This is a genomic window from Acinetobacter sp. YH12049 (genome assembly GCF_013419875.1).
Classification (GTDB): Bacteria; Pseudomonadota; Gammaproteobacteria; order Pseudomonadales; family Moraxellaceae; genus Acinetobacter; species Acinetobacter amyesii.
In genome coordinates, this window is sequence record NZ_VOZH01000008.1 from 1 (window position 1) to 114,393 (window position 114,393).

Annotated in this window: 96 protein-coding genes and 3 pseudogenes; 63 read left to right on the forward strand and 36 right to left on the reverse strand. The window is 41.1% G+C overall.

What is annotated here, in order from left to right:
• Positions 1-268: 268 nt before the first annotated feature.
• From secB to rsgA, 4 genes are all read right to left on the reverse strand, one after another.
• On the reverse strand, positions 269-724 hold the full coding sequence (gene secB, locus FTU05_RS04735) for a protein-export chaperone SecB (RefSeq protein WP_078189641.1): 456 nt from the start codon (positions 722-724) through the stop codon (positions 269-271).
• Positions 725-764: 40 nt separating this feature from the next.
• Positions 765-1,019: a glutaredoxin 3 gene (gene grxC / locus FTU05_RS04740; protein ID WP_078189640.1), complete on the reverse strand. Its 255-nt coding sequence runs from the start codon at positions 1,017-1,019 to the stop codon at positions 765-767.
• Between the two features lie 20 nt (positions 1,020-1,039).
• Positions 1,040-1,447 carry a rhodanese-like domain-containing protein gene (locus FTU05_RS04745; RefSeq protein ID WP_078189639.1) on the reverse strand — a complete coding sequence of 136 codons (408 nt, stop codon included), beginning with the start codon at positions 1,445-1,447 and terminating at the stop codon, positions 1,040-1,042.
• 93 nt (positions 1,448-1,540) lie between these two features.
• Positions 1,541-2,599, reverse strand: a complete 1,059-nt coding sequence (gene rsgA, locus FTU05_RS04750; protein ID WP_180164384.1) for a ribosome small subunit-dependent GTPase A — start codon at positions 2,597-2,599, stop codon at positions 1,541-1,543.
• A gap of 125 nt (positions 2,600-2,724) precedes the next feature.
• Between rsgA and orn the strand changes: the two genes are divergently transcribed.
• The gene (gene orn / locus FTU05_RS04755; RefSeq protein WP_067763591.1) at positions 2,725-3,282 is read left to right on the forward strand and encodes an oligoribonuclease; all 558 of its coding nucleotides are present in this window, start codon (positions 2,725-2,727) and stop codon (positions 3,280-3,282) included.
• Between the two features lie 55 nt (positions 3,283-3,337).
• Here the strand turns inward: orn and FTU05_RS04760 are convergent, their stop codons facing one another.
• Positions 3,338-3,778 (reverse strand): GNAT family N-acetyltransferase, encoded by a 441-nt coding sequence (locus tag FTU05_RS04760; protein WP_180164386.1) that lies wholly within the window; start codon positions 3,776-3,778, stop codon positions 3,338-3,340.
• Positions 3,779-3,977: 199 nt separating this feature from the next.
• On the opposite strand from FTU05_RS04760, the gene FTU05_RS04765 reads away from it, so the two are divergent.
• The 5 genes from FTU05_RS04765 (at position 3,978) to FTU05_RS04785 (ending at position 15,709) form a co-directional block, all read left to right on the forward strand.
• Positions 3,978-4,748: a ThiF family adenylyltransferase gene (locus tag FTU05_RS04765; protein ID WP_180004537.1), complete on the forward strand. Its 771-nt coding sequence runs from the start codon at positions 3,978-3,980 to the stop codon at positions 4,746-4,748.
• Between the two features lie 115 nt (positions 4,749-4,863).
• Positions 4,864-6,678, forward strand: coding sequence for a tetratricopeptide repeat protein (locus tag FTU05_RS04770; protein ID WP_180164388.1), 1,815 nt, complete (start codon positions 4,864-4,866; stop codon positions 6,676-6,678).
• Between the two features lie 236 nt (positions 6,679-6,914).
• The gene (locus FTU05_RS04775) at positions 6,915-10,331 is read left to right on the forward strand and encodes a type VI secretion system Vgr family protein (RefSeq protein ID WP_180164390.1); all 3,417 of its coding nucleotides are present in this window, start codon (positions 6,915-6,917) and stop codon (positions 10,329-10,331) included.
• A gap of 64 nt (positions 10,332-10,395) precedes the next feature.
• Positions 10,396-15,450, forward strand: coding sequence for an RHS repeat-associated core domain-containing protein (locus tag FTU05_RS04780; protein ID WP_180164392.1), 5,055 nt, complete (start codon positions 10,396-10,398; stop codon positions 15,448-15,450).
• A 1-nt stretch (position 15,451) separates the two neighbouring features.
• On the forward strand, positions 15,452-15,709 hold the full coding sequence (locus FTU05_RS04785; protein WP_078192682.1) for a hypothetical protein: 258 nt from the start codon (positions 15,452-15,454) through the stop codon (positions 15,707-15,709).
• Positions 15,710-15,884: 175 nt separating this feature from the next.
• On the opposite strand, the pseudogene FTU05_RS04790 reads toward FTU05_RS04785, so the two are convergent.
• Positions 15,885-16,213, reverse strand: a pseudogene (locus FTU05_RS04790) (transposase); the annotation flags it as partial.
• 11 nt (positions 16,214-16,224) lie between these two features.
• Between FTU05_RS04790 and FTU05_RS17860 the strand changes: the two are divergent.
• Together FTU05_RS17860 and FTU05_RS04800 are read left to right on the forward strand one after the other, a co-directional pair.
• Positions 16,225-16,938, forward strand: a pseudogene (locus tag FTU05_RS17860) (RHS repeat-associated core domain-containing protein); the annotation flags it as partial.
• Between the two features lie 538 nt (positions 16,939-17,476).
• The gene (locus tag FTU05_RS04800; RefSeq protein ID WP_180004529.1) at positions 17,477-17,971 is read left to right on the forward strand and encodes a tetratricopeptide repeat protein; all 495 of its coding nucleotides are present in this window, start codon (positions 17,477-17,479) and stop codon (positions 17,969-17,971) included.
• 100 nt (positions 17,972-18,071) lie between these two features.
• Here the strand turns inward: FTU05_RS04800 and FTU05_RS04805 are convergent.
• From FTU05_RS04805 to FTU05_RS04840, 8 genes and pseudogenes are all read right to left on the reverse strand, one after another.
• Positions 18,072-18,823, reverse strand: a protein-coding gene (locus tag FTU05_RS04805; RefSeq protein ID WP_373683053.1) for an IS5 family transposase whose coding sequence is annotated in 2 segments (ribosomal slippage) — positions 18,072-18,589 and positions 18,589-18,823 — 753 coding nt in all. Because the reading frame shifts where the segments join, the coding sequence is not laid out codon by codon here.
• A 716-nt stretch (positions 18,824-19,539) separates the two neighbouring features.
• Positions 19,540-20,943, reverse strand: a complete 1,404-nt coding sequence (locus FTU05_RS04810) for an efflux transporter outer membrane subunit (protein WP_180164442.1) — start codon at positions 20,941-20,943, stop codon at positions 19,540-19,542.
• Positions 20,944-20,953: 10 nt separating this feature from the next.
• A pseudogene (locus FTU05_RS04815) lies at positions 20,954-22,933 on the reverse strand (MacB family efflux pump subunit).
• A 2-nt stretch (positions 22,934-22,935) separates the two neighbouring features.
• Positions 22,936-24,288: a MacA family efflux pump subunit gene (locus FTU05_RS04820; RefSeq protein ID WP_180164394.1), complete on the reverse strand. Its 1,353-nt coding sequence runs from the start codon at positions 24,286-24,288 to the stop codon at positions 22,936-22,938.
• Positions 24,289-24,424: 136 nt separating this feature from the next.
• Positions 24,425-25,408, reverse strand: a complete 984-nt coding sequence (holA, locus tag FTU05_RS04825; protein WP_180084675.1) for a DNA polymerase III subunit delta — start codon at positions 25,406-25,408, stop codon at positions 24,425-24,427.
• 9 nt (positions 25,409-25,417) lie between these two features.
• The gene (gene lptE, locus FTU05_RS04830) at positions 25,418-25,951 is read right to left on the reverse strand and encodes an LPS assembly lipoprotein LptE (protein ID WP_078192675.1); all 534 of its coding nucleotides are present in this window, start codon (positions 25,949-25,951) and stop codon (positions 25,418-25,420) included.
• A gap of 206 nt (positions 25,952-26,157) precedes the next feature.
• Positions 26,158-28,779 (reverse strand): leucine--tRNA ligase, encoded by a 2,622-nt coding sequence (gene leuS / locus FTU05_RS04835; protein WP_180164397.1) that lies wholly within the window; start codon positions 28,777-28,779, stop codon positions 26,158-26,160.
• A 127-nt stretch (positions 28,780-28,906) separates the two neighbouring features.
• Positions 28,907-29,203, reverse strand: coding sequence for a DUF4124 domain-containing protein (locus FTU05_RS04840; RefSeq protein ID WP_373685269.1), 297 nt, complete (start codon positions 29,201-29,203; stop codon positions 28,907-28,909).
• Between the two features lie 744 nt (positions 29,204-29,947).
• On the opposite strand from FTU05_RS04840, the gene FTU05_RS04845 reads away from it, so the two are divergent.
• The 22 genes from FTU05_RS04845 (at position 29,948) to der (ending at position 52,699) form a co-directional block, all read left to right on the forward strand.
• Positions 29,948-31,675 (forward strand): acetolactate synthase 3 large subunit, encoded by a 1,728-nt coding sequence (locus FTU05_RS04845; RefSeq protein WP_168378448.1) that lies wholly within the window; start codon positions 29,948-29,950, stop codon positions 31,673-31,675.
• On the forward strand, positions 31,672-32,163 hold the full coding sequence (gene ilvN, locus FTU05_RS04850) for an acetolactate synthase small subunit (RefSeq protein ID WP_078189625.1): 492 nt from the start codon (positions 31,672-31,674) through the stop codon (positions 32,161-32,163). Before FTU05_RS04845 ends, ilvN begins: the two co-directional genes overlap by 4 nt.
• Positions 32,164-32,272: 109 nt before the next feature.
• A complete protein-coding gene (ilvC, locus tag FTU05_RS04855) occupies positions 32,273-33,289 on the forward strand; it encodes a ketol-acid reductoisomerase (protein ID WP_078192867.1) in 1,017 nt (338 codons plus the stop codon).
• An 874-nt stretch (positions 33,290-34,163) separates the two neighbouring features.
• Positions 34,164-34,988 (forward strand): hypothetical protein, encoded by an 825-nt coding sequence (locus FTU05_RS04860; protein ID WP_257230085.1) that lies wholly within the window; start codon positions 34,164-34,166, stop codon positions 34,986-34,988.
• Between the two features lie 835 nt (positions 34,989-35,823).
• Positions 35,824-36,324 carry a hypothetical protein gene (locus tag FTU05_RS04865; RefSeq protein WP_180007210.1) on the forward strand — a complete coding sequence of 167 codons (501 nt, stop codon included), beginning with the start codon at positions 35,824-35,826 and terminating at the stop codon, positions 36,322-36,324.
• A gap of 92 nt (positions 36,325-36,416) precedes the next feature.
• Positions 36,417-37,145, forward strand: a complete 729-nt coding sequence (locus FTU05_RS04870; RefSeq protein ID WP_180007211.1) for a molecular chaperone — start codon at positions 36,417-36,419, stop codon at positions 37,143-37,145.
• Positions 37,146-37,150: 5 nt separating this feature from the next.
• On the forward strand, positions 37,151-39,460 hold the full coding sequence (locus tag FTU05_RS04875) for a fimbria/pilus outer membrane usher protein (RefSeq protein WP_180164401.1): 2,310 nt from the start codon (positions 37,151-37,153) through the stop codon (positions 39,458-39,460).
• Positions 39,461-39,473: 13 nt separating this feature from the next.
• A complete protein-coding gene (locus FTU05_RS04880; protein WP_180164404.1) occupies positions 39,474-39,884 on the forward strand; it encodes a hypothetical protein in 411 nt (136 codons plus the stop codon).
• Positions 39,885-39,990: 106 nt separating this feature from the next.
• On the forward strand, positions 39,991-40,248 hold the full coding sequence (locus FTU05_RS04885; RefSeq protein WP_180164406.1) for a hypothetical protein: 258 nt from the start codon (positions 39,991-39,993) through the stop codon (positions 40,246-40,248).
• Positions 40,249-40,449: 201 nt separating this feature from the next.
• On the forward strand, positions 40,450-40,833 hold the full coding sequence (locus tag FTU05_RS04890) for a sensor histidine kinase (protein ID WP_180007215.1): 384 nt from the start codon (positions 40,450-40,452) through the stop codon (positions 40,831-40,833).
• Positions 40,834-40,952: 119 nt separating this feature from the next.
• Complete coding sequence (locus tag FTU05_RS04895) at positions 40,953-42,230, forward strand: glycosyltransferase family 4 protein (RefSeq protein ID WP_373684001.1); 1,278 nt, start codon at positions 40,953-40,955, stop codon at positions 42,228-42,230.
• A 193-nt stretch (positions 42,231-42,423) separates the two neighbouring features.
• Positions 42,424-42,975 carry a phosphatase PAP2 family protein gene (locus FTU05_RS04900; RefSeq protein WP_180164408.1) on the forward strand — a complete coding sequence of 184 codons (552 nt, stop codon included), beginning with the start codon at positions 42,424-42,426 and terminating at the stop codon, positions 42,973-42,975.
• Positions 42,976-43,096: 121 nt separating this feature from the next.
• On the forward strand, positions 43,097-43,297 hold the full coding sequence (gene iscX, locus FTU05_RS04905; protein WP_180164410.1) for a Fe-S cluster assembly protein IscX: 201 nt from the start codon (positions 43,097-43,099) through the stop codon (positions 43,295-43,297).
• Positions 43,298-43,406: 109 nt separating this feature from the next.
• Positions 43,407-43,838: a nucleoside-diphosphate kinase gene (ndk, locus tag FTU05_RS04910; protein WP_078189614.1), complete on the forward strand. Its 432-nt coding sequence runs from the start codon at positions 43,407-43,409 to the stop codon at positions 43,836-43,838.
• A gap of 123 nt (positions 43,839-43,961) precedes the next feature.
• Positions 43,962-45,197, forward strand: a complete 1,236-nt coding sequence (rlmN, locus tag FTU05_RS04915; protein WP_078189613.1) for a 23S rRNA (adenine(2503)-C(2))-methyltransferase RlmN — start codon at positions 43,962-43,964, stop codon at positions 45,195-45,197.
• 15 nt (positions 45,198-45,212) lie between these two features.
• A complete protein-coding gene (gene pilW, locus FTU05_RS04920) occupies positions 45,213-46,016 on the forward strand; it encodes a type IV pilus biogenesis/stability protein PilW (RefSeq protein WP_078189612.1) in 804 nt (267 codons plus the stop codon).
• Positions 46,007-46,801, forward strand: a complete 795-nt coding sequence (locus FTU05_RS04925; RefSeq protein ID WP_180025979.1) for a RodZ domain-containing protein — start codon at positions 46,007-46,009, stop codon at positions 46,799-46,801. Before pilW ends, FTU05_RS04925 begins: the two co-directional genes overlap by 10 nt.
• A 23-nt stretch (positions 46,802-46,824) precedes the next feature.
• Positions 46,825-47,946 carry a flavodoxin-dependent (E)-4-hydroxy-3-methylbut-2-enyl-diphosphate synthase gene (gene ispG / locus FTU05_RS04930; protein ID WP_180055933.1) on the forward strand — a complete coding sequence of 374 codons (1,122 nt, stop codon included), beginning with the start codon at positions 46,825-46,827 and terminating at the stop codon, positions 47,944-47,946.
• A gap of 3 nt (positions 47,947-47,949) precedes the next feature.
• Positions 47,950-49,245 carry a histidine--tRNA ligase gene (gene hisS, locus FTU05_RS04935; protein ID WP_078189609.1) on the forward strand — a complete coding sequence of 432 codons (1,296 nt, stop codon included), beginning with the start codon at positions 47,950-47,952 and terminating at the stop codon, positions 49,243-49,245.
• A gap of 30 nt (positions 49,246-49,275) precedes the next feature.
• Positions 49,276-49,974 (forward strand): tetratricopeptide repeat protein, encoded by a 699-nt coding sequence (locus FTU05_RS04940; protein WP_078189608.1) that lies wholly within the window; start codon positions 49,276-49,278, stop codon positions 49,972-49,974.
• Positions 49,971-51,116 (forward strand): outer membrane protein assembly factor BamB, encoded by a 1,146-nt coding sequence (gene bamB, locus FTU05_RS04945; RefSeq protein WP_180164412.1) that lies wholly within the window; start codon positions 49,971-49,973, stop codon positions 51,114-51,116. The genes FTU05_RS04940 and bamB overlap by 4 nt, the downstream gene beginning before the upstream one ends.
• Before the next feature lie 173 nt (positions 51,117-51,289).
• A complete protein-coding gene (gene der / locus FTU05_RS04950; RefSeq protein ID WP_078189606.1) occupies positions 51,290-52,699 on the forward strand; it encodes a ribosome biogenesis GTPase Der in 1,410 nt (469 codons plus the stop codon).
• Positions 52,700-52,769: 70 nt separating this feature from the next.
• On the opposite strand, the gene FTU05_RS04955 is transcribed toward der, so the two are convergent.
• Positions 52,770-53,339, reverse strand: coding sequence for a hypothetical protein (locus FTU05_RS04955; protein WP_180020998.1), 570 nt, complete (start codon positions 53,337-53,339; stop codon positions 52,770-52,772).
• Between the two features lie 277 nt (positions 53,340-53,616).
• Here FTU05_RS04955 and FTU05_RS04960 point away from each other — a divergent pair, with 277 nt between their 5' ends.
• On the forward strand, positions 53,617-54,258 hold the full coding sequence (locus FTU05_RS04960; protein ID WP_180020995.1) for a 4'-phosphopantetheinyl transferase superfamily protein: 642 nt from the start codon (positions 53,617-53,619) through the stop codon (positions 54,256-54,258).
• A gap of 86 nt (positions 54,259-54,344) precedes the next feature.
• Here FTU05_RS04960 and FTU05_RS04965 read toward each other — a convergent pair whose 3' ends face one another.
• Both FTU05_RS04965 and FTU05_RS04970 read right to left on the reverse strand, forming a co-directional pair.
• Positions 54,345-54,764 carry a hypothetical protein gene (locus tag FTU05_RS04965; RefSeq protein WP_180007221.1) on the reverse strand — a complete coding sequence of 140 codons (420 nt, stop codon included), beginning with the start codon at positions 54,762-54,764 and terminating at the stop codon, positions 54,345-54,347.
• A gap of 165 nt (positions 54,765-54,929) precedes the next feature.
• The gene (locus FTU05_RS04970; protein ID WP_180164414.1) at positions 54,930-55,706 is read right to left on the reverse strand and encodes an SDR family oxidoreductase; all 777 of its coding nucleotides are present in this window, start codon (positions 55,704-55,706) and stop codon (positions 54,930-54,932) included.
• A gap of 104 nt (positions 55,707-55,810) precedes the next feature.
• Here FTU05_RS04970 and mazG point away from each other — a divergent pair, with 104 nt between their 5' ends.
• The 9 genes from mazG (at position 55,811) to yjgA (ending at position 62,484) form a co-directional block, all read left to right on the forward strand.
• Positions 55,811-56,605, forward strand: a complete 795-nt coding sequence (mazG, locus tag FTU05_RS04975) for a nucleoside triphosphate pyrophosphohydrolase (RefSeq protein WP_168378462.1) — start codon at positions 55,811-55,813, stop codon at positions 56,603-56,605.
• Positions 56,583-57,014 carry a ComEA family DNA-binding protein gene (locus FTU05_RS04980; RefSeq protein WP_168378463.1) on the forward strand — a complete coding sequence of 144 codons (432 nt, stop codon included), beginning with the start codon at positions 56,583-56,585 and terminating at the stop codon, positions 57,012-57,014. Before mazG ends, FTU05_RS04980 begins: the two co-directional genes overlap by 23 nt.
• A 134-nt stretch (positions 57,015-57,148) precedes the next feature.
• Positions 57,149-58,618: a polynucleotide adenylyltransferase PcnB gene (gene pcnB / locus FTU05_RS04985; RefSeq protein ID WP_168378464.1), complete on the forward strand. Its 1,470-nt coding sequence runs from the start codon at positions 57,149-57,151 to the stop codon at positions 58,616-58,618.
• On the forward strand, positions 58,615-59,100 hold the full coding sequence (gene folK, locus FTU05_RS04990) for a 2-amino-4-hydroxy-6-hydroxymethyldihydropteridine diphosphokinase (protein ID WP_078192650.1): 486 nt from the start codon (positions 58,615-58,617) through the stop codon (positions 59,098-59,100). Before pcnB ends, folK begins: the two co-directional genes overlap by 4 nt.
• A gap of 46 nt (positions 59,101-59,146) precedes the next feature.
• On the forward strand, positions 59,147-59,956 hold the full coding sequence (gene panB / locus FTU05_RS04995) for a 3-methyl-2-oxobutanoate hydroxymethyltransferase (protein ID WP_180007226.1): 810 nt from the start codon (positions 59,147-59,149) through the stop codon (positions 59,954-59,956).
• Between the two features lie 3 nt (positions 59,957-59,959).
• The gene (gene panC / locus FTU05_RS05000; protein ID WP_180093389.1) at positions 59,960-60,808 is read left to right on the forward strand and encodes a pantoate--beta-alanine ligase; all 849 of its coding nucleotides are present in this window, start codon (positions 59,960-59,962) and stop codon (positions 60,806-60,808) included.
• Between the two features lie 22 nt (positions 60,809-60,830).
• The gene (gene rapZ, locus FTU05_RS05005) at positions 60,831-61,682 is read left to right on the forward strand and encodes an RNase adapter RapZ (RefSeq protein WP_078189595.1); all 852 of its coding nucleotides are present in this window, start codon (positions 60,831-60,833) and stop codon (positions 61,680-61,682) included.
• Complete coding sequence (locus FTU05_RS05010; protein ID WP_067763492.1) at positions 61,679-61,948, forward strand: HPr family phosphocarrier protein; 270 nt, start codon at positions 61,679-61,681, stop codon at positions 61,946-61,948. The genes rapZ and FTU05_RS05010 overlap by 4 nt, the downstream gene beginning before the upstream one ends.
• A 2-nt stretch (positions 61,949-61,950) precedes the next feature.
• Positions 61,951-62,484 (forward strand): ribosome biogenesis factor YjgA, encoded by a 534-nt coding sequence (yjgA, locus tag FTU05_RS05015; protein ID WP_078189593.1) that lies wholly within the window; start codon positions 61,951-61,953, stop codon positions 62,482-62,484.
• Between the two features lie 174 nt (positions 62,485-62,658).
• Here the strand turns inward: yjgA and FTU05_RS05020 are convergent, their stop codons facing one another.
• Positions 62,659-64,299 carry an acyl-CoA synthetase gene (locus FTU05_RS05020; RefSeq protein WP_180164416.1) on the reverse strand — a complete coding sequence of 547 codons (1,641 nt, stop codon included), beginning with the start codon at positions 64,297-64,299 and terminating at the stop codon, positions 62,659-62,661.
• 535 nt (positions 64,300-64,834) lie between these two features.
• Between FTU05_RS05020 and FTU05_RS05025 the strand changes: the two genes are divergently transcribed.
• The 4 genes from FTU05_RS05025 (at position 64,835) to infC (ending at position 70,127) form a co-directional block, all read left to right on the forward strand.
• Positions 64,835-66,115 carry a D-arabinono-1,4-lactone oxidase gene (locus FTU05_RS05025; RefSeq protein ID WP_180113697.1) on the forward strand — a complete coding sequence of 427 codons (1,281 nt, stop codon included), beginning with the start codon at positions 64,835-64,837 and terminating at the stop codon, positions 66,113-66,115.
• Positions 66,116-66,172: 57 nt separating this feature from the next.
• A complete protein-coding gene (locus FTU05_RS05030) occupies positions 66,173-67,324 on the forward strand; it encodes an alanine racemase (protein ID WP_180164418.1) in 1,152 nt (383 codons plus the stop codon).
• Positions 67,325-67,650: 326 nt separating this feature from the next.
• On the forward strand, positions 67,651-69,573 hold the full coding sequence (gene thrS, locus FTU05_RS05035) for a threonine--tRNA ligase (protein ID WP_078189589.1): 1,923 nt from the start codon (positions 67,651-67,653) through the stop codon (positions 69,571-69,573).
• 5 nt (positions 69,574-69,578) lie between these two features.
• The gene (infC, locus tag FTU05_RS05040; RefSeq protein WP_078189588.1) at positions 69,579-70,127 is read left to right on the forward strand and encodes a translation initiation factor IF-3; all 549 of its coding nucleotides are present in this window, start codon (positions 69,579-69,581) and stop codon (positions 70,125-70,127) included.
• 59 nt (positions 70,128-70,186) lie between these two features.
• Here infC and FTU05_RS05045 read toward each other — a convergent pair whose 3' ends face one another.
• The gene (locus FTU05_RS05045; protein ID WP_180108992.1) at positions 70,187-70,582 is read right to left on the reverse strand and encodes a hypothetical protein; all 396 of its coding nucleotides are present in this window, start codon (positions 70,580-70,582) and stop codon (positions 70,187-70,189) included.
• A gap of 271 nt (positions 70,583-70,853) precedes the next feature.
• Here FTU05_RS05045 and FTU05_RS05050 point away from each other — a divergent pair, with 271 nt between their 5' ends.
• Entirely contained in the window at positions 70,854-71,471 is a 618-nt protein-coding gene (locus tag FTU05_RS05050; protein ID WP_078192641.1) for a glutathione S-transferase N-terminal domain-containing protein, read from the forward strand.
• A 30-nt stretch (positions 71,472-71,501) separates the two neighbouring features.
• On the opposite strand, the gene FTU05_RS05055 is transcribed toward FTU05_RS05050, so the two are convergent.
• Positions 71,502-71,885, reverse strand: a complete 384-nt coding sequence (locus tag FTU05_RS05055; protein ID WP_218953249.1) for an energy transducer TonB — start codon at positions 71,883-71,885, stop codon at positions 71,502-71,504.
• 211 nt (positions 71,886-72,096) lie between these two features.
• On the opposite strand from FTU05_RS05055, the gene FTU05_RS05060 reads away from it, so the two are divergent.
• The gene (locus FTU05_RS05060; protein WP_078192639.1) at positions 72,097-72,381 is read left to right on the forward strand and encodes a hypothetical protein; all 285 of its coding nucleotides are present in this window, start codon (positions 72,097-72,099) and stop codon (positions 72,379-72,381) included.
• A 12-nt stretch (positions 72,382-72,393) separates the two neighbouring features.
• Complete coding sequence (locus FTU05_RS05065; protein ID WP_180164422.1) at positions 72,394-72,822, forward strand: YqaA family protein; 429 nt, start codon at positions 72,394-72,396, stop codon at positions 72,820-72,822.
• 58 nt (positions 72,823-72,880) lie between these two features.
• Here the strand turns inward: FTU05_RS05065 and FTU05_RS05070 are convergent, their stop codons facing one another.
• Entirely contained in the window at positions 72,881-73,615 is a 735-nt protein-coding gene (locus tag FTU05_RS05070; RefSeq protein WP_180164424.1) for an energy transducer TonB, read from the reverse strand.
• A 104-nt stretch (positions 73,616-73,719) separates the two neighbouring features.
• Positions 73,720-74,973, reverse strand: a complete 1,254-nt coding sequence (locus FTU05_RS05075; protein WP_180164444.1) for an MFS transporter — start codon at positions 74,971-74,973, stop codon at positions 73,720-73,722.
• Positions 74,974-75,196: 223 nt separating this feature from the next.
• On the opposite strand from FTU05_RS05075, the gene rpmI reads away from it, so the two are divergent.
• The 5 genes from rpmI (at position 75,197) to FTU05_RS05100 (ending at position 84,725) form a co-directional block, all read left to right on the forward strand.
• Positions 75,197-75,391, forward strand: a complete 195-nt coding sequence (gene rpmI, locus FTU05_RS05080) for a 50S ribosomal protein L35 (protein WP_065994397.1) — start codon at positions 75,197-75,199, stop codon at positions 75,389-75,391.
• A gap of 11 nt (positions 75,392-75,402) precedes the next feature.
• Positions 75,403-75,762 (forward strand): 50S ribosomal protein L20, encoded by a 360-nt coding sequence (gene rplT, locus FTU05_RS05085; protein ID WP_180164426.1) that lies wholly within the window; start codon positions 75,403-75,405, stop codon positions 75,760-75,762.
• 181 nt (positions 75,763-75,943) lie between these two features.
• The gene (locus FTU05_RS05090) at positions 75,944-82,342 is read left to right on the forward strand and encodes a YDG domain-containing protein (protein ID WP_180164428.1); all 6,399 of its coding nucleotides are present in this window, start codon (positions 75,944-75,946) and stop codon (positions 82,340-82,342) included.
• 204 nt (positions 82,343-82,546) lie between these two features.
• Positions 82,547-84,235, forward strand: a complete 1,689-nt coding sequence (locus FTU05_RS05095) for a ShlB/FhaC/HecB family hemolysin secretion/activation protein (RefSeq protein ID WP_257230086.1) — start codon at positions 82,547-82,549, stop codon at positions 84,233-84,235.
• A gap of 277 nt (positions 84,236-84,512) precedes the next feature.
• Positions 84,513-84,725, forward strand: coding sequence for a KOW motif-containing protein (locus FTU05_RS05100; RefSeq protein ID WP_120367541.1), 213 nt, complete (start codon positions 84,513-84,515; stop codon positions 84,723-84,725).
• 76 nt (positions 84,726-84,801) lie between these two features.
• On the opposite strand, the gene FTU05_RS05105 is transcribed toward FTU05_RS05100, so the two are convergent.
• On the reverse strand, positions 84,802-85,824 hold the full coding sequence (locus tag FTU05_RS05105) for a hypothetical protein (protein WP_106986226.1): 1,023 nt from the start codon (positions 85,822-85,824) through the stop codon (positions 84,802-84,804).
• 157 nt (positions 85,825-85,981) lie between these two features.
• Here FTU05_RS05105 and pheS point away from each other — a divergent pair, with 157 nt between their 5' ends.
• The 3 genes from pheS (at position 85,982) to FTU05_RS05120 (ending at position 89,779) form a co-directional block, all read left to right on the forward strand.
• Positions 85,982-86,962, forward strand: coding sequence for a phenylalanine--tRNA ligase subunit alpha (gene pheS, locus FTU05_RS05110; protein WP_180164430.1), 981 nt, complete (start codon positions 85,982-85,984; stop codon positions 86,960-86,962).
• A 142-nt stretch (positions 86,963-87,104) separates the two neighbouring features.
• Positions 87,105-89,486, forward strand: coding sequence for a phenylalanine--tRNA ligase subunit beta (gene pheT / locus FTU05_RS05115; protein ID WP_180164432.1), 2,382 nt, complete (start codon positions 87,105-87,107; stop codon positions 89,484-89,486).
• A complete protein-coding gene (locus FTU05_RS05120; RefSeq protein WP_004649746.1) occupies positions 89,483-89,779 on the forward strand; it encodes an integration host factor subunit alpha in 297 nt (98 codons plus the stop codon). The genes pheT and FTU05_RS05120 overlap by 4 nt, the downstream gene beginning before the upstream one ends.
• A 283-nt stretch (positions 89,780-90,062) precedes the next feature.
• On the opposite strand, the gene FTU05_RS05125 is transcribed toward FTU05_RS05120, so the two are convergent.
• From FTU05_RS05125 to trxA, 3 genes are all read right to left on the reverse strand, one after another.
• On the reverse strand, positions 90,063-90,308 hold the full coding sequence (locus FTU05_RS05125; protein WP_078192631.1) for a hypothetical protein: 246 nt from the start codon (positions 90,306-90,308) through the stop codon (positions 90,063-90,065).
• A gap of 412 nt (positions 90,309-90,720) precedes the next feature.
• The gene (rho, locus tag FTU05_RS05130) at positions 90,721-91,989 is read right to left on the reverse strand and encodes a transcription termination factor Rho (protein ID WP_067731074.1); all 1,269 of its coding nucleotides are present in this window, start codon (positions 91,987-91,989) and stop codon (positions 90,721-90,723) included.
• Between the two features lie 323 nt (positions 91,990-92,312).
• Positions 92,313-92,639, reverse strand: a complete 327-nt coding sequence (gene trxA / locus FTU05_RS05135; RefSeq protein ID WP_078192629.1) for a thioredoxin — start codon at positions 92,637-92,639, stop codon at positions 92,313-92,315.
• 266 nt (positions 92,640-92,905) lie between these two features.
• Between trxA and ppx the strand changes: the two genes are divergently transcribed.
• From ppx to FTU05_RS05165, 6 genes are all read left to right on the forward strand, one after another.
• A complete protein-coding gene (gene ppx, locus FTU05_RS05140; RefSeq protein WP_078192628.1) occupies positions 92,906-94,426 on the forward strand; it encodes an exopolyphosphatase in 1,521 nt (506 codons plus the stop codon).
• 33 nt (positions 94,427-94,459) lie between these two features.
• A complete protein-coding gene (locus tag FTU05_RS05145; protein WP_111884716.1) occupies positions 94,460-95,284 on the forward strand; it encodes an acetyl-CoA carboxylase carboxyltransferase subunit alpha in 825 nt (274 codons plus the stop codon).
• Positions 95,221-96,597 (forward strand): tRNA lysidine(34) synthetase TilS, encoded by a 1,377-nt coding sequence (gene tilS, locus FTU05_RS05150; protein ID WP_180164434.1) that lies wholly within the window; start codon positions 95,221-95,223, stop codon positions 96,595-96,597. Before FTU05_RS05145 ends, tilS begins: the two co-directional genes overlap by 64 nt.
• Positions 96,594-97,424 (forward strand): pyrroline-5-carboxylate reductase, encoded by an 831-nt coding sequence (gene proC / locus FTU05_RS05155; protein WP_180164436.1) that lies wholly within the window; start codon positions 96,594-96,596, stop codon positions 97,422-97,424. The genes tilS and proC overlap by 4 nt, the downstream gene beginning before the upstream one ends.
• A 27-nt stretch (positions 97,425-97,451) precedes the next feature.
• The gene (locus FTU05_RS05160; protein ID WP_078189567.1) at positions 97,452-98,015 is read left to right on the forward strand and encodes a YggT family protein; all 564 of its coding nucleotides are present in this window, start codon (positions 97,452-97,454) and stop codon (positions 98,013-98,015) included.
• Between the two features lie 138 nt (positions 98,016-98,153).
• Positions 98,154-99,305 carry an IS4-like element ISAbe18 family transposase gene (locus tag FTU05_RS05165; protein WP_104425765.1) on the forward strand — a complete coding sequence of 384 codons (1,152 nt, stop codon included), beginning with the start codon at positions 98,154-98,156 and terminating at the stop codon, positions 99,303-99,305.
• Between the two features lie 150 nt (positions 99,306-99,455).
• Here FTU05_RS05165 and polA read toward each other — a convergent pair whose 3' ends face one another.
• A complete protein-coding gene (polA, locus tag FTU05_RS05170; RefSeq protein ID WP_180164438.1) occupies positions 99,456-102,221 on the reverse strand; it encodes a DNA polymerase I in 2,766 nt (921 codons plus the stop codon).
• Positions 102,222-102,384: 163 nt separating this feature from the next.
• On the opposite strand from polA, the gene FTU05_RS05175 reads away from it, so the two are divergent.
• Positions 102,385-105,171: a DUF2339 domain-containing protein gene (locus FTU05_RS05175; RefSeq protein WP_180164449.1), complete on the forward strand. Its 2,787-nt coding sequence runs from the start codon at positions 102,385-102,387 to the stop codon at positions 105,169-105,171.
• Between the two features lie 122 nt (positions 105,172-105,293).
• On the opposite strand, the gene FTU05_RS05180 is transcribed toward FTU05_RS05175, so the two are convergent.
• Both FTU05_RS05180 and FTU05_RS05185 read right to left on the reverse strand, forming a co-directional pair.
• On the reverse strand, positions 105,294-106,217 hold the full coding sequence (locus tag FTU05_RS05180; RefSeq protein WP_168379815.1) for a mechanosensitive ion channel family protein: 924 nt from the start codon (positions 106,215-106,217) through the stop codon (positions 105,294-105,296).
• A 9-nt stretch (positions 106,218-106,226) separates the two neighbouring features.
• Positions 106,227-107,048, reverse strand: a complete 822-nt coding sequence (locus tag FTU05_RS05185; protein ID WP_180025960.1) for a hypothetical protein — start codon at positions 107,046-107,048, stop codon at positions 106,227-106,229.
• A gap of 100 nt (positions 107,049-107,148) precedes the next feature.
• Between FTU05_RS05185 and gspE the strand changes: the two genes are divergently transcribed.
• Positions 107,149-108,636 (forward strand): type II secretion system ATPase GspE, encoded by a 1,488-nt coding sequence (gspE, locus tag FTU05_RS05190; RefSeq protein WP_180105435.1) that lies wholly within the window; start codon positions 107,149-107,151, stop codon positions 108,634-108,636.
• 56 nt (positions 108,637-108,692) lie between these two features.
• Here gspE and FTU05_RS05195 read toward each other — a convergent pair whose 3' ends face one another.
• The 7 genes from FTU05_RS05195 to FTU05_RS05225 all read right to left on the reverse strand — a co-directional run bounded on the left by FTU05_RS05195 (position 108,693) and on the right by FTU05_RS05225 (position 113,843).
• Positions 108,693-109,043 carry a hypothetical protein gene (locus tag FTU05_RS05195; RefSeq protein WP_180164440.1) on the reverse strand — a complete coding sequence of 117 codons (351 nt, stop codon included), beginning with the start codon at positions 109,041-109,043 and terminating at the stop codon, positions 108,693-108,695.
• 173 nt (positions 109,044-109,216) lie between these two features.
• A complete protein-coding gene (locus FTU05_RS05200) occupies positions 109,217-109,609 on the reverse strand; it encodes a DUF4951 domain-containing protein (protein ID WP_180164451.1) in 393 nt (130 codons plus the stop codon).
• Between the two features lie 201 nt (positions 109,610-109,810).
• Complete coding sequence (locus FTU05_RS05205) at positions 109,811-110,236, reverse strand: organic hydroperoxide resistance protein (protein WP_078189560.1); 426 nt, start codon at positions 110,234-110,236, stop codon at positions 109,811-109,813.
• A gap of 95 nt (positions 110,237-110,331) precedes the next feature.
• Complete coding sequence (locus FTU05_RS05210; protein WP_078192617.1) at positions 110,332-111,156, reverse strand: carbon-nitrogen hydrolase family protein; 825 nt, start codon at positions 111,154-111,156, stop codon at positions 110,332-110,334.
• 32 nt (positions 111,157-111,188) lie between these two features.
• On the reverse strand, positions 111,189-111,707 hold the full coding sequence (gigB, locus tag FTU05_RS05215; protein ID WP_180020948.1) for an anti-anti-sigma factor GigB: 519 nt from the start codon (positions 111,705-111,707) through the stop codon (positions 111,189-111,191).
• Positions 111,708-111,819: 112 nt separating this feature from the next.
• Positions 111,820-112,788 (reverse strand): RsbU family protein phosphatase GigA, encoded by a 969-nt coding sequence (gene gigA, locus FTU05_RS05220; protein ID WP_180055952.1) that lies wholly within the window; start codon positions 112,786-112,788, stop codon positions 111,820-111,822.
• 98 nt (positions 112,789-112,886) lie between these two features.
• A complete protein-coding gene (locus tag FTU05_RS05225) occupies positions 112,887-113,843 on the reverse strand; it encodes a VacJ family lipoprotein (protein WP_078189556.1) in 957 nt (318 codons plus the stop codon).
• Between the last annotated feature and the right edge of the window lie 550 nt (positions 113,844-114,393).

Below are 114,393 nucleotides of genomic sequence, written 5' to 3' on the forward strand. Positions count from 1 at the left end.
TGCCATACTGGCAGGGCTTTCAATACTATTGAACACTCTTCAGTTGTTGTCAGAGTATTCGTCTGATGAGCTGAATGCGATTGCTCAGATCGCATTCAATTTATAAAAAATGTGTAGATACCTATGCTCTTTGGGAGAGGGCTAGGGTGAGGGAATAAAAACCTCTCCCCTTGCGAAACAGTGTTTCTCATCTCCTAGAAGGAGAGGGAATAAATAAAGCATAAAAAAGACCGCACAAGCGGTCTTTTTTAGATTTGAAGATAAGCGATTAAGCTTGGCCTTCAGCAGCCGTTTGCGCACGTTGCAAATTCGCTTCGAATTCAGCATCGAAGTTAATTGGTGTAAGCAATAATTGTGGGAAGCTGCCTTTAGTAACCATATCGTTCACTGCTTCACGTAGGAATGGGAACAAGATATTTGGGCAGTAAGCACCAAGAATGTACGGAAGACGTTCTTCTTCAACGCTATCGATCAGGAAGATACCTGCTTGAGTAACGTCAACGATAAATGCAGTGTCACCCGCATTGTTTGCTTGAACGACAACTTTGAGTGAAACTTCGAAGTGTGTTGGATCAACTTTTTCTGCAGAAGAAGAAAGGTTGATATTTAGTTCAGGCTGCCATTCTTTAGTAAATACTTGAGCCCCAGGTACTTCGAAAGAAATATCTTTAGTATAAATACGCTCTAATGCCAATTGTGGTTGAGCTTGTTGTTCTTCACTCATTGTTTATTCCTTAATATGAGGTGACGATTTATGTTTAAAATTAAGATAGCATGCCGTCGAGTTTGCCTTCACGCTCTAAAGCATAAAGTTGGTCAAAACCGCCAATAAACTGATCATTAATAAAAATTTGAGGAACGGTACGGTGGTTGGTGCGTTGCATCAATTCAACACGTACTTCAGGCGCTTCATTTGATAAATTAATTTCTTTATAAGCCACGCCTTTACGCTCTAGGAGCTGTTTTGCACGAATGCAGTAAGGACATACAGTTGTTGAATAAATCGTAACTTCAGCCATGTTAATCTCCTAAGAAGCGCTTATTTGCTTTTAACTAAAGGTAAGCCTTGAGCTTTCCAGTTGCTAATGCCGCCGTCTAAACGGTATGCATCTGCATGACCGACTTGTTGCAATGCAGAACCTGCCACTTGACCAAGGTTACATACAAAAACCAACGGGCGATCAGAAGTTTTTAACTCTTCAATGTGTTTTGTAATTTGGCTATATGGAATATTACGGCTACCGCTAATATGACCTTCGCGGAAGTCTTTCGCATCACGTAAGTCAATCAATTGAGCATTTTTAGCTTTAACTAAAATCCCTAAAGATTGAGGTGAAATTTTGCGACCATTACGCTGGCCTTCAAGAATAAAGAACAGCACGACCAATACAGCCAGCGTTCCAAATAAGAAGGGGTGATTCCCCATAAATTCGAACCAACGTTCCACAATTCACCTAACTACAATTTTAAATTGCCAAGAGTATAGCCCATAAATATGGTGATCAAAATCACCCCTTCAAGGGCATGAACAGAATAAAAATTAATTTTTTTGCTGCGCTTCCGTGATTTCGTCGATCAGACGTAAATAACTGTCTAATCGGCGCGGCAAAATTTCGCCATTTTGAGCCGCCATTCTAAGCGCACATTGCTTTTCATGTTTATGCGTACAGTTACGGAACTGACAATAACCCAAATGTGACTCGATCTCAGGGAAACCTTGCTGAACTTTTTCCAATTCTAGGTGCCATAAACCAAATTCACGGATTCCAGGTGAATCAATCAATGCAGAACCTTCACCAAACGCAATTAAGCGCGTAGAGGTGGTGGTGTGCTGACCGAGCGCGGAGTTTTCCGAAATAATATTGGTTTTTTGCGCAGCATCCGGAACAATGGCATTTATTAAAGTACTTTTACCAACCCCAGACTGGCCTACAAATGCGACAGTTTCACCAGAAAGGCGAGCAGAAAGTGCGCTTAAGTCACCATCAGATTGGGTTTGCATGACCTCATAGCCCAAGTCACGATATTCTTGTAATAGCGTTAAGATCGGATCATTGTCTTTAAGCAAATCTGATTTATTTAAGACCAATAAAGCTGGAATATCAGCATCTGCACAGGCCACTAAATAGCGGTCAATCAGGCCTGGTGCTGGCTCAGGAAGCGGTGCAAATACAATCACAATCAGGCTGACATTGGCTGCAACAGGTTTCACTTTGTGATAACGGTCAGGGCGTGTCAGTAAAGATTGGCGTGGATGAATCGCGGTAATAATCCCTAAACCTGTGATCGGGTCAGCTTGCCACTTGACACGGTCACCCGTCACCAATAATTCGAGATTGGTACGGGTATGGCAGCGCCAAACACTGCCTAATTCGATGGGTTTCCAATGTGGTTCAGGTTCACCTGCTTGCACAATTGGTTTTTCAGGATGTTGGTCGGGTGTAGACAGCGCTTGAACTTCAAGTTGACGACCATAATGTTGGACGACCAAGCCTTCCAAATCTGCAGGAGTATCGATTTCTTCCTGACGAGATTTATGTTGCTTCTGAATGCGACGTTGCTGCTGTTCAGTCAGTCGGCGCTTACGAATTAAAGCCATTCATATCCTAAAAAACCATGAAAACTAGATGGCAAAAATAGCATGAAAGCAGGGTCTATTTACAGCGCAAGCCCAATAAATTTGCTACTATGTTCATTTTTACAGCCTAATAAGATTGCACATTTATGAGCAGCACACCTGATACACGCCTGATTTGGATTGACCTTGAAATGACAGGTCTAGATACAGATAACGACCAGATTATTGAAGTTGCAACAATTGTAACGGATGATAATTTAAATATTCTGGCGGAAGGGCCTGTGCTTGCGGTACATCAGTCTGACCGTGTGCTCAATGCGATGGATGAATGGAACACTCGCCAACATGGTCAATCAGGTCTGATCGAACGTGTACGTCGTAGTAAATTGACAGCACAAGATGCTGAACAGCAAACTTTAGAATTTTTGAAAAAATGGGTGAATCCAAAATCATCACCGATGTGCGGTAATTCAATTTGCCAAGATCGTCGTTTCTTGCATCGTTTAATGCCTGAAATGGAACAATACTTCCACTACCGTAATCTCGATGTATCATCAGTGAAAGAATTGGCGAAGCGCTGGCGTCCGGAAATCATGGGTGGCTTGAAAAAGAATGCTTCACATTTAGCGATGGATGATATCCGTGACTCCATTGCAGAGCTCAAATACTACCGTGAATATTTCTTTATTATGAATAAAGACTAAGGTTGTAAGATCGAAAAAGAGGCGAAAGCCTCTTTTTTTATCCGAGATATTTTCTCTATCGTTGATAGATGTTGGCTTGATGAATCTCGAGAAAATTTGCAGGCTGAGCCAAATCAGTAAAGCCAAATTGACGATATAAACCATGTGCATCCGCCGTTGCAAGCAACATGCGTCTTAGATCTGCGGAGCCACATTTTTCAAATAAAGTACTCACAATCAATTTTGAATAGCCTTTGCCTCGATGCTCGTCGGCTACATAAATATCGGCTAAATAAGCAAAAGTCGCATAATCCGTAATGGCACGACCAAAACCGATGAGTTCTTCATCGAGAAGTAAGGCCACGGCCAAAGAGTTTTCAATCGCTTTTTTCACCACATGCTTTGGAATATCTTTTGACCAATAGGTATGGCTTAAAAAGCGATGCACGGTGTCTAAATCCATTTCATTTTTGTCATCGGTAATTTTTAAATTATTTGGCAGAGGATGGATCTCCATGGCAATACACACTTGAGCTTTTGATCTATGGTTATATTTTTAAAGCAGATCTCCGTTCGCTGTAAATGTTTATTTTGATGGATTTAGACCTGATGCGGATTCAGCTCTATTGCTGATGTACCCTGAATTGCGTTTTATCAAAGAAAAAAAGCAGTGAATTTGCTAAAATGGCGGCTGATTTAACACTGCCTCCAAACCTATGACTGAACTGCTCCAAGATGATGAATATGACCGCCGTTTTGCTGGCGTAGCCAAAATATATAGTGATGAAAGTTTTCATCATTATGAAAAAAGTCATGTCATGGTGATTGGGATCGGTGGTGTAGGCTCATGGGCGGTCGAAGCTTTAGCGCGTACAGGTATTGGTGAGCTAACATTGGTCGATATGGATGTAGTTGCTGCATCGAATATTAATCGACAATTGCCAGCCATGAGCACGACACTGGGACATGAAAAAATTGAAGTGATGGCAGAGCGCTGCCGTGCGATCAATCCCCGAATCAAAATAAATTTGATTGATGATTATCTCACACCCGAAAATGTCAAAGAAATTTTGGCAGGTGCTCCTGACCTGATTTTAGATTGTATTGATGATGTGAAGGCCAAATTTGCCTTAATGCTACATTGCCGTTTTAATAAAATTCCGTTGATCGTTTCAGGTGGGGCTGGGGGCAAACTTGATCCACTGAAAATCCGAGTCGCAGATTTATCAAGAACAGAGCAAGACCCGATGTTAGCTAAATTGCGGACACAATTACGCGGCAAAGGCATTTGTAAAAAACCGAAAGAAAAGTTTGGGATTACCTGTGTTTATTCGATTGATAATCCATTTTCCAGTGCTGATGTTTGTCCAAGTGCGGGCTTACGTTGTGGTGGATATGGTTCAGCAGTAGTCGTGACGTCCAGCTTTGCGATGGTGGCTGTGTCAGAGGTGCTCAAAAAACTTGATGCAAAACGAGCAAAAGCATGACAGCTATCTCATTTTGAAAAAAATAAAGCACCGAATTCGGTGCTTTTTTTGTATATAGAATTAAAATCAGACACAATGTTGGAATAATTAAAATATTGATTTTTTTGGGGCTAGTATGTGGTTTTTACTGATACTAATTTTGGGGATGGGAGCACTTGCGTTTTGGATGTGGAAAAGACCAGATCCAGTGAAACGCGATCAGGCTAAAGCAGTTGGGCATGACTTGTGGATAGACCAATTAGATGCGCAGCTGAAATTCGCAGAACATTTAATGCTTGATGCTCCAACCGACTATGCGCGTGCCTATGAGTTGTATCAAAATTTGGCCAAACAGCATGAAATTCCGCAGGCCTATGTCGCTATGGGGCAGATGCATTTACAAGGCTTAGGCCGAGAAGTCAGTGTGGAAAATGCGCTGGCTTTATTGGAAAAAGCCAATAGTTTAGGCAGTGATGATGCTGCATATGTGTTGGGGCAAGTTGAAGAAGGTATCTATGGCGGTGTGCCCAATATTGAAAAAGCGCAATATTGGTATCGACATGCGATTTCACGCGGTCATTTGGATGCGCAATATCGACTCGCCGAACTAAACCCAGAAGATCAAACACATGCCGAGCAGCAACATTTAGATTTGTTGAAAAAAAATGCGGACGATGGACATGCCAATTCACAGTATCAATTGGCACAGTTCTATTTAAACCAAGCCACGCCAAATATTGCTCTGGGATTGGAATATTTACTGAAAGCTGCTCAACAAGACCATATGGCGGCTATTCAGCAATTGCAGCAATTCTATGCGCAAGGAAAGTATCTTGCGCAAAATGATGAAAAGTCATTGCAATATTTAAAGCGAGGATTGCTACTCGGGCACCAGCAGCAGTTGTATGAATATTATCAAGCAGTATTGATGGGTAAAATCGACGTCGATCAGCGTCAGCGGGTTTATCATGATCTTTTGCAGCAGGCCAAAGAGCACAAAGTTGCAGCAGCCAGCCGATTACTAGGCATTGCACATTTTCATGGTTGGTATTTGGAGAAGCAGGAAACTTTAGGTTTTCGCTTTCTGACCGAAGCTGCTCAACTTAAAGATGCTGAAGCGATTAGTCTTATTGCCGCACTGTATTTTGAAAAGTATTTGGTTAGTGATGATCCGCAAAAAGCATTTGAGTTATATCAAACAGCGTATCAATTCAAACCATTATTCATTAACCAAGTTGGTTTGGCCCTATGCTATCTACACGGCGTCGGTGTTGAGCGAAATATCAAGCAAGCGCAGCAACTTTTAGTTGAAGCGGCAAGACACTTAAATGATATGTCCATTACTTGTGTCGCCGATCAAAACTATGTGATTGGACGTTTTTATGCATTGCCAGAGTATCCATTAGCACATCGTGATTACTGTTTGAGTTATCTGGAAAAAGCCGCAGAACAAGGTTCGCAGGATGCTGCTTGGTATCTCTACCGTTTAGCCGTGGACAATATCTTACCTGATCTACAATTTGATGATGCTCAAACACAGCGGGCATTGTTGAAAGCGGCAAAATTAGGTCATCCTGATGCACTCACGCAACTAGGTCTAGTTAATTTAAAAGGACAATGGGGAACACAAGATTTCCAACAAGCGTTGCAGTATTTCTCGCAAGCGGCGGGATTAGGAAATGTGACTGCCTTGTACCAGCTTGGTGAAATGTCAGAACATGGTTTAGGTGTACAGCAAGATTTAACCCAAGCGCATAGCTATTATGCACAAGCGGCTCAGGGGATGAATGCTGTGGCGTTAACGCGATTGGGCTATTTATATATTCATGGCATGGGCGTAGAGCGTGATCTTAAAATTGCACAGCAATATTTGGAAAAAGCGGCCTTGCAAGGCTATGTCGAAGCACAAGAACAATTGGAGAATATTCACGCATTTTTAAATGCCAATTAATCGTGATGCAAAGCAGTAAGGTAATATGAAGAGACCTGAAGTTTAGTTTGATGGTCTCTATATTTTTTTAATGCAGAAATAAATAGAGTAAAAATAACATAAAGAATTAATGTGGAAATTTGAATTTTTACTTACATAAAACCCAACAAAGCAGGCAGTTTATGCCTAGAAAAATATGAGTTTTTTTGATTAAATACCCCGCATATTTTATAAAAATCTGATTTTAGATAATAACGATGCTGAACAATATATATTCTGCAATTGAAAAATTGGGCATTAGTCCACAAAAACGTGCTTTGCACATTCAATTTTCCAATACCACGCTGAATGAACAAGTATTCTTGCAACGTATTGATGGGGAACATGCCTTAAGTGAAGGTTTGAATGTTCAGCTCATCTGTCTCTCAACTTCTGCCACGCTCGAACTGAAACAATTTATTGGCACGCAAGTCGCAATCGATCAGGTGACCGATGCGGGGCAACTTTTTCGTATTACCGGGATCATTACTGAAGCATTTCAAGGCCAAAGTGATGGTGCATTAACGCTATATAAGTTGACCTTAGAAGATGCAACGGCACTATGGCATAAGCGTCGTAATAGCCGCGTGTTTATGAATAAATCGGTCAAAGATGTAGTCGAAATTATTTTTAAAGAATGGCAAAAAAAGAGCCCACTTTTTGCAGCGAGCTTAAGTTTGGACTTAAGTGGCTTAAAAAAAGAGTATGACATTCGACCATTCATGATGCAAAGTAATGAAACCGACTATGATTTTATTACCCGCTTACTACGCAGTGAAGGCATTCATTGGTTGGTTGATGAGGCTCAATCTTTTGTAACATCGTCTGCGACACCCATAGCAGCTCAAAAGCTACGCTTGATTGATGATAATAGTCAATATCAAGCTTTGGAGCGACGTAATATTCGTTTTCATCGCAGCAGCGCTACAGAAAAGCAAGACAGCATGACCAGTTTTATCGGTCAGCGCAGTCTGCAACCGACGTCGGTGCATGTGCAGCGGTGGCAGGCGGATGTGCTTGAACAGGACGAGGGTGGTGGTGCAGTACAAAGCAAGCACCTACATAGTCAAAATCAAGATAATGCGAGCTTAAGCTTAGAGCAGGCATGGCATGTGAGCCCTGCATGGATGCAAGATCTGAATGGTGAAGATGCTGCAACAGCTTCTAATAGTGCTCAAGTTGAACGTCTCAATCAAAATTTTAGTGATTATTATGCGGCTCAAGCCAAACAATTTATTGCTAAAAGTACCGTGCGTGATACACAAGTTGGTTATTGGTTCAAATTGGATGAGCATCCAGAGATTGACCAGCATAGTGGTGCAGATCAAGAGTTTTTGATTTTATCTAAGTCTTTTTATAACCAAAATAATTTACCCAAAGACTTAACCGATCAAGTTACACAACTGATCCATCAAAGTCAGTGGCAAGTCAAACAAAGCGATGCGGATGAACGCCAAGCCAATACCTTGGCTTTGCAACGTCGAAATATAACGACCGTCCCTGAATTTAATCCGCTCACACATCGACCAGTAACACATCCACAGCGTGCTAAAGTTGTGGGTCCTGCTGGTGAAGAAATCCATGTTGATGAATGGGGACGGATAAAAGTCCGTTTCCTATTTACCCGTTCCGATGATCATGGTCATGATGGCGGTGCAGGTGCGAATAATAATGACACAGACTCGGCTTGGGTTGATGTACTGACGCCTTGGGCCGGCGAAGGTTATGGCGCACGCTTCTTACCTCGAATTGGTGAAATAGTCGTCGTTGATTTCTTTGATGGCAACATTGACCGACCTTTTGTCGTGGGTCGTATTCATGAAGCGCAGCGTAGTCCCACTGAATTTGACAATAAAGGACAATTACCAGATACCAAAAAACTCGCGGGAATTCGTTCCAAAGAAGTGGCGGGTGAAGGCTTCGGGCAACTCCGTTTTGATGACACCACAGGACAAATTAGTACCCAGCTGCAAAGTAGTCATGGTGCGAGCCAACTGAACCTCGGTAAGCTCAGTCATCCAAAAGATAAAGCAGAAAGTGAAGATCGGGGTGAAGGTTTTGAGCTGCGGACCGATCAATGGGGGACAGTACGAGCTGGACAAGGTTTATTGGTGTCGACTTATAAACAGGAAAAGGCCAATGGTGAACATTTAGATGCAGAGATTGCAAGAACACAGCTGGAGACGAGTCATAGTAATAGTAAGTCTTTAAGTGATATTGCAAAGCAACAAAAAACAGATGAAATTGAATCTGTTGAACAGCTCAAAGCTTTTGCCAGTGAAATAGAAAAAGATATCGCTAAATTTAAAAAAGCCATTCTTTTACTTAACTCAGTGGATGGTATTGCACTTAGTACACCAGAGGATATTCATTTATCTGCAACAGGCATGATCAACCAAATTGCCGGTGATAGCATTAACCTGAGTACGCAAAAAAATATTGTGGGACAAGCTTTAGGTAAGGTTAGCTTATTTGCAGCTCAAGGTGGTATTAAAGCAATAGCAGCGCAAAGTAAAGTCGAAATTCAGGCACAGTCTGATGCTTTGGATATTTTGGCAAAAAAAGGAATTACGATTTCTTCTACTGAAGACAAAATAGAGATTAGCAGTCCTAAAGAGATTGTGATCACAGGAGCTTCTTCCCAAATTACTTTAAATGGCTCGGGAATTCTTGCTAAGACAGGCGGTAAATTTGAAGTAAATGCAGGGCAGCATCTATTTAAACCTGCATCGAGTGCAAGCAAGTCTACACAACTTCCTGCTTCAAACCCTTTGAAAGGTGCCTTAGAACTTCTTAAAAGTTATGGGGGGCAAGATTTCTTTAGTGGCACCGGTTTTAAAGTGATTGATGCTTTAGGTAAACAAGTTTCAGGGAAACTCGATGGCAATGGCTTTGCACAAGTTACAGGCATTGCACCGGGACCCGCGAAAGTGGAGTTTGATAAAGATCCACGCAGTGCGTGGGATCAGTCTAGTCACTTTAATCGCAACTATGATTGGGCGGAAAAAGTGGTACCAGGCGCTTCGGACTTTTTACAAAATACATTGGGTTCGTTGGGGCAAAATTTAACATCACAGTTAAAAGATAATCTCTTTAATTTAAATGCCGATTCTTTAAAAAATATCGGAAAAAATGCATTAAAAGATCTAGGTGGACAGGCATTAAATCAATTTAAAGACCAAGTCACCAACTCTGCACTATCTGCAATTTCATCGAAACTCAACTTGGGACTTTCTGCTTCACAAATGGCAAGTTTGGGTCAGGGGGCACAAGGCTTATCCAGCGTATTAGGTGGAAGTGGAATGAGTAACGGCATCGTTTCTGGGTCAACTGCTGCCGCAGTTCAGAACTCTCAAGCAACTATTGATAAGGATATTGTGGGTCGTAAAATTTCTTATTCTACACGTGCATTGACCTACACAGAAACGATTCGAGAAGGTGCGGTAACACCCATGAATGTAGCAGCTGCACCCGTGGCAGTGCCTAAAGTTACTGAAATAAAAGTAGCAGAAGTTGCACCTGCACCAGTGATACCTGTCCTTGCCAGTGACGATGATTGGGTAGATAGGAAGCAATATTCAAGCCCTTATCTCACTTATAGCGAAACTACACGACCGAAAAAGAACAATGGTTAGCATTTGCTAAAGCTAGCGTCAAACACAGTTTTAAATATTTAGAATTTGAGTAATAGGTTTTTACATGACAACTGATCAAAATGTTCAAAAAGAACAACAGACAATAAATAAGCCAGCCGTAGAACTGGCAATTTTTAATTTAGAAAGTGTGACGCATACTGAAGATCATAAATTTATAGCCCATCAAATTCAGGATTATTTAAAAGCGTGTGGAAATACCAGCCTTGAGCAGCTAAAAGCTAATGCAAATGTTCCGACTGTAGCGAATATCTTTGCATTATCTGGTGCGGTTTTAGATTTATTGCTTTTTGCAACCGATCAAGAACAGGGTGATGCTGCTGTGCAAAAATCTGCTTTGCTGAGTATGAACCTCATTGGGTTGTATTTAGAGCCGAAGGCTGAAGCGCATGTGCGTATGGTATTGCGTCCTTTGTTGGGGCTAATGGCTGAAAAGCTTTATCCTGAAAATGGCAAAACTCAAGAGGCCGATCTTCGCCGTATGTCTTTGCATCTGAATGCGCAGATTGCAGGGGAATTAGAGAAATTTCTGACTGAAACACAGGCCAAACTTCCCGCATTATTAAGTGGCGCAACAACTTTAGGCACGTCGATATTAAATACTTTTGCTGCGCCAATCCAAAGCGGGTTAATTTCACCAACCATTAGTTTTGGTGCAAGTGCTGAAAAACGAGATCCGGCAGAACAATTTAGTAATTGGGCAAAACCGCTGATTGATTTAAGTAAAACCAGCGCACTTGCCAATATGCTACCTAAAATAAGGAAAGAACAAACAGGCACGCTGCTACAAACTCAAGCAACTCAGGCATTGAGTTCATTTCCAAATGAAATTCAACGTCAAGCTAACGCAAGTCTAAAATACAGTTTGGCATGGCTAATTCAAGAAACCTTAAAAGCCATTAAAACTCAAGGTAACAAAGCCAATGCCAGTGTGCCGATTAATCAAACTGGCGAGCATGAGCAACATACAACAGGAGATACTTTAGAGTTTTTAGCTTTACAGGCTGACGCATTGAATGATTCGACTTGTTCGATTCCAAATGAGGATGCTACACCTAGTGATTCAGCAACTGATAACAGTATTAGTTATGCTATAGGTGCTGAACGGGTCAATCACACCGATTTTAATTTACCTAAAGTGGGTTTTAGCTTTAGCCGTCAATATAATTCGCAAATGCATGAGTTTGATGGCAGCATGATAGGCGCTCGTTGGATGATGCCTTTTTCGAATGTCATTAGCCAAAATAAAAATGGCTACTTATTTATAGACAGTAATGGGCGCAAGCATCAGTTGCCTGAGTCAATCCTGTATGAAGCATACACGGTGCCTTATGAAGGCTTTACGGTAGAACCTTTAGAAAATGAAGATTTGCTACTAAACTTTGGTTCAGCGTGGAGTTTCCATTTTCATAGTTTCAATGGCGGAAAACACTATCAGTTGATTCAGCAATTCAATGAAGAAACAGATGAAAAAGTTGCTTTAAGTTATTTACTATTTGAACAGCAGGCTTATCTGCAAAGTATTGATTTTCAATTGAAGAAAGCTAAACACCAGCTCAAGTTTGCCTTTAATGATCAAGTAAAAGTTATCGCTGCTTTTGTGGATGAACAGGCAGAGCCAGTGTCACGTTATGAATATGATACGCAAGGCAATTTAATTAAGGCTGTAGATCAAAATGGTCACGTGCGCAGCTATGAATATAATGATGCGCATCAGCTGACCCGTTATACCGACCGTACAGGGCGTGGGCAAAATATTCGTTATGAATCCAAAGAAGCGAATGCCAAAGCCATAGCAGAATGGGCAGATGACGGCAGCTTTAAGACCCGTTTGGAGTGGCATCCACGACTGCGCCAAGTTGCTGTATATGATGCTTATGATGTGCCGACCTATTACTACTTTGATTTAGATGGTTTTACCTATCGCACACGCTTAGCCGATGGACGAGAAAAGTGGCTCTCGCGTGACAGTCAAAAACGCATCACCCGCCAAATTGATTTTGCAGGGCTGGAAACTGAACAGGTTTATAATGATCAAGGCCAGCTAATTAAAATTGTTCAACCCAATGGCGGCATCATCCATTTTGCCTATGATGAAGCAGGGAATTTATCTGAAACCAAAGACCCCGAAGGCAATATCTGGAAAAAAGAGTATGATGCTGATGGTAATGTCACCAAGGAAATTAATCCTTTAGGTCATGCAACACAGTATAAATATAATAATGATAATCAAATTGTTGAAATTATTGATGCCAAAGGCGGTTCTAAAAAAATCCAATATAACGACCTTGGACAAATGGTGTCTTATAGCGATTGCTCAGGCAAAGAAAGCGCATGGGAGTACGATGAGGAAGGAACACTTACCGCACAACAATCGGCTGATGCGCAACAAGTTAAATATGTCTACAGCACCCAAGGCAAAGATAAAGGACAGCTCAAAACTATTGTTTATCCTGATGGACTCAAAGAACAATTTGAACATGACCAAGAAGGAAGATTACTGAAGCATACCGATACCAAAGGCTTAGTCACACAATATCGCTACAATACTGTCGGTTTACTCGAACAAAGAGTTGATGCTAATAGACACCAAATTGGTTACCAATGGGACAAGCAAGGTCGTATTCAAAAGCTGATCAACCAAAACCATGCAGAATATTTATTTGGCTATAATCGTTTTGGGCAATTGGTACATGAGCAAGCCTTTGATGGTGAAGAAAAGCATTATAGCTACAATGACAATGGTCAGCTGTTTCAAATACGTCAACCGAATATCCTGACCCAATTGGGTTATCATGCAGATGGCTCAATCGCTTCAAAAATCTATACGCATGTGCAAACACGACACAGTCAAACCGAAGAATTCGAATACAATCTAAATAATCAACTCAGTCAAGCGACAAATAAAGAAAGCCAAATCAACTTTTATCGAAATCCGCTCGGGCAGTTGGTACGTGAGCATCAGCATTACAGAGTACCCAACTTGAACCCAATGACTGCGGTACTGCGTTATGAGTATGATGAATTGGGTAATTTAAGCAAAACGATTCGTCCTGATGGGCAAGTTCAGACCAATCTAAGCTATGGTTCAGGGCATATCTATGGTATTGCATTTAATCAACAAGATATGGTCGCGTTCCAACGTGATGACTTACACCGTGAAACAGCTCGTATGTTGGCCAATGGCTTAATTCAAAGCAAAAATTATAATGATGTCGGTCTGCTGAGTTCACAAATTATTCGACCAGAACAAGAAACTGCAGGTCGTGTACAGCATCGAGCAGAACGGCATTATCAATATGATCAAAATTATTTGCTCACCCAAGTAAATGACAGCCGATTAGGCAAACTGACTTATCAGTATGATGCAATTGGCCGTTTAACACAGAGTCAAAGCTTACATCAAACTGAAAGCTTTGCTTTTGACCCAGCAGGGAATTTGATTGACCCAATTGCCACGCATGCATCTCAAGTGAAAAGCAATTTGATATCGCAATATAAAGGCAAAAATTATAAATACGATGCGCAAGGTAATGTGATTGAAACTAACCATGCAGGCAAAACATTAAAACTGACGTGGGATAACCTGAACAGATTGGTTCGTTGTGATCATCAGGGTCAGGTGACAGAATATGGTTATGATGTATTTGGACGACGTTTATACAAGAAAAATCAAAATGCGCAAACCCTGACCTTATTCGGCTGGGACGGTGACCTGATGATTTGGGAGTCACAGCAATCTAATAATGCTGATGAAAACTATACTAAGCATTATGTCTATGAAGCAAAGAGTTTTGTACCATTACTCCAAACAGGCTATACAGGCTTTATCAAACTGATTGAGACCCCAGACTATTCAAAATTCCAACGTGAACCTTACTCAATTTATAAAGACCCTGTATGGAAAACAGAAACGAGAAAGAACAAAGCAGAGCTAGAACGCGTTGCTTTTTATCACTGTGACCAAGTGGGAACACCGCAAACCTTAAGTAATGAACGTGGTGAATGTGTCTGGGAGATTGTGCAGGATACGTGGGGCAATACGCAGCAAATCAGAGCCAGTGACAATTTGTTAGAACAAAGTAATATCCGTTTTCAGGGGCAATACTATGATGTTGAGACAGGCTTGCACTATAACCGTTATCGTTATTACGAGCCGTACAGTGGACGTTATGTGAGTAAAGACCCGATTGGGTTGATGGGGGGCTTAAATAATTCAGCTTATGTCAGTGATCCGAATCAGTGGGTAGATCCGATGGGGTTGATGGGTGGGAAAGATAATGGATTATTTTGGTTAACTGATTCTGCCAGCGAGGAAAGCAACAATCAAATTAAGAATATGGTGCAACAATCTAGAAATAATCCAAATAATAAAACCCAACTAGAATTAATACAAAGTGATGCGGAAAAAGGGAGGGTTTTAAGAGCAAATACGCCTGCTGTAAGTCCTACAGAAAGTCAAAGAAATGATTTTCCTGTAATCAATAATAGTAGAGGTAGCAGTAACGGTGGAGTATTAGCAAAATTACTTCCAAATACTATGTCACCTTTGGCTAAAGATCCGCAACTCGCTCAGGATTTAAAGGCTCAAGGTGCTATGAGAAATAATAACCTAGGAGCTGTAGCCGTAGCGGGTTATGCCCCTTATGCTATTGTAGGTGGAAAAGAGGCAGCACCAGTGGTTTTAAAAGTAGGTCGAGAAGGAATAAAAAGTATACCGAGTTTATCGAAAACGGCTTTACAAAATGCGAAAAATATATCGGCAACGCCAGTGGGACAGGCTGTGGTAAAAACAACTGGTGGTAGTGTACTGGTGGATAGTAGTTTACAAGCAAAAGATATGTATAAATGTAAATGTTTACAATGGGATGGATCTAGATCTTTAGTTGCCGTTGGTACGGGAGCTGCTTTTGGAGCTTGGGGGGGGGCGATGGCACAAACAGCTAAAGTTCCATTTGTTGGTACAACGGGTGTGCCTACAGCCATTGCTGGAAAAAATACTGGTGGATTAGTAATTTGGGCAAATCAATTTGCATTACAACAAACATCATCTAGAGCAATTAATAGTAGCACCTCTGATGATAAGAAGCAGGATAAATAAAATGTTAACAATTCTAGTTGAAGTAATTTTATCATTTTTTATATCCAATTATGAATCTGAAAATTATCCTTATCTAGCAGGTTTCATAAAGGGAATAGTTTTAGGTATATCAGCTTTCCTCTTGGGGATGTTGATTGATGTTATTAATGATAAAATTATGGAAACACATTTGATAATATTATATTTCATTACTTGCATTGGTATAGGAATAATAGGAGGGCTATTTTTTATGTTTTTTACTTGGTTCACTAAAAAATAATACTAATAACATAAACGCTTGGTGTGACGGTTTTAAAAGCATAGGTGTGACGGTTTTAAAAGCATAAAGGAACCGATTAACTGCACAAAAGACATAAATTTGACCTACAGTTACTTTTAAAAGGCTTTGTTGCACAAAGATTTGAAATACAAAGCCCCCCCTAATTGAGCCAAATTTAAGGCGTAACTTGGGTAAGTGGTCGACCTAATTCCGTAAATCTGTTGAGCACTGCTCCACGTGCATGGATCTCATTCACTTGGCTATCAAAACTCCTTGCACAGAGTTTATCTCCTAATAATTTAATGCAATGCATCTTAGTTTCAACCAAACTTCGCCGATGATAGCCTGACCATTTTTTCCATAGTGTCCGGCCTAAACGTTTAATTGTTCGAAATAATTCATTCCCTCTAGCGAGCTACTCTTTGTATCTTTCCATGGTTTCGCATTTTTTCTAGGTGGAATGATCGCATGTGCATCTCGATCTAAAATGACTTGTCTGCATTGAAAGCAGCCCTGCAGGCAAAACATTAAAACTGACATGAGATAACCTGAATAGATTGATTTGCAGTGATCATCAGGGTCAGGTGACTGAATATGGTTATGATGTATTTGGACGACGCGTATTTAAGAAAAACCAAAATGCGCAAACCCTGACCTTATTTGGCTGGGATGGTGACTTAATGATTTGGGAGTCACAACAATCCAGTAATGAACAAACACAATATACCAAACATTATGTTTATGAGCCGAATAGCCTTGTACCATTATTACAAACAGGCTATGCAGGATTTATTAAATTAATCGAAACGCCAGATTACTTAAAGTTCCAAACAGAACCTTACTCAGTTTATAAAGACCCTGTATGGAAAACTGAAACACGGAAGAATAAGGCTGAGTTAGAACGGGTTACGTTTTATCATTGTGATCAAGTGGGTACACCACAAACACTAAGTAATGAGTTAGGTGAATGCGTTTGGGAAATCAAACAGGATACATGGGGCACTTCTTTAGGGATCAAGGCGAGTGAAAACTCACTTGAACAAACCAATATCCGATTTCAGGGACAATACTTTGATCGTGAAACAGGTTTACATTATAACCGTTACAGATATTATGAGCCACATAGTGCAAGGTATTTGAGTAAGGATCCAATTGGCTTATTTGGGGGGGTAAATAATAGTAGTTATGTAAGTGATCCGAATCTGTGGGTGGATCCATTAGGGTTGATACAGTGGACGGGCAGTGCATACCAAGTAAGTTTAGCATTTGCTAATGGGGGGGATTTTACCCTAACGAGTGAGTGCAAGAATGGGCGAAGAGCAAAAGTACAAATTTATGCTGGGGGAGTAGGTTATTCCAAAGGGCTTTCTGTTGGCGCTTTTGGCATGAATTCTGTAACGTTTGAAGATGGGCTTAGTAGAATTGAACCTGATGTTTTTAACGGGGATTGGGTAGATAAAGGAGTTGCGCTAAGCGTTGTAAAAGGTGTTTCAGTTGGTAATACACATATAGGAAAAGCTCGATCAGTAGGATGGTATACATGGATTACTAGAGGCTATGTGGCGTCAGTTGGTGCTACAGGGGGGGAAGCAAGAGTTACTAGCCAAAGGTTTGAGAGTTGTAGAAATTACACATGTGATGATACGTGTAGAGAGGAGATTAAAAGAAGAACTGAGGAAGCGAAAAAATATCCAAAGCCAGATCCAATTTATATTCCACCGTCTTCTCAGTGGTTTAGTGGATTTTAATATTTATTGAGGTTATCAAATGAAAAAAAGTGTTTTAGTTTTAATGGTGCTATTAATCTGTTCTTGTTCTAATACAAAGAATGTTATGAATGATATTAAAAATAATCAAGAGGATAAGCATAATGTTGAAATTAATGTTTTAAGTGATAATGAGAATTATGAAATAGCTATTAGCTATAAAGATTCAAATCCAAAATTATATATTCAGTATCTAACAGAAGCAGCTCAAGAAGGAGATCCAATAGCACAAGATGAATTGGCGGGCGAATATGCATTTGGAGAAAGACTAGAAAAAAATCCTAATTTATATTTATATTGGGAGGAAAAATCTGCTTTACAAAATTATAGTTTGGCTCAATTAAATTTAGGGTTGTCCTATTTGTTAGGTACGAATGGGTTAAAAAAAGATAATTTAAATGCAAAAAAATGGTTAAATAAGGCTGCTTTAAATGGTGAGGAGGTAGCGCAAGAGTATTTAAAAAGACTTGAAAATGGTGAATTTAACTCTAAATAACTTTACATTATTTGTGGGTGTCTTAAATTATTATAGGTATTATGTTGAGATATTTTGATCATAGTTTTTTTTGATGATATGTAATTACTAGGGTGTGTCCTCATTTGGCTTTGCACCAAATAAATATACAGGCTATACGAATCATAGATTTATAATTGCGTGCCAGTTTATCAAATCGAGTTGCAATAGCACGGAAATGTTTTAATCTCGCAAAAGCATTTTCAACTAAATGTCTTAATTTATATAGATATTTATCAAATTCCTTATTCGATCTCTTACTGTTTGATCTCAATGGAATAATGGGAATCATATTCTTGTTCTTGGCATATATTCTAATGTGCTCAGCATCATACCCCTTATCAGCAATGAGATAAGTTGCCTCGTCTACCGTATCAATCAGTTGTTTTGCAACTTGACTGTCGTGGACGTCACCCTCAGTGATTTTAAAATCAATCGGTAATCCATTCACGTCGGTTGCAAGATGTATTTTTGTTGTTCGTCCACCGCGTGATTGTCCAATTGCTCTTTCGAAACCATGCCGAGCTCCACTTGCATGTTGATGCACGCGTATGTAGCTTCCGTCAATGAATACCCATTCTTGATCCAAGATGCCTCGTAATCTAAAAAAAATTTATCCCACAATCCCTTGCTTGCCCAACGATTAAAGCGATTGTAAGCAGTTTGCCAAGGACAAAATTCTTGGGGAATATCACGCCATGTGGCGCCTGTACGCAGTTTCCATAAGATCGCTTCCATGATATTTCTACTATTCTTTGAACAGTAACAACCGTGTAATCGCATAGTATCTTGAATTTGCTGCCAGATATCATCGGTGAGAAGAGTACGTGCCATTGAAAAAATATAGAAATCAAAAGAGCTTAAAGGAGGATTTTAAGTATTTAAAACCAATTTTTCAAATGAGGACACGCCCTAAAATAATTCTTAAATGGATTTCTTAATGAGGCAAAGAAATCTATTCAAGAATTATCAATTTCGTATGATTGAATAATTGGTGAGTATACTAAGTTGGAAATTAGTATAGATAAAAGTGGAATTGATTTATCGGGATAGCTTTATTAAATTATCATTAAATACTTATTTGGTAATATAATATTGGTATGAATAAGTCTGCACCTAAAATTTATTATACAATCAATCATCATATAATTAAGTTTTTATTAATCACGATAATATTGGCTATTAGATTTAATTTTAAAACTCAATGATATACGTAAGAAAATAATAAACGAGCTAGAAATTAAACTTACTCTGATACAGCGCTTCAATGTTATTTAATGATCAAATATCTATTTTGACTTTTTTGTGAGTGGTCACAGGTTTTGTTCAGAGTGTTGTTAAACTCTATGGATAGACTTTCTCTGAATATCAAAAAAGTAGTGATGGACAGCATCTATTCATTGATTTCACTGGCATGGAATTTTCAGGTACAAAGTTAAAAACGTTATATCAGTATAAAGATATTATAGAAAATGGTAGTTAAGTGGTAACTCAAAGATTAAATAACAGACTTTTAATGAAAAGCCCCTCTAGGGCTTTTTATCTATAACTTAAGGCAACTGCTTTATCGGACTACCACCTAAAGCTTGCATCAAGATCACATAAGCATTGTATTGACTTTGCTTGGTTTGAACCAAAGACAGTCGAGCATTACGTGTGGTTTCTTGTGCATCGAGTAAGTTTTTCAACGCAATGGCACCATTTCGATAACGTACTTCTGTTAAATGTTCAGTCTTCTCTGCAAGCTGTAAATTACGTTCTTGTAATGCAACTTGTTGGCTTAACTCAGTACGATTGGATAGTGCATTTTCCACATCGGCAAAAGCCTGATACAAGGTCTGACGATATTGAATAATAGATTTTTCATAATCTAAATCACTAATCGCAAGGTCTTTCTTCATATCGTTATATTGCAAGAAAGGTAAACTTAAACTTGCACCCAAAGCCAAAGCTGGGTTTTGTAATAAATTACTCAAAGACGTACTGCTCGAACCTAAACTGCCAGTTAAACTGATTGAAGGATAGTAACTGGCTTTCGTTGCATCTTTATTTGCCAAAGCTTTACGTAATCTTAATTCGCTCGCTTGTAAATCTGGACGGCGAGACAACAACTCGGCAGGTAAACCTGCTGCAATCGTCGGTAATGCAATTCGAGGTAAACGCTGTGGCTCAGCAATATTCAGTTGCTGTACAGGCTGATGCAATAACACAGCCAATGCAGTACGTGTTTCCACTTTTTGTTGGTCAATTTGGCTTAAGGTCGCTTTTTGACTTTGTACAGATTGTTCCGCTTGCGTTAGATCTAAACCTGATACGGCGCCAGCTTTGTATTGCACCTTGACCAAGTCATAGGTTTTTTGCGTACTGGCTAAGTTTTGCTGTGCAATACTGTAGCGCTCATTTAAATAGCCGAGCTGCCAATATAGATTAGCTGTTGTTGCAATCAAGCTTTGAGCAGTGGCTTGCAGGTCTTGTTCAGTTGCTAAAGCTTCCCATTTTGCGGCCTCTGTCTGGCTAGCCAAACGACCAAATAAATCTACTTCATAACTAACACCACCGTTGAGTGACACACCTTTTGATGAATCATCACCTGAGTTAAGGTCAAAGTTATGTCCAGTTGAAACACTTGAGCTCACGCGTGGCCCTTGTTTATTTTCAGCCAAACCTGCTTGTAGTCGAGCTTGCTGTAAATTAATACCTGCAACAGCGAGGTCACTATTGGCAGCTAAAACTTGATTCACCAACTGGTTTAATTGAGCATCATTAAACAATGTCCACCATTGGTCAGCATACGTATCGGCATGAACTTGCTGACTCATGGCTTTCGCATTTTGAAATTGCGTCGGGATTTGTGTTGCAGGAGCTTCATACGGCGTCTTAACCACAGCGGCACAGCCGACTAGGCTACTTCCGAGAATGAAGGCACTTGCAAGTTTAGTTAAGGTCATTTGCATCATTATTTCCTTATTCGCGAGAAAGCGCATCGACAGGGTTAAGCTGTGCGGCATTACGTGCAGGAATAAAGCCAAACACAATACCAATCATACTTGAGCAGACAAATGCAGCAACAATAGACGTCGTTGAATAGGCCATTTGGAATGTTCCACCGGCAAAATGACTAATCAATTGTCCAATACCTAAAGATAATAAAACCCCAAGCACACCGCCTAAGATGCACACCAACACCGCCTCTATCAGGAACTGCTGTAAAATATCACTTTGACGGGCACCCACGGCCATACGTACACCAATTTCTTGAGTACGCTCAGTCACCGAAACCAACATAATGTTCATGACCCCAATACCACCGACGATCAATGAAATCACCGCAATCGCAGACACCAATAAGGTCATTGTTGCAGTGGTTTGTTGAATGGTTTCACGGATACTATCGGAGTTTTGTGTAAAGACATCTTGCGCGCCATGACGTTGCACCAACAAGTTCAATATGGCGTTTTCAGCAGCGGCACTTGGGTATTCATCTTTCACGCGGACAATGATGCTGCGCACATTAGACTGCCCTAGCATACGACTCATAACCGTTGAATACGGCAAATACACATTCAGGCTATCTGAGTTACCCATCATGCTTTTTTGTTCTTCGATCACGCCAATGATACGGCTCGGCACACTGCCTAATAAAATGACTTGACCCACAGGGTTGGTGCCATCTGCAAAGAAGGTATTTTTAGTATTACTATCAATCACCACATCTTGCGCTTGCTCAGTCACGCTTTCTTTATCAAAAGACTGACCCGAAGCGAAGTTCATTCCTTTGACATAGAAGAAATCTTCACTCACGCCATTCACTGTGGTCGACGCTTCTGTGTCTTTAAAACGTGCTGTAACAGATGAATTGACTGAAGGACTAACGCCATCAACATAAGGCTGTTCAGCAAGGGCCGTTGCATCGGCAGGAATCAACGTTTTGGCTTGAGATGATCTGGAATTATCACCAAATCCACGACCTTGATACACCGTAATGGTATTGGTACCTAAACTGCTGATATTTTCTAAAATTTGCTTTTGTCATCCATTCCCAAGAGCCACAACAGAAACCACAGAAGCGATACCAATAATGATCCCGAGCATGGTTAAAAATGTTCGCATACGGTGAGCATTCATGGCAAGGATCGCCATACGGAAGGCTTCACCTAAACGGTCAACGGCAGAGCGCCAGCTTGAGGTTTTTTTCTGTGTGTTTGGAACGAGTTGCTGTTTTTCTAAAGGTTCATCATCTGTTTCAGGTACATTGGGCTGATCTGAAATGATGTTACCGTCTGAAATTTCAATAATTCGAGTCGCATTTTTTGCAACATTATGGTCGTGCGTGACCAAAATAATGGTATGACCTTTGGCATTGAGTTCGCGCAAAATCCGCATTACTTCAATACCACTATTCTTATCTAATGCACCAGTGGGTTCATCGGCAAGAATAACATCGCCACCATTCATCAGAGCACGCGCAATCGACACACGTTGTTGCTGACCACCGGAAAGTTGACTCGGACGGTTTTGGGTTTTTTCACCCAGTCCTAAGTCAGTCAGCAGTTGTTTGGCACGTGCATTGCGTTCGGTTGCATCTGCGCCGGCATAGATTGCGGGAACTTCAACGTTACCTGCAGCATTCAAATCACCGAGTAAGTGATAACGCTGGAAAATAAAGCCAAAATATTCACGGCGTAACTGTGCCAGTTCATCTGGTTCAAGTTCACGGGTTTCACGCCCCTTGACCTTGTAACTGCCATTGGTTGGCTTATCAAGGCACCCCAAAATGTTCATGAGGGTAGATTTACCAGAACCGGACTGACCTACAATTGCTACCAGTTCACCTGGGTAAATCTCAAGATTAACCCCTTTTAGAATCTGGACTGTGCTTTCACCGGCAGGGAATTCACGAGTCAGATTCTTGACCTCGAGTAGAGGCGTCTGATTTTGACTCATCATTACATTCTCATTGGGCCGCCAGCACCACCACGGTTGCTGCGTTTCGCTGAATCATTAGAGGTATCTGAACCGTCGGCAATCACGACTTTGTCACCTTGTTTTAAGCCACGGATCACTTGTGCGGTCACACGGTTATTTAAACCGAGTAATACCTGTTGTGGTTGAGCTGAACCATCAGCTTGTAGTACACGAACCATCGCAACACTGGCTTTACCTTGTTTGACCAATACTTTTTCAGCTTCAGTCAGTTCTAAACGTTTAGGACGGTTTGGATTGTCTTTGTTCGATCTAGCTTCTGCGCTGGCTTTTTTATCAGCAGATTCACCATTTGCAGATGCATTATTACGGCTACGTTGTGGACGGTTCGAGGTTTGAACGGCTGCGGCAGGTACAGTCAAGACATTCTTGGCTTCATCTAAAATGATATACACCTGAGCAGTCATATCGATACGCAATTTACCGTCTTCATTTGGGACATCAAATAACGCATTGTAGTAAACCGCAGTACTTGAAGACGAAGAGGTGTTGTTGTTGCTTTCGGTGTTAATTGAGTTTGGTGCAGGTTCAACTTGGCGCAGGGTAGCATAGTGTTTTGTTTCGCTGTCGCCCAAGGTTGTAAAATAAACGTTTTGACCTTCTTGGACTTTCATCACATCTGCTTCAGAAATTTCAGCTTTAATGGTCATGGTGTCGAGTTTTGCCAATTTCACAATGGTTGGCGCACTTTGGTTGGCATTTACGGTTTGGCCTTCTTCAGTCACAATCGCCACGATGGTTCCATCCATAGGTGCAACAATTTGTGTATAGCCTAAGTCTTCTTTTGCAGTCGCTAAAGTTAAACGTGATTGTTCAATTTGTGCATTAATGGCTGCAATATCAGCTTGCGCAGTTTTATAACTTGCTAGCGCAGATTCAAGTTCTGCACGACTAGTCGCGTCTTGAGCGTACATTGCTTGTTGACGATTATATTCAGCTTGGACTTTTGCAAGATTTGCTTGTTTAACTGCCAATTGCGCTTGTTGGTTTTTGATGCTAGCTTCTGCAGTTTTTAAATCATTTTCCTGACGTACCGAGTCAATACGGGCAATCAGCTGACCTTGTTTCACTTCATCGCCGAGCTGCACATACATCTTTTTCACCTGACCAGAAACCTGTGCACCAACACTCACCATTTTGGTTGCTTCGAGTACACCAGTTGCGAGTACAGAATTTTCAATATCGCCACGACTCACTTCGGCGCTAATGTATTGAGGTTGTACGTCTTTTGGTTTGAAAAAATGCCATGCAGTGACAGCAATCGCGAGGGCAGCGATGATGGCTACGATCAATTTTGCTGGTTTTATTTTTGGCATGATTGGCAGTAAAGAGTTAAGAAAGTTATTTGAATTATAAGAGTTAAATACGGATAAATTGTGAATATTTTGAACAAATGTAAATGAGAATTATTCTTTTATACTGGAATGCAAGTTATTACAGCCTTTTATTAGACTAGAAGAGTCTGCGCCCACACAAGCTGGCAATAGCTTGTTGTACCAAGTGCTCAGGATTTTCATGACCTAAACCTTTTATTGACGCGTCTAAACGAAGTAATAGGGCAGGCCAAGTCAAAAAATCGTTCGCATTTAAACGGCGTAACGCTTGTTGATACAGCCCGACTTTGGTTTTCCAAATACCAATTTGCAAGGCATTTTGTGGCTGCTCAAACAGTTGCATCAGCAAACGCATTTCCTTACTGATACTCCATAAAATCAGCGACATCGGCTCGCCTGAAGCGATTAAGTATTGAAAAATTTTAATTGATTGCGCCAAATTGCCTTGCAGCATGGCATCATTTAAATCATAGGTGGTGTAGCGTGACTGATCTTGTAAGCAAGAGTACAGATGATCTATCTGGATCATCTCTGCTTCAGGAAAAGTATCTGCGACACGCATTAAACTATTTTTTGCAGCCAGTAAGTTGTGCTCATGATGCTGTTCTAGCCATTGCCAAGCATCATTGGCGAGTTTAATGCCGAGCTTTTGTGCTTCAACGGCCAAAATTTGCTGACGATCTTTAGGGTAGTTTGCAGTCAGTGCAACATTGACTCCATTGGCATCAATGGTTTGGAAAAAACTGGTCTTTAAACTCGCACTGTCTTGCTTCGGCATGACCACGAGCAGCAAGTTACTTTCATTTTGCTGCAAATAGCTTTTTAACAGTTTTAGTCCATTGGCATCGGGTTTAATGCTGCCATGTGCCTCAATTGCCAGTTGACTGGAAAATAATGACAAGCTATTTAAAGCATTAAAGACATTTTTCCAATCAGCAGCAGAGCTAATGTCATACCGTTGACGCTCGATTTCTCTAGCGCTCCAACTCTTACGAAATGCATCCAGGAGATTTTGTTCAAGTAATGGCTCTTGACCATGCAGCACCCAGGCACCTTGCGCTTCATCTACACGTTTTAATGCCTGAAGATAGTCAAGTTTCATAAATCAAAATTACTCAGCTTTGGTTGGTGCAGTTAGTGGGTTCGCTTTTGGTAAGCGGTTTGATGAAATTTGGCGCACGATCTGTTGTGCAATGTCATCAATAATCACTTGTTTTAAATATTTTTCTTCTTGGTCATCAGTGTTCACGGTTGCTACGTCGTATTGGTAGCTACGTGTTGCCATCAATGTACGGGGTTCTGTCACAGGGTTACCTTGAGCATCTTCAATTTGGAACGTCACATTCAAGCGCAGTAAAGTTTCAACCAATTTACCATTGAGTTCTAAACGTCGCGGAGTGTAATCCAACACATGTAAGACATAGGCATTTTGATTATTGCTCAATTGCACGCCTGCAGAACCTAAATAAATCGCTAACTTTTCATGTAAGTCATCCGTATCTTCAGGAAGTGCCAATCGCATATTGGAATAGGCTACAGGTACAGCAGCAGGGTTGGTGCCTTTTAAATGAAAACCACAACCGACCATGCCTGCGCTCAGGCCCATAGTTAATACAATTGCAGCAACACGTTGAACCAAGTGCATAAAGTGTCCTCTGTTTCCCGAAGGGATAATGTTGAAATCCTGTGTGGATTGTAAAGTCAAAGCCCGTTGACTCGCAACGGGCTTTGTTTGGGAATTGTGAAATCCTTATATTCCCTCTCCTGTTAGGAGAGGGTTAGGGAGAGGTGAGTTTTATTAATTACCCTCATCCCAACCTTCTCCCAAAGGGAGAAGGAGCTGTAAGGTTATTAAACCACTAAATTCACTAATTTATTCGGCACCACAATTTCTTTCTTGGTTGGACCAGTCAAGAATTGTTGAACTTCAGGTAATGCTTTTGCTTGCGCAAGAATGTCATCTTTAGAGGTATCGACAGATACTTCTAATTTGCCACGAAGCTTACCGTTTACTTGCACCACAATCGTTTGTGTATTACGAGTCAGCGCAGATTCATCTACAGCAGGGAAGCGTGCTGATGTTAATTCGATACCAAATTCTGCCAATAAGGTTTGGCTTAAATGTGGTGCAAACGGAGCAAGTAAAGTTAGAAGAGTCGTGATTGATTCACGTGCAACGGCAACGTCATTGTCATCTTTCGCTTCAAACTTATTGTTTGCATTCAAAAGTTCCATCATCGCAGCAATCGCGGTGTTGAAGGCATGACGACGTGCAATGTCATCACCCACTTTTTGAATGGTTTCGTGTGTTTTACGACGCAAGTCTTGTGCAGCGGTAGAAAGTGTCGCTTTGTCGATGTTGGCAGCAGAGTTGCCTTGTTCAAGGAAACCTGTTGCTAAGCGCCATACACGTTTTAAGAAGCGGTTTGCACCTTCAACACCAGCGTCAGACCATTCTAGTGATTGATCTGGTGGTGCAGCGAACATCATAAATACACGTGCAGTATCTGCGCCGTATTGATCAATAATCGCTTGCGGGTCGATACCGTTATTTTTCGATTTCGACATTTTTTCTTGACCGCCAACCACGACGTCTTGACCATCACCTTGATATTTCGCAGAGATGATACGGCCTTTTTCATCACGTTCTAAGTCGATGTCAGCAGGATTAAACCATGTTTTCTTACCTGACTCAGATTCGCGGTAGTAAGTATCCGCAAGCACCATACCTTGAGTAAGCAAGTTGGTGAAAGGTTCATTGCCTTGTACCACACCTTCATCACGCATCAATTTGTGGAAGAAACGTGCATAAAGTAAATGTAGAATCGCGTGTTCAACACCACCGATGTATTGGTTCACAGGTAACCAAGTTTGACCCGCTTCAGGTTTCACCATACCGTCAGTGAAATCTGGAGATGCATAACGTGCATAGTACCAAGAAGATTCTACGAAAGTATCCAAGGTATCTGTTTCACGACGTGCGTCGCCACCACAGCATGGGCAAGTGGTTTCATAGAACTCAGGCATTTTGTTCAGTGGGTTGCCTGAACCGTCTGGAACCACGTCCGTTGGCAATACAACTGGAAGTTGTTCTTCAGGTACTGGAACCTGACCACATTTTTCACAGTTGATCATTGGAATTGGACAACCCCAATAACGCTGACGAGAAACACCCCAGTCACGTAAACGGAATTGAACTTTCGAGTTGGCAAGTTCAGTCGGCTCTAACTTTGCAAGGAAAGCATCATACGCACCTTGTAAATCTAAACCGTCAAATTCGCCTGAATTCACCAGTTTGCCTTCTTTAGAACCGTACCATTCCTGCCAAGTTGTTGCGTCAAAGTCTGCATCGTCTGCACCTTTGGCATCAATCACTTGCTTGATGGTTAAGCCATATTTGTTGGCAAATTCGAAGTCACGTTCATCGTGTGAAGGCACTGCCATCACCGCGCCTGAACCGTAAGACATCAAGACGTAGTTCGCGATCCAAACAGGAACTTCTTCACCTGTAACTGGGTGCTTCACAGAAAGACCAGTTGCCATGCCTTTCTTTTCAGCAGTCGCAAGATCGGCTTCTGCAACAGAACCCATACGGCATTCTTCGATAAATGCAGCAAGCTCAGGATTGCTTTCCGCAGCTTTAAGTGCCATTGGATGCTCTGCTGCAACTGCAACATAAGTCACACCCATGAGTGTGTCAGCACGAGTGGTAAATACAGTTAAACCATCTGCATAAACGTTTGGATTCGCTGAAGGGAAGGTAATTTCCATACCCTGTGAGCGACCAATCCAGTTACGTTGCATGGTTAAAACTTGCTGTGGCCAGCCGTCTTTTAATGTTTCTAAATCGTCAAGTAATTCTTGCGCATAGTCAGTGATGCGGAAGTAGTACATTGGAATATCACGTTTTTCGACCAATGCACCAGAACGCCAGCCACGACCATTTTCAACTTGTTCGTTTGCTAAAACAGTTTGGTCTACAGGGTCCCAATTCACTGTTGAAAGCTTACGGTAAATTAACCCTTTTTTATAAAGTTGAACGAATAACCATTGTTCCCAGCGGTAGTATTCAGGTGTGCAAGTTGCAAATTCACGATCCCAATCTACAGAAAGACCTAACTTTTTAAGCTGATTACGCATGTAATCAATGTTTTCAAAAGTCCATTTTGCAGGAGCGACTTGATGGGCAATTGCAGCATTTTCAGCAGGTAGACCGAATGCATCCCAACCCATTGGTTGTAGCACAGTTTCACCTTGTAAGCGGTGGAAACGGCTGATCACGTCACCAATTGTATAGTTACGCACATGACCCATATGCAGTTTGCCACTTGGATAAGGGAACATAGAGAGGATATAACGACGTGGTCCTGCTACTTGGTCGGCAACTTTGAAGGCTTTGCGATTTTCCCAGTCTTGTTGGACTGTAGGTTCAATCGCACTGGCTTGATATTCAGGGTCAATGTGAGTAGTCATAAACGTAAATAGAAATAACGGTTAAAAAGTTTGTGCTACAGCATAGCGCAAAATACGCCTAGAGTGAATTTTGCGATGCTGCCTAGATGTAAATAATTTAAGTCAAAATTGCAGACCTTAGCGTGAATTATTGTGCTGCGGCAGGTACCGCTTGAGCTTGGCGGAGTGCTGCATTGGCTTCGCGCTGTTGTTCTGCTTGTTGCTCATTTTGTTCATTCGACTGTTCGGCTTCACGTGAAACCTCTTCTTGGTTTTTTGTTGGAGCAGATTGCGTAGTCGTTGTTGCGCCATAGGTATTTACTTTACCTTTACGCTGCGCATTTTTTGGCGGTGGCGTAGTGGTGTAATGCGTTGAACCTTTTGCATCTACCCATTTGTAATATTCTTTCGCTGAAAGGTCCAAACTGGTCAGGCAAAACGCCATGCTAGATAAAACACAGGCAGTGCGAGCAATCGTCGTCTTCATCATATATTCAGTCCCAAAGTTATAGTGATCATGCAAAATTATGCTGAAAATTTTGCGCTTTTTTGACAGCAGAATCTATGCATTTTTTAGCACAAAGGATAAAAGGGGCATCGCGTGGGATGAATAACTTTGTGAATGATAAATTGTGGAATTAATAAGCAATCAAAATATTGTGTTCTTATCATTCAATCCATGCATTAAGTTGAAAGTGAGGCAATTGAATTAAAAACTCACAGCCATTCATTTAATTTATTTATTAGATTTATAAAAGTATTTTATTAAATACATGCTAACTGGTTATAAATAAACAAACTACAAAGAATGCAAAGAACGGGAGTATGCTTAAAAAACAAACGGTCTGTAAGTAATCAGAAAAAAGCCGATTTTTAAACTTGACTTTAATGGTTGAAACTACAAAAATGCTGTCTTTAGTTTTATATGTCTTAGATCGATCACCCTTCGAATGAGTGCATTTTAGCAATGGACTTCTTCTCTAGCCGAGAAGTTGAACAAAGCCAACAAAATATGTTTATCCCAACATGTTTTAGACCCCATATTGCTCAAACAGCAAGCAGGTCAGATTTTTTTCTTATTGCTATGAAAACTATGAAATTTGTGTGCTATAACAGAGCACACAGTTAATGAATTAACCACGACAAATGCCCTCCATTTGTGCGTGAAAAAAGATTAGGGTGAATCACGTTGGAACTTTTATCTGGTGGTGAAATGCTTGTTCGCGCTTTAGCGGACGAAGGCGTTGAACATGTTTTTGGATACCCAGGCGGCGCAGTACTCCATATTTATGACGCGCTATTTCAACAAGAAAAAATCAATCATTACCTAGTGCGCCACGAGCAAGCTGCTGGTCATATGGCTGATGCTTACTCACGTGTCACAGGTAAAACAGGTGTCGTATTGGTGACATCTGGTCCGGGTGCAACAAATACCGTAACTCCAATTGCAACTGCCTATATGGACTCAATCCCAATGGTGATTTTGTCAGGTCAGGTTGCAAGCCATCTTATCGGTGAGGATGCGTTCCAAGAAACGGATATGGTCGGTATTTCGCGCCCAATCGTAAAACACAGCTTCCAAGTACGTCATGCAAGCGAAATCCCTTCGATTATTAAGAAGGCATTTTATATCGCTTCAAGTGGCCGTCCGGGTCCTGTTGTTGTTGATATTCCAAAGGATGCGACGAATCCTGCAGAGAAATTTGCTTACGAATATCCTGAAAAAGTGAAAATGCGTTCGTATCAACCGCCGCATCGTGGTCACTCAGGTCAAATTCGTAAAGCAATTGATGAATTGATTCATGCCAAACGCCCAATTATTTATTCAGGCGGTGGTGTGGTTCAAGGCAATGCTTCTGCACAGTTGACAGAACTTGCACATTTACTGGGTTATCCAGTAACCAGTACCTTAATGGGTCTTGGTGCGTATCCGGGCAATGATGAACAATTCATCGGCATGTTGGGTATGCATGGTACTTACGAAGCCAATATGACGATGCACAATGCAGATGTGATTCTGTGTGTGGGCGCGCGCTTCGATGACCGTGTAACCAATAATCCAGCGAAATTCTGTCCAAATGCCAAAGTCATTCATATTGATATAGACCCAGCAACGATTTCAAAAACAATTATGGCGCACATCCCAATTGTGGGTGCAGTAGAGCCTGTATTGACTGAAATGTTGGCTCAATTAAAGCAATTGAATGTGTCTAAACCAAATCCTGAAGATATCGCGGCTTGGTGGAAACAAATCAATGAATGGCGTCAAGTTCATGGTTTGAACTATGACAAACCAACTGATGGTTCAATGAAACCACAGCAAGTTGTTGAAGCGTTGGATAAAATTACCAATAGCCAAGCCATTATTACTTCAGACGTTGGTCAACACCAAATGTTTGGTGCGCTTTACTACAAATACACACGTCCACGTCAATGGATCAACTCAGGTGGTCTAGGAACCATGGGTGTAGGTTTGCCATATGCTATGGCAGCTAAACTTGCCTTCCCAGATCAACAAGTAGTGTGTATTACTGGCGAAGCATCGATTCAGATGTGTATCCAAGAACTATCTACATGTAAGCAATATGGCTTGAATGTAAAAATTCTATGCTTGAATAACCGTGCATTAGGTATGGTTAAGCAATGGCAAGACATGAACTACGAAGGTCGTCACTCAAGCTCGTATGTTGAGTCACTTCCAGACTTCCCTAAATTAATGGAGGCGTATGGTCATGTAGGTATTCAAATTGACCATGCAGATGAACTCGAATCGAAGCTTGCTGAAGCAATGGCGATCAATGACAAGTGCGTGTTTATTAACGTGATGGTTGACCGTTCAGAGCATGTATATCCAATGTTGGTTGCTGGCCAGTCAATGAAAGATATGTGGTTAGGCAAAGGAGAGCGCACACAATGAGACATATTATCTCTGTACTTGTAGAAAACGAAGCAGGTGCGCTTTCACGTTTGGTAGGTTTATTCTCTCAGCGTGGTTATAACATTGAGACATTAAACGTAGCGCCAACAGAAGATCCGACGCTTTCGCGTTTGACTTTAACCACGTATGGCGATGAGCATAAAATTGAACAAATCACCAAACAACTCAACAAGCTTGTCGAAGTTGTTAAAGTTGTTGATTTGTCTGAAGGTGCTCATATTGAACGTGAATTGATGTTAATTAAAGTCAAAGCACTCGGTTCAGCACGTGCCGAAATTAAACGTACTGCGGATATTTTCCGTGGACAAATCGTAGACGTAACGCCAACGACATATACCATTCAAATCGCAGGTACAACTGAAAAGATAGATGGTTTTATTGATGCCTTAGCTGAAAATACAATTCTAGAAGTTGTACGTTCAGGTGTTTCAGGTATCGCACGTGGCGAAAAAGTTTTAACTATCTAATTTTATATATTCACCTCACTCCTATGGGTGAGGTACTTGAAACGTGAATAATCAAACAGAATCACGGTATCAAGTTAAAGGAAACAAAAGCATTTTAGCGGAGACAGCAATGCAAATTTTTTACGATAAAGACACAGACTTATCTATCATCCAAGGCAAAAAAGTAGCAATCATTGGTTATGGTTCACAAGGCCATGCTCATGCGCTTAACCTTAAAGATTCAGGCGTTGACGTAACTGTAGGTCTACGTGCTGGTTCTACTTCTTGGAAAAAAGCTGAAAACGCTGGTCTTAAAGTTTCAGAAGTTCCTGCTGCTGTAGCTCAAGCTGACTTAGTTATGATTTTGACTCCAGATGAGTTCCAATCACAACTTTACCGCGACGTAATTGAGCCAAACATCAAGCAAGGTGCAACGCTAGCATTTGCTCATGGTTTCTCAGTTCTTTATAACCAAGTTGTTCCACGTGCTGACCTTGATGTAATCATGGTTGCTCCAAAAGCGCCTGGTCATACTGTACGTTCAGAATTCCAACGTGGTTCAGGTGTACCTGATCTTATCGCTGTTCACCAAGATGCTTCTGGTAATGCACGTAACGTTGCGCTTTCTTATGCTTCAGGTGTTGGTGGCGGCCGTACTGGTATTATCGAAACTTCATTCCGTGAAGAAACTGAAACTGACCTTTTCGGTGAGCAAGCAGTTCTTTGTGGTGGTGCTGTTGAATTGGTTAAAATGGGCTTTGAAACTTTGGTTGAAGCTGGTTATGCACCAGAAATGGCTTACTTCGAATGTCTACACGAACTTAAATTGATCGTTGACTTAATGTTCGAAGGCGGTATCGCGGACATGAACTACTCAGTATCAAACAATGCTGAATATGGCGAATACGTAACTGGTGTTGAAGTAATCAACGAACAGTCTCGTGAAGCTATGCGTAATGCGCTTAAACGTATTCAATCTGGTGAATACGCGAAGATGTTCATCCAAGAAGGTGCGTTGAACTATCCTTCTATGACTGCTCGTCGTCGTCAAAACGCGGCGCATGGTATCGAAGTAACTGGTAATAAGTTACGTGCGATGATGCCTTGGATCCAAGCGAACAAAATCGTTGATAAAGAGAAAAACTAATTTCTTGAATCAATTGATTTGAATACGAAGACCCACTCATTTTGAGTGGGTTTTTTAATATCTAAAGTTACGTGCCTTAAAAATAGAAAAGCATACTTTTCTATTTTTGCGTACCTTGGATCCAAGCGAACAAAATCGTAGACAAAGAAAAGAACTAAGTTCTGATATCTAAGTCAAAAAGCCCTTGTTTTTAACAGGGGCTTTTTTATGCCTTACAAAAGACGGTATCAAGGCTGCGTGCCTCAAATGATGTAAGCAGTGCTTTTATTCCTTGCGCTTCACTCAGAACAGTGTTCTGAGTTTGCTCATACCTTGGATCCAAGCGAACAAAATCGTAGACAAAGAAAAGAAGTAAGTTCTTATATTTAAGTCAAAAAGCCCTTGTTTTTAACAGGGGCTTTTTTATGCCTTACTGAAAACAGCATATAGGCAAGCAAAATCGTTGATAAACAGAAAAACTAATTTCTCGAATCAATTGGTTTGAATGTGAAAGCTCACTCATTTGAGTGGTATGTAAATTTGCTAAGTACCTAGAAAGGATAAAAGGCAGTACGTGGCCTCTTTGCGTCCACAACCGTGATTTGCTTTTTGGGCTTCATCCAGAGCAGTACTTTTTTTCTTGTATTTGTTCAACCTTGGATTCAAGTAAAAAGGTCGTAGATCAATAAAAGAACAAAATTTTATTTCTAAATGAAAAAAGATGTTTTTAATGGGGTGTCAAAGATTGGAAATATAGGCTTTAAAAGCGACTCCAATTTAATCTGATGATTTGAGTTGTAGGTGGTTTCAAAACTCCTATATTTGTGTCATCTGTGTTGAATTTAGGTTGTGATAGAGTAGGCATTATTCATGCTGCATGGAGTGTGTAATTGCAATGAAAATATCAAAAATCTCTCTTTTACTCGCTCTTTGTCTACCAGTGGTGAGTTTTGCACAAGAGGCAGATATAACACTGCCTGAGTTAAAGCCTTTACCTGAGGTTCGAATCTCAATGCAGCGGATGCTTCGCTCGACTGAGGGGCGCTATTTCTTAGATTTGTATGCTGGCATATGGAATCCGCACGGGACTTTAACTGATCTGCAAGAGCCCAAACAAATTAACTTTAAAGGGACTCAAAAAGCTGATTTTATTGACTTGAATTCAGTTAATGTTGGGACTGAACAAAGTGCTGCAACAGCTTATCGATTGGCAGGAACCTTGAATGCAAATACAGGCTGGTTTAAAGCAGAACTGACTGAACAAACGGTACCACCATCTACAAGTTATTTACAGTTTGAACCTGCGTTTAAAGCTGCAGATAAACCTATCCTGCTGTTTAAGTTTTATGGGTTGCAATCCGCAGATCAGCCCTATGGCAAGTCTCTAAAGCGCGTAGATGTAATTAATAAGTCAAATGGAGAGGTACTACAGTCATTACAAGGCTTTAATGCTTTTGGGAATAGTATGGGATTCTTAGATGTAAACTTTGATGGATACTATGATGTTGTACTCTCAGACACTTCTGATGGTCGAAAAATAGAAGATAAGCGATTTATTTATTGGATGTACAATCCTAAAACGAAGAATTTTCAACGTTCACCGCAATTGGAGAAAATTGCTGGATTCCCAAAATTAAAAGGAGAGCTGCAGCAGATCGACTTTGGATCAGGTCAAATCTTTCGAGTCGATCAAGGATTGCTTTATCCAGTCAGTGAGTAAGTTAAATTTTTTAAAAAGCCCCATAACTTGGGGCTTTTTTATTTATAGAACTTTCTAAAGAAGAATGCAGATATTTTAAAATGAGGTAGTCGGTATTTTGAATAAAAAATCAAAGTAAAAAGAGCGTTGAAAGAGCGGGACTGAATTTCATTATACGTGATAATTCATGTAATAAATGAGATTCTAAAAATGTGAAAAACAAAAATCTGAAATTTAAAGAAAGAAAATATGATTTACAAAAGCTTAACATTGGAAACTAAGCCGTGTTTCAAAACCTGTAATTTAATACAAAGGCTCAGTATTTGGTGACGTAATTCTTGTATTGCGTTTCAAAAGACATACCTGAAAGTGGTGATTATACATTTGAGATTCTATTTAAAATTTAAATTTAATCGGTCTTTACTATTAATGTAGTTGAATATTCACGTAGTATTGGTTTGTTTGAAAATTATTTTGAACTATTTCACAAATATTTGGTGAAATATGTAACAGCCTATATTATTTTTAATGTTACTAAATTTAATAAAAACAATAAGATATGTTATACCAAAAAATAGGGATATGAAAAAAATCCCCAAAATTTGGGATAAAGAGAAAAATTAAATAAAAATATAAAAATTAAAAATATTTAATATATTACAGCCACATAATTTAAATATTCGTAAAAAATAATATTACATGAATATTCGTGTGAATATTCCACATTGGGTTCTTTTTTTCTCCACATGATTAAGAATGAATCAGCACCTAGGGAAAGTAAGATTAATTAGTTTTTCTTAACAAATATCCTTTGATGCACATACTAATAAATCTCATATGAGAATGGAGAAGTGAAATGTTTACATCTAAAATTTTAACCGCAGTACTATCTGCAACATTGTTCGTAGCACTTCCAGCAACATCTGCAATCGCTGGTGGTAAAAAAGAATCTAAACAATGTGGCGGTGCGCCGTGTGAAGGCGAAATCGACATCGAGTTACAGATTCTTAAAGCATGTGAGCTTTTGGTAGGTAAAGACATCAAACTCGTTGAAGACAGTTATACGGGTGCTAGTGGCTTTACAGTTACAACGAACACTCCATATACATTAAATCTATCTACGCTAAACGCGGGTTCAAGTGCAGATACTTTTGTAAAACATGAGACCACTAGTGATAAAGTATTTACAAAAATCACGACTTCAAAAGGTGGTGTGAATTATCCAATCGGTTCTACACCTGTAGCTGGTATGAGCGTTGATAACTTTGCTGTATCTGTAGCTCCAAAAAATACAATTTCAGGTACTCAACGTGCTGGTACATACAAAGATACTTTATATATTAAAGTAGCTTACTAATCCAAATTTCGGGAGTTGATTCTACACAGTTAGGGTCAACTTCTTTTTATTTTTGAATTGATAATAATATTTAAATGTACTGGGGTGGGTATATGAAAAGTTTATTCAAAGTCGTTTCATTTAGTTTAATGACTTGCTTATTGAGTCCTCAAATATTTGCAGGTATTTCAATTAGCCCTGTGCAGTTATATTTAACCGATAAATCTAAACAACGCAGTGCGACATTTACTTTGGAGTCGAAAGGGGATGATGAGACACCACGTATTTTTGAAGCTCAAGCATTTAAATGGACTCAAAATGCCGCAGGGGAAGATGTTCTTTCACCTGAATCCAATATTATTATCAATCCGAAAAACTTTATTTTAAAACCAAATTCAAAACAAATGGTTCGTGTGGGTTTTACTCAATCTGTAGAAAGTATGAATCTACAACAAGAAGAAGCATGGCGTATTCTTTATACTGAGCTACCACAAGTGACGAACTCTGAATCGAAAATTGCACTGTTATTAAGTATTAATGTGCCATTTTTTGTCGGCAAACAAGAACCCGCTTATTTGAAATTTATTGCCAAAAAAACGAATGGTCGCACCATTATTCAGGTTGAAAATTTAGCAAAATCACACATTCAAATCCAAAAACTTTATGTCATCGATAAAAGCAAGAAAACAGTCGCTGAATCTTCCGATATGAAATATTTATTGGCATTAGGTAAAAACCAATACGACATCGGGAATGTTTCTTTACGAGGCGCTAGTAATTATAAAGTCGTTGTGGAAACAGATAAAGGTGACACTCCTTTGGAGTTTAATTTAGTTGAGTAGTGGCTATGAATAGAATTACATTGCTTCTATATTGTATTTTATGTGCTAATTTTGCTCATGCAGAAGCTGTTGATATGCCTGATGATTTATTTCCAACCAGTATTTGGGTAAACGAAGTAGACCGCAAGAGCGAAGTATTATTACTGACTGAAAATAACAAGTTTTATATAGAGTGCGCAGATCTTGATAAGCTGCAAATCAAAGTAGAAATTCTGAAACGACATGCAACTAAAAATTCATTTTGTTTGGTAACGGATCAAGATATTCAGTCTGGATTTGATCCTCAATTGCAAGCTATCAAAATTAATCTTCCATCAAAATATTTCTTTGGGCTAGAAACGGATGCCTTAATCAGTCAGCCGATGCCTGCAAATTTTGGTGCATTTCTCAATTATGAAATGCACTTTGAAAATAACACTCAACATAATAATTTTGGTGTACTGCCTGAACTTGGGGTGTTTAAAGACAATTGGATTTTAAGAAATAATGCCTTTTATCGAAATAATAAAGGGGATGATTATCGTGAAGAAAAATTTGTAAGGTTAAATAGTAGTCTTGAGTTTGACTTCTCTAAAAGTGCGACCAAGCTGATTATTGGTGATACGACCTCTGCCTATAGCGCATTAATTCATGGTGTGCGATTTGGTGGTTTGAGTTTTGGTACAGACTATACATCACGTCCAGATTTTGTGTATTGGAATATTCCAAGTCTAAAAGGTAGTGCGGTTTTACCTTCGACTGTTGATTTATATATTGATGGCGTAAATATATATCAGAAAAAGATTTCACCTGGAGATTATAACTTACAAACAGGTGCCAATATTGAAAGTGCTGGTACAGCGCAAATGGTTGTACAAGATGTCTTGGGGAATACCACTGTTCGAAGTTTCCCAGTGTTAATTAGTAGTAAATTGCTCAAAGAAGATTTAAATGATTACAACATATCATTAGGTAAACTACGCTTCAGTTATGATGAAGAAAATAGTGATTATCGCGATTTTTTCAGTTCAGCCTATTGGCGTAGAGGTGTCACCAGTCGTACCACTTTGGGTGCAAGTGCTACCTATAGTGATAAGGTAAAAAATGCAGGACTGTTATGGACGCAAGCGGTCAATCGATGGTTTGTTTTAGACAGTATTTTTTTAGGCAGTAAAACCGATAATGATGATGGTTATTCTGCAGGTTTGGCTATCAGTCGTAATTTCGGGAAACTCAATTTTGGTGTGAGTACACGCTACGCTACAAATGATTATCGGGCGTTAGGTTATGAAGATAATCATATTTTTCCAAAATTTGAAAATATGGCGTATTTGAGTTTTGCTAATTTTCCATTCTTTCAAAATTTAAATCTGAACTATATCGAACAAACCCAGTATGAATCTAATGATCCTTTATTTGAGTTAGAGGATCGCAAAATGCTCACTGTGGGGGTGAGTCGCGAAATTACACCGAATTTAATGTATACCGCCAACTATTTCCAAGAATTTGGTGATAGCGATGACTCAGGTGCCTTTTTTACATTTTCTTATAATTTTGGTGGTGGTAAACGTATTCAGGCTGATGCAGGTACCAATAAATCCGGCGGTGTACGTTTTATTCAAAATGCATTCGGTGAATATGGTGCAAATTATGCGCTTGGTGTGGATTATCGTAATGATGAAACGGTACTGAATGCCTATGGCGGTTTGTCCACTGATGTTGGTGATTTAACCTTGAGTCATCTCTATAGTGAAAATGATTCAACAACACAGGTTGGTTATCGCGGCGCTATGGTGTGGTTGGGTGGTCAATATGCATTGACCAGTTTTGTCGATAATGCCTTTGCTTTAGTGAATGTTGGTGGTCGTGAAGATATTGATGTCATGCGATCAATGTCTCCAGTCGCGAAAACCAATAAAAAAGGCTATGCCTTTGTACACGATATTGTTCCTTATATTAATTACGATATTTCATTTGATGAAAATCAATTGCCGATCGAAAGCAAAGTTCCAAATGCTGCACATCGTTTAGTCGCATTAAGACAGCGTGGTTATAACATTAATTTTTCAGTATTTGATACACAACAAATATTGGTCAAAATATTGGATGAACAAGGTCATCAATTTGTTGCAGGAAGTGAAGTTGCAATTGATACCACAGAAGCTGATGTTTATCCAGTGGGTTCAGATGGCACGGTAATGTTATATGGTTTGGTTGAAGGCTACTACAAGTTGACGGTGAGGACCAGTGGTGGTCGATCTTGCCAAACAGCATTAACAGTGCCGAAAAAGGTAGAAAACCAAACTCCTGAATTAATTACATTGCAGTGTAAATAAAGGAGTATTTCCAATGAAAAGTATTTTACTTATCTCAGCAGCGTTATTTAGTTCAATGACATTTGCAGCACCGAGTCGTTGTGAAATGGGACGAATTAGTGAAACCAATATGCGCTTGGCGAATTACTATAATAGTCAAGCAGCGAGTTCATTTAGTGTCGATTGTTCCGGTAAATACCGCATACGCTTTAATAGCCGAAATTTGCAGGATACTTCGGGCAGTAGTTTTGTGACGAATGGCCCGATTAAGCTCAAAACACGGATGACTGTTTCAGGTGCGATGGAAAATCTGTGGAATGTTTCTACCGAGCAAGGCGCTGGCAAAAATAACTATGTGATTGCTGTGCGTTTGGTAGAACGAGTGAAAGCAACGACACCTGCAGGAATCTACCGCGATACAGTCTTTGTAAATATGGTGTTTTGAGATGCTTAGCGACCGATTTTCTTCATGGCTAAGGTGAATATATGCAGAGTGCTGATTTCGTTCATACCGCTAGATTGAAGCTTGATGATAGATATTTAGGTGAATCTTGGGCTTTAATCTAAGTAGCTTAATTTTCTGCTATGCGTATAAAGTCAGAAATGAAGGGGATTTGGTTTCAGCATATGCTTCCCCGATAACAACTTTGGGTGTGGCGATTATTTTTGCACTACGCTTGACTAAAAGTGTGAGACGAATTGAAATATTTAATCAAACGTTGGCAACAACGGTCACTCAAGTAAAGGAAGAGTTGACGCATACCTTGCAAAATCATTATCAGTTGGAAATGGAAAATACTCGCTTGTAAGAGCGTATTCAAATAGCACATGACCTACATGATGGCTCAGCTCGATCATTGCGATTAATGGCATAGGCTGAGCAGAGCGCCAAAGATCTGACCAATCCACAATTTTTATCGATGTTGAAAATTTTAAGAGATGATTTACGACAGATCATTGATAGCGGTTCAAGTTTAGGCACCAAACTGCCTGAAACCCCTTTGTAATGGATGGCACTCTTTAGGCACCGTTTTAATCAGTTATTTGATGAGCTCGATATACACGCTAAATGGTCAGTTCCTGCAAAATGGGAAGTGGATGTTACCCCATTGGAATGTCTAAGCTTACAGCGTGTAGCTGAAGAAGCATTAACTAATATTGTGAAGCATAGTCATGCGACCCTGGTGCAGATTCGGATTTATTATGAAAACTCAGCATTGATAATGGAAGTAGAAGACAATGGTGTGGGGTTTGATGTGGATCTGGTCAATCAAGCCGGTTTGAGTGTGGGGCTTCGTAGTATGAGTGGGCGTTTAGAGCGGATGAACGCAGATATGCAAATCACTTCTCGTGTGGGTCAGACGATTTTAAAAGTGATTAAAAATTACGGATAAATCATGATTTTGTAGAAGAAATTAGTCAATTTTTTTCAATAAACTGTCATCAAATAATCATCAAAATGCAAAAAACTGCTGCTTAAACTGTAACTATACATTTATAAGAAGCATGTAAGATCATGACAGAATCGGCTATCAATTTAGGGCGTATGCAGGATGAGCCTGCACGCTTTCAATTCCAATTTAAGCATATGCAATCACGAATGGATGTGCAAACGGTCTCAACCTTAATCCGTCCAGGTCTAAAAATCGCCATTGTTACAGATACGTGGGCGCCAGAAATTAATGGTGTTGCACATTCTTTATTGCAGTTGTGTAAAGGCTTGCAGCAACAAGGCAACTCCATTTTTTTAATACGCCCTGAACAGTCCGAAAGTTGTCAGGATTTCAGACCTGATCAAGAGTGTTTGGTTCGAGCGCAGTCGATTCCTAAGTATTCAGGTTTACAATTTGGCTGGCCGCAACTGATCAAACTCAGTAAAGCTTTAAAAAAAGCCCAAGTCGACATTGTGCATATAGTCACTGAAGGGCCTTTGGGTTTTGCTATGCTTCAACTGGCGCGTTCTTTACAGATTCCTGTGTCCAGTGGTTTTCATTCGGCCTTTCATGATTTTAGTCGCTTCTTTGATTTAGCGTTTTTAATGAAGCCCGTACAACATTATTTACGATGGTTTCATAACAATACTCAACTCACCTGTGTACCGAGCCAAGATACTGCAGATGCCTTGCATCGATTAGGTTTTAGTTGCCCATTGGTGGTGGTCGGGCGAGGTGTGGACCATAGTCGATTTTCTCCCTCACACTATCAAGCAGAACTGAGACAACAGTGGCAAGCAGATGAACATACCCGCGTGATGCTCTATGTCGGAAGGCTATCTCCTGAAAAAGAAGTGGATGTTTTGATTTCTGCCTACCGTTCGATGTTGGCCATGGATGCACGAACGAAATTGGTCATTGTGGGTGATGGGCCAGATCGTGAGCGATTAATGCAACTGGCAAAATCCCTAGATGTTATTTTTATGGGAAGTTTAAGTGGTCAGGCTTTATCGGAAGCCTATGCTAGTGCGGATGTTTTTGTTTTCGCAAGTCAGGTTGAGACTTTTGGTAATGTGGTTTTGGAGGCGATGGCCAGCGGATTGCCTGTGATTGCATATAATGCTGCATGTGCCCAACTGCACGTGAGAAATCAGCAAACGGGATGGTTATGTCACTTATCTCGAACCGATGAATTTATTCGGCTTATGCAGCAATTGCCGCAACGCGCTAAATTAAAAACAATGGGCATCGAGGCGGCAAAAGACGCTGCTAAAATCGGATGGCAATATCCTGTACAGCAATTTGAGCAAGCGCTATATCGCGTGGTGGATCAAGCCATGATGAGCCAATGGAGCTAGCGTTATTGGCTATATTGAAAAGTTCAACATCTTCAAAAATCAATATTCATCGAACTGTCATCAAAGCATCATTGCACTGTCAAAAAGAGAACCTAAGCTGAGTCAAACAAAGATCTAAACTTGTAAAAATAACAACACAAATCTAGCTCAACCCCAACACAGTCAGGCTTTGACTGTAGGTAGGAGATTAGCGATGAATTTTAAAAATGCAAAAACAAGAATGCTGCATCTCGATTTAAAAGGCTGTATTTATCTCAATCATTTTTCACATCAACAAGTTGTGGCTGACATATTTAAAATGGTGAGTCGACTTGGTGATGGTGTGTTTTGGTATGTCATGTTGGCGACGGTTTGGATCGTGCAGGGCATGTCTTACAGTTTGCAAATCATCTATGTATTACTGGGTGGTTCCGTCGGCACCTCGATCTATAAACTCCTTAAAAAGAAAACTGTGCGCCCAAGACCGTACCAAGTGCATCAAGTGATTCGCTTAGGTGAACGCCCTCTAGATCATTTTAGTTTCCCATCGGGACATACTCTACATGCAGTCATGGCAACAACTGTGCTGGGCTATATTCAACCCATGCTGTTGGTCCTAATGTTGCCCTTTACGTTATTGGTGGCATTATCCCGCATGGTCTTAGGATTGCATTACCCGAGTGATGTTGCCGTCGGTGCTGCTATAGGCGCTGCCGTCGGTGCCGCAATTATTCTCTGTGCACCTCTTTTTGGTTTGGTTTTATAGTTCGATGTGGGCATCTTAATTGCAAAATCTAGTAATAAAAAAATTAAAAGGGTTTATCACGTCGAATTGCTGAAATTTGTTAAAGTAAGCCATCATTCTATAGACGATGTTAGGAAGACCCATGGGTTTACGCTGGACAGATACCATTGATATCGCAATTGAGCTGTATGATGCTCACCCTGATGTTGATCCGCAATGGATTCGATTTACTGACCTACATGCATGGGTATGTGCATTGCCAAATTTCACTGATGACCCAGAAAAGTCGACTGAAGGTCTGCTTGAGGGAATTCAGATGGCCTGGATTGATGAGGCAAGTTAATCCCTACATCGAAAAAAGCAATTTTTTTGTATAGCAAAAGCAGAAAATAGCGCATTATTCGGTATAATGCGGCAAATTTTTCACGTCAAATTGACTTAAGGAGCCTCTCATGGCTATTGAACGTACTTTATCTATCGTTAAACCAGACGCAGTTGCTAAAAACCACATCGGCGACATCTTTGCTCGTTTCGAAAAAGCGGGTCTTCAAATCGTTGCAACTAAAATGAAACACTTGACTCAAGCTGAAGCTGAAGGCTTCTACGCTGAGCACAAAGAACGTGGTTTCTTTGGTGACTTAGTTGCATTCATGACTTCTGGTCCAGTTGTAGTTTCAGTTCTTGAAGGCGAAAACGCAGTTCTTGCTCACCGTGAAATCCTTGGCGCAACTAACCCTAAAGAAGCTGCTCCTGGTACTATCCGTGCAGACTTCGCTGTAAGCATCGACGAAAACGCTGCTCACGGTTCTGACTCTGTAGCATCTGCTGATCGTGAAGTTAACTACTTCTTCGCTCAAACTGAGATCGCTCCACGTACTCGTTAATTCGAAGTATTCAAACCAGATAAGTGGTATACTGCTTGTCTGGTTTTTTTATTCTCTGAATAACTCTTTGCTCAATAACTGAGCTTCTCCTTTGATCTTTAGACATGGTTTAGGTAATTACACATGAGTACTGAAGTAGTCGCTACATCAGCTGTTTCTGATGCACAGCAACAATCTCCATCCGCTCCGACGCAGCAAAATACTGTGGAGAAAGTGAATTTACTGGGCATGTCACGTCCGCAAATGGAAAAATTCTTCGAAGAAATGGGGGAGAAAAAGTTCCGTGCTGGGCAGGTGATGAAATGGATTCATCAGTTCTTCGTGACTGATTTTGCTGAAATGACCAATATTTCTGGTAAATTGCGTGAAAAACTAGAAAAGATTTGTGAAATTAAAGCGCCTGAAGTGGTGCATAAAAATTATTCAAAAGACGGTACTCGTAAATGGGTGTTCCGTGTAGGCGATGGTGCAGGTTCATTGGTTGAAACTGTGCTGATTCCTGCGGAAGATAAAACCGGCGCACGTAAGACCTTGTGTATTTCGTCACAAGTGGGCTGTGCTCTGGACTGTTCATTCTGTTCAACTGGGAAACAAGGTTTCCAACGTGACTTGAGCCAAGCTGAAATTATTGGACAGCTTTGGATGGCAAACTTCTCTTATATGGAAGATGTGCCAGTTGCGGATCGTGAACGTTCAGTGACCAATGTGGTGATGATGGGCATGGGTGAGCCGCTGTTGAACTATGATGCTGTATTGAATTCAATGCGAATCATGTTGGATGATTTTGCGTATGGTATGTCCAAGCGTCGTGTGACTTTATCAACCTCAGGTGTAGTGCCGAAAATTGACCAATTGGCACAAGACATTGATGTAGCCTTGGCAATTTCACTCCATGCGCCAAATGATGAACTACGTAACGAACTTGTTCCGATCAATAAAAAGTATCCGTTGGAACAATTGATTGCTGCTTGTCAGCGTTATATCGCCAAAGATGGTAATGAAAGTTCGCGTAAACACGTGACCATCGAATACGTGATGTTAGATGGTGTAAATGACCATCCTGAACATGCACAGCAAATGTTAAAGCTGTTGAAAAACCTACCAAGCAAAATTAATTTAATTCCGTTTAACCCGTTCCCGCATGCGCCATACGGTCGTTCAAGCCGTAACCGTATTATTTCTTTCCAAAAAACTTTGTCTGATGCCGGTTTTGTGTGTACGATTCGTCAGACACGTGGTGATGATATCGACGCTGCGTGTGGACAACTCGTGGGGCAAGTTGCTGACCGTACTCGTCGTGCGGAGCAATGGAAAAAGAAAGTTGCGCAGCAAAATGAGATACTGCGCTCACAAGGATAATAAAGAGGCAGCCAATTGAAAAAGTTAACGTATAAGTTCACTTTCGTTTCAGCTTTATGTGCATCGGTTTTGGCATTAACAGCATGTCAAACGCCTGAGATTGGGAAAAAAGACCCAGAGAAAGCCGTAAAAATCAGAACGCAATTGGCTGTTGAACACCTGAAAGCAGGGGATTTGGACTCTGCTAAACGTGCATTAGATCAGGCTTTAGAGGTGGATTCTCGCGATTCCCAAGCCAATATGATGATGGGCGTCTTACTGCAAAGAGAAGGCAGTCCAGCCAACTTAGAAAAAGCAGATAGTTATTTTAAGCGTGCAATTTCAGCAGACTCAAAAAATTCTCAAGCACGTAACAACTACGGTACGTATTTATACCAAGTTGAGCGCTATAATGATGCGATTGAACAGTTCAGCATTGCAGGTTCAACTTTAGGATATGATCAACGTTTCAAAGCATTGGAAAATTTAGGTCGAATTTACCTGAAAGTGGGTGATGTGGCGAATGCTGAAAAATCATTCAAACAAGCTTTGCAGGCTAATCGTGATTCTTATGTTTCAATGTTAGAGTTGTCTGAAATCTTTTATTTGAATCAGCAGTTCCCTGCTGCTACACAAATGTATGAACAATTTGTACGTGCAGTAGGACAAAAAAATCAGGGTGCGCGTGCACTCTGGATTGGCATTCGAACAGCGCGTGCCAATGGCGACAATTTGGGTATGCAAGTACTGGTCAACCAGTTACGTGCTTTGTTCCCAGAAAGTCCTGAATACCAACGCTATTTGCAATTACAGTACAGTACTGAGGCCGTATGGAAGTAAATCCTAATTCACCGCAATCGAATGGTTCGAGCGTAGCTCCAAATGCATTAGGAAATGTACAACGCCCAGGTGAGTATTTACGTCAAGTACGTATTACGCAAAAACTGGAACTTGAAGCTGTCGCATCAGAACTCAATATTCCATTAAAAACACTGACTGCACTTGAGCAAGATGATTATAAGTCATTGCCTGAAGCAACCTTTATTAAAGGTTACTACCGCACTTATGCCAAATATTTAAAAGTTGATGCCACCAATATCATTCAACGTTTTGATGATATTTATGCCAACGATACGGGATTGTTGCCAAATCACGCGTTAAATAATTCACCGATTAAAATTATGGGTAAATTACCCGGTTCTAACCGTGACCGTAATCGTAAATGGATCAAACGTGGTTTGATTGCATTGGCGGTGTTGGTGGTCATTGGTGCGATCGTGGCAGCGATTCAGGGCATGACCTCGGGCAGCGATAATGAAGACGCTGTGACCAGTGATGTCGCTTCAGAAGTTCAAGTCCTCGACATGAATGGCGGGAATGCAGCAGTCAGCGGTGATCAATTGACATTGACCTTTAGTAGCCCGACTTCAGTACATATTGTTGATTCGACGGGTAAGGTATTGGCGACAGGTCGTCAAGCATCGACGCTCAACTTAAACGGTGAAACACCATTCCAAATTCGTTTGGATGATGCAACAGCAGTGTCATTAAGCTTAAATAATGAAAATATTTCATTGTCACCATATACCGTAAACGGCAAAGCAGATTTCCGTTTATCACGTTAAGGGACAACAGAGCAGACTGAACAATGATTGAAAATCCAATTAAGCGCCGTCCAACGCGTAAAATTAAAGTAGGTTCGGTGTATGTCGGTGGTGATGCGCCGATCAGCATCCAAAGTATGACCAATACTGAAACCTGTGATGTCGAAGCGACCGTGGCACAGATTCAGCGCTGCGTAGATGTGGGCGCAGACATCATGCGTGTTTCAGTACCAAGTATGGAAGCCGCTGAAGCTTTTGGTGAAATTCGTAAACGTGTGCAAGTGCCACTGGTTGCCGATATTCACTTTGATTATAAAATTGCTTTACGTGTTGCAGACCTTGGTGCAGATTGTTTGCGTATTAACCCAGGTAATATTGGCTCGGAAGCTAAAATCCGTGAAGTGGTTGCTGCTGCACAACATAATGACATCTCTATGCGTATTGGTGTCAATGCAGGTTCGCTCGAAAAAGATATTCAAAAGAAATATGGTGAGCCTACAGGTCAGGCCTTGCTTGAATCTGCAATGCGCCATATTGATATTTTAGACCGCTTAAATTTCCATGAATTTAAAGTCTCAGTCAAAGCATCGAATGTATTTTTGACATTGGATGCGTACCGTTTGCTTTCTGCACAAATTGATAACCCATTACACTTAGGTGTGACTGAAGCAGGTGTCTACCGTACGGGTTCAGTCAAATCTGCTATCGCTTTAGGCGGTTTGTTGATGGAAGGCATTGGTGACACCATGCGTATTTCATTGGCAGCAGAGCCTGAAGAAGAAATCAAAATTGGCTTTGATATTTTAAAATCATTGGGCTTACGTTCAAACGGCATTAACTTTATTGCGTGCCCAAGTTGTTCACGCCAAGAGTTTAATGTCATCAAAGTTATGCAAACATTGGAAGAGCGTTTAGAAGATATTCGTACCCCAATGGATGTATCGGTGATTGGTTGTAAAGTGAATGGTCCGGGTGAAGCCAAAGAAGCCGATATTGGTGTAGTTGGTGCAAGTCCGCGTTCACTGGTGTATCGTAATGGCGAAAAGAGCCATTTAATTGACACAAATCAGTTGGTTGACGAAATCGAAGCGATGGTTCGTCAACGTGTTAGCGATCTTGAAGACGCTAAAGCTAAAGAGATTATTCGCACAAGTTTTTCTGAGTAGATCATGAGTTCAATCGTCGCAATCAAAGGTTTTAATGACATTCTCCCTACGCAAAGTCCTGCATGGAGACGTCTAGAACAGCATTTATCTAGCTTGATGGATGCTTATGGTTATCAGCAAATTCGCTTGCCGATTGTGGAGCAGACTCATCTGTTCAAACGTTCTATTGGTGATGCAACGGATATCGTTGAAAAAGAAATGTACACATTCTTAGACAAAGGTAATCCGCCTGAGTCTTTGACTTTGCGTCCAGAAGGAACAGCAGGGTGTGTGCGTGCAATGCTTGAACATAACTTACTTCGTGGTGCTACACCGCGTGTATGGTATGTCGGCCCAATGTTCCGCTATGAAAAACCACAAAAAGGTCGCTACCGTCAGTTCCATCAATTTGGCGTAGAAACCTTTGGTGTTGCAACACCAGATCAAGATGCAGAATTGATTTTAATGACTGCGCGTTTGTGGAAACGCATGGGCGTTGCAGATAAAGTTCAATTAGAACTCAATACTTTAGGTGAGTCTGATGAACGTGCAGCTTATCGTGCAGCATTGGTTGAATTTTTAGAGTCACATAAAAATGACTTAGATGAAGATTCACAGCGTCGTCTAACTACGAATCCACTGCGTATTTTGGATTCTAAAGATGCAAAAACACAAAGCATTTTGGAAAATGCGCCAAAACTTCACGACTTTATGGGTGAAGAAACGTTGGCTCACTTTGCCCAATTGCAGCAGTATTTGACTGATGCTGGTATTGGTTTTGTGATCAATCAAAAATTGGTTCGTGGTCTCGACTACTACAATAAAACGGTCTTTGAATGGACAACTACACACTTAGGTTCTCAAGGAACGGTATGTGCTGGTGGTCGTTATGACGGTTTAGTCGGTCAGCTTAAAGGTAAAGCAGACCAGTCTGTGCCTGCTGTTGGTTTTGCAATGGGTATGGAGCGTTTGCTTCTTCTACTTGAACAAGTGGAAGACAATACCCCAGTGCGTGACTGTGAGCTATTCTTGGTTTCAGATCCTGCAACTCAAGGTAAGGCATTGGTACTTGCTGAACAAATTCGTGATCAACTTGAAGCAGCGGGTAGCAACATTCGCTTAAAAGTTGGTTCACAAGGTTCAATGAAATCGCAAATGAAAAAAGCCGACCAATCGGGCGCTTTATTTGCTGTGATTTACGGTGAACGTGAGCAAGCAGCAGGGCAAGTGCTGGTGAAAGAGCTAGCTATTGCAGAACAACACGAAGTGAATGTGGCAGACTTTGTTGCCTTCATTATCGAAAAAATTTCTTCAAAATAATCCCTATAACATAAGGAAAAAGGTAATTTCATGAGCGCATTGAGTGAAGAAGAACAACTTGATAATTTAAAATCGTTTGCTAAAAAATATGGCTCTGCCATTGTTAGCGGCATTTTAATTGCGTTGATTGCCTTTTTCGGATGGGAATACTGGCAGAAGAAAACTTTGGCTGAATCGCAAATGCAAACAGCCAAAGTACAGCAGTTAATGGATGATGCTCAGTCGGCGACTGGCGATGCGTTTACACAACTTTCTGCGACTGCAGATAAAATTGTAAAAGAAGCGCCAGATTCGCCGCAAGCCATCCAAACTCAGTTGCTTATGGCAAAATTGGCGTATGATAAAGCGGATTATGCCAATGCTGAAAAAGCTTTGAAAAAAGTTGAAAATTCAAAAGTTGACGATGCAGGCTTAGTTCAATTGGTGAAATTACGTTTAGCGTATGCACAATTGGCACAAAAGAAATTTGATGAAGCATTAAAAACCTTAGAAGCAGTTAAAGAACCTGCTTTTCAAGCGACTGCAGATGAAGCCCGTGGCGATGTCTATGTTGCAAAAAATGATATCGAAAATGCAAAGAAAGTTTATCAAAGTGCATGGGATGCTTTGGTTGAACGACAAGAAGAACGTCAAATTTTACAAATTAAACTCGAAAGTGTAGGCGTTTTAGTTGATGATCCTGAAATTGAACGTCCGATTATAGATACACAAGTGGAAGCAACTGAATGAATAGAAAATACAAAATTACCTGTGCGCTGACAGTTTTAACACTTGCTTTGGCTGGTTGTGCAAATAAAGGAAAAGTAGAAAAAGTAAAACCAAATTCTTTACCAAAATTGGAACAGGCAAAAACTTTAGCACCTGTATTTTCAAACAGTGTGGCTTCAACTGAGGAAGCGGATCCACTGCGTTTACGTATGGATGCAGATAATGGCGTTGTTTTTAGCGTAAATCCTAACGGTGAAGTTCAAGCCTACAAAGGTAAAGAGCGCTTATGGCAGAAGAAAATCTCTAAACAAGGTTTGACTGCAGGTGTAGAAGCTGCTGACGGTATTGTGGTTGTGGGTAATGCAAAAGGTCAATTATTTGCATTAGATCAGGCAACAGGTGAACAAAAGTGGACTGCGCAATTAACCGGCGCGTTACTTTCACCGTCGTTGATTCAAGCAGGTCGCGTTATTTCAGTTACCAATGATGGTACGGTATACGCAAACGATGTGGCAACGGGCCAACAAACTTGGACCTATAACTTGCCAAATGTGCAGTTTAGTTTACGTGGTATGGCAGCACCGGTATCACTCGATGCGCGTCATGTTCTCATCGCTTCTTCAAATGCCTATATCTATGTGATTGATGCATTGAGCGGTATTCCGAAAATGCAGCGTCGTGTTGCAGTGTCAGATGGTCGTTCAGATGTACAACGTCTCATTGATATTGATGGTGAACCGACTGTAGCAGGTCAATTTTTAATTACCACCAGTTACCAAGGCCAAGTGACAGCGCTTGATCTTGCCTCACAACAAGTGATCTGGAGCAATGATGCGAGTAGCATTCAGCGTCCTGAAGTTGCGGGCAATGGTGTCTTTGTGACACAAACTGATGGTAAAATTGTGGCTTATGAAATTACCACTGGTCAAACATTGTGGGAAAATGACCAATTGCTTAATCGTAATTTGAGTAACCCAGTGATGTTAGGTCAAGACCTTGTGGTTGGTGATCTGGATGGTGTACTTCACTTAATCAACCCAGCGACAGGCGAGTTGGTTGGTCGTTCTAAAACCAGTGGTGAAGTACGTTCACTACGTGTAATTGACAACCAATTATATGTGTCGACACGTAAGGGGGCATTAAGCATTTGGCAGAACCGTTAATTTTTCTGCGGCTTATGTTAAAATAAGTCAAACCGTATTTTTAACGCGGGGGATTGAATCATCAATGCCCCGTGTTTTTATTTATTTTAGGCATTTATCCTATTTCCATTCTTCCTAAGCTTTCTGATGTTCAGACCAGACCAAACTGGCTGATCTGGAATAAAGGTTAATCTATGAAACCCGTAATTGCGCTCATTGGTCGTCCGAACGTCGGAAAATCAACGTTGTTTAACCAGATAACCAAGAGCCGTGATGCTCTCGTTGCTGACTTTGCCGGTCTGACTCGTGACCGTAAGTATGGTGACGCGACTTATCAAAATAAATCTTTCATTGTTGTTGATACTGGGGGTATTGGCGAAACTGAGGGCGGTATCGACTCGTACATGGCAGAACAGTCAAAAACTGCCATTAATGAAGCAGATATTATTGTCTTTGTGGTCGATGCGCGCGCAGGCTTATTGGCATCTGATGAGCAAATTGCACGTGACTTACGTACGCTAGGTAAAAAAGTTTATCTTGTTGCCAACAAAGTTGATGGTGTTCATGCCGAAGCAGCTTTAGTTGAATTCTTCAAATTGGGTATGGGTGAACCACTTCAAGTGGCTGCCAGCCATGGTCGTGGTGTTCAGCAAATGCTTGAAGAAGTGTTAGCTGAAGTGCCTGAAGATGAAAGTGAAGAACAACACGATAAAGACACAGGCTTACGTTTAGCGATTATTGGTCGTCCAAACGTGGGTAAATCGACTCTAGTGAACCGTTTGTTGGGTGAAGACCGTGTGGTTGCATTTGACCAACCAGGTACTACACGTGACTCGATTTATATCCCATTTGAACGTGATGGCCGTAAATACACATTAATCGATACTGCGGGTGTACGTCGTAAAGGTAAAGTGGACGAAATGATCGAGAAATTCTCGATTGTGAAAACTTTACAAGCGATGAAAGATGCGCATGTTGTGGTAATTGTTGTCGATGCACGTGAAGGGATCGTTGAGCAAGACTTGCATTTGATCGGTTATGCGCTTGAAGCAGGCCGTGCGATGGTGATTGCCATCAACAAATGGGACAACATGTCTGACTACGACCGTAAACAATGTAAATTAGATGTTGAACGTCGTTTTGACTTTATTCCATGGGCAAAAATTCACTTAATTTCTGCACTTCACGGTACAGGTGTTGGTGATCTTTATCCATCGATCCACCGTGCTTATGATTCTTCGCATTTGAAAGTGTCACCTGCGAAAATCACTCAAATCTTGAATGATGCAACTGATGCACACCAACCACCAATGGTTCAAGGTCGTCGTATCAAAATGCGTTATGCACATATGGGCGGACAAAATCCACCGACGATTGTGATTCACGGTAACAAAGTTGATAAAACGCCAAATGACTATCGTCGTTACCTAGAAAACGTGTTCCGTAAAGTTTATAAACTTGAAGGTACGCCAGTCAAAATTGAATTTAAAACCTCTGATAACCCATTTGAGGGTCGTAAGTCGCAAATCGATGAGCGTACGGCTGCACGTAAACGTCGTTATGTTCAGAAGTTCAAAAAAGCGGAAAAGAAATTCAAACGCTAAGTTTGGATAAGTAAAAAAGCCTGCAGATATGCAGGCTTTTTTACTTTATTTATCTAAAAAGATGTAGAAATTAGTTTTTGCACTTTTTAGCTTGGCGGTAAATATCAATATTATCGAGGTTGGCTTGAGCAACTTCCATGGCTTGCTGAGCGCTGTTGCTATCCTGTTGTGTATTTTTATTGCCCGAAAAAGCCGTAGCAAATTGTCCCATACGTGCCGCTGTTTCAGATTGACCTGAAAAGGCGGATAGCGCGTTGCCAGCAAGCCCCGCCCATTTTGAAGCTTGGTTATTTTGCTGTGCTGACGCTTGGCTTAATGCCAGTTGTGATGCTTCCAATGTACGTTCGAAAGTTTTACGCTCAACGCTCAGGTCTGTGCAATCCAAGGTTTTTAAATAACTGGTGCTATAAACACTATTGTTGGTTTGGCTAGCTTGATTGAAATTTGAGGCATAGCCACGGTCTGCTTGAGCCACGGCGTTAGCAGCTTCTTGACGGCTTTGATTCATACGAGCTTCAGCTTGGTCCATAATCGCGCCATTTTTGGCACCCATCACTGCAACAGCTGCATCCAATAAACCTGCTTGAGCGAAACATGGTAGGACACAAAGTGAACTGATTAAGGTGATTTTTCTTAGCATCTGGTTTACCCCGAGTTTTAAATTAAAGTTATAAGAATCTAGAGTATTTTATCTAATTGAAGATGTATTTGAAATATTTATTATACTTAAGTATTTGAATATATTTATAATATTAAGTATTTCTTAAGTGGTTAGAAATATTTTTAAACTGAGTTTTAAAATCTCGACGAGTCAAAGGACCGATGCGCTCATCTGTAATGTGGTGTATTTTGTGTCGGAGTGTCGCATAAAATATAGCGTCATGGACGTAGTGTAAAAGATATTGGATCAACAACTTATGGCGAAAATTCAGCTTGAATATAGTGCAATTACTGACTTCTTTGTGGAGCCGCATGGCTTGAGTCGTCAAGAGGTAATTGCCGTGCGTAAACAAGCCATTTACCAATATCGCAATCAATTACTTGCGCAGCGGCTAAATAGGTCAGTTGAAAATTCAGATTTTTCAAAGTCTGCATTTGGTAAGCCTTTTCTTCCTGATTTTCCACACTTTCATTTTAATCATAGTCATAGCCAGCAGCATTATGTTTTAGCCAGCAGTGAAAAAATCGCCAATATTGGTGTGGATATTGAGGATTTAAATCGAAAAGTTTGTTTTGATGCGATGGCTCAACACAGCTTTCATCCCGAAGAATTGCTCAATTGGGACAGTTGTGAGCATGATCCTGATTTTTGGTTTAAAGTTTGGACCACCAAAGAGGCGGTACTTAAAGCGTCAGGTTTAGGGATTCGAGTGAACCTGAATGAACTGAATACACAGTGTCATCCTGAGCAGAATGGTGGGATGTGTAGCCATCCCGCAATTGGCACTTTTGCTTATCAGAATATTCAACTGCCGCATGTCATGTTGACGGTGGCATGGCAAAGTGAACAATCTTGCCGAGGCTTTCATTTGCCTAATATTGAGTTGAATGTCTTATAAATCGGTATGAAATAAAATCATCATGAAAAAAGCCCTGTTCTGGCTGAACAGGGCTTTTTTTTAAATTAATCTAAACTGGCTTTAGATTAGATTTTGCATTTTTTAGAACCTTGGTAGATACCAATGTTGTCGATGTTTGCTTGAGCAGCAGATTTGTTCGCTTGTTGAAGTTCAAGATTACCTGCTTCTGAAGTATCTTGCTCACCAGCCAAGCTGTTTGCAATGTTGCCTGCACGAGCAGCTTTTTCAGAGTTACCACCGAAAGCAGCAAGAGCGCCACCCGCTAAACCAGCAAATTTGCTCAATGATTTGCCTGGCGCTTGAGCAGATGCTTGGATGTTTGCAATGTTTTTGTCAGCAGCTTCTAAAGAGCGCTTAGCATTCGCTTTTTCAACAGCAAGAGTTGCACAATCCATCGCTTTTAATTCTGAAGATGCGAATTGAGTTGTAGCAAAAGCAGAAATTGAAATAGAAGTAACAGTTGCAAGAACAAGTAATTTTTTCATGAAATAATTCACTTTTATTGTTAGATAATAAACGCCCGAAAGTAATGGGCGGGTGAATATTATTCAAAAAAAGGAATTTTGTCCTGTTAAAATGTGACAATTGTGTAACTTTGTGTAATTTGCGTACAAATATGATTGCAAAATTAGATGATTAGTAACACGTTACTATTTGGGTTTTTGTGCAATCCAAATATTACTTAAGCGGTTGACAAATTGCGGGCTAAACTTCGATAAATTAAATAAAAATTTAGCTTTCATCCCCACAGGTGTATGTGTGGCCATTAAGACCGTATCCTTTTTTTGTACCAAGGCATAAATTTGCTGAGCGACATCGCTCGGTTGAAGATTGACGCCAATTTTCTTAATACTTTGTGCATCAATGTCTTGCACCATCGCGGTTTGAACAAATAAAGGCATCACATCTAAAACGCGAATATTGTATTTTTGCCACTCAATATCCAAACTTTCAGTGAACCCGCGGACAGCAAATTTAGATGTGGCATAACTGGCTAAATCGGCTTGTCCATAAATTGCTGAAGCCGAAGAGAGGTTAATCACACGAGCAAAATTGCTTTGTTTTAAATAGGGGAATGCCGCATAGCAACCGTTTATCACCCCTTTGACATTGATATCAATTGTTCGGTGGTGTGCAGACAGTTCCGTATGTTCAAAGCTGCCTGAATGCAGAATTCCGGCATTATTGACTAAGATATTCAGCTGACCTGCCCAAGCAACAAATTCAGCTAAAGCGCTTTGCCATTGCTCTGGTTGTGTCACATCTAAAAGCCCAGCTTTGGCATGGCTACCGAGTTCAGTAGCTAATGAGGTGACTTGAGATTGGTTAATGTCGTAGAGCCCAACTTTATAGCCTTGTTGTATGAACAGTCGTGCAATTGCTGCGCCAATCCCTTGTCCTGCACCGCTAATAAAAATACTTTGCATGTTATGCTTCCCTGAATTGAGTTGCTCATTCCCTGAGTGAATTTTGAGCATATCAAATTCTGTAATCGAAACAATGTACTGATGAGTAAATAGCTGGAGTTCACATGGAACAATTATTAGCAGTGATGAAAGAATTACGTGAAAAATGTCCATGGGATCAAAAGCAAACCCCAGAAAGTTTGACTCGTTATGCCATCGAAGAAGCCTATGAAGTTGAAGCGGCAGTTCGTTCAGGTCAGAGTGATGATGTACGAGATGAACTGGGGGATTTATTACTACAAGTGGTTTTTCAGTCGCAGATGTATAGCGAACAAGGCGCATTTGATTTTCAAGATGTGGTGCAAGCCATTACAGATAAATTAATTCGCCGTCATCCCCATGTGTTTCAGGCAGAGCAATTCTCAGCACTCAATGCGGATGATGTGGCAACACTATGGAAACAGATTAAACAACAAGAAAAAGCAGGGAAATCAGTATCTAGATTAGATGAAGTTAAACATGCTCCTGCATTAAGCCAAGCAGATGAAATCCAAAAAAATGTGGCGAAAATTGGCTTTGATTTTCCAGATATTGAAGGGGCTTATGGCAAGCTTGAGGAAGAGCTGGGGGAATTAAAAGAGGCATTGGCAGGCAAAAAATCCGACGAAATATTTGATGAATTTGGTGATTGCTTATTTTCACTGGTGAATGTTGGACGTAAGATTGGCATCTCAAGTGAGATGGCACTTTTAAGTACCATTCATAAGTTTAGAAGCCGTTTTGCTTATATTGAAGCACAGGCCACATTACAACAAAAACATGTAGAAGACTTGTCCCTGACTGAAATGGATCAGTTATGGGAACAGGCAAAACAACAATTAAAACAACAGGCTGAATATGCACTACATCCTAAAGAATAAATGCTTTACACAACTACTTGTCTTGGTTTTGAGTTTAATGGCAGATTTAACTTTTGCGCAAAGCCCTTCGGGCTACGCGGAATGGAAAGCCATGCAGCAAGCTCAAGATCAACAATTAAAAAAGCAATCTGAGGCCACTAAGTCCAAAGCGACAACTGCACCGAGCAATGCCAACTATTATTTGTCACGCCCCAGCACCCAACAAAATAGTCGAACAGATCAGGTACGCTTAAATACAGCCTCAGTCGATGAACTGCAAACATTACATGGAATTGGTCAGAAAAAAGCAGAAGCCATTGTGCAATATCGTAAAAGTAATGGCTTATTTAAAAGCATTGATGATATTCAACAGGTTAAGGGAATCGGTCCTGCACTGTTTGCTAAAAATAAAGCAAAATTGGCACTTTAAGTGAAGTGTAAAAAAAAGAATTAGGTTAAGCTCAGCTTGAGCATTGAGATAATCAAATTGCCCTTTGATTGTGTTAGAGATATCATTAGCGACATCTTAAGAATTTTACGTTCAGACGTAGGAGACAGCGTCTTTTGCAAACTTTGCGCGCGTCCAAATGTGGTTTATCAACCGCACAATTACCTTCTTCCATTTTAGATGTGATTGATGCCTTAACTAAGGCAGGCTATGAAGCTTATATCGTGGGTGGCGGTGTCCGTGACCTAATGTTGGGTCATGCACCTAAAGATTTTGATGCCGTAACTAATGCGACACCAGCTCAGGTGAAAGAAGTCTTCGGGCGACGTTGCCGAATTATTGGTCGTCGTTTTGAGCTGGCGCATGTCTACTCAGGACGTGAACTGATCGAAGTTGCGACCTTTCGTGCGCCACCTAAAAAAGCCGTGACTTCTGCTGCGGGCATGATTTTACGTGATAATAATTGGGGTACGATTGAGCAAGACTTTGCACGTCGTGACTTCTCGATCAATGCAATGTATTACCAACCACGCAAAGGTGAAGTGCTAGATTTTTGTCATGCAGTAGATGACATTAAGCATAAAACGTTGCGTTTATTGGGTGATCCACAATTACGTTTTGAAGAAGATCCTGTGCGGATGCTTCGGACTTTACGTTTTGCAGCCAAATTAAACTTTAATATTGATGAAAAAATTCTGGATGTTTTTACTCCAGAACTCACTCAATTGCTGCGTGATGTGTCTCCACATCGTTTATACGATGAGTCACAAAAGCTCTTTACCATGGGGCATCTCAATCGCGTCTTACCGATGCTGATCGATTTTGGTATTTGGTATCAATTATTTGCAGATATCAAACCGGTCGTAACCCCATTTATTGAGTTGGCTGCAAAAAATACCGATCAACGTATTTCGATTGGGAAAACCATTAACCCTGCATTTTTCTATGCCGTGTTATTGTGGATTCCGTTCCAAGAACGTTGTACGTTCTATCTGAATAAAGGTGTGGTTCCTGCTGAAGCGCGTGCTCAAGCAGGCTTGGATGTATTGAAACGTCAGGCTACACGAACCATTATTCCACGCTTTGCAGAAACATTTATTCGTGAAGTTTGGGAAATGCAAACCCGTTTGCTGAATCCAAAACCACAGCAAATTGAAGCACTATCAGGTCATGCGCGTTTCCGTGCAGGCTTTGACTTCTTGCTTCTGCGTGAAAAATCGGGCGATACAAGCACGCAAGGTATGGGCCAGTGGTGGGATGCTTATCAGCAGATGAGCACTGACGAAAAAGAACTGGCAATTAGCCAATACAATCGTCAACGTGCCAAGAGTCGTCGTAAAGCGGCGCATGAAGATGTGGAAGCCAAAACTTCTACTCATCAGCAAGTTGAAATTGAACCGCTGGTGAATGAACCAGAAAGCAGAAGTCGCCGTCAACGTAAGCCTAAATCACATGCCAACAGTCCAGCGACAGTGTCAATCGTGGCAGCGTCAGCCAGTGGTGAAATTGGTGCAGATCATCCGATTTTAAAACGTAAACGTGTGAAACGAGATTTGACTCAGGTTATTTTTGGGCCAACACAATGACGCTGACATATATTGGTTTAGGCAGTAATTTAGGTGATTCTCTACAGATCCTTAGTGAAGCGGTGCATAAACTTGCAACACTCGGAAAAGTGAAAGTCTCAAAACTGTATCAAAGCCCGCCAATGGGGCCACAAGATCAGCCGAATTATTTAAATGCAGCGGTTGCATTAGAAACTGATCTAGCACCTTTGGCCTTGTTGGATGAATTGCAACGCTTTGAACAAGAGTCGGGGCGTGTACGCCTACGTCATTGGGGGGAGCGTACACTGGATTTAGATTTACTGATTTATGGTGAACAGCACATTCAAAATGAACGTTTGACGGTGCCTCATGTTGGTGTTTTAGAACGTGATTTTGTGTTGAAACCTTTGTTGGATTTAGATGAGAATCTACAGATTAAAGGACAACCATTAAAAGATTTACCTATTTTGAATAATCCAAATTTAACTGTATTGGATGCAGGAAACTGGGCCCATCTTTAATTTTTGTATGACCACTTGAGAAAGCCGTCATCTGAGGAATATTGAAATGATTAGTCTAAGTGACTTGAAAAAATTTAAAGCGGAAGGCCGCAAATTCTCCTGCTTGACTTGCTATGATGCGAGCATGGCAAAAGCAATGGAAGTTGCTGAAGTCGATAGTATTCTGATTGGTGATTCATTGGGGATGACCATTCAAGGTAATGACTCAACCTTACCTGTCACTGTTGAAGATATGGCATATCACACTGCGGCAGTGCGTCGTGGCAATAAGCATGCGTTTATTCTGACAGATTTGCCATTTATGACCTATGCCACTTTGAATGATGCTTTGGTGAATTCAAAGACCGTAATGCAAGCAGGCGCGCAGATGGTCAAATTGGAAGGTGGTGCATGGTTGTCAGAAACAGTTGAAGTATTGACCCGTAATGGTATTCCAGTGTGTGTGCATTTAGGGTTAACTCCGCAATCGGTTCATGTGTTTGGCGGTTATAAAGTGCAAGCACGTACACGCGAAACTGCGGATCAACTCATTGCAGACTGTAAAGCTGTGGTTGATGCAGGTGCAGCACTTTTACTTTTGGAATGTGTTCCTGCCCAAGTGGGTAAAGAAATTAGTGAATTGTTCCCAAATACACCTGTGATTGGGATCGGTGCCGGTGCAGAAACGGATGCTCAAGTCTTGGTTCAACAAGATATGCTGGGACTGACGTTTAGTCACGTGGCGAAATTTGTTCGCAACTTTATGAAAGAGCAAGCAGGGGAAACGGCAATTGTGGATGCGTTTAAGGCGTATCATGCTGCCGTACTAGATGGTAGCTTCCCTGCCAAAGAACATACATTCCAAATTGAGCTGTAAGACATGAAAACTGAAACAACGATTCAAGGTTTAAGTGCATCGCTAAATCCAGCACGTGCTGCGCGTAAAATCATTGGTTTTGTACCAACGATGGGGAACTTGCATGAAGGTCACCTTAATTTAGTTCGTGAAGCACGTAAACTGTGTGATGTCGTGGTGGTGAGTATTTTCGTTAACCCAATTCAGTTTGGTCCAAATGAAGACTTTGACAACTATCCACGTACTTTGGAACAAGATCAGCACTTATTGGCTGAAGTGGGTTGTGACATCGTGTTTGCACCGACTGTTGAACAAATGTATGGCAACAAACCGCGCTTAACCAATATTAGCGTGGGCGGTATTACCAATGATTTGTGTGGCGAACAGCGTCCGGGTCATTTTGACGGTGTTGCTGTTGTTGTGACAAAACTCTTTAATATTGTTCAACCGAATTTTGCATTCTTTGGGCAAAAAGATTACCAGCAACTTGCAGTGATTCGTCAGTTTGTACGTGACTTAAATATTCCACTAGAAGTGATTGGTGTGCCGATTACGCGTGCTGAAGATGGTTTGGCATTGAGCTCACGCAATGGTTATTTAAGTGCGGAAAATCGTGCGATTGCACCAACGATTTACCAAAGCTTGAAAACGGCTGAGGCAGAATTACATGCTGGAACTCGACTGGCAGATGTGTTAGCGAATATTAAAGCAACATTGACAGCAGCGGGTTTTGTTGTGGACTATGTTGAAGCACGTACACCTGAATTACAGAAAATTGAAGAATTTGATCAAGACGTGGTGTTGTTTATTGCGGCTAAATTAGGCGCAACACGTCTTATTGATAATATGCAGGTTAAATATACTGCAGTTTAAAACGGCTATGGGGTAGCAAGCGATGAAGCGCATTTTAATTGTTACAGGACAATCTGGATCTGGAAAGTCATCTGCATTACAGATACTTGAGGATTTGGGCTATTACTGTATCGATAATTTGCCATTGGCCTTACTCCCCGAAATTGTTGAAAAACTCGATTCAGAAAATAATCTTGAACAATTGGCACTGGGTGTGGATGTCCGCAGTACACGTGCAGATTTACAAGAGTTCGATTTGGTTTTTCAACAGCTACAACGCCATGGCTCAGTCGATATTATTTATTTGACCACGCGTGATCAGGAATTGATTGCGCGATTCAGTTCATCTCGACGTCCCCATCCGTTGGCAAGTCGTTTCAAAAGTTTAAATGAGTGCATACAGGAAGAAAAATCTTTACTGTTGCCGATTCAATTACGCTCGACAGTACATATTGATACTACAGATAAGAGTGTACATGATTTAAAACATACCTTGCTGTCTAAACTTGGACAGGCAGATAATTTAATTTTGATCTTACAGTCTTTTGGCTATAAGCATGGTATTCCACTAGATGCAGATTATGTTTTTGACGTCCGTCATTTGCCCAATCCACACTGGGATATGGAATTGCGTAAGTATTCAGGATTAGATGAGCCAGTTCGTCAGTTTTTACAACAAAGTGAACAAACCAATGAAATGTTCCAAGATATTTATAATTTTTTGGATAAATGGCTGCCGGCATTTGCCGAAGGGCATCGTCATTACATGACGGTGTCGATCGGGTGTACAGGTGGGCAACACCGTTCGGTATATATCGTAGATAGACTAAAAAAAGCACTTGAGGCAAAATGGTCTATTCAGGTTCTACATAGAGAAATGAAGCACTGGTCATGATCGACACAACTGTTGACGTAATTAATAAACTGGGTTTACATGCGCGTGCATCTGGCAAGCTAATCGAAGTCACGACCAAATTTCGCTCGTCGATTCAAATTGGTAAGGGTGGAAAATTAGTAGATGCCAAAAATATTATGTCTTTGCTGATGCTTGGCGCAGGCAAGGGCACAACTTTACGCTTAGTGATTGAAGGTGCAGATGAAGAAAAAGCTTTATCCGAAATTCAAGCACTGTTTGCAGCAAAATTTTACGAGGCAGATTAAACGTGGCACGTCGACCGAACCGCTATACCGAAGAAGACTTTGAATCCTTAGAAGGACGTGCAAGTAAAACTGAGCAAAAGAAAGCTGTACAACGTATGGCTGCTTTGGGCGAGGAACTTGCAAAACTGAATCCTAAACAGATTAAAAATCTTCCTGTTGAAGAGCGTCTGATCGAAGCACTACTAGATGCACAAACAATTACTTCACATGAAGCACGACGCCGTCAGTTTCAACGTGTAGGTAAATTGCTGCGTAATGAAGATGAAACCATGATTTTATCTTATTTAACCCCACAGCAAGGTGCGAAAAAAACAGCGCAGCTTCAACGCTGGACTGAACGTATGATTGCCCAAGGTGATCCAGTCATTAAAGAGTTCATGAAAGCACATAATGCTGCTGAACATCATCCTATTCGTCAGCATATTTTGCGTATTCAACGTGATATAGCCAAAAATGTAAGCGAAGAAGAACTGACTGCATCGAAGTTGAAATTGTTTAACTACATTCAACAAGTGGCTTTATTATCTGATAACTAATGCATGATTAGATAGCCAAGTACTTAGATAGCTCAATGATCAGAGAATTCAACATGATCTGATCATTGAAGCAAAACGTGAAGATGTAGACTTTACATTAAAAAGCGACCTGATCAGGTCGCTTTTTTTTGCTTGAATGGTGAAAAATTCAAGCTTGGCTTTTGAGTTTTAATATTAACCAAATTCACCAACAGCGCGCTCTTTAGCCCATTCACGTAAAACAAACTTTTGAAGTTTACCTGTCGAGGTTTTTGGAATTTCGGTAATCACCACATCTTTTGGCACTTTGAAACGTGCAAGATGTTGTTTACAGAATTCGATCAGTTCTTCAGGTGTTGCCTCTTTGCCTGTTTTCAATTCAATGAAGGCACAAGGCACTTCTTGCCAACGAGGGTCAGGCTTTGCAACCACTGCAGCGGTCAGTACAGCAGGGTGTTGATACAGAATTTCTTCCACTTCGAGCGATGAAATGTTTTCACCCCCTGAAATGATTACATCTTTAGAGCGGTCAGTAATTTTGGCATAACCGTCGGGTTGGCAGACCGCTAAGTCACCTGTATGGAACCAGCCACCGGCAAAGGCTTCAGCCGTTGCTTCTGGGTTTTTCAAATAACCTTTCATTACGATGTTGCCACGGAACATGATTTCACCCATGGTCTGGCCATCATGCGGAACAGGTAACATGGTTTCAGGATCAATGACTTTCATACCATCTTGAAGCGGGTATGGCACACCTTGGCGAGAATGCAACTGTGCTTGTTCTTGAATGGAAAGATCAGACCAACCTGCTTGCGATGCGCAAAGTGCCGATGGACCATATGTTTCAGTCAAACCATAGACATGTGTGACATTAATACCAATATTACGCATCCCTTCAATAATCGCTGCAGGTGGCGCTGCACCAGCAACCATCACTTCAACGCGATGGTCAAATTGCACTTTTTTCTCTTCAGGCGTATTGATCATCATTGAAAGTACGATTGGCGCACCGCAGAAATAATCTACTTTGTGTTCTGCAATCAATTTGAAAATCAGTTCAGGGTCAATTTTACGTAGACAAATATTGGTTCCGCCATTGGCTGCCATTGTCCAAGCAAAGCACCAGCCATTACAGTGGAATAGAGGAAGCGTCCACAGATACGTTGCACGTGGCGTCATGCCGCAAGCAATGATGTTACTCGCTGCATTGATATATGCGCCGCGGTGATGATACACCACGCCTTTTGGATTCCCTGTGGTGCCTGAGGTATAGCTTAAGCTAATGGCATCCCATTCATCTTGGGGTAAATGCCATTCAAAGTTGGCATCGCCTTGCGCCAACCAGTCTTCAAATTCAATTTGTCCGATCGGTTGTGCTGTGCCTTCAAATTCAGCATCTGCCACATCAATGACATAAATATCTTGATCGATTAAAGCTAAAGCTTCTGTGGCAACCTGAGTAAATTCAGGGTCGACCAACAGGACTTTGGTTTCTGCATGTTCCAGCATGAAGGCAATGGTTTTCGCATCAAGACGTGTATTTAACGTATTCAGTACCGCACCTGCCATCGGTACGGCAAAGTGTGCTTCAACCATAGCCGGAACGTTCGGTAATAACACAGACACGGTGTCGTTTTTGCCAATGCCTAATTGTTGCAACTGATGTGCAAATTGACGACAGCGGTTATACGTTTGGCGCCATGAAATATGACGATTGCCGTGGATAATGGCATCCTGATCAGGATAAATATAGGCTGCACGCTCTAAATAACGTAGAGGCGAAAGTGCCACAAAATTTGCCGGGGTCCGTGGCAATTCATCGTATGCGCTAACCATCGTGGTACTCCAAGTCCATGTATATTTGTTTTAAATCTGACTTAACAATAATTCAGTCCATAGGGTCTCTGCATTTATGCTTTAGTCGAGTATTTATACTAATTTTTTAAATGATTGAAAATGAATAAAATAAAATACAATTCAGTGGCGAAAATGAACCCTGTAGTTCTCAAAATTGATTTTTTAGAATAAATGATTTAGCTGAAAAATAGACAATAATTGTTGGTTTTTTATGCTGATTTTGCAGATATTTCCGTGTGTGATCCTCTTTATTGATAATGTTTGAATGATGCTGATCGAATAATCTAGAGCGTCCTTAAAAGTCTGTCAGGGCTTTCAAACGAATGGTTTTATCTCTTTGATTTATGGATTATTTGCTGTTTTATAACAATAAACTTAAATTTGAGTAGATGCTGAACTTCGTATAATCTAAGTAAAAAATCAAGATGGCTTGTGCATCAACATTGCAAAAGCGGAAATCAAAAATAAAACAATACGGCTGAATACAATAAAAAGTATGGCGATAAGGATGAATATGACAATTCAACACGACATTGCATGGGAAAATTGGTCAGGTGCTCAGAAGTCGATCCCGAAGTCATTTATACAACCGAAAAATCTTGAGCAGTTAATGGAGGTGGTTCAATCCCAACCTAAGATTCGTATGGTTGGCGCAGGGCACTCTTTTAGCCCTTTGGCAAAAACTACAGATACCTTAGTAAGTTTAGATCATCTCAAAGGTATTCTAGATATCGATGCTGAACGCTGCCAAAGTACCGTCCAAGCTGGCACACGATTATTTGATTTGGGCGAGAAGCTCGCGTCTTTTGATCAGGCACTGATCAATCAAGGAGATATTGATCGTCAAAGTTTGGCTGGAGCTATCGCAACAGGGACACATGGCACAGGACTCGAATTGCCGTGTTTATCGGCACTGGTTAAGGGGTTTGAGTTATTAACCGCGCAGGGCGAGTTACTACAATGCAGTGCTGAACAGAACAGCGAAATTTTCCAAGCAGGGCGTGTTTCACTCGGGAGTTTAGGCGTGCTGACGCATGTACAGCTGCAAAATCGACCGATGTATAAACTCAAAGAACAGACGCGATTATGTCCACTGAACGATGTCATGCAGAATATGCAGCAATGGCAATATGAACATCGACATATTGAGTTCTGGGCATTTAGTCATGCCGATCAGGTTATTTTAAAAACCTTAGATGAGACGGAAGATAACCTTCAACCTCGAAAAGAACAGTGGTTAGATGACGACGTATTACTCAAACTTTGTGCAGAATTGACGCGAATTTTTCCACCACTGAATCCATGGCTACAAAAATTATTAGGTGTTTTTGTCAAACCTTCGATCAACGTAGACTGGTCAAGTCGAATTTTTCCTTCTGCTCGAAGTACCAAATTTAATGAGATGGAATACCAGATTCCGCTGCAACACGGGATGAATTGTTTAGAAGAAATTTTGCATACCCTTCGACGACATAAGGTTCCGATGTTTTTCCCGCTAGAATATCGACTTGTACGTGGGGATGATATTTGGCTCAGTCCGTTTTATCAGCAAGATTCGGCCTCAATTTCGGTGCATCAGTTCTATAAGCAAGATTATCAAGTCATCTTTAAGCTCGTGGAGCCGATTTTTTTAAAATATGGCGGGCGTCCGCATTGGGGGAAATTGCATAGCCTAAATGCGCGGCAGCTTCAAAATGTGTACCCCAAGTGGCAAGATTTTTTGAATATTCGACAAGAATTAGATCCTCAGCAAAAGTGGCTCAGTCCAGAGCTACAGCAATTACTGATTGAATAAGCGTCGTGGAAGGTTAAACACTGAAGACCAATTGAACGATATGAAAAAGGGGATGGCATGGATGCATATTTTCAACAGTTGAATACGCTGTTAAAGCAAAACGGGACGGGGATGCCCCAGTTAATCGTGGATGTTGATGCATTAAATCACAACTTGGTGATCACTCAGCAGCAAATACCACATAGTCTGCATCCGCGCTTGGTAGTGAAATCCTTGGCGTGCATGGCATTGCTTCAACACTGTGCTACACAGCTCAAGACACAGCGTTTCATGCTATTTCATTTTGCACATCTGAAAACACTTTTCGAGTCGATGCCACAAGCCGATGTGTTGTTTGGAAAACCGATGCCAATTCAGGCCTTGAAGCATGCAGACAAGGCAGTTTTGCAGGCCACGCAATCGCAAGTGCAATGGCTGATTGATAGTGAACAGCGTTTAGCCCAATACCTCAAATTTGCTGAGCAGCATCAACTGTGTCTACGCATCAATATTGAAATCGATGTGGGTTTACACCGCGGTGGTCTGAAAACGATCGATGAGCTAAAGGCTATTTTGGATGTAATCGTTCAACATCCTCAACATTTAAAATTTTCAGGATTGATGGGCTATGACGCACATGTGGCGAAGATTCCACGACTGATTCAATCTGCTGAACAGACTTATCAACAATCCCAGAAAAGTTATCAACAATTCAAAGCTTATGTACAACAGCACTATCCAACTTTATGTGATGAACACACCTGTTGGAATGGTGGTGGTAGTCCTAGTTTTAGTTTTCATTGTCAGCAGAGTGTCTGTAACGAAGTCTCGTTTGGCTCGATGTTATTAAAACCTGCAGATTTTGAACTGAAAAATTTACACGCTTTCCAAAGTGCCTTGTGGCTCGCCACACCCGTGTTAAAAGTGTTGCCAAGGACAGAATTACCACAGTTAGAATGGCTCAGTCGTTGGGCAAAATCTCAGGCTGTGTTTATTTATGGAGGCTATTGGCGAGGGGACTATGTTTATCCTCAAGGCAGTCAGCCCCATGCATTATATGGTCGAAGTAGTAATCAGGAACTTGTGCAAATTCCGCAGACAAGTAGCATAGACATAGATGATTATATTTTTTTACGCCCTGCGCAAAGTGAAATGATCATCCCTCAATTTGCACAGCTTTGGTTGTATCAATCAGATCAATTGATCGCCTTAGAGACATTCAGAGAATAAAAAAGCGTCATTACGTTCTTTGGTTCAATTGTTTCGCAATTTTTTTTTACGTGCGTAACATCAGTTATGAATGAGAACGTGATTATTATGTTGACAGCATAAAGCGCATTTCGGCTGAAATCTGCTTGAATTATCAGGAGTCTTGTAAAAGGCGGTAGAAAAATCAACTTCCATGGGATTAGAGGTTTATTAAAGTTGGCAGGGCGTGTAAAATTTAGGTCGAATTTTATTTATCCACCGTTTTTATCTTTTGAGGGTCTCCCTCGATCATAATCTCGCGGTGACATGCTCCATTGTACGGGGCATCACTCCTTAAGGATTTTTATATGCCAATTATCACTTTGCCAAATGGCGATCAAAAAGAATTTGATCATGCCGTGTCTGTGATGGAAGTTGCTCAAAGCATCGGTCCTGGTCTAGCAAAAAATACAGTTGCTGGTCGTGTAAACGATCGTTTAGTTGATGCGTCTGATTTAATTACAGAAGATGCTAGCCTACAAATTATCACGCCTAAAGATGAAGATGGTATTCACATCATTCGTCACTCTTGTGCGCACTTGGTGGGTCATGCAGTTAAGCAATTGTTCCCAGAAGCAAAGATGGTCATTGGTCCTGTCATTGAAGAAGGTTTCTACTATGACATCTGGATGCCACGTCCGTTTACTTTAGATGACATGGCAGCAATCGAAGAGCGCATGAAAAAGCTCATCGACCAAGACTATGATGTCATCAAAAAAATGACTCCACGTGATGAAGTGATCAAAGAGTTCACTGCACGTGGCGAAGAATACAAACTGCGTCTGATCGAAGACATGCCTGAAGAAACTGAAATGGGCTTGTACTACCATCAAGACTACTTGGATATGTGCCGTGGTCCGCACGTTCCAAATACTAAATTCTTAAAATCGTTCAAGTTGACTAAAATCTCTGGTGCTTACTGGCGCGGTGATGCGAAAAACGAACAGCTGCAACGTATTTACGGTACAGCTTGGGCTGACAAAAAACAGTTAGCTGCCTACATCAAACGTATTGAAGAAGCTGAAAAACGCGATCACCGTAAAATTGGTAAAGCGTTAGACTTGTTCCATATGCAAGAAGAAGCGCCGGGTATGGTGTTCTGGCATCCAAATGGTTGGACAATCTACCAAGTGCTTGAACAATACATGCGTAAAGTTCAACAAGCCAACGGTTACCAAGAAATCCGTACACCGCAAGTGGTTGATTTCACACTTTGGGAAAAATCTGGTCACGCAGCAAACTATGCTGAAAACATGTTTACGACTCACTCAGAGAACCGTAACTATGCTGTAAAACCAATGAACTGCCCATGTCACGTGCAAGTCTTCAACCAAGGTTTGAAATCTTACCGTGATCTTCCAATTCGTTTGGCTGAGTTTGGTTCATGTCACCGTAACGAACCATCGGGTTCATTACACGGCATTATGCGTGTACGTGGCTTTACACAAGATGATGCGCATATCTTCTGTACGAAAGAACAAATCGGTACTGAAGTTGCAGACTTTATTAAACTGACATTAGACGTTTATAAAGACTTCGGCTTTGAAGAAGTACAAATGAAGTTGTCGACACGACCAGAAAAACGTGTGGGTGATGACAAACTTTGGGACATGGCAGAAAAATCTTTAGCAGACGCTTTAGATGCTGCTGGCTTAGAGTGGGAACTTCAACCGGGTGAAGGCGCATTCTACGGTCCGAAAATTGAATTCTCATTGAAAGACTGCTTAGGTCGTGTATGGCAGTGCGGTACAATTCAATGTGACTTTAACTTACCAGAACGTCTTGACGCATCTTATGTGACTGAAGATAACGACCGTGATCAGCCTGTAATGTTGCACCGTGCAATTCTTGGCAGTTTCGAGCGTTTTATTGGTATACTTATTGAACACTATGCTGGTTTCATGCCACCTTGGTTGTCTCCAATTCAAGCATGTGTGATGAACATTACCGATTCACAAGCTGAAGCATGTGAGTCAGTCGTCGCTAAACTTAAAGAAAGCGGTATCCGTGCGATTTCAGACTTGAGAAATGAGAAAATCGGCTTTAAGATTCGTGAACGTACTTTAGAGCGTATTCCTTACTTATTGGTTCTTGGGGACCGTGAAGTTGAGGAAGGTACTGTAAACGTCCGTACTCGCTCTGGAAAAAATTTGGGTACTATGTCAATTGATGCATTCGTTGACCTAGTAAAAGCAGCCGTAGCCGAACGCGGCCGGTACATTGTGGAGTAAAAGCGATTAAACAGCCTGACCGTAATCAACAGGGCGGAAAATCAAACCGTCCTGCCTTGAATGATGAAATTCGTGCAAAAGAAGTCCGTCTAGTAGACGAAAATGGCGAGCAAAAAGGGATTGTATCTCTTACTGACGCCTTGCGCGCTGCTGAAGCAGTAGATCTTGACCTTGTTGAGATCGTTGCCAATGCCGAGCCACCAGTCTGCAAAATCATGGATTTTAACAAGCATTTGTTTGATCTAAAACAAAAGCAAAAAGAAGCGAAGAAAAAACAACATCAAGTACAGGTGAAAGAAATCAAACTCCGCCCTGGTACTGATGTTGGTGACTACAACGTTAAACTACGTGCGATTATCAAGTTCCTTGAAGAAGGCAACAAGGTAAAAATCACGCTTCGTTTCCGTGGTCGTGAAATGGCACACCAACAGCTTGGTCTTGCTCAATTACAAAAAATTGAAGCTGACGTTGCTGAAGTAGGTGTTGTTGAACAATCACCGAAAATGGAAGGTCGTCAAATGGGTATGCTACTTGGTCCTAAAAAGAAAAAGTAAGCATCTCTTGATGAAAAAAGCCCTGCGGATGCAGGGCTTTTTTATGTCTGAATTTTGAATTATTCAGCTAGTCGTTGCTGGCTTGCTTCAACAATAGGAATATTGGCTTCAGTTGGGACATAAATAATTTGTTGAATACGACCATCTCTTAGTGCCTCACCAAAGGCACCAATAAATTCTTGCTTTCGATATTCGGGATATTCTTTGGCGGCTTGTCCCACGAGTTTAATGGCTTGGGCGCGCAGTTTGGCACTTTCAAGTTCAGCTTTTGCCACTTGGACCTGAATCATTTTCGATTGTTCAGCTTCTGCTAGAGCAGCCTGACCGTCCATGCCTTGTTTCCAGACTTTATAATGTGGCCAAGCAAACATCAGGAGCAGCAGTACAACCAATAAAAAGAATAAAACCACAAAAATACCGAGGGGATTGAGTGTGTTTTGTCGCATATAGCTCATAATTGAACCTGTATAAGTTGATTTTTTATTTGAGATTATTGGATTTGTCTTGTTTGGAATATATTGGAAAAATCATTTCTTAGCATAAAATATGAGCTAAATTATAAATACTGTAAAGCCAAAATTTTAGAGAATACTAAATAAATAAAGTGCATAAATGTCGCTGAAAAATTCAGTTAGGCTTAAGGCTTTTGTATTAAATTCATGTTATAAAATGCAGATAAAATTGCATAACCTGAACTAAAAACGAGAATATTCATAGGAAAAATATATGATTGACCTCTACTATTGGGGTACACCCAATGGACATAAAATTACCATCGCTTTAGAAGAAATGGGTTTGGAATACCAAATTTTTCCGATTAATATCTTGGAAAATGATCAATTTCAGCCAGACTTTTTGAGAATTTCTCCGAACAATAAAATCCCTGCAATCGTGGATCAGAATGGCCCACGAGGAGAGTCAATTTCAGTTTTTGAGTCTGGTGCGATTCTGCAATATCTTGGACGTAAAACAGGTTTGTTTTATCCAGAAGATGAGTTTGAGCGCGTTGAAGTTGAACAATGGTTGATGTGGCAAATGGGTGGTTTTGGGCCCATGTTAGGACAAAATCATCATTTTAGTCGTTTTGCACCTGAACGTATTCCGTATGCAACTGAACGTTATGTAAATGAATCTAAACGCTTGTATAAAGTTTTGAACCATCAGTTGATTGGTCAAAAATTTGTGGCTGGAGAGTATTCGATTGCAGATATGGCTATTCTGCCTTGGGCACTGCGTCATGAATGGCAGCAAATTCAGCTGGAAGATTATCCATACGTGAAAGACTATATCGATCGACTGACGGCCCGTCCAGCGGTACAAAAAGCCTTAGCAATACAGGTTTAAAAAAAGAGCATGGAAACATGCTCTTTTTTTTTATGAAATGAATAGAAGCTTTTTCCACCAAGGTCTTTGGTTTTCTTTCAGGGTCTTGAGTGAGAAGGGCTGTAGGGCAACAAAGGGGTAAGCGACACCATTTTCGATATAAGGTTTGAACTTGGCACGTAAAAGTGACTGCTCAACCCGCTTATCAATGTGTGTAAGTCCAGAGCTTTTGATTAATTCAGCTTTTTGAACTTCGCCGGTGGCTAAAACATACAATTTAAAACTAAGGTCACGATTTTGATTGCCCAGATCGTCATTGTTGAAGTTAAAGATAGGTCGCTTTTGCCAAATCATTTGATCTTGTGTAATCACGTGTTGTTTGGCAACTTCAGAAGGACTTTGTGCATATAAAGCGGTCAAAATTTGTAATAACACGATAAAACTTAAGCAAAGAATTTTTTTCATAAAGTGAGTTAAAATTATTCAATATTTGCGTGGCAGATTAGAAGTCTCATGTATAAAAGTAAAGTGCGGAAAGACTCACCTTAAGATTTTAGATAGGACGGAAGAAAATTCTAACGCTGTGTTAGAATGCGGCGCTGCCGAAAAGAACGCGTTGTTGACGGCTTAGTTGGACGATTTTGCGATGAAAGACTTTTTCTTAAATTTTACCCGTATTGTTGAAAATAACCCAAGAATCTATTGGAGTATTATTTTTGGTATTGCAGGCTGCTTAGTGCTATTTGTCGCTGAAATTGTGCATGTTCAAAATATTCTTGCAGATTTACATACCAAAGATCAAAACTTGATGCGGGCTGCGATTGAACCGATTTCTTCACAATATAAATGGTCGAGAATCGTTGTAATTGTTGCAGCAGTGCTTTGGTCAAATTTTGAATATTTGAAGTCGAAGAAAAAATTAGGTCTCTAAGCATTCGTTTCGATGTGGTCGTTTTTAGTTTTATTCTTCGCGGCATTTGGGGCTGCGACCTTACTTCCTTTACAGTCCGAAGCCGTATTGCTCGGCTTGTTGAGCTATGGTCAACATAATCCATGGCTGCTGATTATGGTGGCCAGTATTGGTAATATTCTCGGTTCTTGTGTGAATTGGTGGCTCGGTTTAAAAGTAGAACATTATAAAAATAAAACATGGTTTCCCGTGTCAGAGTCGAAAATGCAGCAGGCACAGGGTATTTATCACAAATATGGCTATTGGTCTTTGCTACTGAGTTGGCTGCCGATTATTGGAGACCCAATTACTTTAATCGCGGGTTTAATGAAAGAAGACTTCTGGCGCTTTGTGTTCATGGTTACCGTGGCGAAAACAGGACGTTATCTCTGTATTTATCTTATATTTTTAGGTTTTTTCTGAGATAAAAAAACAGGGCATTGAAAGATTCAATCCCTGTTTGAAATGTTGCATCTATTATTTATTTACAGCCGTTCACTTTAAACTGAATTTCATCTTTAAAGTTCGACTTTTTGTAGACCCATAGGGTGCTCGCAGTACGTTTAACCGAGATCTGACTATTTCTTAGTGCTTCAACGACTTTCTGATCGAGTGCATAAATGCCAGAGCCTTGCTTGATCTTGACCTTTTTCACTTGTCCGTGTTTGTCCACTTTAAAGTTAAATTTGACTTTACGGTCGTGCTGTTTCAACTCATGACTAGTGAGATCTAATTTTGGTTGAGATACATATTGGAATGGCGTTTTCTTATTTGCACTTTGTGCATTCCAAACTTTTGAATCAAAGTTGAAATCACATTCAGGCGTATTGCCTTTAACTCTCAAATTAAACGCTTGATAGCCAATAATGGCTTTGGCTTCACCATTTTCTAAATGTGGTTTGACTTTAGCTTTTTTGACAGCAGAAATTAAGATTCGGTCGAGTTGATCGACACCTGTACTTTCTTCAACACTTGCATCGGTAATTGTACCTTTTGCATTCGCTGTGACACGAATAATGGCTGCGCGATCACGTTGCTTGAGGTCTTCATTGGCATATACTGGTTTTGGAAAAACCGACCAATTTAAACGCGTGGTTAAATGCGCAGGAGCAACTTCAATATTCTGTGCCGGAAGTTGGTGGGTTTTGGTAGAAGCACTAAACGCTGTAGAAAATGGAGCGCAGGCCAAAAGGGTTAAGCACAGATATTGTTTCATAAGTCTATTCTAAGATCACAAAGTGAGTGATGAATGCGTCGATATTGCTGCGCAGTATTTCCTGTATTGGAAATACTGGCAAGGTTTAAATGGAAAATATGCCATTATTTTTTTGACTGATGGGTAATGTCGATCCAAAACAAGTCACGGGTTTTTGCCCAACTGATCGCAACTACAGCCATGGTCATACAGCCACCAAACAGTGTCGCCATGATCGTGCCCATATATTTTGCAGCCAATCCAGATTCAAATGCACCAAGTTCATTACTACTGGAGACAAACATGCCATTGACCGCGGCTACACGGCCACGCATATTTTCAGGTGGATAGAGCTGTAAAATCGTTTGACGCACGACGACAGAAACACTGTCACATGCACCAGTCATTGCCAGTGCAAAGAGTGATAACCAAAGATGGCTTGAAAATGCGAATAAAATGGTAAATACACCAAAACCCGTTACAGCCAATAACATATTGCGCCATGCATGATGAGTTGGAGGGAATTTGGTCAATGCAATCATGGTGATGAGTGCGCCAATAGACGGTGCTGCCCGTAAGTAGCCTAAACCTTCAGGCCCCACTTTTAAAATATCTTCGGCAAAAATCGGTAAGAGGGCAATCACGCCACCAAAAAGCACAGAAACCAAATCGAGTGAAATCGCCCAAAGGACAATTTTGGTTTTCCAGATAAAACGAAAACCTTCACTTAAACTATCTTTTAAATTGTCAGATTCAATTTTAGGGAAACTGCGTTTACTGAGCAGATTAATGAGGACGAAGCAGACCGTTAGTAGTGCTGCAACACTGAGCAAACTGGTTTCACGGCCTAAAAATGCCAACATAAAACCGCCAAGCATTGGCCCAATAATCACCCCGCTTTGCCAACCAATCGTTGTCCATGTTGCACCATTGGCATAGAGCTCCCGCGGGATCAAAAAAGGTTTAAGCGACGTTGCCGAGGGATTATAGAAACCACGGATCGTTCCAAGCCCAAAAATGACCGAATAAATACCCCAAGACAGTTGGGTGACATCAATTTGCCCGAGACCATATTGGTGAAATAGCCCCCAAAGAATCAGTGGCATCGGTACAGAAAAAAACAGACAAATTTTCATAATGGTCTGTTTATTGAAACGATCTGCAAAATATCCTCCCCACAAAGAGAGGGCAATAAAAGGAATTGCTTCGGCTAAACCAATTAAGCCCAGTGTTAAGGGGTCTTTGGTGATTTGATACAGTGAATAAGCAACGATAATTTCTTGAATCAAAATGGCTAAGGTCAGACAAAATTGATTGAGCGTAACAATCGAGAAATCCCGATAACGTAGGGCTGCAAAAGCATCCTGTGCAGGTTTCATAATGGACAGTAATAGTTGGTGTGCCGACATTATATAAGCCTTATTGGGCATCGCTTATAAAATCATCGGAAAATCTATATCAGAAAATTAATTAAGATCGATATTCGGTAGAAAGATTTGCTTTTGTTTTGAGCAAAGATGCTTTAGAATACTCGCTCCCTTACCTGCAGGGCGTCTTTGCAATGGTGCAGACGTGCCGAACAGGTGTTCAAAAGAGGTTCTTATGCCTAAGATGAAAACTCGCCGTGGTGCAGCTAAACGCTTCAAGCCAACTGCAAACGGTTTTAAACGTCACCAAGCGTTCAAACGACACATTTTGACCAAAAAATCTGCTAAGCGTATCCGTCAATTACGCGGCTGTGTAATGGTTCACGTAAGTGACGTTGCTTCAGTTCGCCGTATGTGCCCATACATCTAAGGAGATTATAAATGGCTCGTGTTAAACGTGGTGTACAGGCTCATCGCCGTCATAAAAAAATTCTTGCTCGTGCTAAAGGTTACTACGGCGCTCGTTCACGCGTATATCGCGTAGCGTTCCAAGCAGTAATCAAAGCAGGTCAATATGCTTACCGTGACCGTCGTCAAAAGAAACGTCAATTCCGTGCTCTATGGATTGCGCGTATCAATGCTGGTGCTCGTCAAAATGGTTTGTCGTACAGCCGTATGATCGCTGGCTTGAAAAAAGCTCAAGTGATTATCGACCGTCGCGTACTTGCTGACATCGCTATGCATGATTCAGTTGCATTTGCAGCTTTAGCTGAAAAAGCTAAAGGCGCATTGGCTGCTTAATCATCTTAGATGATAAAAAAGACCGCTTTTAGCGGTCTTTTTTTTGCCGATTATTTTTGTGCCATTGGTCGGATAAAAGATATTTTTCCTGTTATTGATCAACTATACCTAGTTTCAGTGATAGTAGGGCTGTTTTTTTCATGTTCTAATACAGTCATTTATGATGAAATGTTGCGCGAACATGAACAAAATTTATAAAGTCATTTGGAATAAAAAGAAATTATGTTGGCAAGCAGTTTCTGAACTTGCCACACAGGGGCAAGTGTCTGGCGAAGCGAAAAAAGCGATCAAGAAGGTGAGATCTAATGCACTTACAGCATTAATGTTACCAGCACTGTCTGCGTTATCTTTCGCTGTGAGCGCAGCACTTCATGATAGTGCCTTACCAACAGGTGCGAATGTCACATCGGGTGAAGCACAGTTTCAAAATGCGGGCAATCAACTCAATATTCAGCAGAATACTCAACATTTGTCCACGGTGTGGGACACTTTTAATATTGGAAAAAAGGCTGAAGTTAATTTTGTACAGCCCAATCAATCGTCAATTGCGGTCAACCGTGTTTTAGATAGCAATGCAAGTCAAATTATGGGAAAACTGAATGCCAATGGACAAGTTTTTCTAATTAACCCCAACGGAATCGTATTTTCCAAAACTTCGCAGGTCAATGTTGGTGGCTTGGTGGCTTCGACTTTAGATCTTGAAACAGACAATCAACATGGACAAATGAGTTTTGCGAATCAAGGTAAAGCAGGGAAAATTGAGCAACATGGCAAAATTACGATAAAAAATGGTGGAACAGTTGCACTGATTGCACCACAAATCACGCAAACAGGTGAAATGATTGCACCGAATGGTGAGGTCAGACTTACAGCGGCAGATCAAGTTCGCATCCGATTAGATCAGGGGAAACTTGCTAGTTACGATATCGATCAAGGCACTTTACAGGCCTTGATCGATCAAGGTGGTGTCATTATCGCAGACGATGGTCGTGTTCATCTTACGGCGCAGGCACAACAAAACTTAGGGCGTGCTGTGGTTAACCACAGTGGTTATATACAAGCCAATCGTTTAACTACCAATAGCAAAGGCGAAATTGTGTTGTTGGCAGATCTGGCGCATGGCACCACGCAGTTGACAGGACAATTATCCGCACAAGGTAAAAATGGACAGTCAGGTGGTTTTGTTGAAACTTCAGCAGCGACTGTGAATATTACCAATAGTGCAAAAGTAAATACCCAAGCTGAATTAGGTGCGAAAATAGGTCAATGGTTGATTGATCCAGTTGATTTTGTTGTGGGGAAAGAGGGCAATATCACAGGTGCTGCTTTAAGTGCTGCTTTAGAGCAGACAGATGTCACCATTCAAACACGTGATGCACAAAGCACAGTATCGACAGATCCAATATTGATCGAGCCAAGTATAGGTCAAGGGGATATTATCATTCATGATGCGATTACTTGGCAAAGTGGTCAGGCACTCACATTGGATGCTAATAACAATATTTTTATTAATAATGTGATTGATGCAAGTCAAGGTCAAGGCGGTCAACTCCATCTGAAGTATGGTCAACACAGCCTTGATGGTAAAAGTGGCAACCAATATGCAGATTACTTTATTCAAGCGCCTGTACATTTACAGCAGGGTTTGAACTTTAGTATTCAACGTGGTTCTCATCTAGAAAATTTAAAAACATTTCAGGTTCTGACAGATATCAATGCTGTACAGAATATGAAAAATGATCTGAACGGTTATTACGCATTAGGCGCACATATTGATGCGAAGAGTGTCGCAAACTTTGTACCTGTGGGGAGCATGACTGAAGGCTCTGGCGAAGATGCAGGAAATCATCCATTTAAAGGATTATTTGATGGTTTAGGTCATGTGATTGAAAATCTAACCATTCATAAACAAGGTTTTCAAGGACAAGACAGTTATGCTGGTCTCTTTGGTAAGATTGAAGATGCGGATATCCGTAATGTCGGTTTAATCAATGCACAGATACAGGGGGGGGCATTCGTTGGTGGATTGATTGGAGAGATGACGGATTCCAAGCTCAGTAACAGTTTTGTGCAAGGACATGTCGAAGGGCAATACCATGTAGGTGCTCTCGTTGGTTACGGTTTTAATAGTGCGCTTGATCAGGTTTATAGTACAGGTTCAGTGAATTATGAAGATGGTGAAAGTACACTGGTTGGATATCTACATGATGCTTCCATTACCAATGGCTATTTTAGTAAGCAAAATGGTGCTGTAACCGTATGGGATGGATTGGGTGTAGACAGTGTGTTGAGCGCTGAAGAAGCTCAACAAAGCCAATCTTATAGCAATTTAGGTTGGGATATTACAAATACTGCGGGACAAGCAGCAGCATGGCGTATTTATGACGGGCAAACAGGACCTCTACTCAAGGCATTTCTGACACCACTTACCATAAAAGCCGATGATTATGTGGGCGAATACAATGGTCAAGTGCAAAACAGTAATAGCTATACAACCTCTGTTCAAAGCGCAGATCCAACGCAAATTTTAGGTGAAGCCATCTATACGGGTGGTAGTAAGAATGCGGGTCAGGCACAGTCTGAAATAACAGGGTTGTACTCCACGCAAACAGGCTATGACATCGACTTTGTTGCAGGTCAGGTACAAATCAATAAAGCCAAAATTTCAAGTATTGGCAATGCCGTCACCGACAAAATCTATGATGGTTCACTGACAGCAAATTTGACAGGGCAAGCGCAGGCAAATGGTCTATTTGGTGCAGATCAAGTACAGGTCAATGTTGGAACGGCCTCTTTTCTGGATAAAAATGCAGGTGATAACAAAGCTGTTGTTTTAAGCGAAGTTACATTGTCAGGCCAAGATGCCACGAATTATGAATTGGTGAATGAACTCAGTACAGTAGCGAATATTTCACGCCGAGAAATTCAAAACATTACGGGGATTCAAGCCCAAGATAAAATTTATGATGGAACGCGTACGGCACACATTGACCAGTCGCAATTGGTATTGGATGGATTGATTGTAGGAGATCAACTGAGCTTAGATGCCAATGCACAATTTACGACCAAGCAAGCAGGAACAAATAAAGATGTGGTCATTGACCAATTGAGCTTAGGTGGTGCAGATGCATCAAACTATGTCTTGTCTGAACAATTACAACAATCAGGTACGCATTCAAGTGCAGATATTCATCAAGCGGAAATTCGATTGGTGGATGGCTTAAATGTACGAGATAAAGTTTATGATGCAACCACAACCGCAGTACTTGAATCACAAAATGTAGTATTTGATGGTTTAGTACAAGGGGATCAGCTTAGGGTGGATGGCACTGCAAGTTTTGCAGATAAACATGCAGGTGAAAATAAAGTTGTTTATTTGCATAGCTTAGATTTAATTGGTGAAGATGCGTCTAACTATCGCTTAGTGACACAGCCCTATCAGTTGAGCGCAAGCATTGATAAAGCCATACTGAATCTCAGCAATCTTTTGGCAACCAATAAAATCTATGACGGGACTTTAGATACTCAGGTTGAATTATGGAATGTTCAAATTGATGGTCGCTTAGGCAACGACTTGGTCAATGTTGCAGGCGGTAAAGCACAGTTCGCAGATAAAAATGCGGGTCAAAACAAGACGGTTTATATTTCGGATTTGGTGCTGACAGGTGCGGATGCAGAGAACTATCAGTTACAGCAAGCACCATTGACCGCCACGGCGAATATTGCTCAGCGTGTCATTTCAGACATGAGCGGTTTTGGCAGTATTGTTAAAACCTACGATGCCAAATTGAGCGCACCTTTAAGCACCCAATATGCACAGACCCATGAAGCAATTACGGGTGACAATGTCATGCTGTATGCCACGGATGCTAGTTTCGGGGATAAAAATGTCGGTTTAAATAAAGTCGTTCGTTTGCATGGCTTAGAGCTTATTGGGGCAGATGCTGCCAACTATGCTTTAGCCACCAATGCCCAGTGGTATCAAGGCAGTATCAACAAAGCCCTCATTGCAGATATTCAAGGGCTGATTGCCGAAAACAAAGTCTATGACGGTACAACCCATGTGCAACTCAATCAAGATCAAGTGAAGTTGGCTGGTGCTTTCATTGGAGATCAGTTGAACTTAGAGATTGGTCAAGCCCAGTTTGCAACAAAAAATGCTGGACAAGATCGTCTAGTGAGTGTATCTGGACTGACGCTGAATGGACAAGATGCACAAAACTATCAGCTGTTGCCAACATCTCTCAATTTACAGGCGAATATTGATCAAGCGGTTATTCATCTGCAAGGCGTACAAGCACTCGATAAAACCTACAATGGCAATATCAATGCGCAGTTTAATATCAATGACATAGCATTGAATGGAAAAATTGCAGGGGATGATTTAGGACTGGTATTGAATGGTGTCTACGCAGATAAAAATGCAGGGACAGATAAATCAATTCGTTTAGTTCAGGCTTATCTTTCGGGTATAGATGGTCAGAACTATCGTTTAGCTGAGGGAGCTTTACAGACTCACTATGTTGCGGATATTCATCGTGCCAAAATTTCCGATATTACAGGTTTGAATGCAGATAAAGTATATGACGGTACCACACAGGCGTTGATCAACACTACAAATGCTGTTTTAAACGGCAAGATTGAAGGGGATGATTTACAACTGCTGGCAGATGGTACATTTGCAGATAAACATGCAGCAGCAGATAAAAACGTACAGGTCAATCTTCAATTGGTCGGTCAAGATGCGCAAAACTATGAATTAGATAAGCCAGTGCCTACTTTAACTGCAACCATTGATAAAAAAATCATTTCTGCGATTCAGGGGATTACTGCCAAAGACAAAGTTCATGATGGAACAACAAAAGCAGATCTGAATTTGGACGCTGCTATATTTGATGGAATGATCGTCGGTGACGAGCTAGGCGTACAGGCTGATGGTCATTTTACTGATGCTGTAGTGGGTAGCGATAAAACCGTCCATATTGAAAATATAGTCCTTACGGGAGCAGATGCACAAAATTATCAGCTTGCAGATGTGCCATTCACCACGACTGGGAAGATTAAGGATAAAGTCATTTATGGTGCAATGGATTATGTGCCAATCGGTGGGAGTAATCTGGATATAACTCCACTTGATATCTCATCAATGGACATAGAAACAGCCTTGCTAGCAGTGCAAAGTCAAAGAGCGAACTTGTTAGAAAGTCAGCTTCGAGATCAGATTGCGGGAGTGCAGGCTAGGAATGATCAAATTGGCAAACTCAATACAGTGTCGAATAGTTTGCGGGCTTTATTGGCGGTATTTTCAACATCGCAAAATTCTATCCAAATTACTGCTGGATCAAATATAGACCAGCTATTTCAGCAACTTAAAGTTGATGCTCAATCTGCTGGTGTAGATATTGGAAGCTTATTGAAAGGCAATGTTTTAAATAAAGCAGATATAGAGGCTTTGCAAACAGGAATTAAAGGTCAAATAGATTCAGCGTCAAACTCTCAGCAAATGGATATGCTGCGTTTGCAGAGTTTGACGAGTAAACGCAATGAAGCTTTTGAAAGTCTAATAAACTTTATCAAAAAAATGCAGGACATCCGTAATTCTATTATTGGCAATATGCGGAATGTTGTTCAGGCACCAAAAGTTGTTATTGTTGATGCAAATGGTAATCCACAGGCAAGTACGCCTTCGAGTGTGACACTACCAGCAAATGGTTCCCCTAATACAAATTCTTTACTCAATGACCCGCTGTTAAATCTAGAGTTGGAAATGAACCATTGGCATAGCCTGATACAGGCACAGGATCAACTCATACAAAGCTTGGCTGATGCGATGAAAGATGTGATAAGACGGGCAGGTTCTGAAAGAAATACGAATAGCCAAACACCAAATCTAGCTAATACAAATGCTGCGATTCCAGCAGTTTTACCTGCATCAGTACCTTCTCCGGCACCAGTTGATCCTGCATCATTAGCTACAGCTATACAAAATAGTGGAAATTCATCTGGTGTAGCTTCAAGTACAAATGGTGGCAATTCAGGTTTGGGTACTAACCCGAGCAACGAAGCTATACAGAGTTTATATACAGCATATTTTGGACGACCGGCTGACGAGGCTGGGCTTGCCAATTGGTCAACACAGCTATCTTCTGGCACCATCGCTCAGCAAAGTATTGGTCTTTACAATAGTGTTGCACAAGCTGGTGGAAATGTGTATGTACCAGCCTCAAGCACTAATACGAACGAAATTTTATCAGAACTCTATCAAAATTTATTTGGACGACCGGCTGAAGGAGGGGGGCTAGCCTATTGGACACAAGTATCTTCTGGAAACAGTAATATGAGTTCTCAGTCTGTAATTGAAGCTATTAGAGCTAGTACTAGCGGAACATCTACTTCTTCAGACGTTTTGATAAATCAACAATTATCGGCCAATCCTGTAAGTTCTGATAGCGTACCTCAACCGATTTTGGATTTTATAACTGATGCATCCAATTCATTGTCCTCAGGTACAAATAGCTCCTCTGCCGAAGCAATTAAGCAGGCATTAGAGAAATTGCAACGAGATAATCTTGCAAAATGAAATTGAGATAAGGACACATGATGTAGCCCCATTTGGGCTACACAATGATTGAGATCATTGGCTACATAGCGAATGGGGCTGAATAAATGAAAACACTAAAAACTTTAGGTGTTAGTAATCATGTTCAGAATTCGACATTGAGATATAGCTTTTTCTATAAATGAAATACCAGTCTCTTTTTAAGAGTGAATATTGGGGGTTGAAATGAATAATAATTTAATGAGAATTACTCATCCTAGAGCATTGCTTTTATGCTGTTTAATGGCAACAGGTCAGCTTTGCTTGGCTGAAAATATCCCTAATGCTGGTGAGCTTTTACAACAGCAACAACAGCCGATATTAGAAAATAAGCCAACCACATCGGCATTGCCAAAAGCAAGCTTACCAAATGCTTTGCAAGGTGAGCAGAAAGTATGGGTAAAAGCATTTCGTTTTCAAGGCAATACTTTGTTTTCTGAACAGGTTTTACAGCAGGAAATAAATGCTTTGAGTCATCAAGAACTGAGCCTAACTCAATTGCAATACGCATTAGATCAAATCAATGATTTTTACGCCGAGCAGGGATATAGCTATTCATTTGCTTTTTTTCCTGAGCAAAACTTATCAAGTGGTATTGTCACTATTCAAGTGGTGGAAACGCTATTAAGCGGTATAAATCTGGATAATCAAACCAATACTCAACCGTGGTTATTGTCACAAATATTGGCACCTTTACAAAACAAGCAGTATTTATCTGATCAGCATTTAAACTTAGTGGCCAGCCGTCTTGCACTTTTGCCTGGGATCTCTCAAGAAATCAGTTTGGCGCGTGGTACTGAGCCCAACACCACACAGGTCAATGTGCAATTATCATCGGCACAAAAGTTAAGTACATATATTGGTGCGGACAACGTGGGTGGAGAATATACGGGCGAAGTTCGTGGTCGTGCTGGTTTACGCTTATACCAGTTGGCAGGTTTGGGGGATGAGCTGAGTCTAGATGTGATGAGCAGTGGATCTGGGCTAAACTATGGTCAAGTGGGATATAACTTCTTTGTGAATGGTTATGGTACTCAAGTGGGTGCAAGCCACTCATACTTAACCTATACCTTACAAAAAGAGCTTAAAGCAGCGGGCTATGAAGGTATTGCAGCCGAATCTTCTGTCTGGTTAAAACAGCATCTGAATACGGGTGAAAATAGCCAAGCAGCTTTGGGTATTGTATTGACGCATAAGCAATTAGAAGATGACGTACGTACAGTGCAAAGTGAGAATCATCGTAGGATTCAGTCTGCGCAGTTGAATTTAAACTATTACGGCAGTGATTCTCTTTGGGGTGGTGGCGTCAATAGCCTATCGACCTCACTTAATTTTGGTCATTTAGATTTAAAGTCAGCTGACGTGAAAGAGGTGGATACTTTAACCCGTAAAACACAAGGGGAATATACCACTATGCTGGTCAATGCAACTCGCTCGCAAAAAATCACTGATGCCAATCAGCTCTTTGTCTCTTTAACAGGTTTCTACAGCCCTGACAATTTAGACAGTGCCGAAGCATTTTATGTGGGTGGCCCAAGTTTTATGCGTGGTTATAAAAATAGTACGGTTTCAGGTTCTCAGGCAATCAGTGCCAGTGTTGAGTTAAGCCAAAGCCTTTGGTCAAGTGCAGAAAATCGAGTCAATGGAACGGTATTTTTTGATGCAGCCAAGTTAAAACTAAATGCATCGACATGGCAGGGCTTTAATAGCAAAAATGATATTTCACTTAGTTCGGCAGGGGTGGGTGTTAATTGGAATAATAGTTTGGTTGGACAACTCCAAGCTCAAGTCGGTTTCCCTTTAAGCGATCAACCAATACAATTGGCAGAGCGTGATGACCATCAAGTGTGGATTTCATGGCAAAAAGTATTTTAACAGTTCATCCTCGATGACATATAAAAGACCGCTTTTAGCGGTCTTTTTTTTGCTTTAATTTTGGCTAATGCTTAATTTAGACGATTCAAAAAACACGCTCAGAAAATATTTTGAAATTATAAGCATGTTTGAAGCTCTCTTTTAAAAGTTATATTTGCTCCTCACCTTGATCATTTAAACCCAAAAAAAATCAAAATCAGCCGTTACATAAATCAGCTTTAATACTTGCTCGGCTACCTGCTTAATATTTAAAAAAACCAAACATTAGGATAAGAATATGCTGGCAGAAATACGTGGAATGGAGCAAGGCACCATTACTCTAGAATTACAAATGATTCCACGCAAAGGGGAATCTGTTAAAATTATGTATGGACCAGATGCACAGCTTGAAGGCGAGGTGGTTTCTGTGAATCACTACATCAATCAGCATGCCAATGAACATAAAGTGCAAATAGAAATTCGGCCATTTAACTATTTAATTACCGCTTAATGAGGCTGTAAAAAAAAGCATCCATATAGGATGCTTTTTGATAGAGCTTGTGAAGCTGGATCAGTTTATCTTTGTCTTAAAGACCAAAATAATAACCACATAAACAGATGATGACTGTGACCACAATTAGCGCAAAAACCCCAGTTTTATTATTGCCGTTGTCATCTGCTGACGGCTTAGAGTAAGCATTCTTTTTCTGACTATTTGGAAGCTGTATATCATCTAAAGGTGATGGAATTTCTTTCACGGTCAAACGTGCAGTTTTATAGTGGTTGGCAACTTTGACAATAAACTTACTGCGAAGATCATCTAACTTTTGCGAAAAATGACGCATATTCAGCTGTTCTTCTGCTGGTAGTGCTTCACCTTCAGCGTTGTATGGATGCTGAATTTTGTCTTGAATAAAAGTATCCAGTGCATCTAAGCGAAGTAAGGTCTGATGTGCATAATCCGCTTGGTAATCTGTCGGCAATAAAGACAGTGCGCTTACATTATTCTGCAGTTGCTCGTGATTCAGCCCATAATAAGGGCTATCTAGCTCAGTTGGTTCAACAAAACCTTTGGCAAATTTGCTATCAAATAATTCATTGTCAGTATAAAGCTGAATATCATCCCAATTGGGTTGTTGTAAGTCGCTATCTATTCGTTTGGCTAAAGCGTTATTTAAGTCAAAGCGCCAAAATGTCTCAAGACGTAATGTAGATCGTTGAGATGTAGGTGCTTCATAATCATTGTCTGCGGTGTACCATTCTGCTAACTCTTTACCAAAGATCCAAGCCTGCTTTTTATGGGCATCATGGCTCACAATAAAGTGCGCAATAGGTAGAAGCTCAACATTGGCATTAGGATTTTGTTCGTCATTCAATAGTGCAGAGCGGTGCAGACTAATACGCTGAACACCTTGTTTTTTTAAGCCTTCTAACCAAATTTGAAAATGCTGTGCCAACAAATGTTGTGACATTAAGTCACGAAACACAAAATGGTGCTGATCGAAAATAGCATGCTGTACCCAGCGTTGAAAACTTAGATTTTGTGCTAAAAACTCATTTCCATAAGTAACCAGTGTTAGTTGCTGTTTCCAAATTTGATCGAGCGCCATAATGAAAGATCTCATTGATAATGCGCCTATCTTATACTTTTTTTAATTCTTGATGCTATTGCAATTTTTACTTATGAATGCGCTTCATCATCGCGTTCAAAAACTGTTAGAATATGGGGTTTTTATATTTTTCTAAATTGTTGCTTTGAGAGTTACTATGTCACTGGAAGCCCTGACCACTGAAGCGCTCGCTGCGATTGCAGCAGCAGATGACCTTGCTACACTTGATCAAGTTCGAGTGCAGTTTACGGGTAAAAAAAGCCAGCTCGCGGAACAATCGAAGTCGCTTGGTAAGATGGATCCTGAAGAGCGCAAAGCCTTTGGCGCTCAAATTCACGCGGTGCGCGAAGCAATCAGCGGCGCGTTGACTGAACGCCAGTCAGAATTACAAAAAGCGGCGTTAGAACAAAAGCTTGCCAGCGAAACTATTGATATTACTTTACCCGGCCGCGGTCAAACGGCGGGCAGCATTCACCCTGTGACTCAAGTTCAAGAGCGTATCTGCCAATTCTTTACCAAAGCCGGCTTTACCGTTGCAACAGGCCCGGAAGTGGAAGATGATTATCACAACTTTGAAGCATTGAATATTCCGGGGCATCACCCTGCGCGCGCAATGCATGACACATTCTATTTTGATGTGAATCACTTGCTTCGTACGCATACCTCTGGTGTGCAAATTCGTACCATGGAAACACAACAGCCACCGATTCGCATTGTATGTCCGGGCCGTGTATACCGCTGTGACTCTGACCAAACGCATTCACCAATGTTCCACCAAATTGAAGGTTTATACGTTGCTGAAAACACCAGCTTTGCAGAATTAAAAGGCTTGTTGGTTAATCTTTTAAATGAATTCTTTGAAAAAGATTTAAAAGTACGTTTCCGTCCATCTTATTTCCCATTCACTGAGCCTAGTGCTGAAGTGGACATTATGGATGAGCGTGGCAAATGGTTAGAAGTATTGGGTTGCGGTATGGTGCATCCAAACGTATTACGTTCAGCAGGTATTGATCCAGACAAATACAAAGGCTTTGCCTTCGGTTTAGGTGTCGAGCGTTTTGCAATGCTGCGTTACGGCATTAATGACCTGCGCATGTTCTACCAAAACGATGTGCGTTTCTTACGCCAATTTGCTTAAAACGAATTTAAACAGTTATTTGGAAATTATTGAAATCCCCCTAAATCCCCCTTTGTAAAAGGGGGACTTTCCTGTCTTAAAGGGCAGATGTGTTTCCCCTCTTTTTAAAAGAGGGGCTAGGGGAGATTAAGGAAATGAATTTATGAAAATTAGCGAAAATTGGTTGCGTACATGGGTTAATCCAGCCATTGATAGCAATACTTTATCTGACCAGCTGACCATGTTAGGTTTAGAAGTTGATGATTTATCTCCTGCTGCAAAACCATTTACAGGTGTTGTGGTCGGTGAAGTGTTAACAGTGGTTCAGCATCCGGATGCTGACCGTTTACGTGTCACTACCGTAAACATTGGTTCAGGCGAACCGTTACAAATCGTTTGCGGCGCGCCAAATGTACGTGCAGGCATGAAAGCGCCTGTCGCGACCATTGGCGCTGTGCTTCCTGGCGATTTCAAAATCAAAAAAGGCAAGCTTCGCGGTATTGAATCGCAAGGCATGCTCTGCGGCGCGTCTGAAATTGACCTTGAAGATAAAATCGACGGTCTATTAGAGCTTCCTGCGGATGCACCTGTGGGCACCAATATCCGTGAATATTTAAGTCTTGATGACCATGTGATTGATATTAGCATCACGCCAAACCGTGGTGACTGCTTCAGTATTCGTGGTATTGCACGTGAAATTGGTGTGATTAATCAACTCCCTGTGACTGCCCCTGAAATTAAAGAAGTTGCTGCAACAATTACTGATGAGAAGAAAGTTGTTGTTGAAACTGATGGTTGCCCACGTTACTTAGGTCGAGTGATCAAAAACGTCAATACCAAAGCACCAACTCCTGAGTGGATGGAGCGTGCATTAGCTCGTGCAGGCATTCGTCAGCACAGTATTTTGGTCGATATTACCAACTACGTTTTAATGGAATTGGGTCAACCTTTACATGCATTCGATGGCGGTAAAGTTGAAGGGGCAGTTCGTGTACGCCAAGCAACAGCAGCAGAAAAGTTAACGTTGTTGAATGAACAAGAAGTTAAATTATCTGAAAACGTGATGGTGATTGCGGATGATCAAAAAGCTTTGGCGATTGCAGGGATCATGGGCGGTCTAAGTTCAGCCGTTTCTGACGATACCACTGAAATTTTCCTTGAGTCGGCGTTCTTTGATCAACTCTATATCGCAGGTCGTGCACGTAGTTTTGGTTTGCATACTGATGCATCTCAGCGTTATGAACGCGGTGTAGACTTTGAATTGCCGATGACGGCAATGCACCGTGCTTCTCAACTTATCGCTGATTTAGCTGGTGGTGAGTTTGGTCCAATTACTGTTGCTGAAAAAGTTGAATTATTACCAAAACGTGAAGCCATTGAACTGAACCAAGCGCAAGTCGATCAACTCCTCGGTTATAAAGTTGAATCTGCATTTATTACCGATGCTTTAACGCGTTTGGGTTGCAATGTCACTGTGAAAGCAGAAGGTGAGTGGACAGTTGTACCGCCATCACACCGTTTTGACATGGCGATTTATCAAGACCTCATCGAAGAAGTGGCACGTATTCACGGTTACGACAATATTCAAATTAGCTTGCCGGTGATTGATGTCAAACTGGCGAAATACCAAGACCAATTTGAATTGGTTCAGTTACGTCAAACTGCAGTGGCTTTGGGTTATCAAGAAGCAATTAGCTTTAGCTTTGCAGATGCGAAACTAGAGAAACAATTGAATCCACAGGTTCAACCACTAGCGCTTGCAAACCCGATTTCTAGCGACCTTGCAGTGATGCGTTCAACCTTATTATCAAGTTTGATCCCATGTGTGCAATACAACGTGAACCGTCAGCAAAATCGTGTTCGTTTCTATGAGCTTGGTCTACGTTTTGATTATCAAGGTGCGAACAGCATTCATGATCTCAAACAGATCCCAACCTTTGCACTAGTTGCAACAGGTTCGCGTACGACTGAATCTTGGCATGGTAAAGCACAGCCTATGGATTTCTTTGACTTTAAAGGCGATGTAGAAGAGATTTTAAATTCTGCACGTTTAAATGTTGAATATGTACGTTCAGAACGTACGTGGTTGCATCCAGGCCAATCTGCTGAAATCTTAGTCAATGGTCAATCAATTGGTTACTTCGGTCGTTTACACCCATCTTTAGAAGATGAGTTGGATTTGGCGACTACTTGGGTCGCTGAATTGGATCAATTGGCTGTTTTGCAAACTTATGTATCTAATTTTACAGAATTATCACGTTTTCCGTCGGTTCGACGTGATATTGCGCTTTTAATTAGTGATAAGATTAATGTTAGTGAAATTCAGCAACTTATCGAAAAAACAGGCGGTGAACTTTTAGACGCAGTTTGGTTATTCGATGTGTACACTGGTCAAGGTGTCGAAGAAGGCAAGCGCTCATTGGCATTTGCAATTCAATGGCAACATCCAACACGTACATTAGAAGATGCTGAAATCAAAAACGGTATGGATAACATACTTCAGGTGTTGGAAAACACTTACCAGGCGACATTGAGGGCTTCATGACAGCATTAACAAAAGCAGAAATGGCTGATCATTTAAGTGAGCTCACGAGTTTAAACCGTCGTGAAGCAAAACAAATGGTCGAGTTATTCTTCGATGAGATTAGCCAAGCGCTAATCTCTGGGGAACAAGTTAAACTCTCTGGTTTCGGTAACTTCGAGTTGCGTGATAAACGTCAACGCCCAGGCCGTAACCCGAAAACGGGTGAAGAAATTCCGATTTCTGCCCGTCGTGTAGTGACCTTCCGTGCGGGACAAAAATTCCGTCAACGTGTTGGAAATGAGCAGATCGATTGATCTGCTTTTTTTTGTCTTTGATTTAGTAGGCGCAGTGTTCATCATCTATCGCACAAGTCATGTTGAAGAATATTCGTTTTAAAGTGAGACGATATATTTGAGTTGAGTTGTCGTAAAGATTGATTGTGGCTTTCTTTGAGCTAAATCTTCAGTTTTTATTTTTCAATAAGCATGGGTTTAGTATTTTGAATATTAGCTATTTTTTATTAATTAGGGTTTAAAGTTTGAGGCAATAAAAAAGAGAGCCAAAGGGCTCTCTTTTTGTGCTGAATAATCGGTTAGATTATTGAGCTTCAGAAGCAGCAGCAGTAGCTTCAGAAGCAGCAGCAGTAGCTTCAGAAGCAGCAGCAGTAGCTTCAGAAGCAGCAGCAGAAGCTTCAACAGCAGCAGCGTCAGACGCAGCAACTACTTCAGAAGCAGCAGCTTCAGATGCAGCAGCAGGAGCAGCTTCTTCAGTTTTTTTAGCACAACCAACGAAAGCTAAAGTAGTAGCAACTGCAGCAGCAATAGCGATTTTTTTGAATAACATGGCATCACTCTCTAAAATATGAGATTAAAAAATAACCTGCGTTAGTCTGTTGTGTGCTTTTATTATGCCTAATTTGAATAGGTATTAAAAATGCATAGAGCAGTCTAACTGGTCTGCGTGTATGCTATCACTGAGTATTTTGAAATGCTACTAGTGACTTTGAAAAAACCGTTAAAAATAGGTGAAAAACGGCCATTTTTTAACAGAAAATAACAATTAAGAGAAAGTTTTATATTGGCTAAATAGCAAATAAACTACTAAAAAGAATAGGGTTTTTTAAAATATATTTTTTATAATCAGAAGCTTGAAAATAAGTTTACATGGAAATCCATCAAATGTTTCTTTGTGTAACCAAAGTCAACCAAATAAAAAGGCCATCGTTATAGATGGCCTTTTCAGTCAAACATTCAACTTAGTTGGATGCTTTACGTTTCATTTGATCAAAGAAATCATCATTGGTTTTGGTTTCTTTCATGCGATCAAGCAAGAATTCCATCGCTGCAAGTTCGTCTTGTGTATGAAGCAATTTACGTAAAATCCAAACTTTACGTAGGTTATCTTCAGACATCAAACGCTCTTCACGACGTGTACCTGATTTTTTGATATTCATCGCAGGGAACACGCGTTTTTCAGCAATACGACGGTCTAGGGTAATTTCTTGGTTACCTGTACCTTTGAATTCTTCGTAGATCACTTCATCCATCTTACTGCCAGTTTCAATCAACGCAGTTGAGATAATTGTCAGTGAACCACCTTCTTCGATATTACGTGCTGCACCGAAGAAACGTTTTGGACGTTCTAAAGCATGGGCATCCACACCACCAGTAAGAACTTTACCAGATGACGGAATCACGGTGTTGTAAGCACGTGCTAAACGAGTAATTGAGTCAAGCAAAATCACTACATCTTTTTTGTGTTCTACAAGACGTTTCGCTTTTTCAATTACCATCTCTGCAACTTGTACGTGACGAGCTGGTGATTCATCGAATGTTGAAGCAACTACTTCACCACGAACAGTACGTTCCATTTCTGTTACTTCTTCAGGACGTTCGTCAATCAGAAGGACAATCAAGAAACATTCAGGATTGTTACGAACAATCGACTGAGCGATGTTTTGTAACAACATGGTTTTACCCGCTTTTGGCGGTGCAACGATAATTGAACGTTGACCTTTACCAATCGGAGCAACCAAGTCGACCACACGCGCAGTTAAGTCTTCTGTTGTACCATTACCTAATTCCATTACCAATTGTTCGGTTGGAAATAAAGGTGTTAAGTTTTCGAAAAGAATCTTATTACGTGAGTTTTCGGGTGTGTCGTAGTTAATTTGATTAACTTTTAATAATGCAAAGTAACGTTCGCCTTCTTTAGGTGGACGAATCGTACCTGTAATAGTGTCACCAGTACGAAGGTTGAAGCGACGGATTTGTGATGGGCTCACATAGATATCGTCAGGGCCGGCTAGGTAAGAACCCGCTGCAGAGCGTAAGAAACCAAAGCCGTCCGACAGAATTTCTAGAACGCCATCACCAAAAATCTCTTCGCCGTTCATTGCGTGGCGCTTTAAGATGGCAAAAATAATATCTTGCTTACGGTTACGAGCCATTCCTTCGAGGCCCATAAACTCGGCAATCTTGATGAGTTCGCCAATCGGTTTTTTCTTGAGTTCGGTTAAGTTCATAGGTGGTCAGATAGAATCTAAAATTCTGAGGTACAGGTTGGAAAAGGGAGCAACAAATGTGCCGCGATCATGCAAGAAACGATAGCAATTGGTTTGCACAAAACAATTCAGAGATCTGATTCGTTATATGAAGATAGATGTGAAAAACAATTCTGTTGCCGAGCGGCATTTTATGTGTTGTGTTGTAAGAAAATGACAGGATTTGAGATCCTTAATTTCTTGAGTAAACAATATAAGAGAGAACACAGCATTTGTCAATTTATCAACCAAAAAAATACGCTGTGTAAAACAGCGTATTTTCGAGTGTTTTTATCGAAAAAATATTAGATGTTTTCTTCGATGAAAGCTGTCAATTTAGATTTTGGTGCTGCACCGACTTGGGTTGCTACAACTTCGCCGTTTTTAAACATTAATAATGCAGGAATGTTACGGATGTTGTAGTTTACAGCTGTTTGTTCGCAAGAAGTTACGTCTACTTTAACGATTTTAACTTTGCCTTCAAACTCAGTTGAAAGTACTTCAAGTACAGGTGCAATGGCTTTACAAGGAGCACACCAACCTGCCCAGAAATCTACAAGTACAGGAGTATCAGACTCTAGTACATCGGCTTGGAAGTTTTCATCAGTTGTATTTACGATATTGCCAGACATGGATTTTGCTCCGGAATTAATTTTTAAGTTGACTCTATGTTTATAAGTATTACATAGCCAACTATAACAATGTAGGGGGTTATGTAAATTTTCGACCTGAATGGCGAGTTTGTCTAATGGATGATCACGATGCTGATGATCGTGTATGACTATCATTGCTTCAGATAAAAAATCGATAAGTTCCGCCCGAACTACTCATAAATGGCTTTTAAATTACATGTATGTGAATTAATCTAAGCACAATTCTGAACAGGTTTTTTTGAATAATGTCTGATTTTTTGATTGATGAAGAATTACTTGCTGCTATCGATATGGGATCGAACAGCTTCCACTTGGCTATCGCACGCGTAGACCATGGTGAAGTGAAAAAAGTTGCATCAATGTCAGAAAAAGTACAGCTTGCCGCAGGTCTAGACGAAAATAAAAATTTGACTGAAGCCGCACAGCAACGAGGATTAGCCTGCCTAGCACGTTTTGTGGGGCGTTTAAATCCTGTACAAGCCAACCGTTTACGTATTGTGGCGACAAATGCCTTGCGTCAAGCAAAAAATGGTCATGAATTTATTCAAAAAGCCGCTGAAATTTTACCAAAACCAATTGAAATCATTGCTGGTCGTGAAGAAGCCCGTCTCATTTATTTGGGGGTTTCACATACCATGGCAAATAGTGGTCGCCGCCTTGTGATTGATATCGGTGGGGGTTCAACAGAGTTGATTATTGGTGAAGAGTTTGAACCGATTCATACAGAATCTGTGCAAATGGGCTGTGTCGCTTTTACCAAAGCGTTTTTTGCTGATGGTGAAATTAACCTGAAAAGTTTTGATAAAGCGGTAAATGCTGCTCGCAAGGAAATCGCAGGCATTGCCAACACTTATAAAGCTGCAGGCTGGGATACTGTTGTCGGTTCAAGTGGCACGATCAAAGCGTGTCGTCAGATTTGTGTCAATATGGGCTGGAGCAACGATCAGGAAGAACTGACACGTGACGGTTTATTTAAACTCAAAGATAAATTGCTTAAATATAAGCATGTCAATGAAATGGAATTTGATGGTCTAAAAGAAGACCGTCGAGCAGTTTTGCCAGCCGGCATTGCCATTTTGTATGCAGTCTTTGATGTGCTGAATATCGATAAATTGGTTTATTCTGATGGCGCGTTACGTGAAGGCGTGATGTACGACCTATTGGGACGTTTCCAACATGAAGATGTTCGTGACCGTTCTGTACATGCGTTGATGGGTCGCTACAACGCAGATATGAAACAAGCTGAACGTGTGGTAAATACCGCTCAACAACTGTTTAATGGTGTGGCGACCGCACTGAATTTGACCAGTGATGACAGTGATTTACTGCGTCGTGCAGCGTATTTGCATGAAATTGGCTTAGCGATCAGTCATAGTGGATACCATCGTCATGGTGCTTATTTACTGCAACATTCGGATATTCCGGGTTTCTCACAAATTGATCAAAACCATTTGTCGCATTTAGTGGCGCATCATCGTCGTAAGTTACGTAGTGACGCGCGCATTGATGTGATGAAAGTCGGTGGTAACAAACTTGTTTACTTATGTCTATTGCTTCGTTTAGCAGTTTTATTAAATCATAGTCGCAGCGATGAGATGCTTCCTGCCATTGAATTAAGCGTGGACAATGCGCAACAATGGCAACTTAGTGTTTCTGGTGATGCCAAACAGTGGCCTTTGTTGGTTGCAGACTTGCATGATGAGCAAGTGCAATTTAAGCATTGGGATATTGAACTGAATATCCAGTCGGAACAATTTATCAATTAACAGACCAGTTAAGTTAGGGATAATGATCGACCTATGAAAAATAAAGCAGCTCAATCTAAAGCCTGGACTACGGTTCAGATCGCACGTCATCCTGAACGTCCGCAGTTTTTGGATTATGTTGGCGAAATTTTTACAGAGTTCGATGCTTTGCACGGTGACCGCCTATTTGGTGATGACGGAGCGATGATTGGTGGTTTGGCTCGTTTAGATGGTCAGCCTGTGATGATTGTAGGTCAGCACCGTGGTCGTAGTACACGTGAAAAATTACAACATAATTTTGGTATGAGTAACCCCGAAGGTTACCGTAAAGCGCAGCGTTTATTGGATATGGCGGAGCGTTTTAATCTGCCCGTCTTTACCTTTATTGATACCATGGGTGCGTACCCAGGTGTGGGTGCAGAAGAACGTGGTCAGGCTGAAGCGATTGCAACCAGCTTAGCTCAGCTTTCTTCACTCAAAGTGCCTGTAGTAGCAACGGTATTGGGTGAAGGAGGTTCGGGTGGTGCGCTCGGTATTGGCGTAGCTGACCGTGTGATTATGTTATCTCACAGTATTTATTCAGTAATTTCACCTGAAGGCTGTGCATCTATTTTGTGGAAAACTGCAGAAAAAGCAGAACAAGCAAGTGAAGCATTGGCATTGACGGCAGATAAATTGCAGAAGATGGGCATTGTAGAATACGTGGTGGACGAAGCGGAAGGCGCACATTTAAACCCTGAAAAAGTCATGCAGGATTTGAAAGTGGTCTTGAAGCAAGCTCTAGAAGAACTGCAACCAATGGATGCAAACGAACGATGCGAAGCGCGTTACCAGCGTTTAATGAAGTTTGGCAGCGACAATTTAGGGCTGATTGCTTAAGTCAAATTCAGGCGCTGCCTGAACAAAGCCGATTTTTAATAGGATGTAGTGGTGGCATGGACTCCATGTTGCTGCTGCATCTTATGTCGTTTTTGTGCCCTGAAAAAATACGGGTGATTTATATTGATCACCAATTACAAGATTGTAGTCATGCTTGGGGCGAATTTGTACGTGCTCAATGTAAAGCGCTGAATTTGCCATTCATCATACAAAAAGTTCAGGTTGCGCAAGGTAACCTTGAAAATCAAGCACGCTCGGCCCGCTATCAAGCCTTTCGCCAACATTTACAAGCAGATGAAATATTGGTACTCGCACATCATCAGCAAGATCAGGCGGAGACATTGATGTTGCGGCTACTTTCAGGTGCTGGTGTCCATGGCCTTGCTGCCATGAAAAAATTCGATGTACGTGAACATTTTACTTTATGGCGTCCGCTATTAGATCTTTCACGTGAGCAAATTTGCCAATGGGCAGCACAGCTACATGTGCAAAATATTCAAGACCTCACCAATTTTGATACTGACTATGACCGCGCGTGGAGTCGTGAAATTTTGTGGCCACTACTCAGTGAGCGATTTCCTAAAATGCAGCAAGCTCTGAGTCGAACCAGTTACTTGATGCAAGATGCCAATGAAATTTTAAACGAGGTATTACAACAAGATTTAGCAGTCTGCGGCTCATCGCAAGCGTTATCTTTGGTGGCTCTACAACAGCTCAGTCTGGCACGTCAGCGTCAGTTGTTATCGCACTGGATGAAAGGTGAGGGACAATATCGTCCTAGTTTTGAAATGGTACAGCGATTATTTTCAGAAGTGATTGGCTCACGCGAAGACTCGCAAGCGGCATTGCACTGGAATGGATTTTATTATCTGCGGTTTCAACAGCAACTTCATCGGATTGCCAAAGCGGATTATCTTCAAACTGAACCCATTCAAGAGGTTGAGGTTGTAACTTGTGTTGCAGGTCTGTGCCTCAAGTTGCCTGCCGGCCATTTTGTGATTCAACCCTCAAAGGTTGGTTTATCACCTGAATTATTGGGGCAGCAACTGCAGATTCGCCCACGTCTTGGAGGTGAAAGAATTCATTTATATGGCCGTGTCGGAAGTTGGCCGTTGAAAAAAGCCATTCAGCAGGCGCAAATTTTTCCATGGCGACGTCATACTATTCAAATATTAAGCCGAGATAATGTTATGCTAGGCGTCTTTACGCCTCAGGGCTTTTGGTTGGCGCAGTCTGAATTTTGTACTCAAGCTGGCTGGCAACCAACATTATCTCTTAACGCTAAATCTGCAATATCGGATCTTCAATCATGAGCGCAATTCTAAATTGTAATATCAGTTTCATTGGTGGCGGCAACATGGCACAGGCTTTAATTGGTGGCCTAATTGCACGTGGTGTCCCGACTACACGTATTACAGTTTCAGATCCCGTAGAAAAAGTACGTGAGCTTTTGGCTGAAAAAGATTTGCATGTGACCGATGATAATGTTGCGGCAATTCGAGATGCTGACATTGTTCTTTTTGCCGTTAAACCTCAGGTGTTGGCAAAAGTTTTGGCACCATTACAAGGTTTGCTAGAAGGGAAGTTGGTGATTTCAATTGTTGCAGGTGCAGAAATTGCAACGATTTCAAAACTATTAGGCACAGAGCGTATTGTTCGTGTCATGCCAAATACACCGGCTTTAGTTCAAACCGGTGCGCATGGCTTATATGCAGGTGATGCGGTTTCAGCTGAAGATCGTGATCTTGCAAGTCAAGTTTTGGCTTCAACGGGTTTAACACTTTGGGTAAACTCAGAAGCGCAAATTGATGCGGTAACAGCTGTTTCTGGCTCAGGTCCTGCATACTTTTTCTATATGATGGAAAGTATGATCCGTGCAGGTAAAAACATGGGTTTGGATGAAAAAGTGGCTACAGCACTAACCTTGCAAACTGCATTGGGCGCTGCACAAATGGCGATTACCAGTGCCAACAGTCCTGCGGAGTTACGTAAAAATGTAACCTCTCCAAACGGTACCACACAAGCTGCGATTGAAGTATTTGATCGTGCTCAAATTTCACAAAATATTCAGGCCGCTTTAGCCGCAGCGCAAAAGCGTAGCCAAGAGTTGGCACAAGAGTTAAGCGAAAGCACCAAATAATTCGATTTGATTTAGGAAAGTTCAAGTATGGGCTCTGCTCAAATTTTTGGAATCATTATTAACGTTGCAATTTTGCTCGTATTTTTCCGTTTTTTAATGCAGCTTGCTGCCGTGAGTCCATATAACCCTGTGGTTTTGGCAACAGCAAAAGCAACAAAAATTGTCGATATCTTTAGCCGAATTTTCCCCACTTTGGCAAAAGGGCGGGTAAATACAGCGGCCTTAGTGTTGGTGGTGATTCTGTATTTGTTAAAAATGTTTGGTTTGATGTATTTGTCTGGCGTGGCGGTGAATAGTCCATTCCATCTGATTATTATGACCTTTGTGACCATGATTCAGGATTTAATCCGTTTCTGTCGTTACTTAATTTTTGCATCGATTATTTTGAGTTGGGTCGTGATGTTTAGTCAGTCACGTTCGCCTTATATTGAAGTGGTTCAAGAATTGGCAGAACCGCTACTTGCGCCATTCCGCCGTATTCTTCCAAATATGGGGATGATTGACTTGTCACCAATTTTTGCGATTTTGGCATTGTTGGTTGCGGAAACCATTATGAAGCAAGTCGCAATTGCATTATTGACTGGTCTTTAATCTGAGCTAAGATGAGTTAAATTAAAAAGGACGCCGAGGCGCACTGCTGTCCCATAGTTTGCTTTAAATAAAAAAACCTGAGTCCTAACAGTTAAAATATGAGTGCAAACAAACACTTTAACGACCAGGATTCAGGTTTTGTCACATCAGAATACCGTATTTCATGAGCTAATTAAACCTGTTGTGCGACAGGATTTTGAACAACTTGCTAAAGTGCACCATGTTGGACAGAAATTTAGAGCGGCTTCCCGGTGGGATCAGTTTATTGCCATATTGATGTCTCAATTCTCTTGTAGGCAAAGTCTGAGAGATATTCAATCCAATTTGGAGTGCCAACAGGAAAAGCTAAGTCATCTCGGAGCAAAGTCTATTCCCCGAAGCACGCTGGCACGAATCAATGAGCAGCAGCCTGCTGCCTTGTATCAACAGCTATTTTACAAGTTGCTTAAATACTATGACCACTCAAAAGTCGCTCATAAATTTCGCTTTAAGAATCCCTTGTATTCCTTGGATGCCAGTCATATTGACCTGTCGCTTTCCTTATGTGAATGGGCCAAAGTTCACGACTCAAAAGCCAGCATGAAACTCAGTATAGGATTGAATCACAGCAATGATATTCCTGAGTTTGTTGCAGTTGAAAATGGCAAAGAAAATGACATGGTACAAGGCCGCAAATTCCAGTTTCCTGCTGGCAGCATTGTAGTTTTTGATAAAGGCTATGTCGATTACCAATGGTATGCAAATCTGACTGCTCAAAACATTGGATTTGTCACACGTTTTAGGCCTAAATCTGTGTATCAGGTGATCCAGCAACATCCAGTGCTTGAATCCAAAGGTATTCTAAAAGATGAAACCATTCAGCTGAATAGCGCACATGCCCTAAAAAGAAAAGCCCCAGTGTTAAGAAGAATTGAATATAGAGATCAGCAAAGTGGCAAGCACTTTAGCTTTCTCAGCAATAACTTTCATTTAGCCGCCTCCACCATTGCGGCGATTTATAAAGATCGTTGGAAAGTTGAGCTGTTCTTTAAGGCGATTAAGCAGAATCTCAAATTAAAAGCGTTTCTAGGTCGCAGCAGGAACGCAATTCAGACACAAATCTGGATTGCGATGATCGCCTATTTATTGGTGAGTTTCGCTCAACATTTAGGAAAAACAGGTTGGACAGTTCAACGTTTACTCAGAATAATTCAAGTGAATTTGTTTGAAAGAAGAACTTTAAAAGCTTTATTTTCACCCGATAAAATACCCATAAAACAAGAGGAAGCTCAAATGAGCTTCCTCTTGTGAAAAATTGTGGGACAGCAGTGCGCCGAGGCGTCCTTTTTTGTGGATTTAATATGAGGTGTAAAACAAGATATTTTTACTAACTAAGAAACATCTCACCTCTATCCCAACCTTCCTCCTAGAAGGAGAAAGGTGTGAATGAACGTGAATGAATTAGTGTGCTTCGTCCCAGTTATTACCTTGACCGACTTCCACAATCAGTGGAACGGAAATTTTCAACACAGATTGCATCACTTCAGTCAGTTGGGCAGAGAGTTCATCGGCAATTGCAGCATCAACTTCAAATACCAATTCATCGTGTACTTGCAGTAACATTTTGGCTTGATCTTTTGGTAAGATTTTATCGACTGCAATCATAGCCAATTTAATAATATCTGCCGCAGAACCTTGTAGTGGTGCATTGATCGCTGCACGTTCAGCGCCTTGTTTCACCATTTTGTTGCTCGCCATAATGTCTGGTGTATACAGACGACGACCTAAAATGGTTTCCACAAAACCTTGTTCACGTGCAACTTTGCGAGTACGTTCCATATATTCCAAAACACCAGGGTAGCGTTGGAAGTATTTACCAATATAGTTACGCGACTCTTCACGAGTGAAACCTAATTGACGGGTCAAACCAAATTCTGACATGCCATAGAGCAGACCGAAGTTCACCGCTTTGGCTTGACGACGTTGGTTGCTAGTCACTTCGTCGAGTGGAATGCCCAAAACTTCTGCCGCTGTACGTTTATGTACATCTTGCCCATGATTGAAGGCATCGACCAATGCATGATCTTGTGAGAAGTGCGCCATTAAACGTAATTCGATTTGCGAGTAATCGGCTGCCAATAAAATGCGACCTTCAGGTGCAATAAAGGCTTTACGGATTTGACGTCCAATATCTTCACGGACAGGAATGTTTTGCAAGTTTGGATCTGTGGATGACAGACGACCTGTAGCCGTTAACGCTTGGTGATAGCTGGTATGTACACGATGTGTGTCATTATTCACTTGCTTTAACAAACCGTCGGTATAGGTGCTTTTCAGTTTAGAGAGACCACGATATTCCAAAATTAAATCAGTAATCGGATGGTCGATTTTTTCTAACACACTTTCACTGGTACTGTACTGACCTGTAGAAGTTTTCTTACCGCCTTTTAAACCTAATTTATCAAACAGAATCTCACCAACTTGTTTTGGTGAGCTGACATTGAAGCTTTGACCCGCAAGATCGGTAATTTCTGTTTCTAAATTTTGAATGGTATTGGCAAATTCCACACCGAGTTGGTCGAGGAAGTTCATATCCAATTCAATGCCGTTTTCTTCCATAGAGGTTAGAACACGAGCAACAGGCATTTCAATATTGTGCAAAATATTGATCAGCTCCGGGTGAGCTTGTAACTTCTTATCGAGTACTTCATATAGACGATAGGTCACATGGGCATCTTCTGCGGCATAATGGGCTGCCGTTTCAAGCTCAATTTGGTTAAAGGTCTTTTGTTTTGCACCTTTGCCCGCCACTTGTTCGAACGTCGTAGTGAGATGACTTAAATACAAACGCGCGACGTCATCCATCCCATGACGTGTAGCCACAGAGTTAAGGACATAAGAGGCCAACATGGTATCGAAATACCAACCTGCCAAATGAATGCCATGATTTTCTAAGACATGTGCATCATATTTGAGATGATGACCAATTTTTTGTACGTCATTATCTTCAAGTAAAGGTTTGAGTTGATTCAGGATCGTGTCGCGATCAAGTTGTTTCGGCGCACCTTCATAATCATGCGCAAGCGGCACGTAATAGGCATCATGTGCATCTAAAGCCACCGAGAAACCCACAATCTGTGCCACGCGGTAGTCGAGGCTGGTGGTTTCAGTATCAAAGGCAAAACGCTTTTCAGTACTTAGACGTTTAAATAACACATCCCAATCTTCTTGAGTCAATACCGTGTGATAACGTGCTTCACCAAGTAAGTCATCAACACTGGTTTTGTCCGCTTGATCTTCAACTTCAGGTGCATTGGCTACAGTCGCCGTGGTGTTGATGGCTTTGGCTGCTTGTTTGTAGGTTGCGCCATTGGGGTTGTTCGGATGATCTAAAGACTGCAGTTGGTTACGGAATTCTAGTTCCGTATATAAATCACGCAGTGCTGGAATATTTGGGTCGGCAAGTTTCAAATCTTCGTATTTAAGGCCCATGTCGAGGTCACAAACGATGCTCGCCAGTTGGTGGTCAAGAGTAATCCCTTCGACATTGTCTTTAATGTTTTGACCGACTTTACCTTTAATGCTGTCAATATTTTCTAAGATGCCGCCAATCGAGCCGTACTCGGTTAAAAGTTTCGCTGCCGTTTTTGCGCCAACACCGGGTACACCACGGATACCATCAGAGGCATCGCCCATCAGGGTGAGGTAGTCAATGATTTGATTCGGCCACACCCCAAATTTTTCAAAAACGCCTTGAACGTCCATCGGTTTGTCTTTGAAGCTGTCTTCTAAAGTGACACGCTCAGTAACGAGCTGCGCCATGTCTTTGTCACCGGTGGAGATCAAAACTTGATGGCCGGCTGCTTCAGCGCGTTTGGCCAAAGTTCCGATAATGTCATCGGCTTCAGCGCCCGGCAACATATGCAGCGGAATTCCAAGAGCACGAATTAATGCATGAAGATATGGAATTTGTTGTGATAATTCTTCAGGCATACTTGGACGGTCACCCTTATAAATCGGGGATAATTCATGACGGAAGGTTGGTTCAGGTGTGTCGAAAATAACGGCCATATGCGTCGGTTGAATACGACGCATTAATTTTTGGATGGCAGAAATGGCACCTCGGATTGCATTGGTATGCAAACCGGTTGAAGTGGTTAATGGTGGCAGTGCATGGTAGGCACGAAATAAAAAGTATGAGCCATCGACCAAGACAAATGGTGGCATTGATAATTTCCTAATCCTAAAAACGGTTTTATTGTACGTGATTTTTTGCCCGTACGCTGAGTCTAGATTGTATATGTAACTTACCGAATCACTGATGAATAGTTTTAATCCATCCGTCGGGCTCATGTATCATCAAAACATTCAGGAAAATGACGAAGCAGGTATGCTGAAACAGAATAATGAAATCAAGATGATTTGGTTGATGTCGCTGATTATGGTGGGGATCGGGGCATGGTACTTAGACCTCCGTATCCTGAGTTATATCAGCGGCATTGGTTTTATGCTCAGTGTGATGAATTATGTCGATGATTTACAGCACGGCGCTGATGCACTGAGCTCATCAAAACAATCATTTCAAGTGGCATCAAAGGTTCCGTTATATATTGCATCGTTATTAACGGTCGTTGGAGTGTTAACAGAACTGGGATACTTGGTTGCGATTGGGATTAGCCTGTGGGTCTATTTTTTTCTGCGTTGGCTGAAACGATTAGAACGTCAACTGCATCTATTGCAAGGACAGGTGCTTCATTCGCAATCCAGCCAAACGGCTACTTCAATATCAGCGTCGACAATAGACCGTCCTGAAAATTTTGATTCTAACGATACACCATCTGTACATCCCGCGACGGCAGTTGGTAAAGCTAGACATCAGGCATCATTCAATTCAATGCCTTCTAATACACCATCCAAGTCTGCGCCAAATCTATCTAGTCAAATTCAGCAATGGCTTTTCCAAGGCAATCCCGTGTTAAAAGTGGCGGTATTGGTCTTGGTGATCGGCGTGGTGCTCTTACTTAGATTTGCCACAGAGCATTGGCAACTAAGCTTGGCCATGAAACTGCTGATCGTGAGTTTGATCAGTGCTGGTGTTGTCGGACTGGGTTTTTGGCTGCAAACCAAAAATCGCAGTTTTGCCTTGGCTCTAGAAGGTCTAGGTCTTGCAGCGCTGTTTTTGACTTTATTTTTTGCCTATTACAATGCCGTCATTCCGGGCTTTGGCATAGCTTGTCTATTATATGCTGCACTTATGGCATTGACGATTTGGCTCAGTCTGAAACAACAGTCGGTAGAACTGGCAATTATGGCAATGCTGATCGCCTATCTTGCGCCATTTACCTTGCCTGTTCGTGATGCAACTGCAACGGAATTTATTGCCTATTATCTTGTAATTAATCTGGCTGTTGCAGTCATGAGTACTTTAAGACCGTGGAAATATCTAAATCAAATAGCATTTTTGATGACGGTAATCATGGGTGGTGGATATGCTTTTTACCACGGATACACCACCGAACGGCAGATGATGAGCGTGCTAGTTTTAGCCCATGCCGCGATTTTCATCTGGCTTGGTTTTCGTTTTAGCCAGTTATTGGCGAAACAAGATCTTGCGCATTTTCAGCTTAAACCTGCCTTGGATATTGCACTGATTTTTGCTGCACCAGTGCTTGCTTATCTGGCATTGTATTTGATGTATTTTGAGGAAACCGTATGGCAGGCGGGGTATAGCTTGCTATTTGCAGCGCTTTTTGCCGCACTGTATAGCATCAGTAAACGTAGTGCTGTGATCCCACTGATTGCACAAAGTTATTTGAGTTTGACCTTAATTTTCTTGGCATTGATTCCACCGATAGTATTGAAAGAGCAGTGGAGTGTGGTCGGTTGGGCAGTTGAAGGTGCATTGATATTTATATATGCCCTATACAAGCAGTCCAATATCAGCCGTTATTTAGGCATGGCGCTCTTGGTGATGGCGGGTTGTTCAAGTCTGTATTATTTGGTTCAACTGCCACATTTCCCTGCACAGATGTATTGGGGAGTGTGTTTGAGCTATTTGGCGGCCATTATCGTGACGCATGCTGTTCCTGCATTTCATAAACAGCTTTCAAGTTCGAGTATTGCCTTTCAATGTGTGCAAATGCTCTCAGCAACCACCATGTTCATCATGTTGCTCTTAGATTGGCTGCAGAGTAGTCATCAATTGGCCTTGAGTTTATTGATTGTCAGTGTGGCCTATCTGTTGGTGAATGAAGGCTTGTTAAAACGAAAAGCTTCGTGGAGTTGGTCCATCATTAAGTGGACCGGTCTAGTGCCTGTTTATGTGATGGGGCTGTACCAAGTTATTTCAGTGAGTGAGAACGGTCAGTTAATTTGGCATTCAACGATGGAGCAGATTTATTTTGCATTCGCTGGGCTGAGCTTGACGCTGCTTTGGCTACGACCATTACTCGGTGTGCGTGAAGAAAAAGAATGGGTCAGTCTCGGAATTTTGAGTAGCTTGGCGTGGACCAGTCTGACGCTGATACCCAGTATGCCGTATATCAGTGTGGTAATTTTGCCGCTGATATTTTGTGCATGGTGTTATTGGCAAGCGCAGCAACCGGCCTGGAAAATGTTTTGGCAAGCGCGTAGCAGTTTGTTTTTGGCTTTGAGTTGGATCATTAGTTCGCAATTATTTAGTCAGCAGGCCTTTGTGGGATATATCTTGCCGATACTGAATCCTTTTGATGCAGTGAGTTTGCTGTTATTGGCGGCTTTTTTATGGATGTTGAATCAACAGTTAAAAGCTGGTTTAGATCGTAGCTTGGCTGCCGTGTTGAGTGTTCTTGGGCTACTTTGGTTAAGTAGCTATGTTGTGCTCCGTGCCTTACATAGGTATCTGGATACACCTTATAACAGTTTAGACATTTGGAGTAATGCGACCATTCAGCTGAGTTTTACCGTGCTGTGGGTGTTATTGGCTTTGGTGAGTATGCGCTTTGCCGCTCAGCGTCAATTACGTTCAGTTTGGCTGCTCGGCGGCAGTATTTTGGTCTTGGTCACTTTGAAATTGGTCTTGCTGGATTTATCTCATGTCGGCACACTCATGCGAGTGATTTCATTTATGGCGGCAGGTTTTGCCATGCTTTTGATTGCCTATATTGCACCCATGCCGAATGACAAGATTGAACCATGATGAAGTTCTTAAACGTACTAGATCACTAAGCTGTAGAGGTCGTTGGCTATAAATAGTAGATAATAAAAAAGCCCTGCACATTTGATGATATGCAGGGCTTTTTATATCAATTCTATAAACCATTATTTGAGTTGAGGCTCTCGTTGAATCTCTTGTGCATTGGCATATTGATCGACGTCAGCATCGTTTACTTGTGTAGAAAGCGGGTGGTCAACAAAACCCATTTTCGGTACAGGGATTTCAATTTTATTTTCTACAAAGGCATTACGAATCCGTTCTTGCATCTCATCGCGGACTTTTAGGAAATTCTCTCTTTGACACCAAATGGCAAAAAGCAGCTCAATGGAAGATTCTCGAAAGGCAGTGACGGTCACGGCAGGTTTAGGATCGGCCAAGACCAATGGATATTTACTGACGGCATCTAATAAAACTTCGCGGACTTTGATGATGTCTTCATGAAAGTTAATCGCAAGGGTAATTGGAATGCGCCGTATTGGAAACTTAGACAAGTTATGTACAGGTGCCCGAATCAGTTGTTCATTCGGCAAACGGACATAGACATTGTCCTGCGTGAGTAATTTGACCGACAGTAAATCAATCGAGATCACTTCACCTTCAATGGTATGCCCACGAATCAGTGTTAATTGAATGGTATCACCGACTTCAAAAGAACCTTCACCGATCAAGAACATCCCGCTGATCAGGTTGGATGCGGACGTTTGCGAGGCAAAACCCAGTGCGACCGTTAAAATACCCGCTGCACCCAAGAACACGCTGAGTTTAAAGCCGGCTTCTTTTAAACTGGCCATCACAAAGATTAAAAAGATGAAATAGAAAATCCCGCGACGCCAAACCAACTGCTGATGGGCATTGAAACGCATACCTACAGTACGAATAAAGGTATTCGAGATAAAACGGGCAATCAGAAAGCCGATGACTGCCAATAATACAGCCACCAATAATTCCGTCAGCCGATCAGTATTGAGATTGGCGACCATTCCTTTTAGGCTGCTGGTAATTTCTGTCGAAATATTTAAATCTGCCATGGCTCACCGTTAGAAAAATGAATCAAACATATTGAACAGCACATTGGCTGACTCGCGTGGCGGATGCAGATAAATCACGTCACCTGCTTGTGGCGGTGTACGGTTTTCAATTTTGACCCGCGGCGGTTTGTCATGACCCTCATGCACGACCCGAATTTGTGAAGTCCATAAACGTCCTGTACTTTCACTATAAAATAATGGCAAAGCCGGTACAGGGACATTCATACGGTCAAAGCGAATCTGTTGATTACTCACGTTATGAAACTCAATAGGGGTTACAGCACGAAAAGCACGAGGTTTGAGTTGTTTAAGTTCTGTACGACCATCAACTGCTGTGGCATAGCAAATTTCACCCATTCGATGGTTCGGACCAAACCAGGTATCTTTTGGTAGAATCACAGGTATATCAAACAAAGGTTCTCTAAGACCTTCGACAAAACCAGCAATCCAAAGCGGTGTGCTGATATATAGCGTTCCGCGCTGTCCAGCTGGAATATAAATCGGATCGACTGGTTTAATCACCACAGACCGATCGGCCAAACGTGGCATAATTTGAATTTTGTCATGTGTCTGGCGGAACATATAACGTTCCATTTTAATGGGCTGTGGAAAACCAAATTCAGGGTCTTGAATCGGATGCCATTGCTGCTCATAGTCAAACTGAAAGGTCGGGCGATGGTATTCCATACGCCACTCTTGCATGCCGCGCGTTACACGGAACAATAAAGACCCAAACTGCCAACTGCGCGGGTGATTCAGTTCAAATTGATATTCCCCCCACCATTTAATTTTTGGATTACTTTTTTCAGTGATTTCGTTCTCTAATGGCAATGTTCATTTCCCTTAAATTGATAAATCCTAAAAACAGACTTCACGCTGTCAGATGCTTAGAGTACACTCAAAACAACTTTTTTCATCATTATAATGCGTGATGCAAGTACTTAAACAATTACAAATACCATATAGTTTTGCCAAACGTCATGGCGTATTGCTTCGATATGAGGGTGATCAAGCTTTTATTGTACGTCGTGACAGCACGCCACTGCTGGCTTTACAAGAAGCACGTCGCTATTTAGGGCATCCTGCACAATATCAATTATGTGGCGAGCAAGAATTTAATCAATTACTCAGTGCAAGCTTTGCCGGAGACACCGGTGAGTCTCAACAAGTGGCAGCGGGTCTGGAAGATCATCCTGATTTACTTAGCCTTGCGGACTCTGTACCAGAAGCTGAAGATTTGATGGATCAGGAGGATGATGCGCCGATTGTACGCTTAATCAATGCCTTATTGTCGGAAGCGATCCGTGTCGGTGCTTCAGATATTCATATCGAATCTTTTGAAAAAAAGCTGTCTGTCCGCTTACGTGTCGATGGTCAATTACGTGAAATTGTCCAGCCACGTCGCGAGCTTGCGCCATTGTTGGTGTCACGGATCAAAGTCATGGCTAAACTCGATATTGCAGAAAAGCGAATTCCACAAGATGGTCGTATTTCACTGCGTTTGGCGGGCCGTGAAGTCGATGTTCGTGTATCAACCTTACCATCTTCCTATGGTGAACGTGTGGTGATGCGTTTACTCGATAAACAAGCTGGGCGTTTAAATATGACCCATTTGGGCTTGATGCAACATGACTATGATCGACTGAAACAACTGGTGCATCGTCCGCATGGCATTATTTTAGTTACGGGACCAACGGGTTCGGGTAAAACCACCACTTTATATGCGGCATTGTCTGATCTAAATGATGGTTCAAAAAATATATTGACTGCAGAAGATCCGATTGAGTATCAACTTGAAGGGATCGGGCAGACGCAGGTCAATACCAAAGTGGATATGACCTTTGCTCGTGCATTAAAAGCCATGCTTCGACAAGACCCAGATGTGGTGATGGTCGGTGAGATTCGTGATTTAGAAACTGCTGAAATTGCAGTACAAGCGTCATTAACAGGCCATTTGGTACTTTCAACGCTGCATACCAATACAGCAATCGGTGCGGTGACCCGTCTTAAAGACATGGGGATTGAACCCTTTCTACTTTCAAGCTCATTGATCGGTGTGGTGGCGCAGCGTTTGGTTCGAACCTTGTGCCGTCACTGTGCGACTTGGCATGATGCCGATGATTTTGAAAAAGACTTATTTAAGCATCTCGATGCATCGGCCGAATTAAAATTGCCACAACCTAAAGGATGTGAACAATGCTCGCATACTGGATTTACAGGGCGTACCGCAATTTATGAAATCGTCCCGATTGATGAGCAAACACGTCGCCTCATTCATGGTAATGCTGCTGAGTTTGAGTTAGAAAATCATGTACGTGCAAATGCGGGTTCAATTCGTGATGATGGTTTGCGTAAAGTTTTGGCAGGTAAAACCACCATTGAAGAAGTGCTCAGAGTGACGAATGAAGCGGCTGAATAGTCGGTGTGAAATATAAATAAAGCCCCGAAGCCTGTGTAATGATTCGGGGCTTTGCTTTAATTAATCTTTTCAAAATGAATTACAGCATCATATGCTTTGTCTGTCAGAGTGAGCTGAGTTGCATCACTGAGTTTCATTTCAATGCTATTGCTCTCTTTATATTTCAAAACATCATTATTCACTTCGGCCATACCGGATGAAGCACTAGAAATGCGCTCAGTATTATTTTTATCGAGCCAAAATTCGTCTTTAATTTGATAGTCATCGCCTTGTTTGCTGATTGAAAGTTTGCGAAGGCTCTCCGTGTCAGGTGTTTGTTTCCATTCCCCTGAAAAATCAGGCGCAGGTGTTTGGCTACATGCGGTTAAGGCCAAGCTTAGAAAAAGCATCGAAAAGTATGTTTTCATTGTAAAGTCCTGAAAATGATTTTAATTTTTTTATGGATGTATAGTTAATTATAGTTTGAATATTAAACATTTTTTAATTTTATTCATTAATCTTTCTATCGAATGTCTCATGATTTTTTATTTCTAATTTGAACTAAAAACAGCCCAAAAATATGGGCTGTACGGTCTTTCACTTACCACAAACTGACAACTTTCTTCATCAATTCAGCACGAATGGGCGCGGTTGGGTTACCTGCATTGCGCTGCGTTTCATTTTCATAAAACTTTTGCCAAGTTTGAACCATCTCTAAAGTGACATCTTGAGTTTTAAGCTTTTCAACGTCGGCTTTGTTGATATTGGCTAAGCGTGCTGCAGCACCTTCTGGGCCTGTACCCCAACCAATGATGCTTTGACCATAGGCAGGTAAAGACATGTTGTTTGGTGTTGGTGGTAGCGCAAGACGTTGAATATCTGGATTGACCAAGGATTTAATCTGAGGACGGACTTTTTCAGACAGGGTTAATTCGGCAAAACTCAGTGTGGATGCGCTGATTAGCAATGTACTGATAAGGAGAGGTTTAAGCATCATAGATCAACAAATAATGTAAATAAGAATCGTTATATATTTTAGCAAGGTTTTGGTAGCTGAATATGAATATTTAAATGTATTGGAAATGGATAAGATTTTATTTTGAGCTCAGCTGTAGATGTGTAGAGGTCAAAAAACTCAAAGCACTATTTTATAAGGAATTAAAACAGTGCTTTGTATAGATAGGTGCAAATGGATTTAAGTCAAAACATTTAAAGTGACATTAATATTGTTTCGGGTCGCATTTGAATAGGGGCATACAATATGCGCGGCATCGACCAATTTCTGTGCCTCGCTTGCATCCATACCTTCAAGATGAATATTAAGCGTCACTTCGATACCAAATCCTGTTGGAATAGGACCGATACCAACATCACCTTCAACATAGGCAGCAGGGGCAATCGAAATTTTATCTCGGTTAGACACAAATTTCATTGCACCTAAAAAACAGGCTGAATAACCAGCGGCGAAGAGTTGTTCAGGATTCGTACCATTACCTGTACCCCCCATAATTTTCGGCACAGCCAATTGAACATCTAAATGACCATCGGATGTCGTTGCACGACCATCACGACCACCAGTGGCTTTTGCATGGGCTGTATAAACTGCTTTTTCTAAAGTCATTTTTCTAATCCCTCAGATGATGGTTCAAAATCATATCGTGGGGGATTTTGTTTAAATAATATTCAGTTTTTTTGTAATTTTATACAGTGTGAAAATCAATATTGAACCAAAACACGGTGCTGCATCAGTGGCATAGATGCACGAATCTGTTGCTGTTCGTCTAAGTCAAAAGGAACCGTGAGTAGTTGAGCGCCTTCTTCTGCGGTGATTGCTAAAATTTGACCGCGGCTGTTGCTTGCTCCAGCATGCCCCCAAGTTTGACGCTTTTCACCATGCCAACCTTGTTGTGCAGCACCCAGTACAGCACATTGGCTATCCATGGCACGAGCTTGCAGTAACAACTGCCAGTGCATTTCACCCGTGGTATAAGTAAAAGCTGCAGGCGCCGTTAAAATGTTTGCACCTTGGCTACGAAGTTTCAAAGCCAGTTCAGGAAAGCGCAAGTCGTAGCACACCATCAGGCCAATATTGCCAAAAGGTGTTGTTGCAACTACGGTTTCAGTACCAGGTTCAAAGAATTTTGATTCTTGATAGCCACCGACAGCGTCACCAACTTGCACATCAAATAAATGAATTTTGTCATAACGTGCTTCGGTACGTTCAGGGCTGATACACAGGCTGACCGTACGGACACGGCCATCTTGAATGATTGAACCATCTGGACGATAAGGGCATGGGAGTGTGCCCGCAACAATCCAAAGTTGATAACGATGTGCGAGTTGTTCTAGTCGCTGCTGAATACTTTCAAATTGCGCCGCGGTTTCGCGTTGTTTACCTGCGGCAAAGCAGACAAAATTTTCAGGAAATACAATGAGACTCGCACCTTGAGCCTGACTTTGTTGCATCAATGATTCAATCACTTTGAAGTTATCTTCAATGTTATTTTGAGAATTCATTTGTGCAACGGAAAGTAAAGTCATGCGAAGAGGGTCTCTGCTGTGATTAACCTAAATTAGACATTTTGCTGCTTGGGTTGCTCTAGATTGTCCTGCTCTTTTTGCAGTTGTTTGACCAAAGGCTCAAACATATTTTGGTTGCTATCATTTAGTTTCATCAGCGTTTTGTGTGCATCTAAAACCGTATTCAGCATATTGCTATGGGTAATGTGTTCTTCCATAAGTGCGCGAGTGCATACATTTGGATCACCACAATAATTCAAAATAACAAACACCTGACCTAAACCCATGCTATTGGCAAGCGTTGTGATATCAGAGTTTGTAGACAACATTACCGCTTGGATATGGTGAACTTGTTTGAGCTTCAAACCCAGTTTCGCCAAAATGCCAAGAACAGTACTATCGATAAATGTCGTTTGGGTTAAATCAACGATTGCACCGACGACATTTTGTTGCTGTTCAATTTTGTTTAATAACTTGTCTAGACTAATACAAGATTGGGCACGCACTTCGCCAATAAGCTTAAAAATATGCGTTCCGTTCAAGCTTGCATATTCAACATGACCTGTTGACATATAAATGCCATTTGCAGAGAAGGATAGTAAATTATCCCATAGGGGCACAGCTTACTCAAGTAGCCGAGTATGATCAGAAAGTCGTATTCGGTTTAAGTGATTGATTTCGTGATTAATTGATTCGACGTAAACTTAGGATGGCAATGTCGTCAGCAACATGGTCTGGTGCTTGAAATGATTGATTTTGCAAGTGATAGACCAATTGACCTAGCTGTTCATTCAATCCACCGTCAAAAGGTTCGAGTGCGCCATCGGAGCAAATTACAAAGCGAGAATAACGATTTAAGATAAATTCAAACTCTTCAACTTCTAGGTCTTCAGTTAAGCCGAGTGGGAAGCTGCTGGTATTTAAAATTCGCGCAGGAAGACCGGGTTCAAATAAAATGGCCGGCGGATAATGCCCTGCACTAGACCATTTCAAGACATGCGTATCGAGATTGAGTATCCCAGCAATCATGGTAATGTGCTTTTCAATATTTTCTTGAACCAGCATGCCATTGAGCTTTTTGATGAGTTCTCTCGGGGTTTTTGAACGACCGTGGAAAGCAGCCATCCATGAGGTCAGTAAACTACTCGTTACCCCATGACCAGACACATCTGCGAGATAAAACATAATTTCTTTATCGCTGATTTTCCAGTAATCGTACCAATCACCCGATAAATAAGCAGAAGGTTGGAAGAATGTTTCAACTTTATAATTGTGGAGTTCGATTGGATTTGGCAGTAAGCGTTTTTGCAAATCTGCAGCAGAAGGGAGGTCGCGGCTGTCTTGATTGCGTTTGTATTGCGCATCAATTTTAGTGAGTGCTGCTTGGAGGTTAGTTGGAATATGATCCCACACCCATCCTGCTAAAGCACCTTGTTGCCACGCTTGAGCCAATGCAGCGCCCTCATGCTCAAAAGCGAGCACAATGGTAGGAAGTGTCCATTGGTGATTTAAAAAGTCGGCAACATCAGCAATTGCAATGATCGTTGGATCATACAAGTCTAGATCTTCAATGTTAATCATTTGTACGCTAGGAAGCGCATCAAGTACCTGATCTAAATATGGAATATCACGAGTAGGTTGAATGAAATACATAAAGAATTAGATGAATCCTTCGATAGACAATAAGTGTACTATAGCAAGCTAATGATGGCTGGAGGGAAAAACCACACCAGCCAATTGAAAAATTTTATTTATTCAGTTGTTACCGTGTCGGTATCATCTGAACTGCTATCATCAATGAAATCGGTAGAATCATCAGATGAAACATCTGTTGAATTATCTTCAGATTCATCAATATCGTCATCTTCTTCATCAATAAATAAGTTTTCTTCAGCAATACCTTTTTTCTCGGCAATAGAATAGTTCAGGCGTTGCAAATAGATATCACGAATTTGAGCATATTTATCGCCTTGCAATACACCTTCGATATCCAGTAATTGAGCGCGAGTATCAATTCCACGTAAAGTTTGCTCAGACCAGTAAGCTACATCATGACCATCAAGCATATATTTCTGTGGACGTCCTTGACTATCTACAGCTAGACCAACGGTTTGGCGCAATGTGCTTGGGCCAAGCACTGGTAGAACAATATAAGGACCAGAAGGAATACCGTAATATCCTAAAGTTGCACCAAAATTTTCATCTTCGGTTTCTAGGCCTAGGCGACTCGCAGGGTCAGCAAAGCCTAAAGTTGTCAGTGTATTAACAGTAAAGCGACCTAGACTTTTTGCGGCACGTGTCGGTCGTCCTTGGATGAGTTGGTTAAACGCATTCCAAGGTTCGCCTAAATTTTTACGGAATAAACGATAAGATTCACGAATATCCTTTGGAGTTTTTGCGACATATTGCACAGCAGCAGGGCGGGCAATATGGACATCTAAATAATCATTAAATGCGTAAACTTTCCGGTTGATCGGTTGGAAAGGGTCTTTATCTTCTTCTGATTGTGCTGCATTCGCATTAACAGATAATTTTTTTGCAACTTCAGATGACTTGACCATCGCAGCATGCGCAAGTTGTTGTGTTTTTGATTTATTGGCAGCTTCTGAATCTTGAGCAACAGGTGCTGAAGCTTCGTCATTTGCAAATACAGGTGTTGTTACGACAAGTGACAATAATCCTGCATATAAAAAAGAAGTTTGGCGCATATATAGTCCTGACGCTTTTAGCGCGGCAAAATGTTTGCCGTATAATAAGTAAAAACGTTCAAATAATCCTGATTTATTACTATTAAACCAAATTTGATCAAAATATGAATGAAAAAATGTAATTTGAGTGAAAAATGTGCGTTCAAAATAATTATTTTAAAAAAGGTGTTGCAACGGTGCTGAAATACTGTAGAATGCACATCCATCGGCGGTGATGAAGATTAAAACTTCTGATAAAACAATGACTTGGTTGAATTGATTAAGTTGGGTTTTATTTGATAAGTTTAAAAATAATTTGAATTACTGGTTGACTCTTTAGAAATAAAGCGTAATATAGCCGACCTAGCTTGCTGGTGACGAACCAACAAGAAGATCATTAAGAGATTATGAAGAACAACTTGTGTGGATTTTTACTGATTGATCGATCGAAATTATTTTCATTGATTGATGGTAGAAATTACTCGAAGTTTATTTGAGCAAATTTTTGTCAGTAATTGATGAGCCAAGATTGGTGCCCTATAGGTACTATTGATTTTAAACTGAAGAGTTT

Coding starts and splice junctions, on each gene's coding strand:
- secB (WP_078189641.1), bottom strand. CDS start 724: ATGAGTGAAGAACAACAAGCTCAACCACAATTGGCATTAGAGCGTATT.
- grxC (WP_078189640.1), bottom strand. CDS start 1,019: ATGGCTGAAGTTACGATTTATTCAACAACTGTATGTCCTTACTGCATT.
- rsgA (WP_180164384.1), bottom strand. CDS start 2,599: ATGGCTTTAATTCGTAAGCGCCGACTGACTGAACAGCAGCAACGTCGC.
- orn (WP_067763591.1), top strand. CDS start 2,725: ATGAGCAGCACACCTGATACACGCCTGATTTGGATTGACCTTGAAATG.
- FTU05_RS04760 (WP_180164386.1), bottom strand. CDS start 3,778: ATGGAGATCCATCCTCTGCCAAATAATTTAAAAATTACCGATGACAAA.
- FTU05_RS04765 (WP_180004537.1), top strand. CDS start 3,978: ATGACTGAACTGCTCCAAGATGATGAATATGACCGCCGTTTTGCTGGC.
- FTU05_RS04770 (WP_180164388.1), top strand. CDS start 4,864: ATGTGGTTTTTACTGATACTAATTTTGGGGATGGGAGCACTTGCGTTT.
- FTU05_RS04775 (WP_180164390.1), top strand. CDS start 6,915: ATGCTGAACAATATATATTCTGCAATTGAAAAATTGGGCATTAGTCCA.
- FTU05_RS04780 (WP_180164392.1), top strand. CDS start 10,396: ATGACAACTGATCAAAATGTTCAAAAAGAACAACAGACAATAAATAAG.
- FTU05_RS04785 (WP_078192682.1), top strand. CDS start 15,452: ATGTTAACAATTCTAGTTGAAGTAATTTTATCATTTTTTATATCCAAT.
- FTU05_RS04800 (WP_180004529.1), top strand. CDS start 17,477: ATGAAAAAAAGTGTTTTAGTTTTAATGGTGCTATTAATCTGTTCTTGT.
- FTU05_RS04810 (WP_180164442.1), bottom strand. CDS start 20,943: ATGCAAATGACCTTAACTAAACTTGCAAGTGCCTTCATTCTCGGAAGT.
- FTU05_RS04820 (WP_180164394.1), bottom strand. CDS start 24,288: ATGCCAAAAATAAAACCAGCAAAATTGATCGTAGCCATCATCGCTGCC.
- holA (WP_180084675.1), bottom strand. CDS start 25,408: ATGAAACTTGACTATCTTCAGGCATTAAAACGTGTAGATGAAGCGCAA.
- lptE (WP_078192675.1), bottom strand. CDS start 25,951: ATGCACTTGGTTCAACGTGTTGCTGCAATTGTATTAACTATGGGCCTG.
- leuS (WP_180164397.1), bottom strand. CDS start 28,779: ATGACTACTCACATTGACCCTGAATATCAAGCCAGTGCGATTGAACCT.
- FTU05_RS04840 (WP_373685269.1), bottom strand. CDS start 29,203: ATGGCGTTTTGCCTGACCAGTTTGGACCTTTCAGCGAAAGAATATTAC.
- ilvN (WP_078189625.1), top strand. CDS start 31,672: ATGAGACATATTATCTCTGTACTTGTAGAAAACGAAGCAGGTGCGCTT.
- ilvC (WP_078192867.1), top strand. CDS start 32,273: ATGCAAATTTTTTACGATAAAGACACAGACTTATCTATCATCCAAGGC.
- FTU05_RS04860 (WP_257230085.1), top strand. CDS start 34,164: ATGAAAATATCAAAAATCTCTCTTTTACTCGCTCTTTGTCTACCAGTG.
- FTU05_RS04865 (WP_180007210.1), top strand. CDS start 35,824: ATGTTTACATCTAAAATTTTAACCGCAGTACTATCTGCAACATTGTTC.
- FTU05_RS04870 (WP_180007211.1), top strand. CDS start 36,417: ATGAAAAGTTTATTCAAAGTCGTTTCATTTAGTTTAATGACTTGCTTA.
- FTU05_RS04875 (WP_180164401.1), top strand. CDS start 37,151: ATGAATAGAATTACATTGCTTCTATATTGTATTTTATGTGCTAATTTT.
- FTU05_RS04880 (WP_180164404.1), top strand. CDS start 39,474: ATGAAAAGTATTTTACTTATCTCAGCAGCGTTATTTAGTTCAATGACA.
- FTU05_RS04890 (WP_180007215.1), top strand. CDS start 40,450: ATGGCACTCTTTAGGCACCGTTTTAATCAGTTATTTGATGAGCTCGAT.
- FTU05_RS04900 (WP_180164408.1), top strand. CDS start 42,424: ATGAATTTTAAAAATGCAAAAACAAGAATGCTGCATCTCGATTTAAAA.
- iscX (WP_180164410.1), top strand. CDS start 43,097: ATGGGTTTACGCTGGACAGATACCATTGATATCGCAATTGAGCTGTAT.
- ndk (WP_078189614.1), top strand. CDS start 43,407: ATGGCTATTGAACGTACTTTATCTATCGTTAAACCAGACGCAGTTGCT.
- rlmN (WP_078189613.1), top strand. CDS start 43,962: ATGAGTACTGAAGTAGTCGCTACATCAGCTGTTTCTGATGCACAGCAA.
- FTU05_RS04925 (WP_180025979.1), top strand. CDS start 46,007: ATGGAAGTAAATCCTAATTCACCGCAATCGAATGGTTCGAGCGTAGCT.
- ispG (WP_180055933.1), top strand. CDS start 46,825: ATGATTGAAAATCCAATTAAGCGCCGTCCAACGCGTAAAATTAAAGTA.
- hisS (WP_078189609.1), top strand. CDS start 47,950: ATGAGTTCAATCGTCGCAATCAAAGGTTTTAATGACATTCTCCCTACG.
- FTU05_RS04940 (WP_078189608.1), top strand. CDS start 49,276: ATGAGCGCATTGAGTGAAGAAGAACAACTTGATAATTTAAAATCGTTT.
- bamB (WP_180164412.1), top strand. CDS start 49,971: ATGAATAGAAAATACAAAATTACCTGTGCGCTGACAGTTTTAACACTT.
- der (WP_078189606.1), top strand. CDS start 51,290: ATGAAACCCGTAATTGCGCTCATTGGTCGTCCGAACGTCGGAAAATCA.
- FTU05_RS04955 (WP_180020998.1), bottom strand. CDS start 53,339: ATGCTAAGAAAAATCACCTTAATCAGTTCACTTTGTGTCCTACCATGT.
- FTU05_RS04960 (WP_180020995.1), top strand. CDS start 53,617: ATGGCGAAAATTCAGCTTGAATATAGTGCAATTACTGACTTCTTTGTG.
- FTU05_RS04965 (WP_180007221.1), bottom strand. CDS start 54,764: ATGAAAAAATTACTTGTTCTTGCAACTGTTACTTCTATTTCAATTTCT.
- FTU05_RS04970 (WP_180164414.1), bottom strand. CDS start 55,706: ATGCAAAGTATTTTTATTAGCGGTGCAGGACAAGGGATTGGCGCAGCA.
- mazG (WP_168378462.1), top strand. CDS start 55,811: ATGGAACAATTATTAGCAGTGATGAAAGAATTACGTGAAAAATGTCCA.
- FTU05_RS04980 (WP_168378463.1), top strand. CDS start 56,583: ATGCACTACATCCTAAAGAATAAATGCTTTACACAACTACTTGTCTTG.
- folK (WP_078192650.1), top strand. CDS start 58,615: ATGACGCTGACATATATTGGTTTAGGCAGTAATTTAGGTGATTCTCTA.
- panB (WP_180007226.1), top strand. CDS start 59,147: ATGATTAGTCTAAGTGACTTGAAAAAATTTAAAGCGGAAGGCCGCAAA.
- panC (WP_180093389.1), top strand. CDS start 59,960: ATGAAAACTGAAACAACGATTCAAGGTTTAAGTGCATCGCTAAATCCA.
- rapZ (WP_078189595.1), top strand. CDS start 60,831: ATGAAGCGCATTTTAATTGTTACAGGACAATCTGGATCTGGAAAGTCA.
- FTU05_RS05010 (WP_067763492.1), top strand. CDS start 61,679: ATGATCGACACAACTGTTGACGTAATTAATAAACTGGGTTTACATGCG.
- FTU05_RS05020 (WP_180164416.1), bottom strand. CDS start 64,299: ATGGTTAGCGCATACGATGAATTGCCACGGACCCCGGCAAATTTTGTG.
- FTU05_RS05025 (WP_180113697.1), top strand. CDS start 64,835: ATGACAATTCAACACGACATTGCATGGGAAAATTGGTCAGGTGCTCAG.
- FTU05_RS05030 (WP_180164418.1), top strand. CDS start 66,173: ATGGATGCATATTTTCAACAGTTGAATACGCTGTTAAAGCAAAACGGG.
- thrS (WP_078189589.1), top strand. CDS start 67,651: ATGCCAATTATCACTTTGCCAAATGGCGATCAAAAAGAATTTGATCAT.
- FTU05_RS05045 (WP_180108992.1), bottom strand. CDS start 70,582: ATGAGCTATATGCGACAAAACACACTCAATCCCCTCGGTATTTTTGTG.
- FTU05_RS05050 (WP_078192641.1), top strand. CDS start 70,854: ATGATTGACCTCTACTATTGGGGTACACCCAATGGACATAAAATTACC.
- FTU05_RS05060 (WP_078192639.1), top strand. CDS start 72,097: ATGAAAGACTTTTTCTTAAATTTTACCCGTATTGTTGAAAATAACCCA.
- FTU05_RS05065 (WP_180164422.1), top strand. CDS start 72,394: ATGTGGTCGTTTTTAGTTTTATTCTTCGCGGCATTTGGGGCTGCGACC.
- FTU05_RS05070 (WP_180164424.1), bottom strand. CDS start 73,615: ATGAAACAATATCTGTGCTTAACCCTTTTGGCCTGCGCTCCATTTTCT.
- FTU05_RS05075 (WP_180164444.1), bottom strand. CDS start 74,973: ATGAAACCTGCACAGGATGCTTTTGCAGCCCTACGTTATCGGGATTTC.
- rpmI (WP_065994397.1), top strand. CDS start 75,197: ATGCCTAAGATGAAAACTCGCCGTGGTGCAGCTAAACGCTTCAAGCCA.
- rplT (WP_180164426.1), top strand. CDS start 75,403: ATGGCTCGTGTTAAACGTGGTGTACAGGCTCATCGCCGTCATAAAAAA.
- FTU05_RS05090 (WP_180164428.1), top strand. CDS start 75,944: ATGAACAAAATTTATAAAGTCATTTGGAATAAAAAGAAATTATGTTGG.
- FTU05_RS05095 (WP_257230086.1), top strand. CDS start 82,547: ATGAATAATAATTTAATGAGAATTACTCATCCTAGAGCATTGCTTTTA.
- FTU05_RS05100 (WP_120367541.1), top strand. CDS start 84,513: ATGCTGGCAGAAATACGTGGAATGGAGCAAGGCACCATTACTCTAGAA.
- FTU05_RS05105 (WP_106986226.1), bottom strand. CDS start 85,824: ATGGCGCTCGATCAAATTTGGAAACAGCAACTAACACTGGTTACTTAT.
- pheS (WP_180164430.1), top strand. CDS start 85,982: ATGTCACTGGAAGCCCTGACCACTGAAGCGCTCGCTGCGATTGCAGCA.
- pheT (WP_180164432.1), top strand. CDS start 87,105: ATGAAAATTAGCGAAAATTGGTTGCGTACATGGGTTAATCCAGCCATT.
- FTU05_RS05120 (WP_004649746.1), top strand. CDS start 89,483: ATGACAGCATTAACAAAAGCAGAAATGGCTGATCATTTAAGTGAGCTC.
- FTU05_RS05125 (WP_078192631.1), bottom strand. CDS start 90,308: ATGTTATTCAAAAAAATCGCTATTGCTGCTGCAGTTGCTACTACTTTA.
- rho (WP_067731074.1), bottom strand. CDS start 91,989: ATGAACTTAACCGAACTCAAGAAAAAACCGATTGGCGAACTCATCAAG.
- trxA (WP_078192629.1), bottom strand. CDS start 92,639: ATGTCTGGCAATATCGTAAATACAACTGATGAAAACTTCCAAGCCGAT.
- ppx (WP_078192628.1), top strand. CDS start 92,906: ATGTCTGATTTTTTGATTGATGAAGAATTACTTGCTGCTATCGATATG.
- FTU05_RS05145 (WP_111884716.1), top strand. CDS start 94,460: ATGAAAAATAAAGCAGCTCAATCTAAAGCCTGGACTACGGTTCAGATC.
- tilS (WP_180164434.1), top strand. CDS start 95,221: ATGCGAAGCGCGTTACCAGCGTTTAATGAAGTTTGGCAGCGACAATTT.
- proC (WP_180164436.1), top strand. CDS start 96,594: ATGAGCGCAATTCTAAATTGTAATATCAGTTTCATTGGTGGCGGCAAC.
- FTU05_RS05160 (WP_078189567.1), top strand. CDS start 97,452: ATGGGCTCTGCTCAAATTTTTGGAATCATTATTAACGTTGCAATTTTG.
- polA (WP_180164438.1), bottom strand. CDS start 102,221: ATGCCACCATTTGTCTTGGTCGATGGCTCATACTTTTTATTTCGTGCC.
- FTU05_RS05175 (WP_180164449.1), top strand. CDS start 102,385: ATGCTGAAACAGAATAATGAAATCAAGATGATTTGGTTGATGTCGCTG.
- FTU05_RS05180 (WP_168379815.1), bottom strand. CDS start 106,217: ATGGCAGATTTAAATATTTCGACAGAAATTACCAGCAGCCTAAAAGGA.
- gspE (WP_180105435.1), top strand. CDS start 107,149: ATGCAAGTACTTAAACAATTACAAATACCATATAGTTTTGCCAAACGT.
- FTU05_RS05195 (WP_180164440.1), bottom strand. CDS start 109,043: ATGAAAACATACTTTTCGATGCTTTTTCTAAGCTTGGCCTTAACCGCA.
- FTU05_RS05200 (WP_180164451.1), bottom strand. CDS start 109,609: ATGCTTAAACCTCTCCTTATCAGTACATTGCTAATCAGCGCATCCACA.
- FTU05_RS05205 (WP_078189560.1), bottom strand. CDS start 110,236: ATGACTTTAGAAAAAGCAGTTTATACAGCCCATGCAAAAGCCACTGGT.
- FTU05_RS05210 (WP_078192617.1), bottom strand. CDS start 111,156: ATGACTTTACTTTCCGTTGCACAAATGAATTCTCAAAATAACATTGAA.
- gigB (WP_180020948.1), bottom strand. CDS start 111,707: ATGTCAACAGGTCATGTTGAATATGCAAGCTTGAACGGAACGCATATT.
- gigA (WP_180055952.1), bottom strand. CDS start 112,788: ATGTATTTCATTCAACCTACTCGTGATATTCCATATTTAGATCAGGTA.
- FTU05_RS05225 (WP_078189556.1), bottom strand. CDS start 113,843: ATGCGCCAAACTTCTTTTTTATATGCAGGATTATTGTCACTTGTCGTA.